At 67.9% G+C, this 111,900-nt stretch carries 111 protein-coding genes and 3 pseudogenes (2 of these 114 running past the window's edge); 81 read left to right on the top strand and 33 right to left on the bottom strand.

Features of this window, described 5'->3' with window-relative positions:
- The 13 genes from trbB (BSP_RS11895) to BSP_RS16530 all read left to right on the top strand — a co-directional run.
- Positions 1-571 carry the 3' portion of a P-type conjugative transfer ATPase TrbB gene (gene trbB / locus BSP_RS11895; protein ID WP_152950475.1) on the top strand. It extends 386 nt beyond the left edge of the window, so only the last 571 of its 957 coding nucleotides appear in the window; its start codon lies beyond the left edge, outside the window; the stop codon is at positions 569-571.
- Positions 572-844: 273 nt separating this feature from the next.
- Positions 845-1,165 carry a TrbC/VirB2 family protein gene (locus BSP_RS11890; protein WP_050771641.1) on the top strand — a complete coding sequence of 107 codons (321 nt, stop codon included), beginning with the start codon at positions 845-847 and terminating at the stop codon, positions 1,163-1,165.
- Positions 1,165-1,443, top strand: coding sequence for a VirB3 family type IV secretion system protein (locus tag BSP_RS11885; protein WP_152950474.1), 279 nt, complete (start codon positions 1,165-1,167; stop codon positions 1,441-1,443). The genes BSP_RS11890 and BSP_RS11885 overlap by 1 nt, the downstream gene beginning before the upstream one ends.
- A 7-nt stretch (positions 1,444-1,450) precedes the next feature.
- Positions 1,451-3,904 carry a conjugal transfer protein TrbE gene (trbE, locus tag BSP_RS11880; RefSeq protein WP_152950473.1) on the top strand — a complete coding sequence of 818 codons (2,454 nt, stop codon included), beginning with the start codon at positions 1,451-1,453 and terminating at the stop codon, positions 3,902-3,904.
- A complete protein-coding gene (locus BSP_RS11875; RefSeq protein ID WP_227975951.1) occupies positions 3,840-4,655 on the top strand; it encodes a conjugal transfer protein TrbJ in 816 nt (271 codons plus the stop codon). Before trbE (BSP_RS11880) ends, BSP_RS11875 begins: the two co-directional genes overlap by 65 nt.
- Before the next feature lie 13 nt (positions 4,656-4,668).
- Entirely contained in the window at positions 4,669-6,063 is a 1,395-nt protein-coding gene (locus BSP_RS11870) for a type IV secretion system protein (protein WP_152950472.1), read from the top strand.
- A gap of 2 nt (positions 6,064-6,065) precedes the next feature.
- Positions 6,066-6,749, top strand: a complete 684-nt coding sequence (gene trbF, locus BSP_RS11865) for a conjugal transfer protein TrbF (RefSeq protein WP_008260103.1) — start codon at positions 6,066-6,068, stop codon at positions 6,747-6,749.
- 143 nt (positions 6,750-6,892) lie between these two features.
- On the top strand, positions 6,893-7,834 hold the full coding sequence (gene trbG / locus BSP_RS11860; RefSeq protein ID WP_227975950.1) for a P-type conjugative transfer protein TrbG: 942 nt from the start codon (positions 6,893-6,895) through the stop codon (positions 7,832-7,834).
- A complete protein-coding gene (locus tag BSP_RS11855) occupies positions 7,831-8,994 on the top strand; it encodes a TrbI/VirB10 family protein (RefSeq protein WP_152950471.1) in 1,164 nt (387 codons plus the stop codon). Before trbG ends, BSP_RS11855 begins: the two co-directional genes overlap by 4 nt.
- Positions 8,991-9,503, top strand: coding sequence for a S26 family signal peptidase (locus BSP_RS11850; RefSeq protein ID WP_227975949.1), 513 nt, complete (start codon positions 8,991-8,993; stop codon positions 9,501-9,503). Before BSP_RS11855 ends, BSP_RS11850 begins: the two co-directional genes overlap by 4 nt.
- The gene (locus tag BSP_RS11845) at positions 9,497-10,105 is read left to right on the top strand and encodes a lytic transglycosylase domain-containing protein (RefSeq protein ID WP_152950470.1); all 609 of its coding nucleotides are present in this window, start codon (positions 9,497-9,499) and stop codon (positions 10,103-10,105) included. The genes BSP_RS11850 and BSP_RS11845 overlap by 7 nt, the downstream gene beginning before the upstream one ends.
- On the top strand, positions 10,102-10,374 hold the full coding sequence (locus BSP_RS11840; RefSeq protein WP_152950469.1) for a hypothetical protein: 273 nt from the start codon (positions 10,102-10,104) through the stop codon (positions 10,372-10,374). Before BSP_RS11845 ends, BSP_RS11840 begins: the two co-directional genes overlap by 4 nt.
- 235 nt (positions 10,375-10,609) lie before the next feature.
- Positions 10,610-11,011 carry a helix-turn-helix transcriptional regulator gene (locus BSP_RS16530; RefSeq protein WP_367118250.1) on the top strand — a complete coding sequence of 134 codons (402 nt, stop codon included), beginning with the start codon at positions 10,610-10,612 and terminating at the stop codon, positions 11,009-11,011.
- Positions 11,012-11,057: 46 nt separating this feature from the next.
- On the opposite strand, the gene BSP_RS11830 is transcribed toward BSP_RS16530, so the two are convergent.
- Positions 11,058-11,897, bottom strand: coding sequence for a nucleotidyl transferase AbiEii/AbiGii toxin family protein (locus BSP_RS11830; protein WP_227975948.1), 840 nt, complete (start codon positions 11,895-11,897; stop codon positions 11,058-11,060).
- A 77-nt stretch (positions 11,898-11,974) separates the two neighbouring features.
- On the bottom strand, positions 11,975-12,586 hold the full coding sequence (locus tag BSP_RS11825; protein ID WP_152950467.1) for a type IV toxin-antitoxin system AbiEi family antitoxin domain-containing protein: 612 nt from the start codon (positions 12,584-12,586) through the stop codon (positions 11,975-11,977).
- A gap of 649 nt (positions 12,587-13,235) precedes the next feature.
- Here BSP_RS11825 and BSP_RS11820 point away from each other — a divergent pair.
- Genes BSP_RS11820 through BSP_RS11805 form a run of 4 tightly spaced genes read left to right on the top strand, consistent with a single transcriptional unit; the run spans position 13,236 to position 15,958 of the window.
- Positions 13,236-14,117 carry an AAA family ATPase gene (locus tag BSP_RS11820; protein WP_152950466.1) on the top strand — a complete coding sequence of 294 codons (882 nt, stop codon included), beginning with the start codon at positions 13,236-13,238 and terminating at the stop codon, positions 14,115-14,117.
- The gene (locus BSP_RS11815) at positions 14,104-14,574 is read left to right on the top strand and encodes a hypothetical protein (protein WP_152950465.1); all 471 of its coding nucleotides are present in this window, start codon (positions 14,104-14,106) and stop codon (positions 14,572-14,574) included. Before BSP_RS11820 ends, BSP_RS11815 begins: the two co-directional genes overlap by 14 nt.
- Complete coding sequence (locus BSP_RS11810; protein ID WP_152950464.1) at positions 14,574-15,077, top strand: HORMA domain containing protein; 504 nt, start codon at positions 14,574-14,576, stop codon at positions 15,075-15,077. Before BSP_RS11815 ends, BSP_RS11810 begins: the two co-directional genes overlap by 1 nt.
- A complete protein-coding gene (locus tag BSP_RS11805; RefSeq protein WP_152950463.1) occupies positions 15,074-15,958 on the top strand; it encodes a CBASS oligonucleotide cyclase in 885 nt (294 codons plus the stop codon). The genes BSP_RS11810 and BSP_RS11805 overlap by 4 nt, the downstream gene beginning before the upstream one ends.
- A 10-nt stretch (positions 15,959-15,968) precedes the next feature.
- Here BSP_RS11805 and BSP_RS11800 read toward each other — a convergent pair whose 3' ends face one another.
- Positions 15,969-16,862 (bottom strand): S-4TM family putative pore-forming effector, encoded by an 894-nt coding sequence (locus BSP_RS11800; RefSeq protein WP_152950462.1) that lies wholly within the window; start codon positions 16,860-16,862, stop codon positions 15,969-15,971.
- A gap of 169 nt (positions 16,863-17,031) precedes the next feature.
- The gene (locus BSP_RS11795) at positions 17,032-18,471 is read right to left on the bottom strand and encodes a tyrosine-type recombinase/integrase (RefSeq protein ID WP_152950461.1); all 1,440 of its coding nucleotides are present in this window, start codon (positions 18,469-18,471) and stop codon (positions 17,032-17,034) included.
- Between the two features lie 526 nt (positions 18,472-18,997).
- Between BSP_RS11795 and radC the strand changes: the two genes are divergently transcribed.
- From radC to BSP_RS11780, 3 genes are read left to right on the top strand one after another with little or no spacing between them, the layout of a single operon-like run.
- Positions 18,998-19,675, top strand: coding sequence for a DNA repair protein RadC (radC, locus tag BSP_RS11790; RefSeq protein WP_152950460.1), 678 nt, complete (start codon positions 18,998-19,000; stop codon positions 19,673-19,675).
- Complete coding sequence (locus BSP_RS11785; RefSeq protein ID WP_152950459.1) at positions 19,675-20,604, top strand: toprim domain-containing protein; 930 nt, start codon at positions 19,675-19,677, stop codon at positions 20,602-20,604. Before radC ends, BSP_RS11785 begins: the two co-directional genes overlap by 1 nt.
- Before the next feature lie 25 nt (positions 20,605-20,629).
- Positions 20,630-21,874 carry a ParB N-terminal domain-containing protein gene (locus tag BSP_RS11780; RefSeq protein ID WP_152950458.1) on the top strand — a complete coding sequence of 415 codons (1,245 nt, stop codon included), beginning with the start codon at positions 20,630-20,632 and terminating at the stop codon, positions 21,872-21,874.
- Between the two features lie 1,055 nt (positions 21,875-22,929).
- Here the strand turns inward: BSP_RS11780 and BSP_RS16525 are convergent.
- Positions 22,930-23,196: pseudogene (locus tag BSP_RS16525) on the bottom strand (MerR family transcriptional regulator); the annotation flags it as partial.
- A gap of 118 nt (positions 23,197-23,314) precedes the next feature.
- Here BSP_RS16525 and BSP_RS11770 point away from each other — a divergent pair.
- From BSP_RS11770 to BSP_RS11715, 13 genes are all read left to right on the top strand, one after another.
- Positions 23,315-23,671, top strand: coding sequence for a hypothetical protein (locus BSP_RS11770; RefSeq protein ID WP_227975947.1), 357 nt, complete (start codon positions 23,315-23,317; stop codon positions 23,669-23,671).
- A 56-nt stretch (positions 23,672-23,727) separates the two neighbouring features.
- Positions 23,728-24,981: a TolC family protein gene (locus BSP_RS11765; RefSeq protein WP_152950457.1), complete on the top strand. Its 1,254-nt coding sequence runs from the start codon at positions 23,728-23,730 to the stop codon at positions 24,979-24,981.
- A complete protein-coding gene (locus BSP_RS11760) occupies positions 24,981-26,183 on the top strand; it encodes an efflux RND transporter periplasmic adaptor subunit (RefSeq protein ID WP_152950456.1) in 1,203 nt (400 codons plus the stop codon). The genes BSP_RS11765 and BSP_RS11760 overlap by 1 nt, the downstream gene beginning before the upstream one ends.
- Before the next feature lie 8 nt (positions 26,184-26,191).
- On the top strand, positions 26,192-29,416 hold the full coding sequence (locus BSP_RS11755; protein ID WP_152950455.1) for an efflux RND transporter permease subunit: 3,225 nt from the start codon (positions 26,192-26,194) through the stop codon (positions 29,414-29,416).
- The gene (locus BSP_RS11750; protein WP_152950454.1) at positions 29,413-30,018 is read left to right on the top strand and encodes a cation transporter; all 606 of its coding nucleotides are present in this window, start codon (positions 29,413-29,415) and stop codon (positions 30,016-30,018) included. The genes BSP_RS11755 and BSP_RS11750 overlap by 4 nt, the downstream gene beginning before the upstream one ends.
- A gap of 8 nt (positions 30,019-30,026) precedes the next feature.
- Positions 30,027-30,626, top strand: a complete 600-nt coding sequence (locus tag BSP_RS11745) for an isoprenylcysteine carboxylmethyltransferase family protein (RefSeq protein ID WP_227975946.1) — start codon at positions 30,027-30,029, stop codon at positions 30,624-30,626.
- 10 nt (positions 30,627-30,636) lie between these two features.
- The gene (locus BSP_RS16490; protein WP_255478914.1) at positions 30,637-30,768 is read left to right on the top strand and encodes a hypothetical protein; all 132 of its coding nucleotides are present in this window, start codon (positions 30,637-30,639) and stop codon (positions 30,766-30,768) included.
- Between the two features lie 11 nt (positions 30,769-30,779).
- Positions 30,780-33,341 carry a heavy metal translocating P-type ATPase gene (locus BSP_RS11740; RefSeq protein WP_152950452.1) on the top strand — a complete coding sequence of 854 codons (2,562 nt, stop codon included), beginning with the start codon at positions 30,780-30,782 and terminating at the stop codon, positions 33,339-33,341.
- Between the two features lie 30 nt (positions 33,342-33,371).
- The gene (locus tag BSP_RS11735) at positions 33,372-33,809 is read left to right on the top strand and encodes a DUF305 domain-containing protein (RefSeq protein ID WP_152950451.1); all 438 of its coding nucleotides are present in this window, start codon (positions 33,372-33,374) and stop codon (positions 33,807-33,809) included.
- 115 nt (positions 33,810-33,924) lie between these two features.
- Entirely contained in the window at positions 33,925-34,230 is a 306-nt protein-coding gene (locus tag BSP_RS11730; protein ID WP_152950450.1) for a hypothetical protein, read from the top strand.
- Positions 34,230-35,354: an acyltransferase gene (locus BSP_RS11725; protein ID WP_152950449.1), complete on the top strand. Its 1,125-nt coding sequence runs from the start codon at positions 34,230-34,232 to the stop codon at positions 35,352-35,354. The genes BSP_RS11730 and BSP_RS11725 overlap by 1 nt, the downstream gene beginning before the upstream one ends.
- 34 nt (positions 35,355-35,388) lie before the next feature.
- A complete protein-coding gene (locus BSP_RS11720; RefSeq protein WP_152950448.1) occupies positions 35,389-36,174 on the top strand; it encodes a hypothetical protein in 786 nt (261 codons plus the stop codon).
- A 67-nt stretch (positions 36,175-36,241) separates the two neighbouring features.
- Positions 36,242-39,040, top strand: a complete 2,799-nt coding sequence (locus BSP_RS11715) for a TrlF family AAA-like ATPase (RefSeq protein WP_152950447.1) — start codon at positions 36,242-36,244, stop codon at positions 39,038-39,040.
- On the opposite strand, the gene BSP_RS16645 is transcribed toward BSP_RS11715, so the two are convergent.
- Positions 39,009-39,341, bottom strand: coding sequence for a MerR family DNA-binding protein (locus BSP_RS16645; RefSeq protein ID WP_227976112.1), 333 nt, complete (start codon positions 39,339-39,341; stop codon positions 39,009-39,011). The genes BSP_RS11715 and BSP_RS16645 overlap by 32 nt on opposite strands.
- 82 nt (positions 39,342-39,423) lie before the next feature.
- Between BSP_RS16645 and BSP_RS11705 the strand changes: the two genes are divergently transcribed.
- From BSP_RS11705 to BSP_RS11670, 8 genes are all read left to right on the top strand, one after another.
- The gene (locus BSP_RS11705) at positions 39,424-39,729 is read left to right on the top strand and encodes a hypothetical protein (protein WP_152950446.1); all 306 of its coding nucleotides are present in this window, start codon (positions 39,424-39,426) and stop codon (positions 39,727-39,729) included.
- Between the two features lie 156 nt (positions 39,730-39,885).
- Positions 39,886-44,172 carry a bifunctional class I SAM-dependent methyltransferase/DEAD/DEAH box helicase gene (locus BSP_RS11700; protein ID WP_152950445.1) on the top strand — a complete coding sequence of 1,429 codons (4,287 nt, stop codon included), beginning with the start codon at positions 39,886-39,888 and terminating at the stop codon, positions 44,170-44,172.
- A 119-nt stretch (positions 44,173-44,291) separates the two neighbouring features.
- Positions 44,292-44,645, top strand: a complete 354-nt coding sequence (locus tag BSP_RS11695; RefSeq protein ID WP_152950444.1) for a hypothetical protein — start codon at positions 44,292-44,294, stop codon at positions 44,643-44,645.
- A gap of 33 nt (positions 44,646-44,678) precedes the next feature.
- On the top strand, positions 44,679-45,092 hold the full coding sequence (locus BSP_RS11690) for a single-stranded DNA-binding protein (RefSeq protein WP_152950443.1): 414 nt from the start codon (positions 44,679-44,681) through the stop codon (positions 45,090-45,092).
- A gap of 136 nt (positions 45,093-45,228) precedes the next feature.
- A complete protein-coding gene (locus BSP_RS11685; RefSeq protein ID WP_194166964.1) occupies positions 45,229-45,684 on the top strand; it encodes a GcrA family cell cycle regulator in 456 nt (151 codons plus the stop codon).
- Between the two features lie 343 nt (positions 45,685-46,027).
- Positions 46,028-46,966, top strand: a complete 939-nt coding sequence (locus BSP_RS11680; RefSeq protein WP_152950441.1) for a DUF2493 domain-containing protein — start codon at positions 46,028-46,030, stop codon at positions 46,964-46,966.
- Positions 46,967-47,032: 66 nt separating this feature from the next.
- Positions 47,033-47,212 carry a hypothetical protein gene (locus BSP_RS11675; RefSeq protein WP_227975945.1) on the top strand — a complete coding sequence of 60 codons (180 nt, stop codon included), beginning with the start codon at positions 47,033-47,035 and terminating at the stop codon, positions 47,210-47,212.
- Between the two features lie 316 nt (positions 47,213-47,528).
- A complete protein-coding gene (locus tag BSP_RS11670) occupies positions 47,529-48,767 on the top strand; it encodes a DUF3363 domain-containing protein (protein WP_152950439.1) in 1,239 nt (412 codons plus the stop codon).
- A 95-nt stretch (positions 48,768-48,862) separates the two neighbouring features.
- Here the strand turns inward: BSP_RS11670 and BSP_RS11665 are convergent, their stop codons facing one another.
- From BSP_RS11665 to BSP_RS11655, 3 genes are all read right to left on the bottom strand, one after another.
- Entirely contained in the window at positions 48,863-49,663 is an 801-nt protein-coding gene (locus BSP_RS11665) for a hypothetical protein (RefSeq protein ID WP_152950438.1), read from the bottom strand.
- Positions 49,664-49,719: 56 nt separating this feature from the next.
- On the bottom strand, positions 49,720-49,923 hold the full coding sequence (locus BSP_RS11660; protein ID WP_152950437.1) for a helix-turn-helix domain-containing protein: 204 nt from the start codon (positions 49,921-49,923) through the stop codon (positions 49,720-49,722).
- 93 nt (positions 49,924-50,016) lie between these two features.
- Positions 50,017-50,223 (bottom strand): helix-turn-helix domain-containing protein, encoded by a 207-nt coding sequence (locus BSP_RS11655; RefSeq protein ID WP_152950436.1) that lies wholly within the window; start codon positions 50,221-50,223, stop codon positions 50,017-50,019.
- Positions 50,224-50,317: 94 nt separating this feature from the next.
- Here BSP_RS11655 and BSP_RS16640 point away from each other — a divergent pair, with 94 nt between their 5' ends.
- The 4 genes from BSP_RS16640 (at position 50,318) to BSP_RS11635 (ending at position 57,298) form a co-directional block, all read left to right on the top strand.
- Entirely contained in the window at positions 50,318-50,812 is a 495-nt protein-coding gene (locus tag BSP_RS16640) for an RNA polymerase sigma factor (RefSeq protein ID WP_227976111.1), read from the top strand.
- Positions 50,813-50,825: 13 nt separating this feature from the next.
- Complete coding sequence (locus BSP_RS11645; RefSeq protein WP_152950434.1) at positions 50,826-51,803, top strand: FecR domain-containing protein; 978 nt, start codon at positions 50,826-50,828, stop codon at positions 51,801-51,803.
- A gap of 83 nt (positions 51,804-51,886) precedes the next feature.
- Positions 51,887-54,805, top strand: coding sequence for a TonB-dependent receptor (locus BSP_RS11640; protein WP_194166963.1), 2,919 nt, complete (start codon positions 51,887-51,889; stop codon positions 54,803-54,805).
- 849 nt (positions 54,806-55,654) lie between these two features.
- A complete protein-coding gene (locus BSP_RS11635; RefSeq protein WP_194166962.1) occupies positions 55,655-57,298 on the top strand; it encodes a S9 family peptidase in 1,644 nt (547 codons plus the stop codon).
- Here the strand turns inward: BSP_RS11635 and BSP_RS11630 are convergent.
- The 5 genes from BSP_RS11630 to BSP_RS11620 all read right to left on the bottom strand — a co-directional run bounded on the left by BSP_RS11630 (position 57,231) and on the right by BSP_RS11620 (position 60,559).
- On the bottom strand, positions 57,231-58,988 hold the full coding sequence (locus tag BSP_RS11630) for an asparagine synthase-related protein (RefSeq protein ID WP_152950431.1): 1,758 nt from the start codon (positions 58,986-58,988) through the stop codon (positions 57,231-57,233). The two genes, BSP_RS11635 and BSP_RS11630, sit on opposite strands and share 68 nt — an antisense overlap.
- 2 nt (positions 58,989-58,990) lie before the next feature.
- Complete coding sequence (locus tag BSP_RS11625) at positions 58,991-59,632, bottom strand: lasso peptide biosynthesis B2 protein (RefSeq protein WP_152950430.1); 642 nt, start codon at positions 59,630-59,632, stop codon at positions 58,991-58,993.
- Positions 59,633-59,753: 121 nt separating this feature from the next.
- Complete coding sequence (locus tag BSP_RS16485) at positions 59,754-59,876, bottom strand: hypothetical protein (RefSeq protein WP_255478912.1); 123 nt, start codon at positions 59,874-59,876, stop codon at positions 59,754-59,756.
- A 94-nt stretch (positions 59,877-59,970) separates the two neighbouring features.
- The gene (locus BSP_RS16480; RefSeq protein ID WP_255478911.1) at positions 59,971-60,093 is read right to left on the bottom strand and encodes a hypothetical protein; all 123 of its coding nucleotides are present in this window, start codon (positions 60,091-60,093) and stop codon (positions 59,971-59,973) included.
- Positions 60,094-60,187: 94 nt separating this feature from the next.
- Positions 60,188-60,559: an XRE family transcriptional regulator gene (locus tag BSP_RS11620; RefSeq protein WP_152950429.1), complete on the bottom strand. Its 372-nt coding sequence runs from the start codon at positions 60,557-60,559 to the stop codon at positions 60,188-60,190.
- 347 nt (positions 60,560-60,906) lie between these two features.
- Here BSP_RS11620 and BSP_RS11615 point away from each other — a divergent pair, with 347 nt between their 5' ends.
- The 17 genes from BSP_RS11615 (at position 60,907) to BSP_RS11535 (ending at position 75,062) form a co-directional block, all read left to right on the top strand.
- Positions 60,907-61,539, top strand: coding sequence for a GntR family transcriptional regulator (locus tag BSP_RS11615; protein WP_194166961.1), 633 nt, complete (start codon positions 60,907-60,909; stop codon positions 61,537-61,539).
- Positions 61,536-63,410, top strand: a complete 1,875-nt coding sequence (locus BSP_RS11610; protein ID WP_152950427.1) for a type IV secretory system conjugative DNA transfer family protein — start codon at positions 61,536-61,538, stop codon at positions 63,408-63,410. Before BSP_RS11615 ends, BSP_RS11610 begins: the two co-directional genes overlap by 4 nt.
- Before the next feature lie 25 nt (positions 63,411-63,435).
- The gene (locus BSP_RS11605; RefSeq protein WP_227975944.1) at positions 63,436-63,852 is read left to right on the top strand and encodes a hypothetical protein; all 417 of its coding nucleotides are present in this window, start codon (positions 63,436-63,438) and stop codon (positions 63,850-63,852) included.
- 1 nt (position 63,853) lies between these two features.
- Positions 63,854-64,810: a P-type conjugative transfer ATPase TrbB gene (gene trbB / locus BSP_RS11600; RefSeq protein ID WP_152950425.1), complete on the top strand. Its 957-nt coding sequence runs from the start codon at positions 63,854-63,856 to the stop codon at positions 64,808-64,810.
- A 269-nt stretch (positions 64,811-65,079) separates the two neighbouring features.
- Positions 65,080-65,400, top strand: a complete 321-nt coding sequence (locus BSP_RS11595) for a TrbC/VirB2 family protein (protein WP_152950424.1) — start codon at positions 65,080-65,082, stop codon at positions 65,398-65,400.
- Positions 65,400-65,678 (top strand): VirB3 family type IV secretion system protein, encoded by a 279-nt coding sequence (locus BSP_RS11590; RefSeq protein ID WP_152950423.1) that lies wholly within the window; start codon positions 65,400-65,402, stop codon positions 65,676-65,678. The genes BSP_RS11595 and BSP_RS11590 overlap by 1 nt, the downstream gene beginning before the upstream one ends.
- Before the next feature lie 7 nt (positions 65,679-65,685).
- A complete protein-coding gene (gene trbE, locus BSP_RS11585) occupies positions 65,686-68,109 on the top strand; it encodes a conjugal transfer protein TrbE (RefSeq protein ID WP_152950422.1) in 2,424 nt (807 codons plus the stop codon).
- Positions 68,075-68,797 carry a conjugal transfer protein TrbJ gene (locus BSP_RS11580; protein ID WP_227975943.1) on the top strand — a complete coding sequence of 241 codons (723 nt, stop codon included), beginning with the start codon at positions 68,075-68,077 and terminating at the stop codon, positions 68,795-68,797. The genes trbE (BSP_RS11585) and BSP_RS11580 overlap by 35 nt, the downstream gene beginning before the upstream one ends.
- A gap of 5 nt (positions 68,798-68,802) precedes the next feature.
- Positions 68,803-70,221 (top strand): P-type conjugative transfer protein TrbL, encoded by a 1,419-nt coding sequence (trbL, locus tag BSP_RS11575; protein WP_227975942.1) that lies wholly within the window; start codon positions 68,803-68,805, stop codon positions 70,219-70,221.
- A 1-nt stretch (position 70,222) separates the two neighbouring features.
- Positions 70,223-70,906: a conjugal transfer protein TrbF gene (gene trbF, locus BSP_RS11570; RefSeq protein ID WP_152950420.1), complete on the top strand. Its 684-nt coding sequence runs from the start codon at positions 70,223-70,225 to the stop codon at positions 70,904-70,906.
- On the top strand, positions 70,885-71,889 hold the full coding sequence (locus tag BSP_RS11565) for a TrbG/VirB9 family P-type conjugative transfer protein (RefSeq protein ID WP_152950419.1): 1,005 nt from the start codon (positions 70,885-70,887) through the stop codon (positions 71,887-71,889). The genes trbF (BSP_RS11570) and BSP_RS11565 overlap by 22 nt, the downstream gene beginning before the upstream one ends.
- Positions 71,886-73,067: a TrbI/VirB10 family protein gene (locus BSP_RS11560; protein WP_152950418.1), complete on the top strand. Its 1,182-nt coding sequence runs from the start codon at positions 71,886-71,888 to the stop codon at positions 73,065-73,067. Before BSP_RS11565 ends, BSP_RS11560 begins: the two co-directional genes overlap by 4 nt.
- Positions 73,064-73,573 (top strand): S26 family signal peptidase, encoded by a 510-nt coding sequence (locus BSP_RS11555; protein ID WP_152950417.1) that lies wholly within the window; start codon positions 73,064-73,066, stop codon positions 73,571-73,573. The genes BSP_RS11560 and BSP_RS11555 overlap by 4 nt, the downstream gene beginning before the upstream one ends.
- Positions 73,567-74,181 carry a lytic transglycosylase domain-containing protein gene (locus tag BSP_RS11550; protein ID WP_152950416.1) on the top strand — a complete coding sequence of 205 codons (615 nt, stop codon included), beginning with the start codon at positions 73,567-73,569 and terminating at the stop codon, positions 74,179-74,181. The genes BSP_RS11555 and BSP_RS11550 overlap by 7 nt, the downstream gene beginning before the upstream one ends.
- Entirely contained in the window at positions 74,178-74,462 is a 285-nt protein-coding gene (locus BSP_RS11545) for a hypothetical protein (protein ID WP_227975941.1), read from the top strand. Before BSP_RS11550 ends, BSP_RS11545 begins: the two co-directional genes overlap by 4 nt.
- Before the next feature lie 10 nt (positions 74,463-74,472).
- Positions 74,473-74,652 carry a hypothetical protein gene (locus BSP_RS11540; RefSeq protein ID WP_152950415.1) on the top strand — a complete coding sequence of 60 codons (180 nt, stop codon included), beginning with the start codon at positions 74,473-74,475 and terminating at the stop codon, positions 74,650-74,652.
- The gene (locus tag BSP_RS11535) at positions 74,649-75,062 is read left to right on the top strand and encodes an AlpA family transcriptional regulator (protein WP_152950414.1); all 414 of its coding nucleotides are present in this window, start codon (positions 74,649-74,651) and stop codon (positions 75,060-75,062) included. The genes BSP_RS11540 and BSP_RS11535 overlap by 4 nt, the downstream gene beginning before the upstream one ends.
- 102 nt (positions 75,063-75,164) lie before the next feature.
- On the opposite strand, the gene BSP_RS11530 is transcribed toward BSP_RS11535, so the two are convergent.
- Positions 75,165-75,629, bottom strand: coding sequence for a helix-turn-helix domain-containing protein (locus BSP_RS11530; RefSeq protein ID WP_152950413.1), 465 nt, complete (start codon positions 75,627-75,629; stop codon positions 75,165-75,167).
- 76 nt (positions 75,630-75,705) lie between these two features.
- Here BSP_RS11530 and BSP_RS11525 point away from each other — a divergent pair, with 76 nt between their 5' ends.
- From BSP_RS11525 to BSP_RS11510, 4 genes and pseudogenes are all read left to right on the top strand, one after another.
- Positions 75,706-76,356: a cation transporter gene (locus tag BSP_RS11525; protein WP_152950412.1), complete on the top strand. Its 651-nt coding sequence runs from the start codon at positions 75,706-75,708 to the stop codon at positions 76,354-76,356.
- A gap of 186 nt (positions 76,357-76,542) precedes the next feature.
- Positions 76,543-77,535, top strand: a pseudogene (locus BSP_RS11520) (efflux RND transporter periplasmic adaptor subunit); the annotation flags it as partial.
- Positions 77,536-77,547: 12 nt separating this feature from the next.
- Positions 77,548-80,769, top strand: a complete 3,222-nt coding sequence (locus BSP_RS11515) for an efflux RND transporter permease subunit (RefSeq protein WP_152950410.1) — start codon at positions 77,548-77,550, stop codon at positions 80,767-80,769.
- Positions 80,769-81,368, top strand: coding sequence for a cation transporter (locus BSP_RS11510; RefSeq protein WP_227976110.1), 600 nt, complete (start codon positions 80,769-80,771; stop codon positions 81,366-81,368). The genes BSP_RS11515 and BSP_RS11510 overlap by 1 nt, the downstream gene beginning before the upstream one ends.
- A 298-nt stretch (positions 81,369-81,666) precedes the next feature.
- On the opposite strand, the gene BSP_RS11505 is transcribed toward BSP_RS11510, so the two are convergent.
- From BSP_RS11505 to BSP_RS11475, 7 genes and pseudogenes are all read right to left on the bottom strand, one after another.
- Positions 81,667-82,890 carry a cytochrome P450 gene (locus BSP_RS11505; protein ID WP_227975940.1) on the bottom strand — a complete coding sequence of 408 codons (1,224 nt, stop codon included), beginning with the start codon at positions 82,888-82,890 and terminating at the stop codon, positions 81,667-81,669.
- 26 nt (positions 82,891-82,916) lie between these two features.
- Positions 82,917-83,471: a signal peptidase II gene (gene lspA / locus BSP_RS11500; RefSeq protein WP_152950409.1), complete on the bottom strand. Its 555-nt coding sequence runs from the start codon at positions 83,469-83,471 to the stop codon at positions 82,917-82,919.
- Positions 83,464-84,174: a class I SAM-dependent methyltransferase gene (locus tag BSP_RS11495; RefSeq protein ID WP_152950408.1), complete on the bottom strand. Its 711-nt coding sequence runs from the start codon at positions 84,172-84,174 to the stop codon at positions 83,464-83,466. Before BSP_RS11495 ends, lspA begins: the two co-directional genes overlap by 8 nt.
- Before the next feature lie 84 nt (positions 84,175-84,258).
- Positions 84,259-86,205 (bottom strand): FTR1 family protein, encoded by a 1,947-nt coding sequence (locus tag BSP_RS11490; protein WP_152950407.1) that lies wholly within the window; start codon positions 86,203-86,205, stop codon positions 84,259-84,261.
- Positions 86,206-86,304: 99 nt separating this feature from the next.
- The gene (dmeF, locus tag BSP_RS11485; RefSeq protein ID WP_227975939.1) at positions 86,305-87,228 is read right to left on the bottom strand and encodes a CDF family Co(II)/Ni(II) efflux transporter DmeF; all 924 of its coding nucleotides are present in this window, start codon (positions 87,226-87,228) and stop codon (positions 86,305-86,307) included.
- Positions 87,229-87,236: 8 nt separating this feature from the next.
- A pseudogene (locus tag BSP_RS11480) lies at positions 87,237-87,380 on the bottom strand (metal/formaldehyde-sensitive transcriptional repressor); the annotation flags it as partial.
- Between the two features lie 134 nt (positions 87,381-87,514).
- On the bottom strand, positions 87,515-87,925 hold the full coding sequence (locus BSP_RS11475) for a MerR family transcriptional regulator (protein ID WP_152950405.1): 411 nt from the start codon (positions 87,923-87,925) through the stop codon (positions 87,515-87,517).
- A gap of 69 nt (positions 87,926-87,994) precedes the next feature.
- On the opposite strand from BSP_RS11475, the gene BSP_RS11470 reads away from it, so the two are divergent.
- From BSP_RS11470 to copD, 3 genes are all read left to right on the top strand, one after another.
- The gene (locus BSP_RS11470) at positions 87,995-88,756 is read left to right on the top strand and encodes a glutaredoxin family protein (RefSeq protein WP_152950404.1); all 762 of its coding nucleotides are present in this window, start codon (positions 87,995-87,997) and stop codon (positions 88,754-88,756) included.
- A gap of 351 nt (positions 88,757-89,107) precedes the next feature.
- Positions 89,108-89,470, top strand: coding sequence for a copper homeostasis periplasmic binding protein CopC (gene copC, locus BSP_RS11465; protein ID WP_152950403.1), 363 nt, complete (start codon positions 89,108-89,110; stop codon positions 89,468-89,470).
- Between the two features lie 4 nt (positions 89,471-89,474).
- Entirely contained in the window at positions 89,475-90,395 is a 921-nt protein-coding gene (gene copD / locus BSP_RS11460) for a copper homeostasis membrane protein CopD (RefSeq protein WP_152950402.1), read from the top strand.
- A 29-nt stretch (positions 90,396-90,424) separates the two neighbouring features.
- On the opposite strand, the gene BSP_RS11455 is transcribed toward copD, so the two are convergent.
- The 3 genes from BSP_RS11455 to BSP_RS11445 all read right to left on the bottom strand — a co-directional run bounded on the left by BSP_RS11455 (position 90,425) and on the right by BSP_RS11445 (position 94,926).
- Positions 90,425-91,558, bottom strand: coding sequence for an acyltransferase (locus tag BSP_RS11455; RefSeq protein WP_152950401.1), 1,134 nt, complete (start codon positions 91,556-91,558; stop codon positions 90,425-90,427).
- Between the two features lie 184 nt (positions 91,559-91,742).
- Positions 91,743-92,786: a PepSY domain-containing protein gene (locus BSP_RS11450; RefSeq protein ID WP_152950400.1), complete on the bottom strand. Its 1,044-nt coding sequence runs from the start codon at positions 92,784-92,786 to the stop codon at positions 91,743-91,745.
- A 7-nt stretch (positions 92,787-92,793) separates the two neighbouring features.
- Positions 92,794-94,926, bottom strand: a complete 2,133-nt coding sequence (locus BSP_RS11445) for a TonB-dependent receptor (protein ID WP_152950399.1) — start codon at positions 94,924-94,926, stop codon at positions 92,794-92,796.
- Positions 94,927-95,088: 162 nt separating this feature from the next.
- Between BSP_RS11445 and BSP_RS16245 the strand changes: the two genes are divergently transcribed.
- Positions 95,089-95,478 (top strand): toxin-antitoxin system, antitoxin component, encoded by a 390-nt coding sequence (locus BSP_RS16245; RefSeq protein ID WP_191555437.1) that lies wholly within the window; start codon positions 95,089-95,091, stop codon positions 95,476-95,478.
- Here BSP_RS16245 and BSP_RS11435 read toward each other — a convergent pair.
- Together BSP_RS11435 and BSP_RS11430 are read right to left on the bottom strand one after the other, a co-directional pair.
- Entirely contained in the window at positions 95,441-96,601 is a 1,161-nt protein-coding gene (locus BSP_RS11435) for an acyltransferase (RefSeq protein WP_152950398.1), read from the bottom strand. The two genes, BSP_RS16245 and BSP_RS11435, sit on opposite strands and share 38 nt — an antisense overlap.
- 282 nt (positions 96,602-96,883) lie before the next feature.
- A complete protein-coding gene (locus BSP_RS11430) occupies positions 96,884-97,159 on the bottom strand; it encodes a metal-sensitive transcriptional regulator (RefSeq protein ID WP_152950397.1) in 276 nt (91 codons plus the stop codon).
- A gap of 101 nt (positions 97,160-97,260) precedes the next feature.
- Between BSP_RS11430 and BSP_RS11425 the strand changes: the two genes are divergently transcribed.
- The 6 genes from BSP_RS11425 (at position 97,261) to BSP_RS11400 (ending at position 105,486) form a co-directional block, all read left to right on the top strand.
- Positions 97,261-99,615 carry a heavy metal translocating P-type ATPase gene (locus BSP_RS11425; protein WP_152950396.1) on the top strand — a complete coding sequence of 785 codons (2,355 nt, stop codon included), beginning with the start codon at positions 97,261-97,263 and terminating at the stop codon, positions 99,613-99,615.
- A 273-nt stretch (positions 99,616-99,888) separates the two neighbouring features.
- The gene (locus BSP_RS11420; RefSeq protein ID WP_194166960.1) at positions 99,889-100,569 is read left to right on the top strand and encodes a DUF305 domain-containing protein; all 681 of its coding nucleotides are present in this window, start codon (positions 99,889-99,891) and stop codon (positions 100,567-100,569) included.
- Positions 100,570-100,618: 49 nt separating this feature from the next.
- Positions 100,619-101,089 (top strand): DUF305 domain-containing protein, encoded by a 471-nt coding sequence (locus BSP_RS11415; protein ID WP_152950394.1) that lies wholly within the window; start codon positions 100,619-100,621, stop codon positions 101,087-101,089.
- Positions 101,090-101,226: 137 nt separating this feature from the next.
- Entirely contained in the window at positions 101,227-103,089 is a 1,863-nt protein-coding gene (locus tag BSP_RS11410; protein WP_112862310.1) for a copper resistance system multicopper oxidase, read from the top strand.
- Positions 103,086-104,609 carry a copper resistance protein B gene (locus tag BSP_RS11405; protein ID WP_227975938.1) on the top strand — a complete coding sequence of 508 codons (1,524 nt, stop codon included), beginning with the start codon at positions 103,086-103,088 and terminating at the stop codon, positions 104,607-104,609. The genes BSP_RS11410 and BSP_RS11405 overlap by 4 nt, the downstream gene beginning before the upstream one ends.
- Positions 104,610-104,748: 139 nt before the next feature.
- Positions 104,749-105,486, top strand: a complete 738-nt coding sequence (locus BSP_RS11400; RefSeq protein WP_161638712.1) for an HAD family hydrolase — start codon at positions 104,749-104,751, stop codon at positions 105,484-105,486.
- Positions 105,487-105,646: 160 nt separating this feature from the next.
- On the opposite strand, the gene BSP_RS11395 is transcribed toward BSP_RS11400, so the two are convergent.
- From BSP_RS11395 to BSP_RS11375, 5 genes are all read right to left on the bottom strand, one after another.
- Positions 105,647-106,057 (bottom strand): copper resistance CopC family protein, encoded by a 411-nt coding sequence (locus BSP_RS11395; protein ID WP_066551038.1) that lies wholly within the window; start codon positions 106,055-106,057, stop codon positions 105,647-105,649.
- Positions 106,058-106,082: 25 nt separating this feature from the next.
- Positions 106,083-106,418 (bottom strand): hypothetical protein, encoded by a 336-nt coding sequence (locus tag BSP_RS11390; RefSeq protein WP_054765332.1) that lies wholly within the window; start codon positions 106,416-106,418, stop codon positions 106,083-106,085.
- A 108-nt stretch (positions 106,419-106,526) separates the two neighbouring features.
- Positions 106,527-107,105 carry an RNA polymerase sigma factor gene (locus tag BSP_RS11385; protein WP_054765333.1) on the bottom strand — a complete coding sequence of 193 codons (579 nt, stop codon included), beginning with the start codon at positions 107,103-107,105 and terminating at the stop codon, positions 106,527-106,529.
- Between the two features lie 8 nt (positions 107,106-107,113).
- Positions 107,114-107,551, bottom strand: a complete 438-nt coding sequence (locus BSP_RS11380; protein WP_054765334.1) for a Spy/CpxP family protein refolding chaperone — start codon at positions 107,549-107,551, stop codon at positions 107,114-107,116.
- A complete protein-coding gene (locus tag BSP_RS11375; protein WP_066551049.1) occupies positions 107,551-107,832 on the bottom strand; it encodes a hypothetical protein in 282 nt (93 codons plus the stop codon). Before BSP_RS11375 ends, BSP_RS11380 begins: the two co-directional genes overlap by 1 nt.
- 117 nt (positions 107,833-107,949) lie before the next feature.
- On the opposite strand from BSP_RS11375, the gene BSP_RS16240 reads away from it, so the two are divergent.
- From BSP_RS16240 to BSP_RS11360, 4 genes are all read left to right on the top strand, one after another.
- Positions 107,950-108,600, top strand: coding sequence for a DUF2231 domain-containing protein (locus tag BSP_RS16240; RefSeq protein WP_227975937.1), 651 nt, complete (start codon positions 107,950-107,952; stop codon positions 108,598-108,600).
- Positions 108,601-108,689: 89 nt separating this feature from the next.
- A complete protein-coding gene (locus BSP_RS16235; protein ID WP_054765336.1) occupies positions 108,690-109,157 on the top strand; it encodes a nuclear transport factor 2 family protein in 468 nt (155 codons plus the stop codon).
- A gap of 50 nt (positions 109,158-109,207) precedes the next feature.
- Positions 109,208-109,681 carry a DUF411 domain-containing protein gene (locus BSP_RS11365; RefSeq protein ID WP_227975936.1) on the top strand — a complete coding sequence of 158 codons (474 nt, stop codon included), beginning with the start codon at positions 109,208-109,210 and terminating at the stop codon, positions 109,679-109,681.
- A gap of 13 nt (positions 109,682-109,694) precedes the next feature.
- A complete protein-coding gene (locus BSP_RS11360) occupies positions 109,695-110,423 on the top strand; it encodes a PepSY domain-containing protein (protein WP_066551051.1) in 729 nt (242 codons plus the stop codon).
- Positions 110,424-110,453: 30 nt separating this feature from the next.
- Here BSP_RS11360 and BSP_RS11355 read toward each other — a convergent pair whose 3' ends face one another.
- Positions 110,454-111,725, bottom strand: a complete 1,272-nt coding sequence (locus tag BSP_RS11355) for a type II restriction endonuclease (protein WP_152950392.1) — start codon at positions 111,723-111,725, stop codon at positions 110,454-110,456.
- A gap of 122 nt (positions 111,726-111,847) precedes the next feature.
- Between BSP_RS11355 and BSP_RS11350 the strand changes: the two genes are divergently transcribed.
- A protein-coding gene (locus tag BSP_RS11350; protein ID WP_227975935.1) for a hypothetical protein crosses the window boundary here: on the top strand, positions 111,848-111,900 show its 5' end (the start). It continues 397 nt past the right edge of the window; only the first 53 of its 450 coding nucleotides appear in the window; it begins with the start codon at positions 111,848-111,850; its stop codon lies off the right edge, out of view.

The following is a 111,900-nucleotide window of genomic DNA, read 5'->3' as shown; positions in this document are numbered from 1 at the left end:
CGTGATCAGCGAGGCGCAGGCGGAGGCGCTTCGGTCCGCGGCGGTGGAGCGTCGGAACATCCTGATCTCCGGCGGCACCGGGCCGGGCAAGACCACTCTGGCCAATGCGGTGCTGGCGGAGCCGGCCTTCGCCGATGATCGCGTCTTCCTGGTCGAGGACACGCCGGAACTGCAGTGCTCGGCCTGGGATGTGGTCTCTGTGCTCACGCGCCGATATCCCAAGGTCATCGGCGTGGTCGATCTGGTCCGCGACGCCCTGCGGATGCGGCCGGACCGGATCGTGGTCGGCGAGATGCGCGAGGGGGCGGCGGCGCTGGAGACGCTCAAGAGCTGGAACACCGGCCATCCGGGCGGGCTGTCGACCCTGCACGCCAACTCCGCCGAGGAGGCCTTGCGCCGATTAGAAGATCTGATCGCCGAGGTCTCGAGCACCGTGCCCCGGCGCGCGATCGGCCAGGCTGTGGACCGGATCGTCCACATCCGCCGCACGCCGGAGGGTCGAAGAGTTGAAACCGTGCTCGCGGTCGATGGCGCCGAAGACGACGGCTATCGCATGCGCACTCTGGCTTGAGCCGCCGAACAAACGGGGACCGGACCGAGGCGAGGGTCATAAAACCTCCGCTACTGCTGAATAGGACGCAAGTCACGGCAAGTCGCAGAGTGACTTACGGCAAGTCACCTATGAGGGTCAGATTGAGTTTGTGCTGTGAGTTCACCTAAGTCATCTCTAACTCGGATTTGAGCTGTGCAAAAATACTCATCATCACTGTTGACAAAATGTGGATGAGTTTGTTTGTCTTGATTCGCGGCGCCGGCTGATGCGCCTACAAACAGGAAGCAACCGATGCGTAGATTACTTCTACGCGGCCTTTCGGCCGCGACGGCGACCTGCGGCCTGCTGATGGCGGGCCAGGCCCTGGCGGGCGGGTCGGGGATGCCCTGGGAAGGGCCGCTCCAGCAGGTGGTGGAGTCCATCACCGGTCCCGTGGTCCAGGCCGCGGCCGTGGTGGCCGTGGTCCTGTTCGGAGCCGGCATCGCCATGAGCGAGAACGGCTCGTCGATGCGGCGGGGCCTGGGCATTATGTTTGGCCTCTCCATCGCCTTCGCCGCCTCGACCTTCTTCCTCGACTTCTTCGGCTTCGCCGGCGGCGTGGAGATCGGGTGATGGCGCAGATCTCGCTCGACCGCCGGCCGGACGGCTATGAGCTTCCGGTCGCCCAGGCCCTGGCCGAGCCGATGCTGATGGCCGGGATGCCGCGCGACTACGCCATCCTCATGGGCACCATCGCCCTGATGCTCGGCCTAGCGCTGCGCATCTGGTGGCTGGGTCTGCTGTGGTGGGCTATCGCCCATGCGATCGGCCTCTATGCCGCCCGCACCGACCGGCGCTTCTTCGATGTCCTGCGGCGTCATCTGGCGCTGCCCGGCCATCTGGACGGGTGAGGCGGCCTTGCGGTTCCTCGACGAGCATCGCCGTCGACCGGCGGCCCTGGCGGACCATCTGCCGTGGGCGGCGCTGGTCGCCCCCGGCGTGGTGCTGAACAAGGACGGCTCCTTCACCTCGGGCTTCCGCTTCCGGGGACCGGACCTGGAATCCTCGACCGAGGACGAGCTGATGGCGGTGCGGGCCCGGCTCAACAATGCTTTGAAACGCCTCGGCACTGGCTGGTGCCTTCATGTCGAGGCCAGCCGCCGACCGGCCGCCGCCTATCCTGATGGCGAGATTGCGGTCGAGGCGGCCTGGCTGGTGGACGCCGAGCTCCGGGCCCTGTTCGAGGGCGCAGACCCGGCGTTCGAGACCGATTTCCGCGCGGCCCTGACCTGGCTGCCGCCGATGGACGACGCGCGGCACATGGAGCGCTGGCTGTTCGACGGCCTGGAAAAAGGCGGGCGGGATTGGCGCACGGCGCTGGACACCTTCCGCCGCGAGGCCGGCGGCGTGCTGGACCTCCTGGCCGATGCCCTGCCGGAAGTGGTGGCGCTGGACGATCCGGCCCTGCTGACCTGGCTGCACGACTGCGTCTCACCGAAAGCCTTCGCCGTCCGGCCGCCCGAGACGCCGATGTTCCTGGACGCCTGGCTGACCGACGCGGGCCTCACCGGCGGCGTGGCACCCAGGCTCGGCGATCGCTGGCTGAAGGTGGTCTCGGTGCGGGGCCTGCCCTCGACCACCCGGCCCGGGCTGCTCGACGCCTTGGGGTCGCTGCCCTTCGCCTATCGCTGGAGCGCGCGCTGGATCGGACTCGACAAGGCCGAGGCCGAGCGGGAGATCGTCAAGCTGAGGAAGCGCTGGTTCGCCAAGAGAAAGGGCGTCGGCATCCTGCTTCGTGAGGCCATCACCAAGGAGGAGGTCCCGCTTCTGGACACCGACGCCGCCTCCAAGACGGAGGAATGCGACGGGGCGCTTGAGGCCTTGGGAGCCGAGGCCTGCGCCTTCGGCTATCTGACCCTGACCGTGACCGTCATGGATCAAAACGAGGCGGTCGCCGCCGAGAAGGCTCGTGCCATCGAGGCGGCGCTGAACGCTCAGGGCCTCGTCGCCCGGATCGAGGATCTGAACGCGGTCGAGGCCTGGCTCGGCTCCCTGCCCGGCGAGCCCTATGCCGATGTCCGGCGACCCCTGGTCTCCACCCTGAACCTGGCCGACCTCCTGCCTGTTTCGGCCGTCTGGGCCGGGCCGGCGATCGACGCCCATCTCGACGGCCCGCCTCTGGCCGTGGCGCGGACGACGGGCTCTACGCCGTTCCGGCTCGTGTTGCACGTCGGCGACGTCGGCCACGCCATGGTCGTGGGCCCCACCGGCTCGGGCAAGTCTGCGCTGCTGTCCTTCCTGGCCCTGCAGTGGTTCCGCTATCCCGGGGCCCGGGTGGTGTTCTTCGACAAGGGCCGATCGGCCCGGGCCGCGACCCTGGCGGCCGGTGGACGCTGGCGGGCCCTGGAGGCCGGGACGCCCTTCGCCCTGCAACCCCTCGCGCGGGTCGATCAGGAGCCGGAGCGGGCCTGGGCGGCCGAGTGGCTGGCCGAGACCTGCAAACTGGCCGGGCTGGACCCCAGCCCGCGCCTGCGCGAAGAGATCTGGATCGCCCTGGCGGCGCTGGCGGATGCGCCGGTCTCGCAGCGGACCCTTACGGTGTTCTGCGCCCTGGTTCAGGACCGGGCGGTGGCCGCCGCCCTGGAACCCCTGACCCTGAAGGGTCCGCACGGTGCCCTGCTGGATGGGGCGTTTGAGGCGCTGGAGCCGACCCGATTCGACACCTTCGAGCTGGAAAGCCTGATGGCGACGCCGTCGGCCGTGGCCCCGGTGCTCTCGGCCCTGTTCCATCACCTGGAGCGGGAGTTCGACGGCCGTCCGACGATGCTGATCCTGGACGAGGCCTGGCTGTTCCTCGGCGAGACCGCCTTCGCCGCCAAGATCCGTGAATGGCTGAAGACGCTGAGGAAGAAGCGCGTCGCCGTGGTGTTCGCCACCCAGTCGCTTGACGACATCGCCGCCTCGCCGATCGCGTCGAGTCTGATCGAGAGCTGCCCGACCCAGGTCTTCCTGCCCAATCCGCGGGCGCTGGAGCCGTCTTCCGCCGACCTCTATCGCGGCTTCGGCCTCAATCGCCGCCAGCTGGAGCTGATCGCCTTCGCCACGCCCAAGCGCGCCTACTACTGGCGTCAGCCTCGGGGCCGGCGGCTGTTCGATCTCAAGCTTTCGGGCGTGGCCTTGGCACTTTGCGGCGCGTCCTCGCCCGAGGACCAGACCCTGATCGACGACGTACTGGAGCGGCTCGGCGACAGCCACGCCGATCCGTCAGCCTTCGCCCGTGAATTCCTCAAAGCCAAGGGAGTGACCCATGTGGACGCCATCTTCGATTCAATGGGCTTGGACGCTTTCGACCTGCCCATCGCGGCGGAGTAGGGGGCTCCTGCTCGCCGGCCTCGCCGTCACCCTGGCGGCCTGTTCCGAGCCCGAGCCGGCCAAGGCCAGTCCACCGCCCGCGCCGCCGCCGGCCCCACCGCAGGCCGTGGTGTTCGACCCGCGCAATCACATCGAGAACGCGCTCCAGGCCTCGCGCCAGCTCGACAGCCTCGCCAACGAGGCCCGGATGCTGGCCAACCAGGCGCGCGAGCTGGCCGCCTCGCCCTACAGCCATCTTGGCGAGACCACCTCCACCCTGCGTGACATCGGGGAACTGGCCCGGAATGTCCGGGGCGTCGCCTCGACCGTCACCCAGCTCGAAGACCAGTTCACCGATCTCTATCCGACCGCCGTCGAGGGCCTCGACCCGGCCAATGCGCTTCAGCAGAGCGAACGGCGAACAACGGCGGCGCGAGAGACGGCCCAGGACCTGGCCCGCACCGCCGCCGAACTGGAGCGGCTCAGCCAGGGGCGGGACCGGCGACTGCAGGGTGCCCTGTCGGCCAGCGAACGGGCCGAGGGCCAGACCGCCGCCATCCAGTCCTCGACCCAGATCCTCGCCGTTCTGGCCGAGGACCTGAGCTCGATGCGCACCATCATGCTCGCTCAGTCGCGGCTGATGGCCGAGCAGACCGCCCGCACGGCGGCGGAGCGCGCCGCCGGGGCCGAGGCCCGTCGGCAGTTCTGGGGTCGGGACGGCGCCACGCCGGCTGCGCCGAGCTTCAACCCGCTGCCGAACGCGCGGAACTGAGGGCGCGACGGTCATGGCGGTCAGTCCGGAGACAACCAATGAGCTGATGGTGGTGTTCTCCAACACCGTCTCGGCCGGGTTCAACGCCCTGCAAGGCGCGGTCAACGGCGTGTTCGGTCTGATGATCGTCCTCGTCGTGGCCCTGACCGCGATCCAGTGGCTGCTCTCGCCCAACCGCGAGATTCTGGCGTCCGGCTTCGGCAAGATCCTGCTGATCGGGTTTTTCGCCTACGTCATCAACGACTGGCACGCTCTGTCAGAGACGCTCTACGCCGGCTTCATCGACCTCGGGCTCACGGCCGGCGGCGGTTCGCTCTCCCAAGGCGAGTTTTTGAATCCCGGTGCCATTCTTCAGCAGGGCTGGGAGATCGTGAAGGCGTTGGGCGAGACTCCGGCGCCGGTGAACAACCCGCTCGATGTCGCCGGCAATCTGACCGACGCCCTGATCCTCGGTCTGGCCATGATCGGCATCATGCTCGCCTTCGGCATCCTGGCGCTGCAGATCATCGTCACCCTGCTGGAGTTCAAGATCGTCACCTTGGGCGGCTTCGTGCTCCTGCCCTTCGGTATCTGGTCCAAGTCTGCCTTCCTGGCCGAACGGCCGCTTGGCTATGTCGTCTCCTCGGGCCTGAAGGTGCTGGCCCTGGCGATCGTGGTCTCCGGCGCGCGGACGGTGTTCGACCAGCTCCAACCCTCGGCCAATCCCGACCTCTACGAAGCCCTGACCATCCTGGTAGCCTCGATGCTGCTGGCCATGCTGGCCATCTTCATCCCCAACCTGGCCTCGGCCCTGGTCACAGGTGGTCCCGCCCTCGGTGCTGGTTCGGCCGTCACCGGCGCGCTGGCCGTCGGCGGAGCGGGGCTGCTCGCCGGCGCGGGGATCGCCGGCGCAGGGGCGGCCGCCGGTGGTGCCGCGTCCCGGGTCGCGGGGTCTGCCCGCGCTGCTGCCGGCGCGGGCGCAGGGCGACCGCCCACTCCGCCCTCGGCTCCGCCGCGCCCGTCGAACGACAATCCCTCGCCGTCCGGGCCGCGTTCACCCACGTCAGGATCCGCATCCAATCCCTGGGCCGCGACGCGATCCGCCTCAGGCCCCTCTGGCGTCGCCGAGCCAGTGACCGCCTGGACCGGCGCGCCGCAAAAGGACAGCGCGCCATCCCCCACCGACGGCGATCCCGGCCAGGCGGCCCCCGCCCGCCCCGCCGCCCAGATCAACGCCGAGGCCGAGGCGGCACGCCGCACCTTCCACAAAGCGGCGGGCGCAACCGCAACCTCGGGTCAAACGGCTGCGGCCCCGGGCCGCGCGGCGGCGATGCAGGCGTTCTTTGTCGCCAACCATGGGCGGGGGCTGTTGCCCGCTGGCGAGACCAGCGGGGCGGTGTCGCCCGGCCTGAGATCGGAGGAGACCTGACCATGCATCCCTTCTTCAAACCCAAGCGTGCCCTGGCCTCCGCGCCGGAGAGCACGCCCTATCAGCGGGCCGGCCAGGTCTGGGACGACCGCATGGGGTTGTCGCTCGCCCATGCGCGGAACTGGCGGCGCATCGCCCTGGCCAATCTCGTGCTGGCCGGTTTTCTCGGCGCCGGCTGGTGGGTCCAGGCCGAGCGCGCCGTGGTCAAGCCGTTCGTGGTCGAGGTCTCGGATCTGGGCCAGACCCAGCGCATCACCGCCATAGGCGGTCGCTACGAGCCGACCGAGGCCCAGACGGGAAGGGCGCTGGCCGACTGGATCCGCGATGTCCGCTCCAAGTCGATCGACCCCATCGTCATCCGTCAGAACTGGCTCCGCGCCTATGATCTCGTGACGCCCAAGGCCGCGTCCTTCCTGAACAGCTGGGCCCAGGCGCATGACCCCTTCGCCGAGGTCGGACGAGAGGCGGTCAATGTCGAGGTGCTCAACGTCGTGCGCCGCACCGAGCGGACCTACGACCTGCAATGGCGCGAGACCCGCTTCATCAACGGCCAGGCGGCCGGGACCGAACGCTGGCGCGCCCTGATCACCACCACCCTGCAGCCGCCTCGCACCGAGGCCGAGCTGATGAAAAACCCCCTGGGACTGAAAATCGAGGACGTGTCATGGACCCCCGACGCCTCTTGAGCCTGGCCGCCTGCGGCCTCCTCCTCTCCGCCTGCTCCGGCGTGGCGCCGTTGCCGGACGTTCCGCGGATTGCGGTGGCGACCCTCCCCACGCCTGAGGTCCGGATCCTGCCTTCGAGTCCGACGGAGCGAGCGTATCTCGATGTGGTCGCAGGCGCTGACGTCGCCGTCGATGTCGTTGCTGAGGGCGACGCGGTCGAGGATCAGGCGGTTATTGCGAACGCTGTCGCTACGCGCGCTGCAACGCCTGCCGATCAGCCGCCGGAGCCCGCCCCTCGGCCCCAACCCGTCGTCGGCCCGACCGCGATTGCCGCAGCCAACGCCGAGGCCCGCGCCGCCTCGAGCTCGGACAGTTTTGTCGGCGGCGTGCAGGTATTCTCCTACGACCCGGGCCGCGTCTATGAGATCTGGACCGCGCCGCTGCGGGTCACGACCCTGACCCTGGCCCCCGGCGAAACCGTCACCTCCAAGGCGGCGGGCGACACGGTGCGCTGGCAGATCGGCGAGGCCAGCTCCGGCTCGGGCCCCAATCAGCGGGCCCATGTGTTGCTCAAGCCCCTCGAACGGGGCCTGGAGACCAACCTCGTCCTGACGACCTCGCAGCGGGTGTATTTCCTGCAGCTGAAGAGCGGCTCGCCAGACGGCTTCAACGCCGCCGTCGCCTGGGACATCGGCGCCGTCATCCCTCCGGGCGAGGCAGGGGCAATTGCCGGCGTCGAGGAGCGGGTCGCCGATCCCGTGGCGGTCCCGACCGGACCGCTGGACGCCCACTACCGCATCGACCCGCGCGGCCGGGCCCCGCGCTGGACTCCGACCGCAGTGTTCAACGACGGGACGCGGACCTTCATCACCTTTTCGCCCGATCTGCAGGTCGATGAGGCGCCCGCCCTGTTCGTCATCGCCCCCGACGGCGAGGCGGAGATGGTCAACTATCGCCAGCAGGGCGGTCTGTTCCTCGTCGATCGCGTGTTCGACCGGGCGGAGCTGCGGCTCGGAGACCGTCGGCCGCAGATCGTCCGGCTCCATCGCCTCGGCAGCGCCGATCGCATCGGTCGCACCGACCGCGTCGCGGGAGGCCGCTCATGACCGACCCCATCCATCCGGATGCGCCCTTGCCAAAGGCGCCGCCGCCCGGCCTGTCGACGCGGGCCCCGCGACCGACGGCCGTGCGCCTGCGCAAATCCGTCGTCCAGGTCGTGGTGATCGGCGCCGCTGCGCTTCTGTCTGGCTCGCTCGCCTGGGCCTTCGTCGTCCAGCCCGAGCTTCGGGCCAATGCGCGGGAGCGGGTCGAGGAGGGAAGGCTTGACGAAGCGCGCGGCACGGTGCGTCCCGCCGACATGGTGACCGGTCAACCGTCCAGCTACGATCGTCTGACCCCGGGCGATCAACTGCCCGAGCCCCGCACGCGGTCGGGTGAGTCCGAGCCGGCCGTCGCCGCCACACGCGTGACCGACCGGGTCCGCTCGCCGGACTATGGTTACGCTGCAGCCGCCGCGCCTTCCGCGCCACGCGGCCGTAGCGTGGCCCAGGAGGCGGCGGGATCAGGCCTGTTCTTCGGCGGCGGATCGGGCGCGCAGGCAGGGGGCGGCGCCCCGTCGGCCAGCGGCGCGTCGTCCGCCGGCCCGGGTCGGGACTACGGCGCCGTCTACAACGGCCACGCCCTGATGAATCCTCTGTCGCCCTTCGAGCTGAAGGCGGGGGCCATTGTGCCGGCGGCGCTCCTGACCGGGATCGACACCTCTCGCACGGGTCCCGTCGTGGCGACCGTGACCCAGAACGTCTTCGATACCGTCAGCGGCCGCCACCTGCTCTTGCCACAGGGCACTCGTCTGATCGGTCGTCACGACGGCGAGAGCAGCTACGGCGACCGCCGGGCCTTCCTGACCTGGGAGCGGCTGATCCTGCCCAATGGCAAGAGCCTGATCCTGACCGAGGAGCCCGGGGTCGACGCCCAAGGCGCCGTCGGCGTCCAGGGCCGGGTCGATCGGAGGCTGTTCCCCCTCGCGGTCGCCACCCTGTTCGCCGGGGCGATCACCACCCTGGGCCAAATCGCGCGAGACGACGATGACGACGGCGGCGGCTTGCTGGGCGACGTCGGCGACGCCACGGCGATCGAGGGCGCACGGGTCGGCGGCAGTCTGATCGACCGCGAGCTTCAGGTGCGTCCGTCCATCCGTCTGCGCGCCGGCGCGCCGGTGCGGGTGCTGATCACCCGCGACCTCATCCTTGAGCCCTATCGGCCATGATGCTCTTCCTGCAGTACCGACAATGGGCCGCCTGGACGCTCATCCCCGTCGCCGGATTGGCCGTGATGGCGGCATCCGCCAACCGCGCTCCCGACCTCGCGCTGGTCAACGAGAGCCCGAGCCTGCCGGAGGGGCTCTATGTCCGGCAAGCCGACGCCCCGATCGCCCACGGCAGCGTGGTCGCCATCGCCCAGCCCTCCAGCATCCGACCCTATCTCGCTACCCTCGGGATGCCGGCCGAGGTCAAGCTGATCAAACGCGTCGCGGCCGTCGGTGGCGACCGCGTCTGCGCAGAAGAGGGCGCAGTGCGGACGCCCTCGCGGGTCTCGCCCGTGCTCGCGCGCGACCGGCGCGGCGTCGCGCTGCCGACCTGGGACGGCTGTCGCACGCTCGGACCGGATGAACTGTTCCTGCTCGGCGACACGCCGGGAAGTTTCGACAGCCGCTACTTCGGCCCGGTCCATCGGGCCGAGGTCGACGGCGTCTACAAGGAGACCCTGACATGGTAAGGCGGACCCTCATCACCCTCGCGGCCCTGCTCAGTGCCAGCATGGCCTCGGCCCAGACGGCCGACTGGCGCGCGGCGGGCGGCGATCTGTTTGCGGCCGTCGACACGGGCGAACCCGTCGCCGAGCTGTCGGCGGCGGAACCGCTGGACACGCCGCGTCTGGCTCCGCTCAGTCAGCCGTTCATGGCCGCGATCGCCACGGCGGCGGAGCGGCACGGTCTGGATCCCAAGCTCCTGCATGCCCTGGTCGTGGTCGAAAGCGCCTATCGCAACGAGGCCTGTTCCCCGGTCGGAGCCTGCGGCCTCGCCCAGTTAATGCCCGGCACCGCCGCCGAGCTCGGTGTGCGCGACCGCTTCGATCCGGCCGAGAATCTGTCCGGCGGCGCGGCCTATCTGGCAAGGCAGATGCTTCGGTTTGGCGATCTTCGTTTGGCCTTGGCCGCGTATAACGCCGGACCCGGTCGTGTCGCCCGCCTGGGTCGCATTCCGGATATCCGCGAGACGCAGGAGTACGTCGTCAGCGTGGTGGATTGCTATCTCGCCCTGACCGCCGGCCGTGGGGTGCGCAGTTCACGAGAATGCCGGGCGGGAGGCGCACGATGACCGCAGACCCCAAAGACGCTGACGTTGAGCGGGATGACGACCTGCTTACCCGCAACCAGGCCTCCGAGTTCCTCCAGCGGTTCGGGATCCGTATGAAGCCGACCACCCTGGCGCGGGCCTGGTCGGTCGGCAACGGACCGCCCTGCCGGCACATTCGCGGCAAGCCCCTCTATCCGCGCGGCGTGCTACGCGGCTGGGCCGAGGCCCAGGATTCGGGCCTGCGCCGTGCGTCGTGGGAGAGGCCGGCAGACGAAAGGCGCGCGCCATGACGCGCCCGACCTCTTCGCCTCGGCCCCGACGGGCGACATCTGAGCATCCGACGCTGGAGGGTTTGATGGCGGATCCGTCCGTGAGTTCTTCGCTCAAGGCCGTTCTCCTGTCGTGGGCTGGGCGGGATCCGGTCGATGCGGCTAGGGATTCAGCAGTATTGTCGGCCGCCTTTGAGCGGCGCGCGGACGACCTCCTTGCCGAGCAGCTCGCCGACCAACACGCGGGAGTTGGATCGTGACGGCCTCTGTGGACAGCGAGCGGACACCACCTCCTGGCGATCGCTTCCTTGGATGGAAGACGGTCAAGAGCTTGACCGGCTTCAGTCGAACGACGGCCTGGCGACGGCAGAAGGCGGGAGACTTCCCGACACCGAGACAGATTTCGCCGGGTCGCGTGGGCTGGTTGGAGAGCGAGGTCAACGCCTGGCAGGCGTCCAGAGCGCCGCGTTCGGAATCCGAGCTTCCTGCCTTTCGAGTCGCTGAGCGTGAGGAGGAGGCGAAGGCGCTCGCTGCCTCAACGCCACAGAGGCGAGGGGCGCCGAACGCGGCCCCACGGCCCAAGCCCGCCGATCCGATCCCTCGCGCGAAGCCTAAGCGGGGGTCGGGCGATGAGGCTCAGCGAGCCTTTGAGTTCTGAGGTCTTCCGCTGAGCCCGTCGGCATGCCCACCAAATCAAACGGTGTTCATGTCGTCTCCATCCAACCGTCGTCGGGGGTCCAGCGCCGGACAAAGGGCTCATTTCTGGCGCGAGCCAATACCGGCGGCAGGACGAAGTCCGCGATCAGCGCCTGGGTCTCGGGTAGGGATTTCGACGCTATCACGATGTCGGTCCGATCGAGAAAGGCCGTCCATTCTTTCTGCTTTCGTTCGGCAAAGGCGGACGTGAGCGCCAATGGATCGCTTGTAGGGAGTGCCGTATCGCGACGATCGAAGGTGCGGGCGAACGCTTCCGCCAAAGTCTCGCCGTCGAACTCAAAGGTGTTGGCGATCGCCCACAGATCGAAGAAGTCCTTCAACCGCGTGTTGGCCATCCCCAGTTCGACCATGGCCTGGAACTTCTCGGCGACGACGGTCTCTCGCGGATAGGCCAGCAGCTTGGCCCTCGGCTGATCCAGGAGCGATGGATATTCGATCTGCACGGCCGCCGGCGTGATGGTGTCTCCGTATCCGATGTCGATGTGGACCTTGAGCTTCGCGCCGTTGATCTCCGCGCTGACGTCCACCGACACGCCGCTGTATTCCGCGTCGGGCCGCGCGATTTCGGCGACCAGCGTATCTGGCAGAAACAGCACGCCGTCATCGTCAACGGGGATCGCCACAACCTCGCGAAAGATGTCGCGCACGACGTCAGGGGCGCTGTCGCCGAGGCCCAGGAGATCGAGGTCGCCGCTCGGTCGGTGCGGCGTCGGCGCCCATTGGGCGAACAACATCGCGCCTTTCAGGATGAAGCGGTCGTGGTGGTTGGAGACGCTCAATCGATAGAGCAGACGCTCGATCGCATAGCGCAGGAAGACGAGTTGCACGTCCTCACGGCGCAGCCGTGCCCTAGCGGTCAGCCGATCTCGGACCGAGGCGGCGACATTACGGACCGGTCGGCGGGTCAGCTGAGCGCTTCCAGATAGGGACGGATCACGGTTTGGACCCGGTCGATCTCGGCATATCTCCAGAGCGCGTCGCGCTGGCGACCGTGTGCGCTGTCCTTCATGAAATCCTGAAGCGCCTCAAGGGCGACGTCGAGCCCGACCCTCCGCCGATATTTGAAGCAGTCGACTACGGTCTTGGCGGGGGATGTGATGGGCACGGAGACGCCGTCGATGTCGTGTGTCTCCACGCCCTCCGTCAGCGAGGGGCCGCTGGCTCGAACGATCTTCAGCCGCATGGGCGGATTTACAGGAGTCCACGCCCGCGTGCCGATAAGAAGCCAGACGGCATGAGGGGCCTGGGTGGTCAGTCCGTGAAATCGCAGGGCGGACAGAAGCGCGATCACCCCGTTCGGTACCACGCGCGCCGCTTCGGCCAGGCTGGAGGTCGTGGGCAGAGAAACGTCGTTAGGTCTGTAAAGGCCGCGGCCGACCTGGCTCAGTCGACCATCCTCGACCAGTCGCTTGAGATAGACGCGGGGGACGCCAGCGGTGACGAAATCGCGGGTGCGCGCGACGCCTTGGGCCTGGGCGACGGCGAGGGCGCGTTCGATGTGGGTCATGGTCGCCATGGCGATGTTACATTTCCTATATCTACACGCCCAAAGTGCAAGGATATGTTACTTGCCACAGTCTGAGGCTAGCGTCCACGCGCCCGGCGGGTTGACCTAAATTGAGGCGGCGTGGAGAGGCCGCAAGAACAGGATCCATCACGATCGCTAAAGCCTCCCTCATCGAAAGATGTTAAAAACGGCGGGCTGCCCCAACGCGGCATGATCCCTTCCACGAAGCCCGTATGTGGGGTCGAACAACAATCTCACCACAACATCTTGACGTGGCATTCGACACAGGGCACGAATCGCATCAGAGTGAAGACGCGTTAACGTTCCCTTTGCGTCGCCTGCGACTCGCCTTAACGAGTCCCTGAGCATTGGGTGTTGGCTGTTCCGATTCCCTCAGAATTCAAACGACGACGCGGCCGTCATGCGCGACGGTCTGGTCGGCATCAGACGACGGGGCTGTCCAGTGATCTGAGCGTGAACAAGGTGGGGAGAGGCCGGCCAACTTCGACTTGGCCGTCACTCAGGAGGCCGATCTCTCCCCGATACCGACTCATCCGAGCCAGCGGCGCGATCTTATGCATCGCCGTCGCGCCCACACAACCGTGGCCGCGACACAGCCCTCTCGGATTCTTCCTCCCCGAACCGAAAGGACTGAACCATGAATTCAGGAATCGCCTACCGCTGCCCTCTGCCCGACGTCCAGTTCGAGACCGCATGGGCCGCCATCAAGATCGATCAAGGCGTCAAGGATCGCCTTCTCGCCCAGTCGATGCTGGCCTTGACCGTCCGCCGGTCAGTCCCTTTCGACGCCGCGCCGCTCCATGGTCTGATCGTCCTGGCCGGTGTTCCCGGAACCGGCAAGACGACGTTGGCCCGGGGCCTCGCCACCAAGGTGGCATCGATGCTTCCAGGTCAGAAGGTGACCTTCCTGCAGATCGATCCGCACGGTCTGGCGAGCGCCTCGCTCGGCAAGAGCCAGCAGCAGGTCACCACGCTGTTCACCCAGACCATTCCGGAAGCGGGCATGGGCGGCGTCGCCGTCGTGTTACTGGATGAAGTGGAGACCTTGGCGGCCGATCGGCGCCGGATGAGCCTAGAAGCCAATCCCGTCGATGTGCACCGGGCGACCGACGCCGTGCTCGCCGGACTCGATCTGCTGACGCGGACCCACAAGAATATCCTGCTGATCGCCACGACCAACTATCCACAGGCGGTCGACGCCGCCTTCCTGTCCCGCGCGGACCTGATCGAAACCATCCCGCCTCCGAACGCCGAGGCCCGGGCCGAGATCATCCGGGACACGCTGGACGCGCTGGCGCGCCAATGGCCCAAGGTCGCCAACCTCGGGCACGACATGGCCCTGTTCGTGACCGCGTCCAACGGCATGGATGGGCGGCGCCTGCGCAAAGCCGTTGTGGGCGCCCTCGCCGGATCGCTCGCGACGGCGCGCGATCCCAACCTCGTCACGAGCCAGCAACTGCTGGCCGCGATCAAGGCTGCCGCACAGGCGGGCAAGGAGGTCGGCCGTGAAGCTGCGTAGGGATATCGCGGCCGTCCCGGCCCGATCGGGGTCCGAGACCTGGGCGGCGGCCATCGACCTGATCACCCAGTCGGATTCCATCGACACGGCTCAGTTGACGGCGGCGACCACGGTAATGGCGAGCTTGCTCGCCGAGGAGCACTACGCCGATCATCCTCTGACGCTGAAGGGCGATGGCCACCGGCTGGTGCTCTATTTCGCCTATGGCGCAGATGCGGTCAGTCTGGGTCTCGACGTCGCGGCGCTCGACTGGAACCCGACGGCGAAAGATTGGACCCTGTATGTGCCCTGCGATCCAGTCGATATCGACTGGGTGACGGAGACCTTGAAGAAGCGGGCGCCGCGTCTGGTCGTTCATGACTTCAACGACACCCCTGGCGCGCTGGCGGAACAAGCGTCCAACGCGCAACCCGCCGCGGCATCGGCGCTCACGATCGACTGGGGAGCCGCGCACTGATGGCCGTATCAACCTTCACCTATACTCGCACCCACACTGCGGCTTTCGTCGCGGATCACATGCGCAATCAGCTGACCCGGATCGTCCAGGCGGCCGGTCTGTCGCCCGAGAAACTCGTCGACGACTGGGCCATCGTAGGCAATGCCGCGCGAACCTGGCTTGAAAGCGGCTGGCTGACCACGGTGACGATAGAGTTCCACAAGCCTGGATCACGCGATCTTCAGCTCCGCTGGGACTTTCCCATCACCTATGCCGGCAGCGGCGTCGACGATGACATGTGGGTCGATCGCCAGCATCTCCAGCGGACCATCGACAAGGTCGGACGTCCGCCCAGCGGGTGCACCTACACGATCATCCTGACGACGCGCCCCGGCCGACCCGACGTGCCTGGGATGTCGAGCTGCACCAAGCGTTCGACCGCCGGACTCGTCAGCCGCGCGACCGGCACCGCCATCGCCACGCACGATATCACTGCGGGCCTCAACTACTGGAGACCGTCATGAGCAAGGTCAGCGACGCTTTCGCCACCTTCAAATCCCGCCTGGAGCTGACGAAGACGGAACAGGACGACGCCAGTCGGCGGCAGAAAGACGTTCGGGCCACGGTCCAGGCGTCTTTCGACGTCGATCATGATTTCTTGGCCGGATCCTACGGCCGGCACACCAAGACCAAGCCGCTCAAGGACATCGACATCTTCGTCGTTCTGGGCACGAAGGAGTCGGAGCGCCGAAAGGCGCACCCGAAAGCCGTGCTCGATGACCTGGAGGCCTGTCTGGTCGACGCCTATGGCCGCGATCAGGTCGTCCGCGATCGACGGTGCGTGACCGTCTGGTTCGAGAAGCGCAACCAGACCCAGCATGAAGACGGCAAGGTCGTCAGCCTGGACGTGGTGCCCGCTTTCGCCTCCGGCTCGGACTACGAGATTCCGGACGAACAGCTCGGAACCTGGATCAAGACCAATCCGGCGACACACAACGATCTGACCACGGCCAAGAACCGGGATCTCTCGGGCAACTGGGTCCCGCTGGTGAAGATGCTCAAGAGCTGGAACCGAGCGAACGGTCGGCCCATCGAGCCCTCGTTCCTGGTTGAGGTGATGGCGTTGGATCTCATCGACGGGCCGTTCAACACCTTCCCGGATGAGGCGCGACGCTTCTTCGCGGCGGCGGCCGCGAGCGTTCACGAGGACTGGGCCGATCCCGCCCATCTGGGGCCGCCAGTCTCTGATGAAATGACGCCCGTCCTTTGCTCGGCCGCCCGTCTCAAGCTGGAGGCCGCGGAGATGGCCGCGACGCGGGCCTACCGCGCCGAGGCGCAGGGCCGAGAAGGGGAGGCGGTCAGGATCTGGCGAGAGGTCTTCGGCGAGTTCTTCCCCGCGTCCTGACAGAGCGCATCTAGGATTTGGGGTCGCGGACATGTTCCGCGGCCCCGGCCTTCATCTGACGTTCCAGGCCCGGGCGGGCGAGTTGGTACAGCCCCGGGATGATCATGGGGCTGGCCGCGCGTCTGGCGTACAGGGCGTTCTGGACGTCGCGAGCGGCCTGCTGGGCCTCGGGCTCGCTCAGTTCTCCACGCTTGATGGCCGACAGATAGGCCTCTGCCTCGCCCTTGGTTTGCTCTTGCGCCTCGGCCGTATCCTTCTGCCGGAAATGCTCGCGGATGGCCCAGACCATGACGGGGGCAGCTGGCGTCAGGACGATGGCGATCTCGCGAAACGGCAGGTTGAGCCACCAGCAAGCGAGCAACAGAGTGATCGGCAATGCCCAGGCCAGGAGGAGAGCGAGAGATCCATTCAATCGCCGGAGCCGGCCATCGTACCAAAGGTTCGTTCGTTGGCAGATCAGGCGGCCGAGCGAGAGAGAGGCTTGACCGACCTCATTCGGATACCAGTCGATCAGCCCTTTGTTCTGGCGGCGTCGTTCCCATGACGTCGCGGCTTCCTCGACGGCCTCGTCGTCCAAGGGCTTTCCCGCCGCCAGGGTGTTCCAGGGCAGCTGGAGCACGCTGCAGTCGAACGCCTCGGCCGCCTTGGCACCGTTGCGGACGAACCGACGCTGCGCCCGGTCGAGCAGCGCCGCATCCACGACGGTCATGACCAAGCTCAACAGAGCGATGGTCGCGCGTTGGTCTTCGTGAACCAGGCCCCAGATCGCCCCCGAAACCGGCAGCAGCACGGTCAGCAGAAGCTGCGCGATGAAAACCAGCTTGGCCCGATGAAACATCTCCTGGCGCGCCCGCAGCAGCCGAAGATTGGCGTCCTGGTTTTGCCGGAGCGGAATATCGTTCATGCCTCGCTTATCGACCAAAGCGGCCCGGTTTCAATAGGTCATGGCCTGCCCCCGACAGGGTGGGGCCCGACGGTCATGACCGACAGAGCCGTCGGCTTCGGCGGTCATGGGTCGGCCAAAGAGTGCCTTCCGGCGATAGGGAGCAAGGGCGAGAACCATCTCAGGGCCTTCAGGCCGCCTGCCGCTGGGCACTGACACGCACTGGGTCATTGAAGGCGAAGAGGGAGGGCGGGGCCGTGTCCCGCCTTGCCTGGGTCAAGCGCTCGAGCTTCTCAGCCCAGAGATTGAGCGCTTCCGAGGCTTCGCGGTCGTATGCGTAACGCTTGTACCGCTTGGTGATGCTTTTTGAATCGCCCTCGGCATGGTTCAGAATCCGCGAGATGGTCTGGCTATCCACTTCCTCCATGTCGAGATGGGTCGCGCAGGTCGCCCGTAGATCGTGGATATGCCAGTCCGCCAGACGATGTCGCGCGGCATCGAAATCCTCGCCCGCTTCCTCGGCGATCAGTCGCCCGATCGCCTCGTCCAGCGCTCGCTTGAACTTCGACCAACCCGAGGGGGCCTGGTCCCTATGGCCCGCCGTGGCAAAGACGTGGTCCGTCACCTCGCCTTGCTCACTCTTCAGTGCGGGAACGCCGGCGATGATGGCTTGAGCCAAGGGCGAAAGGGGTACGGCATGATCGCGCCGCCGCTTCGTTCGGCCTGCAGGCAGCAACCAAGCTTTGACCGAGCTTGCCTTTCCCTCGCGGTCCTTGAAACGAAACTCGCCGAGTTCTGAACGCCGCAGTCCGCCGACCTCGCCCCGGCGTTGGCCTGTGACCAGGCAGAGCTGGAAGAGTCGTCCGGCCGGCTCGGGGATGGTGTCGGCCGCCTTCCAGAACAACCGGATCTCGTCATCCTCGAGATAGCGCATCCGTTCGGCTTCGGCCCCCGGTTTCTTCACCCCGAGCGCGGGATTATCGTCGATGATGTCCTGATCCTCGGCCCAGGCGAAGACGCGCTTGATGAAGGACAGCAGCCGGTTGGCTGAGGTTTCCGACGCCTTGGCCTTGGTTCTAGCCAGGGTCTTGATCTCGGCGCGCGTGATTTCGGCAATCGGCCGCTTATGCCAACCCTTCAATTCCTTCTCGAGCTTACGTTTGAGTTCGGGCTGGGAGGCCAGCCTGCCGCCGCCACCGGGAAGTTTGTCGGCGAGGTAGTCGTCCGCGACGGATTTGAAGGTGACGGACTGCGCCCGCTCGGCCTCCAGTTCCGCTTTGCGAGCCGCCGCTGCTTCAGCGCGCCTGGCCTGTTCCCGGCGCTCGCTCGCTTGCTCTGGCAGGATGCCTCGACGCGCGTCGTCGATCGCGGCCCTGGCCTGGAGCCGCGCGTCCTTGAGGTCCATTTGATCGACGTCGCCCAACCGAACAACCAACTGACCGGGACGGCCTTTGACCCTCAGCTTCACCGCATAGGTGCGCTTGGTCTTCCCGATCAGGATGTCCAGGCCGGGCGTAAGACTGTCACGGATACGACGAACGCCTGGCGGCACCTTCATATGAATGGTGCCGCGCGGGCCAGCGGTCAGAAGGATCTTGGGGGCCGACGCGGACGGGTCGAGGCTGGTCATACGCAAACTCGCTGGTACTGAAACCCACCGATTTGGTCACAGATTTGGTCACAAAAATTAGAGGGTCATGACGAAACCGGCTGGATCAGTATGTAGCAGTTTCAGTCGTATTTTCAATAGCTTTTCAGCCTATTCTGTTGTTTCACCGCGTTTCAGAAAAGCCCAAAAATGGTCACTGGGGGTCAAGGGGTCGCAGGTTCGAATCCTGTCGCTCCGACCATTTAATCTTCTGAATTTTATGGTCTTTTTCAGGGGTCGCCTTCGGGCGGCCCCTTCGAAAATCGGCTTGGGGCACATATGGGGCACAGGCTGATTCGCGGTCACCGCGTTGCGGGACAGTTCATTCTGTCTCCCTGATTTCGACCGACGCATCGTTAGGATCGTGCTTGTGGCGACCTGGAGGTCGATTAGCGGCGGCTAATCCTGACCAGAACGCCGCGCGGCTACTCGAACGACGCGCTTCTTGGAGGGAAAGGAAGGGAGGCGGCGCGCGCTCCATGCGGAGCGGCAAACGGAGTGCGCCGCCATGATATCCCACGCCCAGACACGACCCGAAGCGGACGACTGGCCCGATTCAGCCATCGGCCAATGCGCCCGGCTCGACGACAAAGCCCTCTTGGCCGTCATGCTGGCGCGCAGACAGATGTCGTCGCACTCGCATGGTGTTTCCAGCCAATTGTTTCGGCGCTTCGGGAGCCTGGCCGCCATCGCGGCCGCCGATGATGCTGAACTGGCGCGGGTGGAGGGCGTCGATGCGATCGTAGTGGCGGACCTGAAACTGCTTCGGCTGCTCTGCGAACGCCTTGCCCGCTCCGAGGCCGAAAGCCGTCCCGTGGTGTCATCATGGTCGGCCTTGCTGGCTTACGTTCGGGTCTCGCTTGTCGAAGAGCCCCGCGAACAGTTTCGAGCCCTGTTTCTGGACAAAAGAAATCAGCTCCTGCGCGAGGAACTGGTGGGGTTCGGAACCGTGGATCATGCGCCGGTTTACCCGCGCGAAGTGGTGCGCCGCGCTCTCGAGCTCTCGGCATCGGCGATCATTCTGGTCCACAATCATCCCTCCGGCGATCCCCAGCCGTCTCGGGCTGACATCGAGATGACGCGCAAGGTCGTCGAAGCCGCCCGCGTCTTCGACATTCAGGTGCATGACCATCTCATCGTCGGCCGCGACGGCACGGCCAGCTTCCGGTCCCTGGGACTGTTCTGATGAGCCTGCGCGCCATCGTTTCCGCCCTAGGCGGAGATCTTTACCAGAACGGCGCCCGCGCCAACGTGCCGGCGCCGGGCCACAGCGCTGCTGACCGGTCGATCTCGCTGGTCCTGAGCGACGGTCGCGTGGTGGCCCACGGGTTCGGCGCGGCGGACTGGCGCGCGGCCCTGGACGATCTCACACAGCGGGGCCTCATCGACGAACAGCGGCGCCCGCGCGGCGGCGGCGGCGGAGCCTCTGTCCCCCGCATCGACCTCAGAGGGCGCATAGAGGCCGCGGCGCGCCTGTGGGATGGCGGCCATACAGCGACCGCTGCGGGCAGGACGGCCCTGCATCTGCGGCTCAGGGGCGTGCCCTGGCGTGATGACCTGACGGACCTTCGCGATCATCCTTCGGCTCCCATCGCCGTGTACGCGATGGGACGACGGACGCGAGGCGCCATGCTCGCGAAGATCAGCGACGTCACGGGCGCGCTGACTGGCGTCGAAATCACCTATCTCGATCCCAACGGCTCCCAGGCGGTCGGCGTCGCGGCGCCGCGCAAGACGATCGGAGCGGTCCCCGCCGGATCCGCCGTGCGGCTCATGGCGGCCAGCTCCCGGATGGTGGTGGGGGAGGGGGTGATCACCACCCTTTCAGCCATCCGACGCTTTGAACGACCTGGATGGGCGCTGCTATCCGCCGGCAATCTCGCCAGGTGGTCGCCGCCGCCGGGCGTGCGGGACGTCCTGATCGCGGCGGACAACGGGGTTGCGGGCGAACGGGCCGCGATCCGCCTGCGGACCCGGCTCCTGAGCCTGGAACTCGACGCCGTGATCGCCCGGCCGCCGGACACGTTCGGGGACTGGAACGAAGCGGACCAGGCCAGCGCAATGGCATCGGAGGCGGAGGAAGGGCGGGGCGGGGCGCCGAACCGGCGGGGATAGGCCCCGCCTCGGTTGGAGATCCACCATGCGCCGTTCCCCTTCCACCGCACTCGCCCTCGTCCCCACTCCCGTCCAGGCCGCCGCCGCGCGCGACCGAAGAACCGTCGCGTTGCGGGACACCGGTATCGCGCCCGAGAACCTTCGCTACAAAGAGCCGCCGGACGAGGACATTCCTCTGCTCGCCGAGACCCTGATCGCGGCGGGTCAGCTTCAGCCGCTGACCGTTCGCCCGGGGCGCGGCAAGAAGGAGCAGCCTCATATGGCTCTGGACGGACGGCGCCGTATCCTGGCCTTCCGACACCTGCTCGATCAGGGCCGGGTCGACGAGGAATTCCCGGTCGACATTGTCGTCGACCCCAAGCGTCAGGCGGCGGCCGTGCTGCTGACGAATACCGCCGTGCCCGTCCATGTCGCGGACGTCATCGCCGCGATCGGCCGCATGCTGAAAGGCAAGCTCGCAGTTCCTGTCGGCGCTACCGCCATCCACGCGAACGAGCTCGGTCTCGGGCGACTGGAAACGATCGCTGACGACCTGCTCCGGTTGCTGCATCGCGCCGGAGCGACCTTCTTCGTCTCGAGGGTCGAGAAGAAGTACCTGCTGGCGACCAAGATGTTCGACACCCCCAATCTGGTGGCCTTCGCGAACCTTCTGGAAGGGCTCCAGTCCATGTCCAGCCGCCTGAACAAGAAGATCGCGTCGATCATCCACGATGAGCAGAACGAGTTCGGCCGTACGCTGAGCTCCTGGCACGGTCTGTTTTCCAACGCCTCGCCGGATGTCATCGAATGGGCTGGCGAGCGATACTCCCTGCAGCGGGCTCCGGGCAGTCTCTTCGTCATGAAGCCCGACGATCAGAGCGCCGGCATCCAGATGGCTGACGTCGCGCTCTGGCTTTACGGTCAGTGGCTGAAGGGGAAGGACCTGCCGGAGAACTGCGAGCGTCTGCTGCTCTTTACCGGCGATCCCCCGATGTCTATGCGGTTCCAGTGGGTGAAGGTGCACCTTCAGCCCGCTGCTGCGACGCACCCCTTCGACCCTGAAAACCGGATTATTCTTGAGCCCGACCCCAAGGCACCAACCACCCTATCCAACCCCGATGGGCTGAGCGGCGCCCCAGTCTTTTTCGTTTGGCAGGATAACAACAACCAGGCTTGGTTGGGGCTAGCAGGGATGGTCACAAACGCCCGGATAGACCGGTTCGCGGTCTACAGCACCATCTACATCAGGACCGCGTTGCAACAGCACGTGGATGCTGCTGCCGTTGAGTAAGAGCCTGGTCTAGCTTGGGAGAAGCCGGGCCAGCGCTGTGGACCCGTGTTCCGGTCCAGCGGCTTGTGCGGAGAGCGTTCGCGAGGAATGACCTGCGAGGGTGACTGGCGCTCCGGACCGCCGCTCCGCATAGTCCCCCGATGATGTGGTTCGACGAGATCGAGAAGAAGCGCGGCAGTTCGCCCGTCGTGACCGATGACCCGAGCCATGTCGGCAGCGGGACCTTGATACTGGATGGGGAGAAGTCGCAGGCGGTTCTACTTTCGGACGGAACGTTGATGGGATCCACCAACGAAGACGGTTGGTTCCGGCTTCGGCTCAAGGGGCCGGATGGTCGACCCATCCTGCTCCACAATGCTCTTCTTACCAGCTCGACCCAGTACACCGGCCAGCATGGCCGGATGTATGAGGAGCACGTCTATCCTAACGCGGTCATTCTCGGCTCCGACGCTCTGCTGCCCGGATACAAGGTTCCGTCGATCGCTTTCACGATGAGAAATCTAGGGGCCTTCTTCCACTACCAGCACGTGGAATCCCACCACCTTTTCCGGCCGGCCAAGCATATCGTTGCTGCGCTCAAAGGCCTTCGCGACAAGAAGGACCGCTCATACGACCTGTTCAAACCGCAGGAGGTTTTTGTCGTCCATCAGTTCCCGAGAGTGCTGAGCTTCAAGGTTGATGGCCATAGGTACGAGGTATTTGTTGGCTCGAAGCAATCCGGGCTCGGGTGGAAGAAAATCGACTTTCAAACCGATCCAATCGCGACGATCCACTTCGCTGAACCGCTCGGCATCGAAGAGGCGATGGATCTCGCGTGGCAGTGGAAACGCTATTTCGAGAACCTTGCGCTGCGGCCGATCCCCTGGACGTCGCTTACGGCCCGGTCGGGACGCGGTCGCGCAATGCGGGACGCTGACTTTTACCTTCCAAACCACGACAGTCGATCGGCGGATGAGAATGGGCCGTTCCAGTTCTGGCTTGGAAACATCCCTCTGAATCGCTGGAGCGAACGAAACGCCCTCGCCACCGTCATGAAGACGTGGACCGAACGAGAAGGCGATCCGGTTGGCTTCCTCGCAATTATGATCCGGCAAATCCGACAAATCGAGCAACGACCGAATGGCGTCGAGATCAAACCCCAGCTGCCGAGCATGGCGAATGAAGGCCAGCCGACGCAGCGCTGCGTCGTCGTAGAGCCTGCGGTCGCTTGCGGTGCGAGGCGGCGTCGGCAACAGGCCCGACTGCTCGTAGAACCGGATCGTGGGCACCTTCACGCCGCTCGCGGTCGAGAGCTTGCCAATAGGGAAGAGAGGTGAGGTCATTCACCGAAAATAATCGCTTGATCCTCTAGTGACTAGAGGATGTAGGCAGTCGTTACAGCCGAGCCGGACCGTCCGGGGCGGATTGTGTAACAGATTGCCCGGTGGGCCGAACGAAAGTATGCAGCGCGCGATGACCTGGTCGATGACGACATGGGCGAAGCTGATCGTGGCGATGACTCTTGTCTTCGCCGCCTTCTTCTTTGCGCCCGCCGTCGACGCCGCCACCTGTCTGCCGGAACCGCCCGCAGCGCACGCGGTCGTCGATCATGATCAAAGCGACGGTGACCACAGTGGCAAGAGCGGCGGTCACGGAATCTGCTCGCACGGCCATTGCCATCACACCTCAACGGCGCGCGCTCATGAAGTGGAAGCCTTTGCTCCGTCTTTCGGCGAGCCTCCCCTGCAAAGCGGCCGACAGGATGACTTCCGGGCGTCCATCACGCCTGACGGCCTGAAGCGTCCTCCCAGAGTCTGACCGAAGACCTGCGCCTTCGCGCGCCTCTTCGTCCTCAGAAACTCTGGAAATGAATCATGTCTCCCACATCTCGCAGGCGGCCGCGTTACGCGGTCGGCTGCGCCCTCGCTGCGATCGCGGCGACCCTGGCCAGTCCCGTATGGGCTGACCCGGCCCCGACCTATGCCCAACTCCTCGCTCAACTCGGTAATGCGCCTGCGGCCCTTGAGGCGGGCGCCAATTACGACGCAGCGGAAGCCCGTGTCCGTCAGGCGCGGGTGCGTCCCAACCCTGTCCTCGGCTTCGATGTCGAGAACGCCTATGGCTCAGGCCCCTATTCGGGTCTGAATAACGCGGACATGACCCTGGCGATCAGTCAGGATCTCGAGCTGTGGGGACGTCGTTCGACGCGCATCGCCGCCGCTCGCGCCGAGGCCGGCGCAGTGGGCCTTCAGCGAGACCTTGCGGTCATCGACGCCGCAGGCCGCCTGGCCCTGGTCTATGCCGAAGCGGAAGCCGCGCAGAGGCGAGCCACGCTCGCAGAAGAAACCCTCACCCTGACCGTCGCGGATGCCCGCGCGGCCCTGACCCTTGTGGAGGAAGGTCGCGAACCTCTCCTCCGCGGCATTCAGGGCGAAGCCGAGGCTGCCTCGGCCCGCGCGACGCGGGACGAAGCTGTCGCGGAACGCGACGCGGCCTATGCCCGTCTCATGGCTGTCGCCATGATCCCGGTTCCGGTCACCCAGATCGAAGACAGCCTTCTCGATGAGGCGCCGGCGACGATCGGATCCGTGATCGATGATGCGCCGACGGTTCGCGTCGCCGAAGCCCAACGGTCCGCCGCCGAACGCCGCATTGATGTCCAACGGGTCCAGGCCCGCCCCGACATCAACGCCAGCATCGGCATCCGCCGCTTCGAGGCGGAAGATGCGACGGCGCTGACTTTCGGCGTCAGCATGCCGCTGCCGTTGTTCGACCGGAACCGGGGAAACATTGAAGCAGCGCAAGCCGAGTTTCGCGCTGCCGATGCCCGGCTGATGAGTGCGCGGCAGGAAGCCCAGGCGGACCGCGCTGCCGCGGTCGCTCGCCTTTCGGCCTCGGTCAGCCGCGTCAACGCTGCTGACGGCGGCGTCACCGCCGCAGAGGAGGCCTATCGCCTGTCCCGCATCGGCTTTGAGTCCGGCCGCATTTCCCAGGTCGAACTGCGGGTGACCCGCACCGCCCTCGTCAACGCCCGGTCCGCAGCGGTCGACGCGCGTCTCGCGCGCGTCCGAGCCGAGATCGATCTCGCGCGCCTTGATGGCCGCGCCCCCTTCGAAGGAGCCCAGTGATGCGCAAGCGCACATCGAACAAGACCCTGCTGATCGGCGGCGTCGCCGCCCTGGTCATTCTCGGAGGCGGCGGCCTCTGGTTGGCCACCCGGTCCTCCCAACCCGCCGCGCCGGCCGCCGCCGAAGGCGAGGCCGGCCATGCCGAGGAAGAGGGGGGACACGCCGAGGGGGAGGCCGCCGGGGCCGAGACCGAAGGTCGGATTGAACTCACCGCAGCAGAGGTTCAGGCGGCGGGCATCACGGTCGTCGGCGTCGGCGGTGGAGGAGGCGGGGAGACCCGGCTCGCCGGCCGCGTAGAGCCTATGGTCGATTCTCGCGCTGCCGTGGCCGCTGCCGTCGGAGGCCGCGTCGAGCGGGTACTCGTCGCGCCGGGTCAGTCAGTCCGCGCCGGCCAGCCGCTTGTGAGCCTCGTCAGTGGCGAGGCGGCGACCTTCCGCGCCGAAGCCGACGCGGCCGGAGCGTCCGCTGAAGCGGCGCGCCAGGCCTACGAGCGCAATCGTAGTCTGTCGGATCAGGGCATCGTCGCGCGGCAGGAAGTCGAGGCGTCACGCGCCCAATTCCTGAGCGCCGAGGCGGCGACCCGCGCCGCTCGCGCCCGCTCGGCGGCCGCTGGCTCTCCGAACGCTGCAGGCAGGCTCAGCGTGACCAGTCCGATCTCAGGCGTGGTCAGCAGCGTTCAGGTCGGTCCGGGCGGGTTCGTCGCGCAGGGCGGCGTGGTGGCGGAAGTCAGCAATCCTGCTCGTGTCGAGATGGTCTTCAACGCACCGCCTGCCCTTGCGGCCAATGTGCGTGCCGGTGCGCCGATGCGCGTGACCGGGCCGAACGGCGAGTTCGACGCCGTCGTCACCGGCGTCGCCGCCGACGCCGGTCTCAGCGAAAGCGGCGCGACCGTGATCCGGGCCCGACCCTCTGGCGCGTCTCTGCCGCCAGCCGGTTCGGCCGTCACCGGTGCCATCGTGACCGGCGAGGCAACTGGCGGGATGACCGTGCCGACGGAGGCGGTACAGACCGTCGATGGAAACGCCGTCGTCTTCGTCCAGGTCGAGGGCGGCTTCCGGGCCGTGCAAGTGCTTGCAGGCCGTCAGGCTGCAGGCCGCACCGAGATCCTGCGCGGGCTCACCGGATCTGAACGCGTGGCGTCCGCCAACGCCTTCCTGCTCAAGGCCGAAATGGCCAAGGGCGAAGCCGAGCACGGGCACTAGGGGGCGTCATGTTCAAAGCACTTATCGAAGCCTCGGTCCGCTTCCGATGGTTCGTGGTCCTGGCGACGGCGATTGTCGCCGCCTTCGGCCTCTACAACCTGACGCAGCTGCCCATCGACGCCGTGCCGGACATCACCAACCGGCAGGTCCAGATCAACACCATCGCGCCGGCACTCGCGCCCGAGCAGATGGAACGTCAGGTCACCTATCCGCTCGAAACCGCAATGGCGGGTATTCCCGGCATCCAGACCACGCGGTCGCTGAGCCGAAACGGCTTCAGCCAGGTCACGGTCATCTTCTCCGACAACACGGACATCTACTTCGCCCGCCAGCAGGTGGCCGAACGGATGGCCCAGGCGCGCGAACGGTTGCCCGAGGGCGTGGAGCCGGCGCTCGCGCCCATCACCACGGGTCTGGGCGAAGTGCTGATGTGGACGGTCGACTTCAAGCCGTTCAACAGCGCCAACCTCGCCAAACCGGGTGAGCCCGGCTGGCAGGCCGGCGGCGCCTATCTGACGCCCGAAGGTGAACTCCTAACCACGCCCCAAGCCCGCGCAACCTACCTCCGCACGGTTCAGGACTGGATCATCGCCCCGCGCATGCGGACCGCGAAGGGACTGGCCGGCGTTGATGTGAACGGCGGCTATGTGAAGGAGTATGCGGTCCGACCCGACGCCGCGCGTCTGGCGGGTTACGGTCTGAGCCTGAACGATCTCGTCGTCGCGCTGGAACGGGCCAACACCCAGGCTGGCGCTGGCTATGTCCAGCGGTCCGGCGAAGCCTTGACCGTGCGGACCGACGCCTTGGCGCAGACCATCCCGGATCTCGCCCAGGCCCCCGTCGTCAACCGCAACGGACTGGTCGTCCGGGTCGCCGACGTCGCCACCGTCGAGATTGGCCAGGCGCCGCGTCTCGGCGGCGCTAGCCGCGACGGCCACGAGGCCGTGGTTGGTACGGCGCTGATGCTGGCCGGCGGCAACAGCCGGACGGTGGCCCAAGCCGCAGCCGAACGTCTCGAGGAGGTTTCCGCGAGCCTGCCGCCGAGCGTTGTCGCCGAACCGGTCCTGAACCGCAGCTCGCTGGTCAACAAGACCATCTCAACCGTCGCCAAGAACCTGATCGAAGGCGCTCTGCTGGTAATCGTGGTGCTGTTCCTGCTGCTCGGCAACATCCGTGCGGCTTCGATCACCGCCCTGATGATCCCGATCAGCTTCCTGTTCGCGGTCATCGGCATGAACCGCTTTGGCATCAGCGGAAACCTCATGAGCTTGGGCGCGCTGGACTTCGGCCTTCTGGTCGACGGCGCGGTCGTGGTGGTCGAGAATACCCTGCTGATGCTCAGCCAGCGGCGGGCCGAAGCCGGTCGAATGCTGACACGTCGGGAGCGGCTCGAGGTTGCTGGAGCCGCGGCGCGTCAGATGGTCAAACCGGCTGCTTTTGGCCAGCTGATCATCCTCCTGGTCTTCACGCCGCTGCTGATGCTTGAGGGCGTGGAGGGCAAGACCTTCATCCCCATGGGCGCAACGGTGATGCTGGCCCTCGTCGGCGCCTTCATCTTCTCCTTCACCTTCGTGCCGGCGATGACGGCCCTGCTGGTCCGGGATCCGAAGAAGGTCGAGGTCGATGAGCACGGCCACGCCCACGAGCACGAGACCTTCATCCTCCGATACGCGCGGCGCTGGATCGAACCGGCGATCCGCGCCGCCGTCGACCGGCCCAAAGTCGTCCTGGCGTCCGCGCTCGGCGCCCTCGTCATTGGCGGCATCGCCTTCAGTTCTTTGGGGCGGGAGTTCATCCCGACCCTGGATGAAGGCGATATCGCCATGCAGGCGTTGCGCGTGCCGTCCGCCTCGCTGGAACAATCGCTGGCGATGCAGATGGCCCTCGAACGCGTCATCAAGGCCCAGCCCGAGGTGAAGACCATCTTCGCCCGGACGGGAACGGCGGAGGCGGCGGTGGACCCCATGCCGCCGAACATTTCGGACGCGGTCATCGTCCTGAAAGACCGCAAGGACTGGCCCGATCCGAACCTTCCGAAAGAGGAGCTGATCGAACGGTTCGAAGAGCTCGCCGCCGGACAACTCGGCAACAGCTTCGAGTTCAGCCAGCCCATCGAGCTGCGCTTCAACGAGCTGATCTCGGGGGTTCGGACCGACCTCGCCGTGATGGTCTATGGCGACGACTTCACCCAGCTGCAGGCCACTGCGGACCGGGTCGCCGCCGCCCTTCGTGCAACGCCCGGATCGGCCGACGTTCGCGTCGAGCAGGCGTCGGGTCTGCCCACCCTGACCGTCAGCGTGGATCGTTTCGCGGCCGCCAACTACGGCTTGTCGGCCGCCGATGTATCCGAGGCGGTTTCGGCCGCGGTCGGCGGCGCCGAGGCCGGGCAAATCTTCGAAGGCGATCGTCGCTTCAGCGTCGTCGTCCGTCTCGCGGATGATGCACGGAATGATCCGGCGGCCCTTGCGGCTCTGCCGGTAACGACCGCCACAGGCGTGACCGTGCCGCTCTCCTCCGTCGCCCGGATTCAGGTCGCGGAAGGACAGAACCAGATCAGCCGCAATGACGGCAGCCGGCGGATGGTGGTGCAGGCCAACGTTCGCGGGCGCGACCTGGGCGGCTTCGTCACCGAGGCCCAGGCCAAGGTGGAGGCCGACGTCGATCTTCCGACCGGCTACTCCCTGACCTGGGGTGGCCAGTTCGAGAACCTGAAGCGGGCCGAACAGCGTCTGGGGCTGGTCATTCCGATCGTCTTCATCCTGATCGGGGTCTTGCTTTTCATGGCTCTGGGGTCCTTCGCCGAGGCGGGCCTGGTGTTCGCGTGCGTTCCGTTGGCTCTGGTCGGCGGCGCCCTGGCGCTTGTCCTCAGGGGGATGCCGTTCTCGGTTTCCGCAGCGGTCGGCTTCATCGCCGTGTCCGGCGTCGCGACCTTGAACGGTCTCGTGCTGATGCAGGCCATTCGGGAGCGTCTCACGGGCGGAGCGGCGCCGCGTCTTGCCGCCATCGAAGGCGCGACAAGCCGGCTTCGCGCCGTCCTGACGACGGCTCTCGTCGCCATCGTCGGGTTCATCCCGATGGCATTCGCTCACGGCGCCGGCGCCGAAGTGCAGAAGCCGCTGGCCACCGTGGTCATCGGAGGCCTGCTCACGGCCACCGCGCTGACGCTCCTTGTCCTTCCGACCTTCGCGGCCAAGGCCGTGAAACACCGGAAGGCGGAAGGGATCGAGGAATGAGCGGGGCCCACGAAACAGAGCAGGTCCAGCGCCGCACCCTCCTGGTGGTGCTGTTCCTGAACGCTCTGCTGTTCGTGGGCCTGGGAGTCGGCGGCATCGCCGCCGACTCCAGCGCTCTGCTCGCGAACGCCGTCGACAACGGCTCGGACGCGGCCGTTTATCTGATCAGCTTTCTGGCGGTCGGACGCGCCCTGATCTGGAAGACGCGGGCGGCTCAGGTGTCCGGCGTCATGCTTCTGATCTTCTCGGTTCTCGTTCTGCTCGACGCCCTGCGTCGGACGGTCACCGGAACCGAGCCAGTCGGACCGACCATGATGGTGCTCGCCGTCGTGGCGGCGGTCATCAATCTGATCTGCCTGCTGTTGATCCGTCGACAGCAGAGCAGCGACGTCAACATGAAGGCGGCCGAGACATTCAGCCTGAACGATTTCGCCTCGAACGGCGGCATCCTCGTCGCAGGCGGCCTGGTGATGTGGTTGGACCAGTCGTGGCCCGACCTGCTGGTGGGGGTGCTGGTCGCCGCCATAGCCGCCAAGGGCGGCTTCGACATTCTACGCGATGCGCGCCTTGCGCGACGCGACGCGGAGAGCTCGGTGACATGAGCCCGCCGTTGATCGACATCGCCTCCGTCCAGCGCTGGCGCAAACTCTTCATCGCCGCCGGGTTGTTCGCCCTGCTGGCCTGGACCGCTCTCGTGAAGGCCCAGCCACAGCTCGAGCATCCCGTCGAACATCTCGGGCTGATCGCCATCATGGTTTGCGTCCTGGGGCGCGCATGGTGCTCGCTCTACATCGGCGGCCGAAAGAAGCAGGAGATCGTCACCAGCGGGCCCTATTCGCTGTGTCGAAACCCGCTCTATGTCTTCAGCTTCATCGGCGCATTCGGGATCGGCGCACAGACGGGCAGCCTGACCGTCGGCGCCACCTTCACCGTCGCCTGCTGGATCGTGTTCCGCATCGTGGCGAGCCGAGAGGAAAACTTCCTGGCGTCGGCCTTCGGCGACACCTACCGCAGCTACGTCGTGCGCACCCCCCGCTTCGTTCCGAACCTGCGCCTCTGGCGTGATGAGGCGGAACTGTCCGTCCGGCCGGCCTTCTTCCTCCGGACTGTCCGCGACGGCCTTGTCTTCCTTCTGGCGTTGCCCGTGTTCGAGGGACTGGAGCACCTCCAGAACCTCGGCTGGCTCGACGCTCTCATCGCCTTGCCGTGAGGAGATCGAGATGAACCGCAAGCGACTGGTCATCCTCCTGAGTGCGGCTCTGGCGATCGCCGCCTTCATCGCTGGAGCCGCCGCTCAGCGCGCCGGGATGTTCGTGCCCGACCGCTCGACCCTTACCCGTGATGTCTCCTGAGGAGCCCGATCATGCCCAAGACCCTCCGCCTCAACATTCCCGTCCTCCTGCCTCATGCGCCCGATGTGCAGGACGGCTGCGTTGGACGGCTGATCGCGCTGTTGCGGGCCGAACCCGGCGTCTCCGAGGCGCATGTCGCCGAAGGCGAGGGAGGCCCAGAGCTTTGCATCCACTACGATCCCGACCAACTGTCGCTGGCTCAGGTCCGTCGCCGTGCGCGTCAGGCCGGAGCCGAGGTCAGTGAGCGTTTCGGGCATCTCGTCGGGCTTGTGGAGGGTGTCCGCCACGCCCGCCACGCCCGCACGCTCGCGGCCGCGCTCGGCGAAGAAGCCGGCGTGATCGAGGCAGTGCTGGATCCGGCTGGCGCTCTGCGCCTTGAGTTCGACCGGCAGATCACGAACCGTGAAACGCTTGTCGAGCGCCTTGCGAGCCACGGCCTCGCGCTAGTGCGGGCGACGGAGGGCGCCGCTTCAACCGCTACGAAGACCCTTGAAGAGCAGCCGAAAGCGCCATCCGATCACGAGGCCAGTCATACGCCCGATGACGGTCACGACCATGGTCACTCCGATGGCGATGGCCATGACCACGGTCATTCCGAAGGCGACGGGCACGACCATGGTCATCCCGGCTTCCTCGGACCCAACACAGAGCTCATCTTCGCGGTCGGCAGCGGTGTCGCGCTCACGGTTGGCTGGCTGATCGAGAAATTCATTCCGGGCGTGCCGGGATGGCTGCCATTCGGCCTTTTCCTGATCGCCTATGCCTTGGGCGGCTGGTTCACGGTCGGCGAGGCTGTCGGGAACCTGCGGCGCAAGCGTTTCGAGATCGACACCCTGATGCTGGTGGCCGCAGCCGGCGCCGCGGCGCTCGGAGCCTGGGCGGAAGGGGCGCTGCTGCTGTTCCTGTTTAGCCTCGGGCACGCTCTCGAGCACTTCGCGATGGGCCGCGCCAAGAAGGCGATCGAGGCTCTCGCCGCCTTGGCCCCGCGCACCGCTCATGTGCGGCGAGGAGAGGCCGTCGTCGAACTTCCGGTCGAAGAGCTGGAAGTCGGCGACCTGGTCGTCGTTCGGCCCAACGAGCGACTCCCGGCCGACGGCTTCGTCGTGAAGGGAACATCCAGTGTGAACCAGGCTCCCGTGACAGGGGAGAGCATTCCGGTGGACAAGCAGCCTGTCGCGAACCCCGAGGAGGCCCGCGCCAAGCCGGCAAATGTCTCGGCGGCATCGGTGGTCTTCGCCGGCACCATTAACGGCGGCGGCGCCATCGAGATCGAAACGACGCGTCGATCCAACGACACCACCTTGGCCAAGGTCGTTCGGATGGTGAGCGAGGCCGAGACCCAAAAGTCGCCGACCCAGCGCTTCACCGATCGCTTCGAGCGCGTCTTCGTGCCCCTCGTGCTCGGTCTGGCCTTCGTCCTCCTGTTCGCATGGGTCGTCGTCGACGAGCCGTTCCGCGACAGCTTCTATCGGGCGATGGCTGTGCTGGTGGCCGCCAGTCCGTGCGCTCTCGCGATCGCCACGCCGAGCGCGGTGTTGTCCGGGGTCGCCCGGGCGGCGCGCGCCGGTGTTCTCGTCAAGGGTGGCGCCCCTCTCGAAAACCTGGGAGCGCTCGACGCCATCGCGTTTGACAAGACCGGGACGCTGACGGAGGGGCGGCCGCGGGTAACCGACATCGTTCCGTTCGGCCAGACGACCGAGAGCGAGCTCTTGGAGATTGCTGTCGCGGTCGAACGGCTCAGCGATCACCCCTTGGCGGAAGCGATCGTCCGCGACGGAAGCCAGCGGTTGGTCGCCGCCCCCGTTCGAACCGCAACGGATTTGCGCAGCCTGACCGGCAAGGGTGTCACTGCACGCCTGGACGACCAGGATGTTTGGATCGGCAAACCGGAGATGTTCGGTTCGGACGCCATCGCTCCGCTCGCGCCGGACACCGAGATCGCCGTCGCGGCCCTTCGAAACCAGGGACGGACGCTCATGGTGGTTCGCCGCGGGACAAAGGATCTCGGGGTCATCGGCCTTCTCGACACGCCTCGGGCCAAGGCGCGCGAGACCCTTACCGCGCTCCGCGCGCTCGGCATTCGCCGCATGATCATGATCTCAGGCGACCACCAGAAGGCGGCCCAGGCGGTGGCCGGTCAGGTCGGGCTGACCGAGGCGTGGGGCGACCTGATGCCGGAGGACAAGGTCGACGCCATCAAGAAACTTCGGGCGGAGACCAAGGTCGCCATGGTCGGCGATGGCGTCAACGATGCTCCGGCGATGGCCACCGCGACGGTCGGCGTCGCGATGGGTGCGGCGGGATCGGACGTCGCCCTGGAGACCGCCGACGTCGCCTTGATGGCGGATGATTTGTCGAAGTTGCCCTTCACCGTGGGTCTTAGCCGTCAAACCCGCCGCATCATCCGCCAGAACCTGTTCGTCAGCCTCGGGGTCGTGGCGTTCCTCGTCCCGGCGACGATCCTCGGTCTCGGCATCGGACCTGCCGTCGCCCTCCACGAGGGTTCCACCCTGCTGGTCGTCTTCAACGCGCTTCGCCTTCTGGCATGGCGCGGTCCGCGCGGCGTCGAATGACCCGCCTTCAGGAAAGCAAAGGATAGTCCAATGAAACGTCTCGGCTGGGTTGGCGTCATCGCCGCCTTTCTCCTGATCTCGGTCTTCGGCTTCGGGATGCTCTCGCGGCAGGGTCGCCCGGCGCCGGAGCCGACGGCAGTCGATGCACGCCCGATCGACCAGCATGCCGGGCACGGCGATGCTGCCTCGGATAATCCCGCCACCCGATCCTACAAGGAGGCGAACGAGCGGATGCACGCCGCTATGAACATCGACTACAGCGGCGACGCCGATGTCGACTTCGTGCGCGGGATGATCGCCCACCACGAGGGGGCGGTCGCCATGGCAAGGATTGCGCTCGACCAAGGTTCGGACCCCGAGGTCAAGGGCCTCGCGGAGGAGATCATTCGCACCCAGGAAGCCGAAATCGTCCGCATGCGGGTGTGGCTGGCCAACCGCGCGGCTCGCCCGGCGGACGCGCAGGGCTGAAGCCATGGGGGGCAAGCGATCCCCGATCCGGAGCAAGGCTCCTCGATGGCGTCCAGGGCGCTACAAGGGGCGCGGCCGGTCCAAGCTATACGGGAGGCCAGAGCCGTTCCGGCCGGTGCAGGACACACTGATCGCGGTTGGCGCGAGCCTCGTCGCCGGCGCGATCGTCTTCTGTCTCGCCGTACCGCTGGCGGCGACCTACTGCATCCCTGTGTTCGTGTCCTTCGGCGTTCTCATGTCGCTCCTAGCGATCATGACCTATCGTCTCGGGCGGAAGGGGCAGGCTGGTCGGGTCATGACCGCCGCCATGGCGGCTGTATGCCTATTGGGGTTCGGCCTTCTTGTTCTGACGCGAGATCAGTTGCAGTTCGCTCCGCGTCATCACGATCACCCCACAGCGGCCGGGCAGGCACGGCCTTGATGATTGCATCGGAGCACGCACGACCGCAGCCCGTCAGGATTTCGCGGGGTGGTTGGCTCGATATCCTGCGCTTTGTCGCCGGCGCGCTGATCATTCTTTACCACTTCCGCGAAGCGGCCCCGACGCCTCTGGGTCAGTTCCACCCGGTGTTCGACCGGGGCTATCTCCTGACAAATTTCTTCATCATCGACTCCGGGTACGTCCTTGCCCGGATCTACGGCGACGGCTTCGCGGCCCGCGCAATCCCGCTACACGCCTATGTCCGCCAGCGCCTTCTTCGCGTCGCGCCCTCTCATCTGGTGGTCGTCGGCGCGCTGGCGCTGTTGATCGCCCTCGCCGGGCTTTTCGGGATCGCCCCGAGCAATCCGCAGTGGTTCGATTGGGGTCAGCTGCCGGCGCAGGTCTTTCTGGTTCAGGCCTACGGCGTTCCAGGCGGGCTGGGGTGGAACGCGCCGACCTGGACGCTATCCGCCCTTCTCGGCTGCTACCTTCTACTTCCCTGGATATGCCGCCTGCTCTGGCGGCTCGATCCTTGGACCGTGGTGATCGGCGCCGGCTTGTTGATGATTGCCGCAGACTGGGCGTGCCGGACATGGCTCGGCGAGCCCCTCTACCGCCTGCCTCTGAGGTTCGGATTCATTCGAGCGCTTCCGCTGTTCCTCCTTGGGGTCGCCGCCGCTCTTTTTGGATCACGCATCTATTCGACGCCGGTATGGGCCGGCCGCATCGGTCTGCTCGCTTTGGTAGGTCTCGTCGCGACGCAGGTGATCGGCCACTTCGCTCTGGTTACGGTGGTCCTGCTGACTGTTCTGATCTGGGCGGCCGGCGCCTTGCCAACCGTGCGACCGTCGAGGCTGATTGAACACCTCGGCCTGATGTCGTTCGCCATGTTCCTCACCAACGAGGTGAGCCGTATTGTCTGGTTTGGGGTCTTTGACGCATTGGGCCACTCCAACTGGCCCCTGGGTCTACGCTGGGGTGTCTGGTCCGCTGGCCTGGTCACCGCCTTCTTGGCTGCGGCGGTCTTCCGCTACGGGTTTGACCGCCCTGCACAGGCATGGCTCAATCCGTCGCGGCGTCCCGTGATCATTCCGGGCGCGAGCAGTGACCGACCGATCGCGTGACCACGCTCAGGTCGCCTCTGACGGGAGGCCGGAAATGCTGAAATACGTCGACGTCTCCGCCCTGCGAAGCCTGATGCAGGGACTGACCTTCGATGTTGAGAACTGCGCTGGTGTTCTGGATCACGCACTGGTGGGACTCAATGCGCGCAACGGCTTCCCTGACCGGATGTGCGATTGGGTACGGGCAGGCGGGCTCGCCGCCGGTCCCGGTCCGTTCGTCAGTCAGAAACGCACGATCATCCGGCTCACCGAAACCCTGAACCAGGCGGGACAATCGACCTATATGGCGTTAGTTCTCTCCGCCCGGGAGGCCGAAAGCGCGCCGCTGGTCTCGCTGGTCATGCATTCGCCCACGCTTGACGTTCCTATGGTGGTCCAGCTTCCGCTGCGGGCGGTGCTCAAGGGCAGCCCGTCGCTTGAAGGGGCCTACACCGTCTACCTGCATACCCTCCTGACCGATCGCGGCGAGGCCTGGCTCTACTACGGGATCACACGTCGGGGCTGGAGCCTGCGTTTCCACGAACACACCCGAGCCGCCGTAGCGCGCAAATCGAAGCGTTTGCTGGCCAGGACGCTCGATGAGCTGATCGATGCTCGCGTTGCGGAACTCTCGGGTCGCCCGGACGAGCGCCCGCGGCTGGCCGGCATCGTGACCTCGCTTTGCAGCACCGGACTGACGGAGGAAGCCGCGTTGGAAACCGAGGAATATCTGGTCGCCAAATACAGTCTGGCCAGTCTGCATCCCTATGGTCTGAACATGATTCCGGGCGGTCGCGCCGGCATCGGGCTCGCGCGCCGGGAATCCACGCCTTCGTCCTGAAATCCGGCTCCCGTTTTCAGAGAGCCGTGTTAACTGAAGGTAGTATTGGCAACACGTGACGAGACGAATGGACAAGGGCGCGCATTTCCATCGCAGCGATTTTCAGGTGCATACGCCGCGCGATCTGCGGTGGACCGGCCCGAACGCGACAACCGAGGATGAGCGGAACGCCTATGCCCGCGACCTGGTAACGGCGTGCCGGACGCGTGGCCTTCAGGCCATCGCCGTGACCGACCACCATTGCATGACCTTTGTGCCCTATATCCAGGCGGCGGCGCTTGAGGAGACCGCGCCGGACGGCGATCCTCTGGCGCCCGCCGACCGTCTCGTGGTGTTTCCGGGGATGGAGCTGACCCTGGGGGTGCCCTGTCAGGCGATCCTGATCCTCGATGCCGATTTTCCCGCCGAGTTCTTCGGCCAGATTTTAACGGCGTTGACGATCGACCAGGCGCCGCCGGAAGAGGCGAAGACCCACATGGTCAGCCAACTCACCCACATCCAGAGCATGAAGCAGCTCAAGGACGAGCTGGACAAACACAGCTGGCTCCGCGGTCGATACACGGTGCTGCCCAATGTCTCCGGCGAGGGTCAGCATTCGCTCTTGCGCGCCGGTCAACACGCCAAATATGCCGAGATGCCCTGGGTTGGCGGCTACACCGACGGCGAGATGTCGAAGCTGAAGGCTGGCACGCTCAATATCCTGTCTGGCAAGGACAAGGCGTGGGGACACAAGCGGATCGCGGTGATTCAGACCTCGGATACGAGACGATCAGATCACCAGACGCTAGGGCTTCCCTCCACCTGGATCAAATGGGCCACCCCGACGGCTGAAGCCCTGCGTCAGGCCTGCCTTGCCCAGGAATCGCGCATCTCGCTGGACGCGCCCCGCGTCCCCGATACGTATGTTGCGACCGTCTCGGTGACCAACTCGGCTTTCCTCGGCCCGATCGACCTGGCGCTGAACCGGCAGTACAGCGCCCTGATCGGAGGGCGCGGCACCGGCAAGTCCACGGTGCTTGAGTACATCCGCTGGGCGCTGTGCGATCAGCCGCCGCCCGGCGACGAGGATGAGACCCCGAACTACCAGGGGCGCCGGCGTCGATTGATCGATGCGACCCTGAAGGCGCATGGCGCCAGCGTCGAGGTCACCTATGTCCTCAATGGCGTATCCCATGTCGTCCGACGATCGGCGCTGGATGGCGCGGTTCAGTTGAAGATCGACAGCGGAGCCTTCGCCCCCTGCACAGAGGATGAGGTGCGGGCGCTGCTGCCGATCCAGGCCTATAGCCAGAAACAGCTTAGCGACGTCAGCGTGCGGGTCGAGGAACTGACCCGGTTTATCACCGCGCCGATCAAGGCCGAGCTGGATCGGCTGGCGCGTCTGGCCGCCGACAAGGCGATCCATGTCCGGGAGCTCTACGCGACCCGCCAGCGGTATCGGGACCTGTCCCGGCAGGTCGCCAGTCGGGATGTGGAGCGGCGATCGCTCGCGATCCAGGCCGAGGCGGTCCGGAGCTCTCTGGCGGGGCTGAGCGATGCAGACCGCGCCATCCTTGCTGACGAGCAACCGTACAAGTCCGCCGGCAGGGTGATCGAGAGCTGGCGGGCGGGCGCCGGAACGCTCGCGGAACGAGCGTCCGACCTGCGCCGCATCGCTGCGACACAGAAGTCCAGCCTGGAGCCCGCGCCGGAGACACCCGCCGCGCAGAAGGACGCCCTGGCGGCGGCGCGGGCGGACTACGCGCGCATGCTGGACGATGCCGTGACGGCGCTCGACGGGCTTGCCCGGGCAGCCTCCGCCATTCGCACCGGTGAAGGCGCCGATTCTGCATGGAACGTCTGGGATAATGCGCAAGCGGGATTTCAGGCCCGCTATGCAGAGGCGCTGGGCCGCTCGTCGTCGCACGGCGAAAAGGTCGCCCAACTGGCGTCGCTGGAAAGTCGACTGAGCGATCTGGACGCCGACGCGACGCGAATGCGCGAAACGGTCGCCACGCTCGGCACGGCTGAGGAACGCTACGCCGAGGCGCGGGAGGCCTGGCTGGCCGCCCAGGCGGAGCGGGACGGGTTGATTGATCGGGAATGTGCGGCTTTGACCGACCGCGCCGGCGGCCTTATCCGGGTCCACGTCAGTCGATATGCCAATGCGGACGACTTCGTATCGTCGCTGCGCCAGATGTTGTCCGGATCCCGCGTTCAGGGAGGGAAGATCGAGGCCTTGGGCGCGGCGATCACCGGCGCCGAGGACAAGGAAGCGGCATGGAGCGGCGCGCTCGCCGAACTCGAGCGGTTGGCGGACTACCGTTCAGAGCAGGTCCAGGGCGATGCGCGCCCTGCGGCGCCGCTGTTGACCCGGTTCGGCCTGACGGCCAACGACCTCGACCGGATCGCCGACACGCTGCAGCCGGAGTCCTGGCTCAACCTGTCCCTGACGCCGATCGTTTCCGTTCCGATCTACGAGTTCCGCGCCAGGCAGGACGAATACATCCCCTTCCGCAACGCCTCGGCGGGCCAGCAGGCGACGGCGTTGCTGAAAACCTTGCTAAATCAGGCGGGGCCGCCCTTGCTGATCGACCAGCCGGAGGAGGATCTGGACAACCCGGTCATGCTCGAGGTGGTCAACCAGCTCTGGACCGCCAAGCAGATCCGACAGGTCGTGTTCGCCAGCCATAATGCCAATCTCGTCGTCAACGGCGATGCCGAACTGGTGACCTGGTTCGATCACAGGACGACAGGAGATCAGTCAAGAGGCACAATACAGGGCGTCGGCGCGATCGATGTCGAGGATGCCCGCGCGGCCATCAAGCGGATCATGGAAGGCGGGGAGGCGGCCTTCACCTTGAGGCGCGAGAAGTACGGATTCTAGGCGTCTCAGACGGAGGCGGCGCCGTTGAGGTCGCTGAGCAGGGAGTAATACGCTGGCGGCCCGTCGCTGCGGGCGTCCGAACAACTGGACAGGATCGACTGCAGCGTCCGCTCGCCTCCAGTTCCGCCTTGCGGGCCTGAACGGTGTCCAGACGCGTGCGTGCGAGCGTTCGGGCCGCCAGGCAGTTCGAGTCCGCGGCGTCCATCACCGAAATCAGCGCGCGCAGGTCCGGTACGGAAAAGCTCAGGTCGCGGCATCGGCGAATGAACGGGAGCCGGCTGAGCTCCTGCGGAGGCTGCAGCCTTACACAAATGCTTACACAGTCAGCTGGATTGTGGTAGATTCTTAAGAAGTATCAGTGGTTTGATGCTGGCGTGTGTGACTTGAAGTCGCATTCCAAGCCGCTGCTTCTAAGCATGCTGGAGCAGATGGGTGACGCCGATATCCGCGCCGCCAGCTTCAGGAAAACAGACCTCGTTCCCTGGGTCGAGGAGAAGGCGGCGGAGAAGGGCTGGGCGCCTACGAGCCTGTCCTGGACGGCTCCGCCCGAGCCGGAAGTCTCCGAGGCGATGGAAGCCGAAGGTTCCGGTGAGGACGCGGACTTGCCAACTCCGTCCGGGCAGGACGACGGCGCCGGCGCCTTCGAGGTGACGCCCGCGGGCCGCGCGGCGCTGACAGACGCGGCCTAGCGCGGCGGTCGTTGAGAAAGCCCGCCCCGGCTCCTCGCCGGGGCGGGCTTTCCGCGTGAGGCCCCGCCCGGCGAAAGGCGGAGGAAGGGCGGTCGAGAACGCGCCTGGAGGACTGGAGGGATGAGCCCGCCGCTCCGCGCGATCGGACCTTTCGTCATGCCGGCATCTCCACGCTCCGCCACTCCGTCCTCAACCTCCCTGTCTCTGTTCGACGCGCCCGCCGCCGGCGACCGGGCCGCGAATGTCCTCGCTGTCGCCCGCGCCCTGTCCACGCATCTCGCGCGATCGCGACCCCTGGACCGCAAGCTGGTCTCCAACGTCATGACCACCGGCTTCGGCGGCTCGGACGCGGAGGGCGTCTGGTCCTGGCGGGACGCCTATGAGGCGATCGAGGCGGCGACGGTGTTGCAGCTTCGCCGGCTTGCACCGCAGGTGGGCCGGCTCGAGGACGCCCCCGCCGAGATCGCCGCCCTGCTGGCGAGCGTGAGCGGCCTGGGTCTGACCCACAGCCGCCGCAGCGAGGAGCAGGTCGCGCTGGACCAGTTCTCCACCCCGCCGGAGCTGGCCGCGCTCGCCGTTCTTTCTGCTCAGGTGCGGCCCGGCGACCGGGTGCTGGAGCCGTCGGCCGGCACTGGTCTGATCGCTGTAGTCGCGGAAGCCTGCGGCGGCGAACTGACCCTCAATGAGATCGGCGCCGGTCGGGCCGATCTGCTCGATGGCCTGTTCCCGACGGCGACGCGGTCCCGTCACGACGGCCGTCACGTTCAGGATGTTCTGCCGGACGCCGGGCGCTTCGATGTCGCGGTCTGCAATCCGCCCTTCTCCGAACTTGAAGCTCACCTGGTCGCCGCCTTCGCCGCCCTTGCCGACGGCGGACGCATGGCCGCCATCGTGCCGTTGACCGCCCTGGGCGACGACGCCCTGCTGGCGCGGCTGGGGTCGAAAGGCCGGATCCGCGCCCGGATCGCCTTTCCGTCACGCGCCTTCGCCAGACATGGCACGACCGTCGATACCGGCCTCCTCGTCGTCGACAGGACGGAGCCGGACGGACCCCCGCCGCCGCTGACGGGCGGCGAGGACCTCGCCGCTTGCGCCGCGCTGGCGGCCGCCGTGACGGGGCGCGCGGGCGTCAAACCGCGCGCCCGGCTGGAGGTGGCGGCGAGCGCCTTCCTGACCAGCCGCAACCGCTCGCTGGCGTTGCCGTCCGGCCGGCTGGGATTTCTGACCGGGGCGGCGCCGGTCGCCTACCAGTGTCGGCCCTGGGCGGGCGAGGGCCGGGATGTCGGTCTCTATCAGGCCCATCAGCTGGCCCGGATCGGTCTGTCGGAGGCCCGGCCGCATCCTTCGCCACTGGTGGAATCCGGGCCGATGGCGTCCGTCTTCCCGCCGGCTCCGACCTATCGGCCGGTCCTGCCGCCCGCTGTGCGGGACGAGGGACGGATCTCCGACGCCCAGACCGAAACCGTGATCTACGCCGGCGAGGCCCATGCCGGGATGTTGCCGGCCTGGTGGCGGCCGGGCGAGGCCGCGCACCAACTCTCCTTGTCGGGCGAGGACGTCGAGGGCGGTTTTCAGCTGCGTCGGGGTTTCTTCCTCGGCGACGGGACCGGTTGCGGCAAGGGCCGGGAGATCGCCGCCGTCATCGCCGACAACATGGCCCAGGGACGGGTCAAGGCGTTGTGGCTGTCCAAGAACGACGCCCTGTTGGAGGACGCGCGTCGTGACTGGGGCGCGATCGGCGGCGGCGCCCATGACATCCTGCCCCTGAGCAGCTGGAAGCTCGGCGAAGGCATCCGGCTGGACCGGGGCATCCTGTTCACCACCTACGCGACCTTGCGCCAGCCGGCCCGAGGCGAGAAGGCTTCGCGACTGGATCAGATCGTCGCCTGGCTGGGCGAGGACTTCGACGGCGTCATCGCCTTCGACGAGGCCCACGCCATGGCCAACGCGGCCGGCGGCGGAAAGGGCGCGCGGGGAGCCAGGAAGGCCTCCCTTCAGGGGATGGCGGGTCTGGCCCTGCAGAACCGCTTGCCGAAGGCGCGCGTGCTCTATGTCTCGGCGACCGGCGCCACGACGGCGGAGAATCTCGCCTACGCCTCGCGGCTCGGGCTGTGGGGCGGACCGGAGGCGCCGTTCGTCACCCGCGATGACTTCCTCGATGCCATGGACAAGGGCGGAGTCGCCGCCATGGAGCTTGTGGCGCGCGAGCTCAAGGCGCTCGGCCTCTATGTCGCGCGGTCCCTGTCGTTCGAGGGCGTCGAGTATGAGCCGCTCTTCCACGCCCTGACCGAGGACGACATCCGCATCTGGGACGCCTGGGCCGACGCCTTCCAGCTGATCCACGCCAACCTGGCCGAGGCGCTCAAGGCGACAGGCGTCAACGACGAGGAGGGCAGGGCGAAGAGCGGCCTCGCGGCGTCCGCGGTCCATTCCGCCTTCGAGGGCGCCAAGCTCCGCTTCTTCGGCCATCTGCTGGCGGGGCTGAAGGCGCCGACCCTGGCCGCCTCGATCCGCACCGATCTCGCTGAAGGCCGGTCGGCCGTCGTTCAGATCGTCTCGACGAACGAGGCCGTGATGGAACGCCGCCTGGCTTCCATCCCGCCGGAGGAGTGGAACAACCTCTCCGTCGACCTGACCCCGCGCGAATACGTCCTCAATTATCTGCGCGAGGCCTTCCCGGTGAATCTGATGGAGGCCGTCGAGGGCGAGGACGGCGCCGTCACCCTGGTTCCGATCATGATCGACGGACGACCGGCCGTCAGCCAGGAGGCGCTGCGGCGGCGCGAAGACCTGATTGAGCGGATGGCCCTGCTGCCCGCTGTCCCCGGCGTGCTGGACGCCCTGCTGGAGACCTTCGGCGCGGACGCGGTCGCCGAGATCACCGGCCGATCGCGCCGGGTGGTTCTGCGCGACGGTCGGCGGGTGGTCGAGCGGCGCGGCGCCTCGGCGGCGCGGTCGGAGACCGACGCCTTCATGTCCGGCCGCAAGCGCATCCTGATCTTCTCGGACGCGGGCGGCACCGGACGCAGCTATCACGCCGACCTGTCGTCGCCCAACAAGCAGAGGCGCAGCCATTATCTGGTCGAGCCCGGCTGGCGCGCGGATACGGCCATACAGGGACTCGGGCGGAGCCACAGGACCCATCAGGCCTGCCCGCCGCTGTTCCGGCCCGTGACCACCGACATCCACGGCGAGAAGCGCTTCACCTCGACCATCGCGCGCCGGCTGGACTCCCTGGGCGCGCTGACGCGCGGAGAGCGCCGTACGGCGGGCGCGGGCCTTTTCCGCGCCGAGGACAATCTCGAGAGCCCCTGGGCGCGACGCGCCTTGCTGGTCTTCTACGGCGCGCTCGGCTTCGGCGAACTGTCGTCCATGAGCCTGGAGGATTTCGAGACCAGGACCGGCCTCAGACTGCGCGACGCCGACGGGGCCCTCAAGCCCTCGGACGACCTGCCGCCGATCCACACCTTCCTGAATCGATTGCTGGCCCTGCGCATCGCCGATCAGAACGCCCTGTTCGCGGACTACGACCGCATTCTCGGCGGGATCCTCGAACGCGCCGCCGCGTCGGGCGAGCTGGACCGGGGCCTCGAAGACATCGAGGCGGAGGAGCTGGAGGTGATCGAGGCCGAGACCATCCGGACCGATGTCTCGACCGGCGCGGAAACGGCGCTGGTGACCTTCTCGCTCAAGGTCCGGCGCGAAATCGTCACCTCGCAGGCCGCCTTGGAAGGCGCGCGCGATGCTGCGTTTCGCCTGGTGGTCAACGAGCGATCGAGACGCGCCGCCCTCGCCGAGCTGGGCCTGACGACGACGACGGATGACGACCGGCTCGTGTCGGCCGTGCGCCTGTTGCGTCCGGACCAGCGCCAGGTGATGCCGGAGAAGGCGTTCGAGGAGTCGGCCTGGATGGAGACGGACGAGGGCGGCTGGCGCGCGATCTGGGACGAGGAGGTCGCGCGGACGGATCCCTGGCGGACGCGCCAGCTGACCCTGGCCACGGGCCTGCTGTTGCCGATCTGGGGACGGTTGCCGGCCAGGGGGTGTTCGGTGCGCCGCGTGCGCGCCCCGGACGGACGGCGATGGCTCGGCCGGGTTCTCGACCCGGTCCAGGCCGCCAGTCTGAAGACCGCGCTCGGCCTGACCGAGGTCGGCGACGCCTGGGCCGACGGCGGGCGAACCGCCGCCATGGTGCTCGACCGCAATGTCCAGCTCGCCCTTTCGGGCGGGTTCTGGCTCAAGCGTTCCAGGGTGATGGACAGGTGGCGGCTGGAGATCGTCGGCGGGCGAACGGACCGCGACGCCCTGGTGGCCCTCGGGTGTTTCGTCGAGATCATCGCCTATGCGCCGCGGGTCTTCGCGCCGGTCGACCGTCCGGACGTGGTGGAGGCGGTGCTGCGCCGACACCCGGTGCAGTCGGTCCTCGACGGCGTGGCGGCCTGAACGGGCGCGGACGGGCGAAGGCCCGTCCGCCAGGAAGGATCGGAGGAAGGGAGGTCTCGGGTTGAGGCGGGATCGGGGAGATCGGCTCCCCGTCAGCCTCGGATATCAAGGAGACTGACATGCAGACCATGGTGTTCACGGGTCGCCTCGCGGCCGACCCCCAGATCAGCGAGGACTTCGGCAAGGCGGTTTTCCGCCTGCTCGAGCAGCGCGGAACCGACAACGCCGGCAAGCCCCGGCTGGTCGGCGTCAACTGCGTCAGCTGGTCCAGGGGGCTGAACGAGAAGGTCATCGCCCGGGGGCTCGCCCAGGGCTGCGAAGCCCTTGTCGTCGGCGCCTTCATCGACACCGCCTACGCCGCCAGGGACGGCCAGGAGCGCACCGCCAAGGAGCTGGTGGTGAACCGCCTGACCGTCCTCGACTGGGCCGAGGACCGCCAGAGCGACGCGGCCGACGACCGCGCCGCCGTCTGATCCCCACAACTCGAAATCCAAGGAGACTGAATTATGCAGACCCTGACCATCGAAGGCTATCTGGCCGCCGACCCCTCGATTCTGTCGGCCCAGGGCTCGGGCAAGAAGCGCGCGAGCTTTCGCGTCCTGGAGACCACCCGCTTCCGCCGCGCCAACGGCGAGCCGGGCGAGCGCACGACCGGGTTCAACTGCATCTGCTTCAACGAGGGCACGGCCGAGAACTACATCGAGCCCTATGCGAAGAAGGGCAGTCGGGTCGTCATCCAGGGCCATGTCGAGAACGACACCTGGACCGGCAAGGACGGGGTCGAACATTACGACCTGCGCCTCATCGTCGGCGACATCCGGCTGAAGAACCGGAGGGAGCGGGCGAATGCGCCGTCCGGCGTGGCCGAGGGCGTCGATGCCGCCGGCGGCTACGACCTGAACGACGACATCCCGTTCTGACCGGACGAGGACGGGCAGAGGCGATCAAGGCCCGGGGCGCTTCGCGCTCCGGGCCTTTTCGCGTCGGGCCGCGCGGAAGGATGGAGGAAGGGCGGAGGCGGGCGGGCCGATGGGGCTCGTTGAGGAGGAACCTCCCATGACCGTCTGGACCGAAGATCGCATCACGCGCCTCAAGAGCCTCTGGCGCGACGGCCGCAGCGCCGAGTCCATCTCACGCGATCTGGGCGCCGGCATCAGCCGCAGCGCCGTGCTCGGCAAGGTGCATCGCCTGGGGCTCTCCGCGCTGCGGCCGGAGCCGGCGGTGGGGGAGAACCGTCCCCGCCCGGCCGCATCAGAGAGAGCCCGGCCGATGGGCGGCGCTCGCTCGGAGGTCCCTCACGCGTCGACCGTTTCGACGACCGTCGGACGCCGCACCGTCCTGACGGTGCGGCGTAGAGAATGCCGCTGGCCGCTCGGCGATCCCCTACAGCCTGGCTTCAGCCTCTGCGGTTGTCCCGTCAGCCGCGGCGCCTTCTGCAGCGATCACGCGGCCATCGCCTATCGGGGCGCGCCTCAGACGTTCGAGCAGTTGGCCCGCCTGGCCGGCGTCTGACAATCCCGGTCGCGGCGATCGGCGCCAAGGCGCTGAGCGGCCGCCGCGTCGCCGGGTGGGCGCGGCCGACCCGGTCGGCCGCAGGCGAAGGACTGCGCCGTGTCCTCGTCCGCATCGGCGCGACGGCGCCGAGTTGTGTCCTCGCCCAAGTGGGCGAGGACTTGCCCCCACACAACGCCCTCCGATTTTGTCACGCCACCCCGGAAGTCAACGGCTGCGCCGTTCCCCTCCGCGGCCCGCGAAGGGCGGTCCGCTCCGGTGACTGCCGGGGACCCCGCCGTGGCCAAAACCGGGGTCGTTGCGCTTGGGGCGCTCGACATTCTTCATCTCAAGGAATGAACCCATGACCCTCCACAGCACCGCCTTCTTCGCTTCGTCGAAGTCCGACTCCGCCTTCGACGACCTGTCCGCCTCGCTCCGCGATCCACGCCCGCATCCGACCGAGGACGCCCTGGTCCAGCTCGGGCGCGCGCTCATGACCGAGCTGGTGGACGTGATCTCCGACACCGCGCTGGAGGACTTCCAGACCATTCTCGGCGAGGCGCTCATCGGCGCCTTCCATTCGGCGGCCGGACGGATCGAGCGCGACGCCGATCGCGCCCGCGATACGATGCGCTCGCTGCAGCGGGACTTCGACGGATCGGAGGCGGCCGATGTCGAACTCCAGGAGGCGACGGCGACGGCCCGGGCCGGGGATGCGGCGACGCAGGCCGCCGAGCTTATCCGGGACGCGGCCTCGGACACCTGGACGATCGCGACCGGCGAGGTCTGGACGGCGTGGCGCGGCAGCCGGCGGGGCACCTTCCTGACAGCCGCCCAGCTGGAAGCCAAACAGGCGATCCGGGCGGTCCGCAACCGCCGGGCCGGCGAGCAGGATCCGGGTGGTCCGATCGTCGCCTTCAGGGGCGCTCCGACGGCCGACACCCAGGAGGACGCGGGCCGGATCTTCGACGCGCTCAACTGGGCGAAGCAGGAGTGGCCGGACATGGCCCTGGCGACGACCGGGGCGAAGGGGTCCGAGAAGCTGGCGATCAGATGGGCGCAGCAGAAGGGCGTGAAGCTCATCCTCGCCCGCGCGGATTTTGATGCGCACGGGAAGGCTGCTCCCTTCCGGGCGAACGACCAGCTGATCGCGCTCGAACCAGAAATCTGCCTGACCCTGGTCCAGTCGGTCGACCGGGCGCGGGGAGAGCAGCGACCGTTCGGTCCGGCGCTCAACCTCGGCCAGAAGGCGATGGAGAACGGGATGCGGCATATGCCCATCAAGGCGCGCGCAGCCTGATTGTTCGAGATTGAAATCAACGACCCGCTCGGCTTCGGCCGGGCGGGTTCTTTTCTGGAGACTGTGATGACCCCCGACTTCGAAGACGACCTTGACGAACAGGACGATCCTGAATGGGTGGCTGAGCAACGAGAGTTGGCTGGGATGCTGTCCGATGCGGACCTCTGGTTCGACGACTGCATCCGCAGATCGGATCCCTGCGACCCTGCCTTCTGGGCCGACGAACCGGACGGCCCTGACGCCTGAGCCACGGACCCGCTCGGCTTCGGCCGGGCGGGTTCTTGTTTGTCACCCGGTCTGCGACTGCCACCTTTCGAGCCTGTACGCTTTACGGCCGTTTCTCAGCCGCCGTTGTTGCTGAGGTTTGCGGACCTTTGCGCAGGAGTGACGACCATGTCTGAAAATCCGTCCAAAGCGGCTTAGGGCAAGATAAAAGGGCGTGTTGGCCGGGTCTCGTTTCCCTTATATTTTCAGCCTCTTGGGAGCCGTCATCTTCGGACCGGATGACTTGTAATGAGTTGTCGGCCGTCGGCATGTGGGCGACCGGATTGGAGCGATCGTCATGCTCATTCACGAGGCCATGGAGACCCGGTTGTCGACGGGTGGCGACGAGGAGCTACAGGAGGTCAATGTCCGGCTTCCCCTGCGCCTGAAGGTCGAGCGCGACCCCGTCCGCACTGGGATGATGAAGCGTCTGGCCAGCTCCCGAATGTTCGCACTCGGAGATCGAACGGGGGTGCTGCGCGCAGCCCAGAACCGTTCGGGGCGCGCCTTTCGCCTAGATGTCCGTCAGCGGGTTATCGTCAAGGCCATGGTCTCCCGTCACACGGGCAAGGGCGCCGACCGGGCGGCGGCCCTCGCCGCGCATGTCGCCTACCTGGGACGCGCCGGCGCCGGGATCGAGGGAAACAAGCCGGTCTTCTTCGACCGCGAAGGAGAGGGCGCGGAGGTGACCGCCGGCACGAAGGCGTGGAGCGAGGACCGGCACCATTTTCGCTTCATTGTCTCGCCCGAGCACGGAGACCGGATAATTGATCTGAAATCCTATGTGCGCGATGTCATGGGGCGGGTGTCCGCCGATCTCGGCGAACCCGGACTGACTTGGAACGCGACCTGCCATTACGACACCGACCAGCCGCACGCCCATGTTCTGTTGCGCGGGCGACGGGCGGACGGGCGCGATCTGGTCATTCCGCGCGACTACATGGGCTACGGGTTCCGAGCGCGGGCCCAGGAGGTCGCGCAGGAACGGCTGGGCGATCTCTCCCGGGTGGAGGCCGAGAAGCGGATCTGGCGAGAGACCACGGCGGATCGGTTCACCGGCTTCGACCGGCGACTGCTGGGAGCAATGGGCCCCGATGGTCTGGTCGATGACGGCGTCGGGGGGACCGACGCCTGGACAGCGCTCACGCGCGGTAGGCTGCGCCATCTCGAGGGGCTTGGGCTCGCCGTTCGGGCGGGGCGGCGCTACCGGCTTGACGGGGAGATGGAAACGAAACTTCGGACGTTGCAGGTGCGGAAGGATGTCATTCGGATCTTGAACCAGAGGCGTCTCGAGGGAGTCAGGGACGTGCGCCCGTTAGGAAAGCAGCGGGTGCGAGGTGTGGTGGTGAAGACTGGGTCTCACGACGAGGCGGGCACGGCGCCGTTCGTTGTGGTGAGGGACGCAGACGGAGTCGAACATTATGCGCGGATCAGGGCCGGAGAGGCCGCCAGGACCGGGAACAGAGTCGCGCTGGAGCCGATGGTTGGCGGCTTGGCTCGGATCACGTCGGGGCGGGGCGCCGAACTCGGTCGATGACCCGTTTCACTCCATTGGGCCAGCCACCATCATTCGGCCGATGGCAGATCGTGGGACTCATGGGTTCAAGCGGTAAGCAAGTTAAAGACCCCACATTAGCGGTGGAACAGCCCTCCGATAAACTTTCCCAGTCGGCGCATGGGGGTGAAGACAGATGATCGAACGTGATCATGCGCGGTCATTTCATCCGTAGCGATCGGCCAGGTGGTGTGACTTATGGGCGCCTCCCCAATGATCTGGAGATTTGCTGCATTGGCCCGGGCATCGGCGTTCGCCGGAATGGCGATGCCGTGGGTGCGGGTCACCCAGGAGTAGTCCGATGTCCAGGTTTGCTCCGATCGCCAGGACCAGCGCTCAAAAGCCTCGTCGACGGCGGCCGCTGCCGTTTCGACTGACCAGCCGTTGACCCGCATCAACTGATCGAGCGCGGCCTGTTCGCGGCCTTTCATGACCGTCTTTCCCCAATGACGCACCTCGTGGCAGGTGGGGCAGAGGCCGATCACGCCCATCAGGGTGTGGGTCAGACCCTCGTCGTCATAGGCAAAGCCTTCATCGGCCTCGACCGGCCATCGCGGCCCGCGACCGCCGCAAGCGCGACAGCGTCTGCCAGATTCTTCATAGGCATGACGTCGAACCCGATCCCACTCCTCGGTCGATAATATCGCCCTCAGATTCTTGCCCCAAAGCGGGCTGGGTATGAGCCAGGGTCTAAGGGCCGGACCTTCGAGGTCCGGACGGTACATCCGGGGCACAAAGGGTTTGAGACGGGAGTAGGCGTCCGTCCTGAGCAGCGAAGAATCGCAGGCCCAGTACCGCTCCTGGACCTGCCAGACCGCGCCGGCCGCCTTCGCCTCGACCCGACGGGCAAAAGGGACGCAAAGCGGAACTGCTGTCACGGCCCGATCGGCCTTCCCTACCTTCAACTACGGAAGGAAAGTTGCCATGGCGCTATTCACTGAAGCAAGCGAGCTGGAGAAACGCCGAGGGCAGCCGCTAGCCGGCCTAGTGCTCTGACTGTCGGATTTCTCGTGCCGCGTTCTAGATCGCTTAGATAGGTCCGCTTCATACCAGCACGGAATGCCAGTTCTTCCTGCGATAAACCCGCTTCGTCGCGCAACGCACGCACGTTCTTCCCAAAGAGGATGACGACGTCCATCCCCGCTATTTGCCAGCGACACAGCCTTAGCGCCGCCCACCAATCGTGTCATTTTTGTCTACCATCCCATCTTTCGTTGGGCTGGATCAGTCCTTAGTCCTTGAGAAGCTCTACAGGATGCACGTCGAGCGCTGCCGCTATTCTGCCGAGCGCTCTGATCGTTGGATTCCGTGTTCCACGCTCTAAATCACTGAGATAGCTGCGTTTCATCCCTGCCCGGAACGCAAGTTCCTCTTGGGACACTCCGGCGATGGTTCGCAGGTGCCGCACGCGCTTTCCGAGGTGAGCGACAACGTCCATCCCCTGATGGGAGACCGCAGCGGCACTTTTCGCTGTCCCCCAATCGTGTCAATTTGGGCCGCGCGATGATTTGTTCCTGAAGGTCGACTTTGCGGTGTCTCAGACTGACGAGCTGCCAAATCAAAAGTTTGATTTGCGGACTCTGCATGGCCGCTACTCGGCTTGGCTGAAAACTCGGCTTGTTAAACGCTACGGCGCTCAGGATGCAGAAGATCTGATCCAAGAGACTTGGCTCCGTTTGTCCAGCTATTGGCCTGCGACTGATATCCGTTACCCGCGTGCCTTCCTACTTCGGGTCGCTGCAAACTTGGCGGCTGACCGGCGGGCGCGGCAGACTAGGAAATCTGAATACCTCGATCATGCTGGTGCCAACGGTCCAGATGTATCTCTACCCACGCAAGCCGAGGCACTGCTGGTGAAGGAGGTCATACTGTCCTTGCCAGAGCCTCTCCGTGATGTCTTCCTGTTGTCGCGGCTCGACGGTCTGACTAACGCCCAGATCGGTGAGAGACTGGGGATCTCCCCCAAGACGGTGGAGTGGCGCATGACTCGGGCCTTGGCCCACTGCGCCGCACAGCTTCGGCGCTAGAATGAGGCGCGATATGACCAACCCGACAGTGCGGGTTGAGAAGGCGGAGAAGGAGGCGGCCGACTGGCACGCCCGGCTCGGCACGACCTCGGTAGCGACCAGGACGATCGAGGAGTTCTTCGAATGGCGATCAAGACCCGGGAACGCTGACGCCTATCGGCGGGTCGAGCGGGTCTGGCGCGAGAGCCAGGGCCTTGACCGCGATCCCGAGGTCGCCGGCGCGCTCGCCGCGGCGCGAGGCCGGGGGAAGGGGAGGGAGGCGACCCGCGACCGCCGCCCGTTCATCATGGGCGCGGTCGCTGTCGCGACGGCGGTCGCCCTGGTGATCGGCGGCTCCTTCTGGTGGAGCGCCCGGGGGTCTTACTCAACAGGGATTGGCGAGCGTCGTGTCGTCACCCTCGCGGATGGATCGAGCGTCAGCTTAGACACCGACTCCCGTATCCGGGTGCGCTTTTCCGGCGACGAACGACGGATTGAGCTGGAGCAGGGTCAGGCGTTGTTCGACGTCGCGTCGGACGCCGGTCGGCCGTTCCTGGTGCTGGCCGGCGGGACGGAGGTCAAAGCGGTCGGCACCGTCTTCGACGTCCGCCGCGCGGGAAAGGCCGTCAGGGTCACCCTGGTGTCGGGCGTGGTCGAAGTCGCGGCAGCGGACGCGGGGTCCCCGCCACGCCGCATGGCGGCCGGAGAACAGGCGCGGGTTTCGGCGCGTGGCATCACGACCGCGCCTGTGGACGTGGCGGTGGCCACCAGCTGGACGGACGGCCGTCTGATCTTGGAAGACATCCCCCTTGAGGAGGCCGTGGCCGAGGTGAACCGTTACCTGGTCGACAAGATCGAGATCGACGATCCGGCGATCCGAAGCATCGCGGTCAACGGCGTCTTCCGGACCGGCGACCGGGACGCCTTCATCGCGGCGTCCTCCGATGTTCTGGGCCTGGCGGCCGTTCCGGAGGCGGACGGATCGATCAGCCTGTCCAGGCGAAGAAATTAATCCGGATACGGCTCCGGGGTCACCCGGGGTCTCATTGGTCTTCTCCTTTGACGCCGCGGGGGCGCCGAAGGGAAATGCAACCCATGAGTCGTTTGAGCCTGATGTACGGCGTCGCCGCCGTCGCCTCGATCGTCGCCGTCAGCACGACGGCGTGCGCCCAGACGGCGCGAGACTTCAACATTCCTGCGGGCTCGATGCGAAGCGCGCTGACGGCGTTCGCCACCCAGTCAAATCAGCAGATATTCTTCACCTCGGATTTGGTCGAGGACGTGCGATCGCCGGGCGTCACCGGTCGGATGGAGCCATCGGTGGCGCTCGACCGCCTGTTGCAGAACACCGGCTTGGGCTGGACGCAGAGCCGCCCGGGCGTGTTCGCGCTTCGGCGGATCGAGGAGCTGGAAGCAGTCGAACTGGACGAAATCGTCGTCACCGGCACGCTCTTGCGGGGCTCCGGCGACCTGGCTTCGCCGGTGATACGGCTGGATCGCGACGCACTCGAACGCAGCGGACACGGAACCGTCGCGCAAGCCCTGACAAGCCTGCCGCAAAACTACGCCGGTTCGGCGACGCCGGTTGTGCAGACCCTCAACACCGATCTGGGCGCGTCGAACAACGTCTATGCGACTGGGGTAAACCTCCGCGGCCTCGGTCCGGCCTCCACGCTCGTCCTCGTCAACGGACGGCGGCTGGCCGGGACGGGCTCGCGCGCGGAATTCGCGGACGTGTCCGCCTTGCCGTCGGCGGCGGTGGAGCGGGTCGACGTCCTGCTTGATGGCGCCTCCGCGCTGTATGGCGCGGACGCTATCGCCGGCGTGGTCAATGTAATCATGCGACGTTCGTTTGACGGCCAGGAAACCCGGGTGCGGGCATCCGCCGCCAAAGGGGGCGCCGAGGACATCATCGCGTCTCACCTGGCCGGAACCAGCTGGTCGTCGGGCTCGGCCTATCTATCCTACGAGTATCAATCGTCCAACGCCCTGAGCTCTTACGACCGATCGTATACCGCTGACGGCGATTTACGGCCGTTTGGCGGGTCCGACCGGCGGAGCTTCTACAGCGGTCCGGGTAACATCGTCGCTTTCGATCCAGCGATTTCGGCCTATGTCACCCGGTTCGCGATCCGCCCCGATGCAAGCGGCACAGCCCAGCGGCCCGAGGATTTCGTCGCGGGCGCGACCAATCTTCAATCCAGCAATCTCGGCGTCGATGTCCTGCCGGAGGTCGAGCGACACAGCGTCTACGGCCGGCTGAGCCAGAGCCTCGGCGACCGCCTGGAGCTGACCGCCGACGTTCGATACAATCATCGCAGCAACGATCTGGCCACAGCCGCCAACGCCGGCGTGTTCACGGTGGGACGGACCAATCCGTTCTTCATTTCACCGACCGGCGCGGCGACACACACCATCGCCTATTCGTTTCTGCAGGATCTCGGGCCCGCCCGCACCTACTCAGAATCCGAAAGCGTGGGCGTAACCGTAGGCGGCCGCTACGACCTGACGGCGGACTGGACCCTTGAGGCCTACGTCAGCGGGGCAGAGGAACGCGCCGATTTCGGCGCGGCCAACCGGGTGAACAGCCGCTTTCTCGCCGAGGCCCTCGGCAACATTCCAGATGATCCCGCGACGCCCTATAGCCCGGCCGTTGACGGCTATTACAATCTGTTTGGTGACGGGGGGGTGAACAGCCGGGCCGTCCTCGACTTCGTCGGCAGCGGATACAGTGAGGTCCATAACCGCAGCCGGGCGACCTCGGCCAATTTGCTGGTCCAAGGACCCGTGCTCCAGCTCGCGGGCGGCGACCTCGACATCGCGCTTGGCGCCCAGGTCCGGGACGAGAGCTTCGAAACGCAAGGCCTTCTGTCCCTGTCCGCCGCGACTCCCGTCCGGATGGCGACGCCGAAGCGCGAGCGGTCGATCGCCGCGGTCTTCGCCGAGGCGCGCATTCCCGTCATTGGTCCGGACAACGCCCGACCCGGCCTCCGGTCGCTCGAACTGTCGCTCGCGGGACGGTACGAAGAGTACAGCGACTTCGGTTCGACGACCAATCCGAAGATCGGCCTGACCTGGTCGCCCCTGGAGGGACTGGGGGTGCGCGCGTCCTGGGGGACCTCGTTCCGCGCCGGCGCTCTGCCGCAGATCTTCGACCAGGGCGGCGTCTCTCCGACCTTCCTGACCCGGGCCGACGGCTCTCGCGCCCTGACCCTGTTCCTGTCCGGCGGAAATCCCGACCTTCAACCGGAATCCTCCGAGACCTTCACGGTCGGGGTGGACTATCGGTCTCAATCCGGTTCGCTGTTGAGCGTCAATTTCTTCGATACCCAGTTCACGGACCGGATCGCGAGACCCGTCAATGAGAATGCGTTTGCGGCCCTCACCGACCCGGCGCTGGCGAGCTTCGTCCGGCTGATCAGCCCCGCGACGAACCCGGCGGATCTGGCGCTCATCGAGAGCTATGCTGGTCTGCCAGGCTTTTCCACCCTCTATCCGGCCAACACCTACGCCGCGATCGTGGACTCGCGTTGGGTCAATACGGGGGCGGTGCGCGTTCGCGGCGTGGACCTGTCCGCCCGCCATGGATGGGCGGCGCTCGGTGGTCGGCTGACCCTTGATGCGTCGGCGTCCTACATCCTCGGCTATGAAACGCAATCGACTCCGACCGCTCCGGTTCGCGATGTCGCGGGGCTGATCGGCTTTCCGGCAGAGTTCCGTGGCCAGTGGGGGCTCGTCTGGTCACGCGACGACGTCGATGTGGGGCTTCGTTGGCTGCATACCGACGCCTATGAGGATCGGCTAGGGACCGGTATCGAGGCTTGGAACACGATCAATGCACAGGTGAACTGGGCACCGGCGGCGCTGCCCGGCCTGCGGCTGACGCTCGGGGTTGAAAATCTCTTTGACGAGAATCCGCCGTTCTACGATGGGCCGACCGGCTATGGCTTCGACCCCGGCGAGGCCAGCCTCATGGGCCGGGTCTTCTCGATTCAACTGACCCGTCGCTGGTGAGCGACGATGATGATCCGGAAATGCGCCCGCCTTCTGGCGGTGGTGATCACGCTCATCTGTGGTCCAGGCCCGGCCTTCGCCCAGGAACGAGAGGTTGGAAGAGCCGTCAGCGTCGATGACATCGTGGAGCTTGAGGCCTTCGGGCGCGCCGAATTCTCTCCAGACCGCCGCTGGGCCGTCTACGAGAAGCGTGGAGCCTACGACAGCGCGGTCCGGTTCGACTTCGCCGCCCGCGCGCCGTGGACGATCATGGACCTCTGGCTGGTCGATCTTTCCGCGCCTGATCGACCGCCCGAGAGGCTGTTGCCGGACGAGGGACTAGGTCTTCAGCGTGTGGCCTGGTCTCCCGACGGCGGTCGCCTGCTGATCTCACGGTTTCGCGGCGACGAGTACGAGTTCGGCGTGGTGACGATAGCCGACCGATCTGTGATCTGGACAGGCCTGACCCCGGAGACTCCTCCGGAGGGAGCATCCGCCGAATGGGTTTCGGCGCACGAGGTCGTCGTCCTGACGCGACCGGACCGGTCCTTGCCAGTTCTGATCCGCCGGTTCAGCGGAACACAGGCCCGGATGACTGAAGCCTGGCGACGGAGCTCGCTCGGGCGAGAACCCTCCAGGACTCTGATCGACGCCCGCGGCGGCGTGGTTCGGGCGGAAGCGCCGGACGGGGGACAGGCCTTGGTAGGGCTGGACCTGGAGACCGGGCGACAGAGGCGGTTGGCGGAGGGTCGGATCAGCGATTTCTCAGTCGCACCGGACGGCAGTGCTGTCGCCGTCGTGCAAGCGACCGACCGGCCCACTGTCCGAGGCGCTCCACGCGTTCAGCTCGAGGGTGACGAGCGACAGACCTTGGTCCTCATTGGACTGGACGACAATCGTCGGACCGAGGTCGCCGGCGAGTGGGATGTAGCTTCGAACCTCTTGCGCTGGTCTCCGGACGCCCGAGCGGTCCTGATCTGGGCGCGAAGAGATGGCGCGGACTGGACGGCGGGCCGTCTGCTCATCGCTGGCTTCGATGAGGTGGCTGTTCCGGATCTGGGCGATCTGACGCCTGGAACCGCCGAGGCGATCGTCGCTGGCGTCCACGCGGACTGGCTCGGCGACACGCCCGTGATCTACGCCCGGCCAAGAGGAGGCGCCCGATTCGACTGGACTGTGCTGGCGGCCGGAGCGGCGCCGAGGGCCTTGACGGCGATGCTGGCGACTGCGCCGCCGCGCCTGGCGGCGACCTCGGCCGAGGCGCTGCTGTTCATCGCCGACGGCGCCGTGTGGCGGGTCCAAAGGAACGGGCCTCCGGAGCGAATGTCCGGACGAACCGCCTTTCGGGAAGCAATTCCGGGCGACGCGGAGCGGGTCGGCCGGTTCCGCGGCAATGACGCGCCTCGGCGGAGCTGGGCGGCGGTACTGGACGCTGACGGAGAGAGCTTCGTGGCGGAGGGAGGCCGGGTCCGCAGTATCGGCGCCGGCGCTGACGCCCAACCTCGGGTGCTGGCCGTCTCCGGCGATAAGGCCCTCGTACTTGAGCGGATCGGGCTCGCGGAGACCTTGATGGTCCGCCAGAACGGCGACGCCCGGGCGATCGATGCAGTCAACACCGACAAGCGGGACATTCGCCTGATCGAACCCATGGCCATCTCCCATCTCGACATCAAGGGTCGTGCGACGCGAAGCTGGCTCTACCTGCCGCCGGGTCCGATCCGGGGACTGATTGTACGGGTCTATCCTGGCGCGGCGGACAGCTTCGTTTGGTGGGATCCCCTGACCCTGACCTATGGGACGCGGTCCACCGTTCTCGCGGCCGCGGGATTTGCGGTGCTTAGTCCGTCCATGAACGTCGACGCGCCGGCCGGGGAGCGGGGCGACCTCTACGTCCGGGCCGTCGATCTGGCCGTCGACGCCGCCCTGGCGGCTCATCCCGAGCTCCCATCGGGACGGATTGCGATCTATGGTCACAGCTTCGGCGGCTACGCGACGCTGGAAATCGCCACGCGCTCGAACCGCTACCAGTCCTACATCGCCTCCGCCTCGCTCTCGGACTTCCTGGGTCATTGGGGCGGGTTCGCGCCAACGGCCCGAATCCAGCCGGAAGACAGGATGTCGTTGCAGTCTGGTCAAGCCTTTACCGAGGCGGGACAGGGTGGCTTCGGCGTACCGCCTTGGCTGGATTCCGACGCCTACCTCCAGTCCAGCCCGTATCTGCGTGCGGATCGCGTGACGGCGCCGGTCCTTCTATTGACGGCCGACCTCGATTTCGTGCCGCCGACGCAAGCCGAGCAGATGTTCAGCGCCCTGGCCCGGGAAGGCAAGACAGCCCGAATCGTCACGTTCTGGGGCGAACATCACCATGCCTGGAGTCCGGCAAACATCCGAGAGCGCTATGGGCTAATCTTCGACTGGCTCGATGAGACCCTGCCGAGCGATGGCGTCACGACGCCGGGTTCAGCCGGGCTTCCCACCGGCGCACCCAGCTCTCAAAAGCCGCCGCCACCATGATGGTCGAGTAGCGTCCGCCCCACACAAGCGCCTCGCGGGTGAGGGCACGATCGGCAGCCTCGGGATCGATCACCTTCAGCGCAGCCAGCCGGCCCTCGATTAGCCAGGGTCTCAAGACGTCCAGTCCGCCCAGGATCATCCGACCATAGATGCGCGTCATGTCGCCCTTCGATCGACGGTCGATGATCCGGGCGGGCAAACGATCCCTGAACGCCAGGCGGGCCAGACCGCGCTCTCGCCCGCCTGCCGTGAGCAGCGCGGCGGGCAAGGCCAGGCAGGCTTCGATGACGGGCTGGGCGCAGAGCGGGTGTCTCACGTCGATACGGGCGGTCAGCTCTGAAGGACCGTGGCGTGCGACGTTGTCGACGACGCCGGCGAGATGCATCGCCTTGGCCGGCCCGAACTCGTCCCAGTCTTCAAGCCACGGGTGGCGCGGGTCGGCGCCGGAGAGCGCCGGCAACATGGGGTGGTCCCGGCGGGGCGCCGGATGCGGCGCGCGTCGGCGGCGTCGGGCGTCGGCGATCATCGTCCAGACGGAGATTTCGGTGGAGGCGGCCAGTTCGACGACATCCCGGCCGAACAGGTCGCGCCAGGGGCGAGCGCGCCAGCGGTCCACGAAAACATCCATCGTCGCGCGCTGAAACAGGACGGAGTCTCCGCCCGCGCCCGTCATCAGGCCGACGATCCCAGCGCCTTCCAGGCGGTGCGCCCAATCCAGATCATGAGGGCGGTCAAGCGCGGTGAGGCCGGGGCGGAAGCCCGGCGACAGCGCCTCCAGCCAGACCTGGGACAGCGGCTCGGCCGCGTGGGGCACGCAGTGAGGCGCAATGCCGAGCGTGTTCGCAAGCGCCGCGACGTAGGTCCGCTCGTCGGCCTCCGGCGCGGCGCCGAAGGCGTTGAGCCAAAGCGCCACGCCGTCCGGAGCACCGGCGACAAGGCTGGCGGCGACGATGCTTGAATCCAGACCGCCGGAGACTTCGGCTGCGAGAGGGGACGATATACCCGCCAAGCCTGCCGTCGCCTCGTCGACCGCGGAGCTGAGCTGGTCCGCCGCGTCATCCAGATCAGGGGCGGGACCGAGGCTGCGTCGGGCGAAGTCGGCGGGCTTCCAGAGCTCGTCCGGCGTTCGGTCGGACGACAGATCCAGCGCCGATCCGGGCTCAAGTGCGGTTGGGCCGTCCAGCAAGAGGGGGCCTGTCTCCGGCACCGGGTCCCGCAATGCCTCGGCGATCCGTCTGATGTTCAGCCGCCATGCGGGCCGGATACGCTTCAGAACGAAGTCTTCGACGGCACCGCAAACGATCGCCACGCCATCGTGGCGCCATGTCACGCATTCGAGCGCGCCCGATGGGTCTCGGAGAACGGCGGCAAGCTGGTCGCCGGCCCCGAAACGCACGCCCACGTACCGGCCCCAGAATCGAGCCATCAGCTTTCGCTCATAGTCCCAGGGATCGTCCGGCTTCGGCGATGGAAGCACAGGCGATCGACGATTGAAAACGTCGCCGATCAGTGTCCACCCCCCAACGTCGGTCCGTCGAGGGACGCCCGGGCCCTGGACGCCCAGCCAGGCGTGGGCGTTTAGGGCGACAGTAGAGAAGCCTAGGCTTCGGGCGTCCTCATCGAGGGCGCGTGACAGCGCCTCGGCCTGATCATCGTTCTGACGGCGGCTGACGACAAGAAAGCGTCCCACGGTCAGGCTCTCATGATCGGGGTGTAGCGATTGACCCGTTCCAGCCGATCTCCGATTACGAGGTCGCCGATTTGAAGCCAGCAGTGGGCAGAGAACGGCCAGGTTCTGACGCCAAAGATCCAGTCAGTCGACACACCGCGGCGGGCCAGAAAGGTCCTGAGAAGAAAGGCGCGTTGCAGACATTCGCCTTCAAACGGAATCCAGGGCCGCACAGTCCGGGCGGCGCCCAGCAGCAATTCGAGCGCGGCGACGTCCACGCCTGCCGACTTGTGCGCCGAGGAGACCGGGGGATCCAGAAGTTCCGAGAAGGATTTGCGGCGGAAAGCGAGCGTGGCCGTGAGTAAGATGATCGCCGCCCTGAGGACGTCGGAGCGGGTCGGCGTGGCGGACGGCGTGACTTCGCGCTGCGCCGGGATGATGACGGGACGGGTGAGTTTGCAGGATGAGCGCGAGGCAAGAGCTGCGCCAAGCAGGCTTTCAGCCACCTCTTCGTTGGCCGCCAGGATAGCGCCGGCCGGACCGACAGAGAAATGGGCGTTCGCTTCCAGCAGGCAGCTGTACCGGTCCGCCGCGACATCGAGCACGATTATGTCTTCATCGAGCGCTGCGAGATGGATGTGCGGTGGGCACCAAAGCCTGACCATTCGGCAGTTCCTGTGGCTCGATGCGACGGGTGGAAACCCAGCAACTCGTGTTACCAGAGTGAGACTATGATCGCGGTCCCAGCGGTGGCGGGCGACCGCGGCGCGGTCGCCCGCGAAGCCTTCAACCTGCCGGCGGATACAGGCTGTCGGCGATATGCACTTCGTTGTAGTCGCCCGGGAGGCCGTCGCGGGTCAGCGCCTTAGCGCTGCCGAAGCTGACGAGGCGAAGGTTGAGGTTTTTCACGACTTGATGTCCCTTGCCGTGGCCGAAATCCGGCCGGCGAAAAGAGGGCCTGCGAATGCGCGCGGACGACCGCGGGCGGCCGTCCGCGACGCCTTCAGCCGGCCGGCGGATAGAGGCTGTCGGCGATCTTCACCTCGTTGAACTCGGTGCCCATGCCGTCACGGGTCAGCGCCTTGGCGCCGCCGAAGTGGACGAGGCGCAGCTTGGTCGTCTTCATCTCAGTCTCTCCTTAGGGTGATCGCCACGGTCGTGGCAGGGAGAGTGAGCGCTCTGGATACTTGGATGCCAAACTATATTCGGCGTATATTTCTCTAGCGACCCGGCTTGGGACGGATCGACGATAGGTCGGAAACGCCCTTCTCCAGCCATAGCGCGGCCCGTTGCTGATCGACGCTGTCGATCAGGAGCCGATCGAACATGGCGCACACGGCGTCGATGATCGCCCGGGCTTCGAGAGACTGGATGCGATCGCCGAGGATCTGGTCGAAACGCTGCATGCCGACCGTGAGGGTCGTGACCAGCTTGTTGTCCGCGCAGCGACGGGCGAGCTCCGGCGATCCGACCGCGACGGCCATGATGATGGCGTAGGGATCGCTGTCGGTGGCGACGGCGAAGCGATGAATGTAATCGACGTTCAACCGGCTGTCCCCGGCCTCGAAACGCTCGTAGGTCCGCAGCGCCATTCGCATCCTCCGCGCGACCTCCGGAGCGGTCAGGCCGCGGCTTCGACGGATCAGCTTGAGGGCTGAAGAGAGGAGGTCGTTGTCGCGTCTCGGCGGGGCAGGTTTGTCAGGCATTGGCACAACCCTTCCGCACTGTTGATCAGGGTGCCCAGAAGCCAAGCTAATCCTTGATCGGCCATGAAGGCACTCGCGAATTCCGCGCCGTCGCCAGCGACAGGCTGAATCCCCGCCGCCTTGAGGCGGGCGGCCCGCCGAATAACGGCGGAATCGGATCGTAAACCCTTTCAACCTGTTGGCGAGCCTTGATGCGGATGCAGAATGGTGGGTTTCAAGTGCTGGAGACTGTCATGGCCAAAAGTCGCGATCCCTTCTTCATGGCCTTGGACGGCATCCGGGATCGGGCCCAGGCAGGCGGCTATGCAGGCGGGCGGCCCATCGTCATCGTCGATGAAGCACGACGCCTGGGCGTGTCGACCACCCCGGTTCGGGAAGCGCTTTCCTGGCTGTGCGGCGAAGGCCTGATCGAGCGTGGGCCGTCAGGCGGCTTTCTCGCCATGCGTCTGGACGGCGGCGCCGTGCGCGATCGCTATGGATTTCGCCTGGTTTGCCTGCTTGCGGGCCTCGATCTGACGGCAGGGCTGCCGACCTACGGCCGGACGCCTCGGCGGCATGGCGACCCCATATCGGAGCTTCACGCCTTGTTCGACGAACTGGTGCGGCGGACCGGCAACGGAGCCTTGCGCCGGGCCTACGAGCGGGTGAGGGCGCAGCTGCGGCAGCTGGAGGATGCGGAGCGTCGCATGTTCGAGGACGCCGAGGCGGAAGCCGATCGCCTGCTGAATCTGGCGACCGAGGATCGGAACGGGGAACTGCGGGCCGCGCTCCGGGACTATCACGACCGCCGCGGCGACGCGGCCGCCATCCTGTCGCTCGGCGCAGCGCGCTTTCTCCCGGAGAGCGGGTCGAGCGATCCGCAATGATCACCCGGCTGTTCCTTCTTGTGCTGGGCGTGCTGGCGGGCCTGCAGCTCGCCACCCAGGTGTTCGCCTGGACCTATGGCTTCGACGTGGTTCTGGGGTCCGGCCTGGACCTGCCCGGCGACGCCAAGGCCTATCCGCCCTGGCGTATCCTCGTCTGGCGACAGGCCTTCGGGGATGACCGCCCGGACGCTTTCTCGTCGAGCGCCTTCCTGATCCTCTTGGGCGCCATGGCCGGGCTTGGACTCGGAACTCTGACCCGCGGCGCCGGAGGCCGCCGACGCATCCGCGGATGGGGAGATCTGGCCGACGCCCGGAAGGCGGGGCTTCGCGCGCAGGCCGGATGCGCGCTCGGCCTGATGAGGGGCCGGCTTCTGGCCACGGTCGACATGCGTCCGACCCTGGTGACGGGCGGCACCCGCTCCGGCAAGGGGCGGGGACACGTCGTGCCGACGCTTCTCCTCTGGAACGAAAGCGCCCTCGTTCACGATCCCAAAAAGGAGCTCTGGCGCGTGACAGCCGGCTGGCGCTCGCGCTTTTCGCACGCGCTCTACTTCGATCCGCGCGACGCGGCGTCGGCGCGCTGGAATCCGCTCGCGGAGATACGGCCCGGCGCTGGCGAACTGGCGCAGGTGCAGCGCCTGGTCTCGATCCTGTCGGACCCGGGCGGGGCGCGGGACGACGAAGCGATCTGGGACAAGGCCGCTTCCGAAATCCTTGAGGCGGTGATCCTGCACGTTCTCTACACAGCCGAAGACGACGCCAAGACCCTGCTGACCGTGCGGCAGCTGTTGGCCGATCTCGACGACACGGCGGATGTGATGGTGAAGGCGCTCCATCGCGTCGGCGCGGACGGCAGGCCGGAGACCCACCCGTTCATCCGCACGGCGGTGAAGGGCTATGCGGCTATGCATGATCGCTTTCGGACCTCGGTTCAGGGGACGGCGCGCTCCTACCTCAAATGGCTGGCGGGCGACGACCTGGAGCGGGCCCTGTCCGCGTCCGACTTCGCGCTCGGCGATCTGATGTGCGCCGAGGCGCCCGTCTCCCTCTATGTCCAGGTGGCGCCGGCGGACGCGGCGGCGCTGCGGCCGTTGGTGCGTCTTCTGTTCTACGCCGCCGCCCAGGCCCTGACTGTTCACGAGACAGAGGACGGGGCGGGGCGATCCAAACGCCACCGTCTCCTGATGCTGATGGACGAGTTCCCCCTGCTGGGCCGGGTCAGCTTTTTCGAGAAGTCGCTGCGGCTGCTGAGCGGCTACGGGGTCAAGGTGATGTTCGTGGCGCAGTCGTTGAACGACATCGTCGAGACCTACGGCGCCAACAACACCATCCTGGACAATTGCGCGGTGTACACGGCGTTCTCGGCGCTCGATCCGCTTACGCAGGACAAGGTCTCCAGACTCACCGGCACGGTCGCTGAAACGCGGGAAAGTCGCAGCGGCCCCGCCGGGCTCGGAACGGGCCGGAGCAGCGTGTCGCGGTCCGAGATCGATCGGCCCCTGCTCGAACCCGGCGAGGTTCGCGCGCTTCCGGACGAACTGCAGCTGATCTTCGTCGCCGGCCGCCGACCCCTGCGCACGCGCAAGCTGCAGTACGACCGCCGGAAGCCCTTCAGCGCCAGGGCCGGGGCGCCTGTCCCGGAGCAGGGCGCGGTCATCGACGCGCCGGCGCCGGCGCCGCATCCCTGGGCGGGTCGGCGGAGCCTCGGTGTAGACGCCGAGGCCAGTCTGCCGCTGTTCAAGGAGATCGTCGCGGCCATGGACGACAGGAAGGTCGCGGCGCGCGCGGCCGACATCTACGGCCGGGTAGCCCAAGAAATGGCCGCCCAGGACGCTGCGCTCGATCATCTGAAAGGAGCGACCGATGCCTAGGCAGGCGCCCGCACAGAGCTGCCGCGTGCAGGTCTATCTGAGTGATCCCAAGGTCATCGCCGGTCTCAATCGCGAGGCGCGGTCGGGGCGCGTGTCCGTGAGTCAGGCGGCGGGCCACGCGATCGCCCGCGGGCTGCAATCAAGCCCGCGCGCCGATCCGGAGGATCGACTCCTCACCCTGGAGCAGTCCCTGCGGGGCCATATGCGCTCCACTCGGCAGGACATGCAGATCATCCAGGAACTGGTGGTGGAGGTGGCCCGGGCGCTGTTCGTCCGGCTTCCCGACGCGATCGTCGATCAGGATCCGACCGTCCAGGCCGCCGTGGATCGTCGGATCGAGCGGATGCTGGACGATACGGCGGCGCGGATCGTCTCGGGGCGCCCCGACCGCGACCCGGAGCGCCGCCAGCCGGAGGGCCGGTCTTTCGAGCCGGCCACCTGACATGGCGCCCCATCCCCTGATCGCCGAACGCAAGCTGGAAGCCCTGCGGCACGCTCTGGGGAACACGGTGCTGGCGGCGCTTGTCGACGGCCGGGTCTTGGAGATCCTGGCCAACCCCGACGGCCGGGTGATCCTCGACCGGGCCGGGGAAGGGCGGTCGGACACCGGCGCGACCCTGTCGGCGGAAGCGAGGGAACGCGCCGTCCGGCTGATCGCGGACTACGTCGGGGAGACGGTGACGCGCGAAGATCCGCGTCTGTCCGGCGTCCTGCCGTCCACGGGAGAGCGGTTCCAAGGCCTTCTTCCGCCCGTGGCCTCGGCGCCGGCCTTCTCGATCCGTAAGCGGCCGGGCGTCATCTGGCGGCTGTCGGATTATGTCCGGGACGGAGTGATGACCGCCCGTCAGGCCGACGTCCTAGCGGCGGCGGCATCCGATCGTCGCAACATCCTGATTTCCGGGGGGACCGGGTCGGGCAAGACGACGCTCGCCAACGCCGTCCTGGCGGAGCCCACCTTCGCCGAGGATCGAGTCTTCCTGATCGAGGACACGCCGGAGCTTCAGTGCTCCGCCTGGGACACGGTGGCGGTGCTCACGCGCCGGGCTCCAGTGGCCATCGGTGTGGTCGATCTGGTCCGGGACGCGCTGCGCATGCGGCCCGACCGGATCGTCGTGGGCGAGATGCGCGACGGCGCGGCCGCGCTGGAAACGCTCAAGAGCTGGAACACGGGCCATCCTGGCGGTCTGTCCACGATCCACGCCAACTCCGCCGAGGATGCGCTGCGCCGGGTGGAGGACCTCGCCATGGAGATCGTCGCCGCTCCGCCGCGGCGGACGATCGCCCAGGCGGTCGATCTCATCGCCCATATAAGCCGGACCCGGGAGGGTCGCCAGCTTGACGCCGTCCTCGCCGTCAACGGCGTTTCTGGCGACGACTATGATGTCGCGCGTCTCGACTGACCGTTGGAAAAGATCGGCCATAACGAAGCGATCTCCGTTTCACCCTACAGATCAGCTAGTTATGAAGATGAGTGGTGAGTTTAACCAAGTCGGCGAAAGCGTATTCGGGCGACGTTGTTCAAGTCGCTTTCCGACTTGCTATGACTTAACGGCAAGTTGTGAGTAAGTCGTCGATCTTACGGTTATTTTATTGTTGACAATCTGTGGATGGATTTGCTTGCAATGAGTCGCGGCGCGGTGAAACGCGCTGAACACAAGGAAAGCAAATCATGCGACGGAGACTTGGACGCCGCCTGTTCGGCGCGATGACGACCTGCGGCCTGATGATCGCCGGACCGGCCCTGGCCGGCGGGTCGGGCATGCCCTGGGAAGGCCCGCTGCAGCAGGTCGTGGAGTCGATCACGGGACCTGTGGTTCAGGCAGCTGCGGTGGTGGCGGTGGTGATTTTCGGCGCCGGCATCGCCATGAGCGAGAACGGATCGTCGATGCGGCGGGGCCTGGGCATCATGTTCGGCCTGTCGATCGCCTTCGCGGCCTCGACCTTCTTTCTGGACTTCTTCGGCTTCGCGGGCGGGGCGGAGATCGGGTGATGGCGGGGGGTCATCCGACAGCCTCGCCGGAAGGCTGGGATCTGCCCGTGGCTCAGGCCCTGTCCGAGCCCGTGCTGATGGCTGGCATGCCGCGCGATTACGCGATCGCCATGGGAACGATCGCCCTGGTGCTCGGTCTCACGCTGAGGATCTGGTGGCTCGGCCTTCTGTGGTGGGCGGTCGCCCATGCGATCGGCCTGTGGGCCGCCCGATCCGATCGCCGGTTCTTCGACGTCCTGCGCCGCCACCTGGCGACGCCCGGCCATCTCGACGGCTGAGGACGTCATGCGGTTTCTCGACGAACATCGCAGGCGACCGGCCTCCCTGGCGGATCATCTGCCCTGGGCCGCCCTGGTCACGCCGGGCGTGGTGCTCAACAAGGACGGGTCGTTCCTGACCGGGTTCCGCTTCAGGGGGCCGGACCTGGAGTCGTCCACCGAGGACGAGCTGATGGCGGTCCGGGCCCGTCTGAACAACGCCCTGCGGCGGCTCGGGTCGGGCTGGTGCCTGCACGTCGAGGCACGCCGTCGGGCGGCCTCGCCCTATCCGGAGAGCGACTTCGACATCGACATCGCCTGGCTTCTGGACGCCGAACGCCGCAGCCGGTTCGAAACCGCGGAAGCGGCCTTCGAGACCGACTTCCGCCTCGCGCTGACCTGGCTGCCGCCGGCCGACGAGACGCGGCGCATGGAGCGCTGGTTGTTCGATGGTCTGCAGAAAGCCGGTCAGGACTGGCGCCAGGCCCTCGCGGCCTTCGGACGGGAGGTGGACACGACTTTGGACCTGCTCGCCGACGCCCTGCCGGAGATCGCGCGGCTGGATGACGCGGAGCTGCTGACCTGGCTCCATGACTGCGTGTCCCCGAGACCCTTCCCGGTGCGGCCGCCGGACTCCCCCATGTTCCTGGACGGCTGGTTGGCGGACGCCGGCCTGACCGGCGGCGTGGCGCCGCGCCTGGGCGAGCGATGGCTCAAGGTGGTCTCGGTCCGGGGCCTGCCGTCGGTGACCCGGCCCGGCCTGCTGGATGCGCTCGGAGCCCTTCCGTTCGACTACCGCTGGACGGCGCGATGGCTCGGGCTCGACAAGCCCGACGCCGAGCGGGAGATCGTCAAGCTGCGCAAGCGCTGGTTCGCCAAGCGCAAGGGCGTCGGCGTCCTGTTGCGCGAGGCCATCACCAAGGAGGAGGTGCCGCTCCTCGACACCGACGCCGCCTCCAAGACCGAGGAATGCGACGGAGCCCTGGCGGCGCTGGGGGCCGAGGCCTGCGCCTACGGCTATCTGACCCTGACGGTTTCGGTCCTCGACGGGTCGGAGGAGGGGGCCATGGCCAAGGCCCGGGCCATCGAGGCGGCCCTCAACGCCCAGGGTCTGGTCGCCCGGATCGAGGACCTCAATGCGGTCGAGGCCTGGCTCGGCTCCATGCCCGGCGAACCTTACGCCGATGTGCGGCGGCCCCTGCTGTCGACGCTGAACCTGGCCGACCTGTTGCCGGTGTCCGCCGTCTGGGCGGGTCCGCCGTCGGACGCTTGCCTCGAAGGACCTCCCCTGGCGACCGCCCGTACGACCGGATCGACACCGTTCCGGCTGGCTCTCCATGTCGGGGACGTGGGTCACGCCATGGTCGTGGGACCGACGGGCTCCGGCAAGAGCGCGCTTCTGTCCTTCCTGGCGCTCCAGTGGTTCCGGTATCCCGAGGCCCGGGTGGTCTTCTTCGACAAGGGCCGCTCCGCCCGGGCGGCGACGCTGGCGGCGGGCGGGCGGTGGCGGTCGCTCGAGCCGGGGTCGGGACTGTCCCTGCAACCCCTGGCCCGGATCGAGCGTGACGACGAGCGCGCCTGGGCGTCGGAATGGATCGCCGAAACGGTGCGCCTCGCCGGCCTGGATCCCACGCCCCGGATCCGGGAAGAAATCTGGATGGCGCTGACCGCCCTGGCGGAGGCGCCGGTCGGACAGCGGACGCTGACGGTGTTCTGCGCCCTCGTGCAGGACAGGGCGGTGGCGGCCGCCCTGGGCCCGCTCACCCTGAACGGCCCCCACGGCGCCCTCCTGGACGGCGAGGGGGCGGCGCTGCGGCCGAGCCGTTTCGACACCTTCGAGCTTGAGACCCTCATGGCCACGCCGTCCGCCGTGGCGCCTGTGCTCTCGGCGCTGTTTCATGAGCTGGAGCAGGGCTTCGACGGACGGCCGACGCTTCTCGTGCTGGATGAGGCCTGGCTGTTCCTGGGCGAGACGGCCTTCGCGGCCAAGATCCGAGAATGGCTGAAGACGCTGCGGAAGAAGCGGGTCGCCGTGGTCTTCGCCACCCAGAGCCTGGACGATGTCGCGTCTTCATCCATAGCCTCCAGTCTCATCGAAAGCTGCCCGACGCAGGTCTTCCTGCCCAATCCCCGCGCCATGGAGCCGTCCTCGGCGGACCTTTACCGGGGCTTCGGCCTGAACCGGCGCCAGCTTGAGCTGATCGCCTTCGCGACGCCCAAGCGCGCCTATTACTGGCGTCAGCCGCGCGGGCGGCGGCTGTTCGATCTGCGCCTCACCGGCGTGGCCCTCGCCCTGTGCGGGGCGGGTTCGCCCGAAGACCAGACCCTCATCGACGACGTCCTCGCCCGATCCGGCGAGACCGTCTTCGCGCGTGAATTCCTCAAAGCCAAGGGAGTGCAGAATGTGGATTCCGTTCTTGACGCCTTCGCCCGACCGCTCGCGGCGGAGTAGGGCGCTCCTGCCCGCGCTCGCGGTCATCGCCCTGGCGACGGCCGCGCCCGCCGCGGCGCAGCAGGTCGTGTTCGATCCTCGCAATCATCTGGAGAACGCCCTTCAGGCCGCCCGGCAGCTGGAAAGCCTCGCCAACGAGGCGCGCAGCCTGGCGGCGTCGCCCTACAGCCATCTCACGGGAAGCCATCAGTCGTTGCGCGACATGGCCGAGCTGGCCCGCACCGTACGCGGGGTGGCGTCCTCGGTCAGCGGTCTGGAGCGGCAGTTCGAGAACCTCTATCCAGACGACCTGACCGGGGCGGACGCCCTGCGCCTGCTGGAACAGAGCGAGGCCCGCACGGCCAACGCCCGCCGCACAGCCGAGGATCTCGCCCGCACCGCCGCCGAACTCGAGCGGCTCGGGGCGGGGCGGACCGGCCGCATCGCCGGCGCCCTGGGCGCCAGTCAGGCCGCCCAGGGCCAGACCGCCGCCGTGCAGTCCACCAACCAGTTGCTGGCGGTCCTGGCCGAGGATCTGGCCGCCCTGCGCACCATCATGCTGGCGCAGTCCCGCCTCATGGCCGAGGCGACGGCGCGCGACGCCGCGGACCGGGCCTCCGGCGACGAGGCGCGCCGCCGCCGCTGGGGCGCGACCGGATCGACGCCGACGGCGCCGGCCTTCGATCCGTTCTCGCGCGCCAGGGACTGACGGTCGTGGGCACGGTCAGCATGGAGACGCCGAATGAGCTGATGGTGGTGTTCTCCAACACCGTCTCGGCCGGCTTCGACGCCCTTCAGGGCGCGGTCAACGGCGTCTTCGGCCTGCTGATCGTCCTGGTGGTGGCGCTGACCGGCATCCAGTGGGCGCTGTCCTCCAACCGGGAGGTTCTGGCGGCGGGCTTCGGCAAGATCCTGCTGATCGGAGCCTTCGCGTGGCTGATCAACGACTGGCAGCAACTGTCCGAGACGATCTACGCCGGTTTCCTCGAACTCGGCCTGACGGCGGGTGGCAGCTCCCTGTCCAGCGCGGAGTTCCTGAACCCCGGCGCCGTGCTGCAGCAGGGTTGGGAGATCGTCAAAGCCCTGGGCGAAACCCCGGCGCCGGTCGACAACCCGCTCGACGTGGTCGGCAATCTGACCGACGCCCTGATCCTGGGCGTGGCGATGATCGGCATCATGTTGGCCTTCGCCGTGCTGGCGCTGCAGATCATCGTCTCCCTGCTGGAGTTCAAGATCGTCACCCTGGGCGGGTTCGTCCTGCTTCCGTTCGGCATCTGGAACAAGACCGCCTTCCTGGCCGAACGGCCGCTCGGCTACGTCGTCTCGTCCGGTCTCAAGGTCCTCGCGCTGGCCATCGTGGTGTCCGGGGCGCGGGCGATCTTCGATCAGCTACAGCCCTCGGCCAACCCCGACATCTACGAAGCCCTGACCATTTTGGTGGCCGCGCTGCTGCTGGCCATGCTGGCGATCTTCATCCCCAACCTGGCCTCTGCCCTGGTGACGGGCGGGCCGGCGCTGGGCGCCGGCGCGGCCGTGACGGGCGGTCTCGCCGTCGGCGGCGCGGGGGCGCTGGTCGGGGCGGCCGCCGCAGGCGTCGGGGCGATGGCTGCGGGCGGCGCGTCCCGCCTGGCGGGGCCAGCCAGGGCCGCGGCCGGCGCTGGAAGCGGCCGGCCTCCCGCTTCGCCCGCGCCGCCGACTTTGAGACCGGGCGGAGGGCCGTTCCCGCCAACGCCGTCCAACGACAATCCTTCGCCACGAGCCGGTGGAGCCTCGTCACGATCGATCCCGCAAGGCGCCCCGCCCGCCGGGGTCGCCGAGCCCGCCCGGGCGTGGGATCCCGAGGTTGTGAGCGGCGCGGGGGACGGCCCATCGGCTCTGTCGGGCGCGACGTCGGCGGAAGGGGCTTGGGACCCTGGCGGCGGACGGCCGGCCGCGACGATCGCGCGGGAGACCGAGGCGGCCCGCGCCGGGTTCCAGCGCGCCATGGCCGGGCAGGGCGCCCGCGCCGGTCGGCCGCCGGCGCGGGCGGCGGCGCTGCAAGCCTTCTTCATCGCCAACGCCGGACGCGGACTGCTGCCGTCCAGCGAGACCAGCGGCGTCCTGTCGCCGAACCTGAAGACCGAGGAGACCTGACATGCATCCGTTCTTCCGACCCAAAAGGGCGATGGCCGCGGCTCCGGACTCCACGCCCTATCAGCGGGCAGGCCAGCTCTGGGACGACCGCATGGGCCTGTCGCTGGCGCACGCCCGGAACTGGCGGCGGATGGCCCTGGCCAACCTCGGGCTGGCCGCCTTCCTGGGGGCCGGCTGGTGGGTCCAGGCCGAGCGCGCCGTGGTCAAGCCGTTCGTGGTCGAGGTCTCCGACTGGGGCCAGACCCAGAGGATCACCGCCATCGGCGGACGCTATGAACCCACCGAGGCCCAGATCGGCCACGCCCTGGCGACCTTCATCCGCGAAGTCCGCTCCAAGTCGATCGATCCGATCGTCATCCGCCAGAACTGGCTGCGGGCGTACGACCTGCTGAGCCCGCGGGCGGCCGCCTTTCTGAACGCCTGGGCTCAGGCGCACGACCCCTTCGCCGAGGTCGGCCGCGAAGCCGTCAACGTCGAAATCCTCAACGTCGTCAAAAGGTCGGAACGAACCTTTGATCTGCAATGGCGGGAGACGCGCTTCGTCAACGGCCAGCAGGCCAGAACGGAGCGGTGGCGGGCCCTGATCACGACCGGCGTCCAGCCGCCCAGGACGGAGGCCGAACTGATGCGCAATCCCCTGGGACTGAAAATCGAGGATATCTCATGGACTCCCGACGCTTCCTGATCCTGGCGGGCGCCGGCCTGCTCCTGTCCGGCTGCGCCGTCTTCCGGGGCGAGACGTCCGCCGTCAGCCTGATCGACGCAACCACGCCTGCGGCGTCCGTTGCGCCGGAGCCGACCGACAGGGCGGCCGAGCCCGCGCCGACGCCGCCCCTGAGCCCGACCGCCCGACCCTATCTGGCGGTCGCCGACGAGAACGCCGACGTCCCGAATCCTTCCCCGGCCTCGACCGGCCGCGAGGCGATCGCGGCCGCCAACAGCGCGGCGGCCGCGCCGTCGCGATCCGATGGCTTTCAGGGCGGCATGCAGGTCTTCGTCTGGTCGCCGGGTCGGGTCTTCGAAGTCTGGACGGCGCCCTTGCGGGTGACGACCCTGACGCTCGGCGAGGGCGAGACCCTGACCGCCAAGGCGGCGGGCGACACCGTGCGTTGGCAGATCGGCGAAGCCGTGTCCGGGGAGGGGCCGCGGCGCCGGGTCCATGTCATGCTCAAGCCGCTCGAGCGCGGTCTGGAGACCAACCTCGTCCTGACCACAAACCAGCGGGTCTATCTGATCGACCTAAAGAGCGGCGGTCCCGACGCCTTCAACACGGCGGTGGCCTGGGACACGCCGACGCCGGCCTTCGCGCCGTCGGACGCAGGCGCCCTTCGCGCGGAAACGCGGGTTCCAGATCCCGTCGTCATGCCCGAGGGGCCGCTGGACGCCCGCTACCGGGTGGAGCCGCAGGGCCGCCGCCCGCGCTGGACCCCCAACGCCGTATTCAACGACGGGCGGCGCACCTTCATCGCCTTCGATCCTGATCTCCAAGTCGACGAGGCTCCCGCGCTGTTCGTCATCGCCGCGGATGGGGAGCTCCAGCTGACCAACTACCGCCAGGTCGGCGGCCTTTACGTGGTCGACCGGGTCTTCGACCGCGCCGAGCTGCGGCTCGGCGACCGACGGCCGCAGATCGTCCGAATCCGCCGTCTGGAAGGAATGCGGCCATGACCGAACACCTGCATCCTGAACCGTTGGCGTCCGGAGAGGCGGCCGCCGGACGCCACGGGACATCGGCGCCCAAGGAGGCCGCGCCAGGTCTGTCTGTCCGCGCGCCGCGGCCATCCGCCGTGAGGCTGAGGAAGTCCGTCGTCCAGACCATAGTGATCGGGGGCGCCGTTCTGGTCTCGGGGTCGCTCGCCTGGGCCTTCGTGGTGCAGCCGGAATTGCGGGAGAACGCCCGCGACCGCGCGGCCGAGGCGCGCGTGGACGATGTCCGGGGCCTGGTCCGCCCGGCCGAGGCGGTGACCGATCAGCCCGCCAGCTATGATCGCCTGCCCGAACCCCGCGCCGGCGGCGAGCCGCCCGATCCGAAGCCGGCGGCGGACGCCCCGGCCCCGCCAGCCGCGCCGTCCATGTATCGCCCGTCGCAGCCGATCGCGCCGCGCGGCCCGCGCCCCGTCGACCTGGCCGCGCGTTCCGGCCTTTTCTTCGCCGCGCAGGATGGCGGCGTCGCCTCGGCGGACGCCGCCCCATCGTCCCGGGGCGACTCCCAGGATTCGGGTCGCGCGGCCGACTACGGCGCGACCTACAACGGCCATGTCCTCACCGCGCCTCTGTCTCCCTACGAACTGAAGGCCGGGGCGATGATCCCGGCCGCCCTGCTCACCGCCGTGGACACGGCTCGCGCCGGGCCGGTCGTCGCGAGCGTGACCCAGAACATCTACGACTCCGTCAGCGGGAGACATCTGGTCATTCCCCAGGGCGCCCGCCTGATCGGTCGACACGAGGGCGAGAGCGCCTACGGCGATCGCCGCGCCTTCCTGACCTGGGAACGGCTGATCCTGCCGAACGGCAAGAGCCTCGTCCTCGCCGGCGAGCCCGGGGTCGACGCCCAGGGCGCCGTCGGGGTCCGGGGGTCGGTCGACCGACGCCTGTTCCCGCTCCTGGTCGGAACCCTCTTCGCCGGGGCGATCACCACCCTGGGCCAGATCGCCCGCGACGATGACGACGGCTCCGGCGGCCTGCTGGGCGACGCCGGCGACGCGGCGTCGATCGAAGGAGCCCGGGTCGGCGGACGCCTGATCGACCGGGAACTTGAGGTCCGGCCTTCGATCCGTCTGCGCGCCGGCGCTCCGGTGCGCGTGATGATCACGCGCGACCTGATCCTGGAGCCGTATCGCCCATGAGATCGCCGCCGACCCTTCGCCGCTGGGTTGGGCCGAGCGTCGCGCTTATCGCCTTGGGAGGCCTGGCGCTCGCGGCCCGGCAGGGTCCCGCCCTGGCCCTGATCAATGAGAGCCCGAGTCTTCCGCGAGGCCTCTACGCCCGCAGCCTCGGCGGCGGGATCGAGCGAGGGGCCATCGTGGCCATCCCCCAGCCGGAACGGGGTCGGGCGTATCTCGCCAGCGTGGGCATGCCCGATGAGGTCGCCCTGATCAAACGGGTCGGCGCGGTCGGCGGCGATGCGGTCTGCGCGGCAGACGGGCGGGTGCGGACCCCCGTCGGTGACTACGCCGTATTCGACCGGGACCGGCGAGGCGCGCCCCTTCCCAGCTGGTCGGGATGCCGCCGGCTCGCGCCCCGTGAACTCTTTCTGCTCGGCGACACGGCCGGGAGTTTCGACAGCCGCTATTTCGGGCCAGTGGATCGGGCCGTGGTCAGCGGCGTCTATCGGGAGGTTCTGACATGGTGAGACACAGGATCGCGGCGGTCGTCGCCGGCGCCGCCTGTCTTGTGACGGGGAGCGGATCGGCCGCGGCGCAGGCGGTGGATTGGCGTGCGGCGGGCGGCGACCTTTTCGGGCGCGCGCCTGCGCAAGTTGATTCCGCCCCTGTTGACGGCGAGTTCGGTTTGCCGCGGCTCATGCCGCTGGACCAACCGTTTCAGGAGGCCATCGCGCGCGCGGCCGCCGCGCATGGTCTGGACGAGAAGCTGTTGCACGCCCTGGTGCTGACGGAGTCAGGCTACCGGGCCGATGCCGTGTCGCCGGTCGGCGCCGGCGGGCTGACCCAGCTCATGCCCGCGACGGCCGTCGAGCTGGGCGTGAGGAATCGGTTCGATCCCACCGAAAACCTGCGGGGCGGCGCCGACTATCTCGCGCGGCAGATCCTCCGCTTCGGAGACCTACGGCTCGCCCTGGCGGCCTACAATGCGGGGCCGTCGCGGGTCGCTCGCCTGGGCCGGGTTCCGGATATTTCCGAAACCCGCCAGTACGTATCGCTGGTCATCGACTGCTATCTGGCCCTGACCGCGGGGCAGGGGCCCCGAAATGCGCGCCAATGCCGGCCGGAGGGACGATGATGACCGAGCCCGACGTCCAAGCCGCGCTCGGAGGTCTCGCTCAGCCCGCCGATCTGCTGACCCGGAACGAGGCCTCGGTCTATCTCGCCGAACTCGGCATACGGCTGAAGCCGGCGAGCCTGGCGAGGATGTGGTCGACCGGGTCCGACGGCCCGCCGTGCCGGCACATCAGATCCAAGCCTTTCTATCCGAGAGACCTGCTGCGCGACTGGGCGCAACGCCAGATCACCGCCGTGCGGACAGGCGCCCCGGCGGCGGCGCAGGCGCGTCGTCGTGGATAGGGGAGGGCGGATGGCGTCCGATCGTCCGACCGTCGCGGGCGTCCTGGCCGATCCCGCCGCAAGCTTCGCGCTCAAGGCGGTCCTGTTGGCCTGGTCGGGTCGAGACGTGGTGGATGCGGCGAATGATGCTGAGGTGCTGAGCGCCATCCTGGGCGCGGAGGCGGACCGGTTCGCCGGAGCATCGTCATGAGCTTCATCGTAAATGGGGAGCCGGTCGAAGCGGGGGGTCGTTCGGACCGCCTGCTGTCCTGGGATCGGGTGCATGATCTGGTGGGCCTCAGCCGTTCGACCGCCTGGCGCCTCCAGCGCGTGGGGGACTTTCCGAAACCCGTCCAGCTGTCTCCGGGCCGGGTCGGTTGGTGGGAGAGTGAGCTCACGGCCTGGAAGACGGCCCGCAGCGCCGGAGGCGCGCCCTTCAAGGTCCGCAAACCCGCCCGTAAGCCGCGCCTGCCGGGCATGCAGCGATCGGCTCCCGCACCCGGAGCGCCGCCGCAGGTGATGCGCGCGACCGGAAATCAGACGGCCTTGATGGCGGAGCCGGCCCGCCGGAGTCGCCGCAGACCGTCAGCGTCGCCCGAGCAGATCGATTTCGGGTTCTGAGCCGGGCGCGTCGAGCGCCGGCGTGAGAAAGATCAGGCGCATGCGGTGACAGATGCCGATCCGACCGGTGAATGCCTCGCATCGTCCTTTCCGGGCTCAGGATCAGAACCGGCTATGAGATACTCCGCCATGCCCGTCCGTGCAGGGGCTGTGGTCGTGTAGCACTTCGATCACCTTGCACGCCGACACTTGGCCCCCGGCGCATTCCGTCGTCATGCGCGTCAATTCCGTCCGCAGCGCCTGAAGCTGAGCGATCTTCGCGGCGACCTCGACAAGGTGACGTTCGGCAATGGTGTTTGCCTCTCCGCAGGGGCGGTCGGGATGGTCGGACAGGTCGAGCAGAGATCGGATGGCGTCCAGGTCGAACCCCAGCTGGCGCGCATGGCGGATGAACGACAGGCGTCGCAGGGCGGCGTCGTCATACAGGCGGCGGTCGCTCGCGGTGCGGGGCGGCTCCGGCAGCAGACCGATCTGTTCATAGAATCGGATCGTCGGAACCTTGACGCCTGTAGCAGCCGACAGTTTCCCGATCGTTCGGAGCGGGGTGAGAGCAGGGCGCGCTGACATATTTCTCAGAATAGGGACTTGATCCTCTAGCGGCTAGAGCATGCACAAGGGTATCTCAAGGATCGCCTGAGTTGTCATGACCGAACCCCTGATCTCGGAGTCTCCTGCCGCCAAGGGCTGCGGTTGCGGCGCGCCGGTGAAGTTCGACGGCGCTTCGCCCGCCTATCGCCGCGTCCTTCTGTGGGTGATCGCGATTAATGCGGCGGCCTTTCTGGCGGTCGCGGGCGGCGCGGTGATTCAGGGTTCCGCCGCCCTCGGCGCCAACGCTCTCGACTTCCTCGCTGACAGCGCGACCTACGCCATCAGCCTGTGGGCCATCGGCAAGTCGGTCCGGGTGCGCTCGGGCGCGGCGCTGCTCAAGGGCGCAAGCCTGGCGATTATGGCCCTTTTCGTTCTCGGCTTCGCTGTGTGGCGGGCCGTCTCGGGCGCCCCGCCCGAGGGGGCCGTGATCACAGGTCTCGGCCTGCTGGGCTTCCTGGCCAACGCCGTGGCCGCCCTCCTGCTGGTGCGCCACCGCGACGGCGACGCCAATGTCCGCTCGGTCTGGCTCTGCACGCGCAACGACCTGATCGAAAGCCTGGTTGTCGCGGCGGCCGGCGGCCTGGTCTGGCTGACCGCCTCGCGCTGGCCTGACCTCATCGCAGGGGGCGTCCTCGCCCTGGTCTTCCTGCAATCGGCCTGGTCGATCGTCCGCCAGTCGCAGCAGGAACTGCGAGACGCCGCGTGACTAGGCCGACGTTTTCCATGGGCCGGGACCGGCGCGGTAGCGCGCAGCAGGAAGATCTCCGTGCGACGATGTCGCGATTGCGGCGGCGCACGGCCGTGTTATGGGGTGGCATGGGACTGATGTCGGCCAGACGAGGTTGGATGACGGCGCTGCTGGCGTCGTTCCTGGCCCTGTTCGTCCGTCGTCCTGACCCCCGCGCAGATTCAGGCCGCGAGCATCGCCGTCGTGGCGGTGACCGGCGGGGGCGGCGGCGAGACCCGCTTGGCCGGCCGCGTCGAGCCGATGGTCGACGCCCGGGCGGCTGTCGCCGCCTCGGTCGGCGGGCGTGTTGAGCGCGTCCTGGTCACGCCTGGACAATCCGTCCGAGCCGGGCAGCCTCTAGCGGTCCTGGTCAGTGGCGACGCCGCCACCTTCCGCGCCGACGCCGACGCTGCGGCCGCCTCGGCCGATGCCGCGCGACGCGCTTATCAGCGTGACCAGAATCTGGAGGAGGCGGGCGTCGTCGCCCGCCAGGACGTGGAAACCTCGCGGGCGCAGGCCCTGAGCGCCGAGGCCTCCGCCCGCGCGGCGCGGGCCCGAGCCGCCGCCGCCGGGTCGCCCAGTGCGTCAGGTCGGCTGAGCGTGACCAGCCCCATCAATGGCGTCGTCACAAGCGTCCAGGTCGGACCCGGCGGGTTCGCCGCCCAGGGCGGGGTGATCGCCGAGATCACCAATCCCGCGCGCGTGGAGATCGTGTTCAACGCGCCGCCCGCCCTGGCCGCGCAGGTGCGCCCCGGCGCGCAGGTGCAGGTGCAGGGCTCGAACGGCGAGTTCGAGGCGGTGGTGACCGGCGTCGCCGTCGACGCCGGTGAACAGAGCGGCGCGACGGTCATTCGGGCCCGCCCGACCAGCGCCGGCCTGCCGCCGGCCGGCTCGGCCGTGAGCGGATCGATCGTCACCGGCGGCCTCGCCGGCGGCCTGACCGTGCCGTCGGAGGCGGTCCAGACGATCGAGGGCGCCACGGTCGTCTTCGTCCGCACGGCCGAGGGCTTCCGGGCCGCGCCGGTCCTTGTCGGCCGCCAGGCCGGAGATCGCACGGAAATCCTGCGCGGGTTGACCGGGTCCGAACGGATCGCCGGGGCCAACGCCTTCCTCCTCAAGGCCGAACTCGCCAAGGGCGAGGCGGGCGACGACGACTAGGGAGCGACGCGCATGTTCAACGCTATCATTTCCGCGTCGGTCCGGTTCCGCTGGTTCGTCGTCATCGCCGTCGCGCTCGTCGCAGGTCTCGGTCTGTTCGAGCTGACCAGGCTTCCCATCGACGCGGTCCCCGACATCACGAACCGTCAGGTGCAGATCACCACTGTCGCTCCGGCCCTGGCGCCCGAGCAGATCGAGCGCCAGGTCACCTATCCGCTTGAGACCGCCCTATCGGGCATTCCGGGCCTGACCGGCACCCGCTCGTTGTCCCGCAACGGCTTCAGCCAGATCACCGCGATCTTCACCGACGGGACGGATATCTACTTCGCGCGCCAGCAGGTGGCCGAGCGATTGGCAGCCGCGCGCGAGGGCCTTCCGGAAGGCGTCGAGCCTGGCCTGTCGCCGATCACGACGGGCCTCGGCGAGGTGCTGATGTGGACGGTCGATTATGTGCCGTTCAACAGCCGCAATCTCGCGCGGCCGGGGCAGTCGGGATGGCAGGCGGGCGGCGTCTACCTGACGCCCGAGGGCGAACGGCTGACGACGCCGACGCAGCGGGCGACCTATCTTCGGACGGTCCAGGACTGGATCATCGCGCCGCAGATGCGCGGCACGAAGGGCTTGGCCGGCGTCGACACGATCGGAGGCTATGTCAAGGAGTACGCCGTGCGGCCGGATCCGGCCCGTCTGTCAAGCTACGGCCTGGGTTTCTGGGACCTGACGGAGGCCCTTGAGCGCGCCAACATTCAAGCGGGCGCCGGCTATATCCAGCGTGCGGGCGAGGCCCTCGTCGTACGCACGGACGCGCTGGCCAGCACTGTTGAGGACCTCGCACAGGCCCCCGTCGTGAACCGTGGCGGCCTGGTGGTCCGGGTCGCCGATGTTGCGACCGTGGAGGTAGGACAGGGGCTGAGGCTGGGCGCAGCAAGTCGCGACGGCCACGAGGCCGTGCTCGGCACGGCCCTGATGATCGCCGGCGGCAACAGCCGCACGGTGGCGCAGGCCGCGGCCGAACGGCTCGCCGAGGTGGACGACAGCCTGCCGCCCGGGATCGTCGCGGTTCCGGTGCTGAACCGTAGCGAACTGGTCAACTCCACCATCGCCACGGTGGCGCGAAATCTCACCGAGGGCGCGCTGCTGGTGGTGGTGATCCTGTTCCTGCTACTGGGCAATATCCGCGCGGCGACCATCACCGCCCTGATGATCCCGCTGAGCTTCCTGTTCGCCGTCATCGGCATGAACCGGTTCGGGATCAGCGGCAATCTGATGAGTCTGGGAGCCCTGGACTTCGGCCTGATGGTCGATGGCGGCGTTGTCGTCATCGAAAACACCCTGCTGCTGCTGAGCCAGCGTCGGGCCGCGCTCGGACGCGTGCTGACCCGGCACGAGCGACTGGAGGTCGCGGTCCAGTCCGCCCGGCAGATGGTCAAGCCGGCCGCCTTCGGGCAACTGATCATCCTGCTCGTGTTCGCGCCGCTGCTGATGCTCGAGGGCGTCGAGGGCAAGACGTTCCAGCCGATGGGCGCGACGGTGATGCTGGCCCTGGTCGGCGCCTTCATCTTCTCCTTCACCTTCGTGCCGGCCATGACGGCGCTCCTCGTGCGCGATCCCAAGTCCGTGCATCTGGGGCCGGACGGCAAGGTCGCCGAACACGAGACATGGATCCTGCGTTTCGCGCGCCGGCGGATCGAACCCGCGATCCAGGCGGCCGTCGCCCGGCCCAGAGTGGTGCTGATTTCCGCGGTGGCGGCTCTGGCGGTGGGCGCCGTTTCGTTCATGGCCCTGGGCCGCGAGTTCATCCCGACGCTGGATGAAGGCGACATCGCCATGCAGGCGCTGCGCGTTCCTTCCGCGTCGCTGGAGCAGTCCCTGGCGATGCAGATGGCGCTGGAGCGGGCCATCAAGGCCCAGCCGGAGGTCGAGACCATGTTCTCGCGAACCGGCACCGCCGAGGCGGCGGTCGATCCGATGCCGCCCAACATCTCGGACAGCGTGATCGTATTGAAGGATCGCAAGGACTGGCCGGATCCGGGGCTCGAGAAGGAGGCCCTGATCGAACGGATCGAGGAGGTCGCCGGCCAGCAGATCGGAAACAATTTCGAGTTCAGCCAGCCGATTGAACTGCGGTTCAACGAACTGATTTCGGGGGTCCGCACCGATCTCGCCGTCATGGTCTACGGCGACGACTTCGCGACGCTCCAGCGCGTGGCGGATCAGGTCGCCGGATCCCTCAGGGAGACCGAAGGCGCGGCCGATGTGCGTGTTGAACAAGCCTCGGGACTCCCGACCCTGACGATCAGCGTGGACCGCTTCGCGGCGGCGAGCTACGGCCTGTCGGCCGCGGACGTCAGCGAGGCGGTTTCGGCGGGCGTCGGCGGCGCCGAGGCGGGCCGCGTCTTCGAGGGAGACCGGCGTTTCGACGTCGTTGTTCGCCTTCCGGATGCGGGGCGCAACGATCCGGCGGCCCTCGCGGCTCTGCCGATCGTGTCTTCCAGCGGCGTCGTGGTTCCGCTCGCTTCGGTGGCGCGCATTCAGATCGCCGAGGGGCCGAACCAGATCAGTCGCGAGAACGGCAGCCGGCGCATGGTGGTGCAGGCCAACGTGCGTGGGCGCGATCTCGGGGGCTTCGTCTCGGACGCGCAGGACCGGGTTTCGCAGATCGATCTTCCGGCCGGCGTCTACCTGGATTGGGGCGGCCAGTTCGAGAACCTGAAACGCGCCGAGCAGCGATTCGGCATCGTCATCCCCATCGTCTTCATCCTGATCGGGGTGCTGCTCTTCCTGGCGCTCGGCTCCTTCGCCGAGGCCGGGCTGGTGTTCGCCTGCGTGCCGCTGGCCCTGATCGGCGGGGCGCTGGCTCTGTTCCTGCGCGGCATGCCCTTCTCGGTGTCGGCCGCGGTCGGCTTCATCGCGGTGTCAGGCGTCGCCACGCTCAACGGCCTGGTGCTGATGCAGGCCATCCGGGAGCGTCTGACGGCCGGGCTTCCGCCCAGCGAGGCCGCGATCGAGGGGGCGTCGAGCCGTCTGCGCGCGGTTCTGACCACCGCACTCGTCGCCATCGTCGGCTTCATCCCCATGGCCCTGGCGCACGGAGCGGGCGCCGAAGTGCAGAAGCCCCTGGCGACGGTCGTCATCGGCGGCCTTCTGACCGCCACCGCGTTGACTCTGCTGGTGTTGCCGACTTTCGCCGCCAAGGCGGTCCGACACCGCGCCTCGGAAGGAATGGACGATTGATGAAGATGACGTCAGAGGACCGCCAGCAACGCCGAACCCTGCTCGTGGTCCTGATCCTCAACGCCCTGCTGTTCGCGGGGCTCGGCGTCGCCGGCTGGATCGCCGACTCCAGCGCGCTGCTGGCCAACGCGGTGGACAACGCCTCAGATGCCGCCGTCTACCTCATCAGCTTCCTGGCCGTCGGGCGCGCGGCGACCTGGAAGCGGGGAGCGGCCCGCACCTCGGGCGTCCTCCTGTTGCTCTTCGCCCTCGGGGTGCTGATCGACGTCGGGCGGCGCTGGTGGTTCGGGACGGAGCCCATCGGCTGGACGATGATGGCGCTCGCGCTGGTGGCCGCGGTCGTGAACCTGATCTGTCTCGCTCTCCTGCGGCGGACGCGCAAGGATGACGTCAATATGCGCGCCGCCGAGACCTTCAGCCTGAACGACTTCGCCTCGAACGGCGGCATCCTTGTCGCCGGCGGGCTCGTGCTCTGGCTCGATCAGGCGTGGCCCGACCTCGTCGTCGGGTTGATCGTCGCCGGCATTGCGGTCAAGGGCGGGCTCGAAATCCTGAGGGACGCTCACGAGGATTCCGGAGGCGGGCAGGAGGCGGCCTGAGGTCGGATACGCCGCAAGCCAGAGGATTTCTCCGACCTTACGGCAGGCGCGTTGGCGACAGGGGTCGCCGATCGGATTCAGGGGAGCCTCGCCGGGTCCGTCCCGAAGCTCCCGTTACCCCGTGAACGCACCGGTCGCGGTCACGAGATCGACCTGTCGATGCTGCGAGACGCCACGAGACCGACTCGCCCGGCGGCTCGCCCTTGGCATGGCGGCGCGACATCCGGCCGCCAAGATCGGCGCATCGCGTCTTGAAGCTCGCGATCCCTGCGGCCGCCGACCGGCCTGGAGTTCGCCCTCACCCGGAACGGGCCAAGTCCAGCGGTCGTAGGAAGAATCCGCTCCGGGGCAAGGCTGGCAGTCTCCGGAGGTCGAGACGAAGGTCCTGCTTCGGGACGTCGTAGCGAAGGCGCGTGGTGAGGAACACGAAGGAGCGCTCCAGAACCTCGTGGACGATCCCTTCCCCTGGGCAACGGTGCCCGGTCCGAGGATCGCCCCCGCCCTGAGGCACAAGATCGAACGCGCCAGGAGGGCGGCTCGCGAACCGGGCCGGCCGAAAGATTTCCGGGTCGGGCCATGCGTTGGCGTCGTGGTTGGTTCCGTAAAGATCGAGGATCACCTGACGCCCTCTGGGAAAGCTCAGGCCTTCCCAGACGAAGTCTCGCCGGGTTGTCGCGACGAGCGAGGGAAAGAACGGATAAAAGCGGCGAATCTCTTCGATGAAGGCGTCACGCGCCGCCAAGCTCTGGGTCGCGGCCCGAGCCGCCTCCGGCTGCGTATGCAAGGCATGGGCGAGGAACACGACGTAAACAGCGGTCGCCACGGTCGGGCGTAGGATGTTGGCCAGTTCGACCGCCGCGACCTCGGCCGCTAGAGGGGTTCCGCCTGGATCCCGCGCGTGAGCCAGCGCGAACGTCGCCGTATTCTCCGCGGGTCGATGCCGACCTTCACGAACGTCTTCGATCACGCTTTTCAGCCAGCGATCCACCCTGCGCCGGGCGTGCCGAGACCAGAAATGGCGCGGATTGCGCGCTCCTGCGGCGTCGAACAACGCCCCGAGGTGACCGGCCCGCAGCTGGACGTCGGCCTCGGGCAGCGGGGTTTCCGACCAGGCGCACACGGCGCGCGTCAGCATGGTGGCGAGTTCGTCGTACAGACGTATCGTGGCGCCGGCGCGGAGCCAACGCTCGGCGGCTTCAATCCATTCCGCCTCAACGCGCGCTCCCAGGCCCCGGACGCGATCAGCTTGCGTCAAGCCCATGAAGATCGCCTTGCGGTGTCGGTGAGCCTCGCCGTCCAAGCCCTGGACGCCGCCTTCGCCCAGCAGCGTCTTGCGGATGGGCGACGGCATCGCACCCTCGCGTTGAAAGCGCTCCGCATCGTAGAAGAGGGCGGCCCCTTTCTCGCCCTTGAGGCACGTCGTGCCTCTGCACAGAAGGCGGGTCTCGAACGCATCCGAGCCGAGTCGAGCGCTCTCCTTCGAGACGAAGCGATATGGATCGGCCAGGAGCGGGAGCGTCACGTCTCGCGGGGGAACTCGGGGGATGCTCACGGCCGTGGCCGCCTTTCGCCAGGCGTTGAAGGTGGAGCCTCCGTCTGCGCTGATCGCCGCGATGCGTCAAAGAGGACCAGCGCGAGGCCGATCACGATCGCGCTGTCGGCCAGATTGAACGTCGGCCAATGACGGCCGGCGAGGTGCAGATCGATGAAGTCGGTCACCGCGCCCAGGCGGATGCGGTCCGCGATGTTGCCGAGCGCGCCGCCGGCAACCGCGCCGAGCGCAAGCGCCGGAGCCAGGCGCCGCGTGCGCCAGGCGGCGACCAGAACCGCCGCGGCGACGGCGCCGGTGAGCGCCACCAGCAGCCAGCGTCCGGCTTCGCCGTCCGCCGACAAGAGGCCGAAGGTGACGCCGCGATTGAAGCTCAGGTGGAGGTTCAGGAACGGCGCGATCTCGACCGGCGCGGTCAGGGTGCGGGCCCACCCCTTGGCAAGCTGATCGACCCCGATCACGCCAATCGCGAGGACCACGGCGGCGGGTCGGACCCATCGTCCGCCGGAAGACCGGACGGCGGAGCCGACGGGAGGGAGGTTCAGATCAGACATGCGCGGTCTCCTGGATCAGCCGGGCAACGGGGGCCCGCGGTTTTCCGGCCCGATACAGGGAGATCGATCCCGTGGGGGTCGCGATCACCGCCCGCTCCTCGACGCCCTCGAACCCGGCCGCCGCGATCAGGTCGGGCAGCCCGCCGGCGGCGTTCAGCCGGGTGTTCTCAACCCCGTCGAGGGCCTGGACCTGGCGGAAGAGAAGCCGCATCCATGGCGTCCGCTGCCAGCCATAGTCGGCGATGTGCAGTTCCCCGCCGGGCCGAAGGGCGGCGTAAATGGACGCCAGCCCGGCGCGCTTGCCGTCGATCGGCACCTGGTGGAACACAAGGCTGGACACGATCCTGTCCGCCCCGTTGCGGCCGATCAGGTCCGCGACCTCGCCGGCGAAGCCCTCGCGGAACTTCACGTCTGCCATGTCGGCAAGGGCCTTGCGCCTCGCCAGGTCGAGCACCTCCGGATCGGGATCGATGCCGATCATGTCAGCGCCGGGGGCCGCAGCCTTGATCAGGATCGCGAGCGTTCCGGTGCCGCAGCCGACATCGACGATGATTTCGCCGTCGCGCGGCGCGAGCTGCGCCACGAGGGCCTCCCGCCAGACGGTCTCGCGCGTCATCAGCGCGATGGCGGCGTCGTACAGGCCGGTGAGGCCGCGGCGCCCGAGGGCCGGGGTGAACTCAGCCGGGGATGCGAGACGGGTCATGAGGCCTCCACGATGAGGCGTCATGCTGCAGACTCTAGTCACTAGAGGATCAAGCCCTGATCTCGACCGTTCGCCGGGCGGCGGTTACCTGCGCGAGACCTCGGCCTGGGCCCGGCTCTTGCGATCCGCCCACCAGAAGCCGACGACGACCGCCGTGAGCGCGAGCATCTGAGCCGCGAGGCCCTCCCAGGTCGGGAAGAGGCCCAGGATTTCCACGCGAGGCAGGGCGGCGAGGGGACGGATGTCCATCACGCCCGCCTCCTGAAGCCCGGCCACGCCCTTGCCCGCGAGAACCACGGCCAGGGCCGCGATCAGCAGGGCGCTGTAGGCGAAGAACTGCGAGATCGGCAGCCGCCTGCTGAACATCAGCAGACCCCAGGCGATCAGAGCGAGGCAGACGATCGCCAGCGCCGCTCCGCCGAGCAGGGCGCCTTGAGTCCCCTGACTCCATAGGGCGGCGTAGAAGAGGATGGTCTCGAACACCTCGCGGTAGACGACGATGAAGGCGAGCAGGAACAGGAACCAGGCCGAACGCTTCGACAGCGCCGCCGACAGCTTGTCGCGGATATAGGCCTGCCACGCGCCGGCCTGGGCCTTGCCGTGCATCCACACGCCCACGGACAGGAGCACGACGGCGGACACGAGCGAGCCGACGCCTTCCGTGAGTTCGCGGCTCGCGCCGCTGATGGCGATCAGCCAGGTCGCCGCCGCCCAGGTGGCGGCCCCCGCGACGAGGGCGGCGGCCCAGCCGCCGTGGACATAGGGCAGGACGTCCTGGCGCTCGGCCTTGCGCAGGAAGGCGACCATCGCGATGACGATCAGCAGGGCCTCGAGCCCCTCGCGCAGCAGGATGGTGAAGGCGCCGAGGAAGGTCGACAGGGCTGAGGCCTCGGAGGGCGCGAGGGCCCGGCCGGCCTCGTCGAACAATCCGCTCAGGGCCGTGACCTGTCCGGCCACCTCGTCGGCCGGAGCCCGGCGGTTGAGGCTGGCGCGAAGCTCGCCCATCGCGGCCTCGATGCGCGCCATCAGCTTGCCGTCGCGGGCCCGCAGCAGAGGCTCCACCGGCTCGAAACCGTCCAGATAGGCCGAGAGAGCCAGCTCCTCGGCCTTGCGCGCGTCGCCGGCGCGATACGCCGCCAGGCTCTCGCCGAGCTTGCGGCGCGCCAGATCGAGCCCGTCCGCGCCCCCGACCGCAAGCGCTTCCGGATGGCTGCGAAGATAGGCCACCACCTCATTGGCCCGCGGCTCCCCGAGGCGGGACGCCAACGCCGCCGGCGTAATCTGGGTCAGGGCCTCGAGATCCGGCACGGCGGCGCGCGCGTCCGGGTCGTCGCGCCAGGCGCGCTCGCCCGCGCGGGGCGCGTCGCCGGCGTAGGCGAAGCCGCCGACGTAGAAGGCCAGGGCCCAGCGATCCTCGGCCGACAAGTGGGCGAAACTGGGCATGGCGGTGCCGTCCAGGCCCTGGCCGATCACCTGATAGAGGCCGAACAGGCTGCGCTCGCGGGCGCGGTCGCGATCGGTGAAGGCGATGGGCGGCGGCTCCAGCCCGGCCGCCCCCGGTCCGTCACCCCGGCCGGTCGCGCCATGGCAGACGGCGCACTGCTCGGCGTAGAGCGCCGCGCCGCGCGGCAGGTCAGGGATAGAGCGCGGCGCGAGGGGGGTCGGATAGGCGGCGAGGAGATCCTCGGCGAGGCTTCGCGCCTGTCGCGCGACCGTCTCCGGCGCCGCGCGCGTCTCGACCGCCGAGATCAGGACGGACGACGCGGACAGGAGCCGGGGCTGGGCCTCGCGGGCGGGGAGGGCCGCGATGCGGGTGCGGACCGCGGTCGAGAACTCGCGCATCTCGGCGTACTCCGCCTCGCTGATCACCCGGCCGTCGGAGACGGCGCCCGGATAGTCGACGGCGATGTAGTCCAGCAGCCGCCAGGCGGTTTCCGCCCCCGGGGTCACCTCCTGGGCCGCGGCGCGCTGGGGCATCGCGACGCCCAGCAGAAGCGCGAGTACGAGGAGGAGACGAAGCGTCGCCGACATGGTGGCATCCTGTTCGTGAGATTGGGTCTCACTAGCAGCATGCATGCTCAAGCGGCTAGAGGATCAAGAGGCCCTGGAGCTTCTACCGACACTCGACCGTCAGGTGCCCGATCTCGTGCACGGGCCGAAGACGTGTGCGGACGGTCTCGGCGGCCACCGTGCCCGTGACGCTGACGATCGCCGCGTGCGCTTCCGACCGACGCGCCAGACGTGCAGGTCGGTGATCCGCGCGTCGCCGGGGCCTTCCACCAGCTCGCGGACTTCGTCCTCGAGGTGATGGTCCGTGGTGTCGAGAAGGACGGCGGCGGTGTCGCGCATCAGCGACCATGACCAGCGCGCGATCACGATGGCGCCGACGATGCCCATCAGCGGATCGAGCCAGACCCACCCGAGGTAACGGCCTGCGACCAGGGCGATGATCGCCAGCACCGACGTCCGGGCGTCGGCCAGGACATGGAAATAGGCCGAGCGCAGGTTGTTGTCCCGGTGGCCGTGGTCATGACCGTGGTCGTGATCGTCGCGCTCATCATGGTGGTGATGATGGCCGTGATGGTGATGATGGTGCCCGCCGCCTGCCAAGAGCAGGGCGCTGACCAGATTGACGGCGAGGCCGGGGACGGCGACCAGGGTGGCCTGGCTGAAGGCGACCGGGCGAGGATCGAAGAGGCGGCCGACCGACTCACCCGCGATCCCCAGGGCCACGATGCCGAGCACCAGGGCGGAGGCGAAGCCGGCCAGATCGCCGACCTTGCCGGTGCCGAAGCAGAAGCGACGATTGTCGGCATGGCGTTTGGCGTAGGCATAGGCGCCGGCCGCGACGGCCAGGGCACCCGCGTGCGTCGCCATGTGGAAGCCGTCGGCGAGCAGCGCCATGGAGCCGAACACCGTGCCGGCCACGATCTCGCCGACCATCATCACGGAGGTCAGGGCGACCACCCACAGGGTCCTACGGGCGTTGGCGTCGTGAGACGCCCCCAGGAAGCGGTGGTCGTGCGTCAGATGGTCGGTGTCGAATGTGGTCATCTGGGGTCTCAGCGGGCGTAGCGGCGGATAAGGGCGGGCAGTTCTTCGGCGCAGGCCTGCCGGTCCGCGTCGCTCAGGTGGAAGCCGGCGACGTGCTGACGGAGGTGGTCTTCGAGTAGTTCCTCGAACAGGCCGCCCAATGCGCCGCGGGCGGCGGCGACCTGCGGCCATCCGGGGGAGGGGCGGAGTCATGGCCTTCGTCATCGACGATCGGCATCGTCGGTGGCCGAACGAGCCGGGCGAAGGCCCGGGGGACTCTGAAGTCGAAAGACATCGGACTTTAAGTTCAGGTTTGCTCGCCCTGAAAGGTTGCGATGATCGGACAAGGCCCCGTGTCCTTGGACTGACAGGCCTGGGCCAGGCGCATCAGGGCGGATCGCGCCTGCTCGAGATCGGCGATGGTGCGATCCAGGGCCGTCAGTCGTTCGGCGGCCAGTTCGCGCGCCCTGACGCGATCCTCGCCCGCGTCCAGGGAGAGCAGTTCCTTGATCTGGTCGAGCGTGAACCCGGCGACCTGGGCCGACCGGATGAACCGGAGCCGGCGCACATCCTCCTCGCCGTAGCGGCGAACGCCGCCGGTCCCGTCGCTGGACCAGCGGTCCGGCGTCGGGATCAGGCCCCGCCGCTGATAGAAGCGCACCGTCTCGACCCCGACACCGCCCTCTCGCGCCAGTCCGGCGATCGTCCGAACATTCATGCTTGACTCCGTATCAAGGTACGGAACCTAGGGTGTGCGCCTTGGATTGTGAAGATCGAGGAGACACAGATGACCAAGACCGCCAGTATCTTTCGCATGGTGATGCCGGAGCACACCTGTCCGTGGGGGCTGAAGGCCCGTCACTTGCTGAAGAGCCGGGGCTACGAGGTCGAGGATCACTGGCTGACGACCCGAGAGCAGACCGACGCTTTCAAGGCCGAACACGGGGTTAAGACAACGCCGCAGGTGTTCATTGACGGCAAGCGGATCGGCGGGCACGACGACCTGCGCCGCTTCTTCGGCCTCAAGGTCCGCGATCCGAAGGCGACGACCTATACGCCGGTGCTCGTGGTGTTCCTGACCACCGCCGTCATGGCGGCCATGCTCGGTCTGGCGGTCGATGGCACGCCCTTCACGGTGCGCGCGGGCGAGTGGTTCATCGCGTTGTCCATGATGGCGCTGGCCATGCTGAAACTGCAGAACGTCGAGAGCTTCTCGGCGATGTTCCTCAACTACGACCTGCTGGCCAAGCGATGGGTGCCCTATGGCAAGGTCTATCCCTTTGCCGAGTTCGGGGCGGGCGCCCTGATGGTGGCGGGCGTCCTGACCTGGCTGTCCGCGCCGGTCGCCCTGTTCATCGGCGGCATCGGGGCGATCTCGGTGTTCAAGGCGGTCTACCTCGACAAGCGTGAGCTGAAATGCGCCTGCGTCGGCGGCGACAGCAATGTTCCGCTGGGCTTCCTGTCCTTGACTGAAAACCTGATGATGATCGCGATGGCGGTTTGGATGCTGGTCATGGAATATGGTCGGGCGGGCGCGATGATGATGTGACGACCATGACGCGGCGCAGGATCCGTTCGATGAGCGACCCCGCCCACCTGGTCGCGGTGACCGGCTCCGGTGGTGCGACGACCAGGACGGCGTTAGGCGAACGAGCCGACATCAGACGGGGCGTCTGAATCGCAGGGTTTTCCGATGTCCGTGGTTTGAGCACCCTCAGTGATCGAACTGCTGCACGGCCAAACTGGCGTCCCAGCGACCAACATTGTCTCGAAGTCGTCTCAGGACGCTTTGCGGTCAGTGTGCGGACGCTCGTGTCTCTCGGCGATCCTTGAACTTTTGAGGGGCCGCTTTCCGCGCCGCGTAAGAGACAGTAGGGGCGTCCCTTCCAAGGAGTTTGAGTTGACCCGTTTCAAGATCGCATCGCTCGCCGCGACCGCCGCGGCGCTTTCCCTGGTCGCCGGTCAGGCGGATGCGCACGCGCGTCTCGTGAGCGCCACGCCGGCCGCCGGCGCCGCGGTCGCGGCGCCGCGCACCATCAGCCTGACCTTCAGCGAGCGCGTGGCGCCGGCCTTCTCCGGGTTCGACCTCGTCAACGCGGCCGGCGCGACCATCCGTGTGCAGACGCGGGTGTCCGAGGACGGCAAGACGATCTCGGGCGCTCCGGCGCGGCCGCTGGCGGCCGGGGCCTATGTGGTCAACTGGCGGGTGGCGTCTCCGGACGGGCACCGGATGACGGGGTCCACCAACTTCTCGGTCCGCTGATCAGATGGAGACAACGGTCGTCCTGCTGAGGCTGGGGCAGTACATCGGCGCCGTCCTGCTGTTTGGCGTCCCCCTGTTCTTCGCGTTCAGGATGCCCATGTCGGACGCGGCCGCCGAGAGGTGGCCGCGAACGACGCTTCTGGTCGCCGCCGTGGCGACCGCCCTGGCGGCGCTCGCCAACCTCGTTGTCCAGACCGCCGTGATGGCGGGTTCGCTGACCGAGGCGCTGAAGCCTGAGTCGCTATCCTATGTGGCCTTCGGCACGGGCCTGGGCGTCGGCTTCCTGGTTCGCGCGGCGATGGCTCTTTCGGCCGCCGTCCTGCTGCTCATCCTGAAACCGGGACGCGGCGGCTGGATCGCGCTGACCGTCGTTGGCGCCGTGATCAGCGCCAGCCTGGCCTGGACCGGTCACGGGGCGGCGACGGAAGGCGCGGGCCGCTGGCCGCATCTGATCGCCGATGTCGTTCACGCGCTTGCCGCCGGACTCTGGCTCGGCAGCCTGGTCGCGCTGTTCCTGATGCTGCGGGCTCGCCACGGACACGCGGCGGGCGCGCCGGTGACCCATGCCGCCCTGGAGGGCTTCGCCGGCCTGGGAACGCTCGCCGTCGTCCTGCTGACGATCACGGGTCTGGTGAACAGCGCCTATCTGATCGGGTTCAGCCGGCTCGGGAGCCTGTTGACGACGACCTACGGCGTCCTCCTGGTCCTGAAACTCGTCCTGTTCGCCGGCATGCTGGCCCTCGCGGCCTCGAACCGCTTCGTCCTGACCCCGCACCTCGGATCGGCGCTCGAGGACGAGCAGGTTCGTCCGCTCGCCTTACGCCGCCTGCGGCGCAGCCTGGCCCTGGAGACCGTGCTGGCGGCCCTGTTGCTTCTGATCGTGGCGATCATGGGCACCCAGGCGCCCCCCGCCGCCATGATGTGAACGGCGTCGGGCGATTGGCGGAGGAACGGCTACAGCGCGGGCACGGCCTTGGGCGCGGTGGACGTAGATCGTGGATCTGATTTCGCACGATTGAACCAGACCTGGGTCGGCCGGTCGAAGGCGTAGCGGAAGACGGCGGCGCCCGCGAAAGCCGCAGCCAGGCCGACCGCCCAGGCGGTCCATTGCACTGACGGACTCCAACTCCTCCAATCGACGGCGTCGAGCGCGCCAAACCACACGATCCGGATCACTTCGTTGGTCAGGAAGATCGCGAACGCCATCAGGGCGAGGTGCTCGACCAGCCTGGACGGGCGCCGAACCGGCAGGGCCCCGGTGGCGAAGATGATGACGGTCAGGAGGCCGAGGGTCGCCAGATTATGGGGTCCCAGAGCCTGCAGACCCGCCACCGCCACCAGGGCGGAACCGCCCAGACCGGCGGCCAGACGGGGCGGGCAATAGACCTGCCGGGCGAACAGGGCCACGGCGACGCCGAGAGCGAACAGCGGAAAGGCCCGCAGGAAGCCGAGGCGCAACGGCATCTCGTAGATCGGCAAGCCGAAGGCGGCGTGGGCGGCCAGGTTGGCGGCGAGCAGCCCGCCGACCCCGAGAGCGAGGATCAGCCATGGGGACAGGCCGCGCGCCGCGCGAGCGAGGAAGGGCAGGCTGACGTAACAGCCCAGGAGCGCCGAGAGCGTCCAGGTCGGCGCGTTCCATCCCTCTCCGCCCGGCACCCCATAGGCCTGCACCAGGAAGAACTGGGCGGGAAACCGGGACCAGTCGAACCATTCCGGGTGGCTGGGTGTCTGGCCCAGGATCGCCGCCGTCAGCACCAGCCCCGCCAGGGCGAGGCTGACGGTCATGTGAGCCGGAACCACCCTGAGAAATCGCTGACGGTAGAAGACGGAAAGCGGAATTCGCCGGTGCGCGAGCCGCTCGCCGTAGACGCGGGCGAGAACGTAGCCGGAATCGATGATGAAGAAGTCGGTCAGCAGATAGCCGCGGTCGAAGACCGGATGGACGAGCGGCAGGGGGATCGGGGCGGCCTCGCGGAAGTGATAGAGGACGATCATCGCCCCCACGACGAAACGCAGTACGTCGAGCCAGCCGCCGCGCGCGATCGGCGGCGGGCGCCGGCGCCCAGGGAATGCTGGATATTCCGTCATGCAGCCATTGTCCCTCACAGGCGCCAAGGAAGGCTTGCCCGACACGGTGAACGAGGCCTTGCCGCGGGTGGCCCCGCATAGGGGCTCGCGCGGGGCCGTGTGAGTGCATCCGGCCTGGAGTGGCGACCATTGGAGGGCAGGGCCGGGGTCCGGCAAACCCTTCCGCTCCCTCGCGCGCTTGTCCTCAGCGGGTCGGTTTCGATCGAGGCGAGCGGCGTCGGGATTTTCCCAGGAAGGCCCAGGCGCCGACCACCCCCAGGGCCGCCATGGCGACGCCGCTGAGCCCCGTCACCGCGTCGTAGACCCAGCCGCCGACCGAACTGGCGTGCAGGGGGTAGAAGGCGTTGTAGGCCCGGACGCCGGTCGGCAGGGCGTTAGCGTCGGAGGTCGCGACCGCCCGGCTGGTGGCCGGATCGATGGTCACGGTGGTGCGGCCGTTGGGATGCCACTCGCCGGGCTGCTTCAGACGGATCGTGGCGGGCTTGCCCGCTGCGGCGGGGCGGACGACCATGCGCGGGGTCGCTTCGGGGAAGCGAACCTGGGCCTCTGCCAGGGCGCGGGCCCAGTCGACGTCCCCCGTCCCGACCACCGGAGCCGGCGGCGTCGGGACGGCCCCGAGCAGGGCCTGGGTCGTGCCGTGAAAGACGATGGCCGCTCCGGTGAGGCTGAAGACGACCAGCGGGATGGCGAAGATCAGGCCGAGATTGCGATGGCTGCCGATCAGCTCGCGCCGGGCGCCCGAGCGGGGCCAGACCCGCCAGCCGGTGGCGCGGCAGGCCGGAATCCAGACGATCAGGCCGGTCAGGATCATCACCGCCAGGGCCAGGCCGGCGCCGCCGGCGACCAGCTTGCCGGTGTGACCCGCCAGCAGCTCGTGGTGAAGGTCGAAGATCCAGGTCTCGGCTCGCCCGGCGCCGCGCCAGCGGTCCACCACGGCGCCGTCGGCGTCGGCGTAGCCGAAACCGTCGTCGGCCAGGTAGAGCCGGTGAACGCCGACCGCCCCGCCCGGCAGGACCACCGAGGTGAGGCGGGGCTCGGCCGCCTCGAGCCGGTCCAGCGCCGCACCCAGACGGGCGGCATCGAGATCGATCTCGGCGCGCGCGGCGGGGACGGTGGCGCGGATCCAGTCGTCCTCGAACACCAGCAACGATCCCGTCAGGCCGAACACCATGGCCAGGATCGAGAGGGCGGTCCCGGCCCAGGCGTGGAGCGTGCGGATCGCGCCCATCACCGGCTCAGAAGCTCCGCGTCAGGGTCACGGTGGCCGTGCGCCCGCGACCGGCGAAATAGCGCAGATTGTCGGTCGGCCCCTGGGTGTCCGAGAAATAGGAAATGTACTGCTCGTCCAACAGGTTCTGCACCCCCAGCGACACCGTGCCGAAGCCCGCCTCGTAGCGGGCCACGGCGTCGAGCACCGTATAGCCCTCGAAGCCGTTGGCCGCGGGCTCGCCGTCGAAGTCGCGTGCGAGATAGGTCTGGGCCTGAAGGCGCAGGGCGATCGGGCCTGTCTCGTACTCGCCCCACAGCAGCAGCCGGTCGGGCGAGATGTTGGCCCCGTTCAGGTCGCGGTCCAGATCGCCGTCGCCGTCGCTGTCGCTCTGGCCGTCGAGCGCGGCGTAGCTGCCGCCAAGGGTCAGGGCGTCCGTGGCGCGCCATAGTCCCTTCAGCTCCAGTCCATCGATCCGCGTGGCCTGGCGCTGCACCTCGAAGATGCCCGAGGGCAGCCGGTTCAGCAGCGAGCCGCGTTCGGCCTCGGACCGGAACACGGCGGCGGACAGCTCGACGCGCGCGCCGCGGTATTCGACCCCGACCTCGGTGTTGTCCGACACCACCGGCTCGACGTTGAGGAAGGTGTCGACGTCCTGATTGGGGCGGTTGATGCCGCGCAGCACCCGACCGACATCCGGCATGGTGAAGCCCTGGGCGAAGGAGCCGTAGACGAGGAGAGCCGGCGTCACCTCGAAGGCGGCGCCGACGTTGAACAGCGTCTCCTCGAAGCCCGGCTCGCCGCCCGCCACCGTCTGAGGGCCGTAGGCGTACAGGGTCTGGAAGTCGTCGACCTTAAGCTTCGCCGACTCATGCCGCACGCCCGCCGACAGGCTGAGGCGGCCGGCCAAGGCCGACTGGTTCAGCTGCAGGAAGGGCGACAGGCTTTCGTAGGCGGTCTCCGGCACCCAGTTGCGCCCGGTCAGGACCAGTTCCTGATAGGTCCGGTCACGCAGGCCGTCGAGGCCGACCAGGGCCTTGAGGCCCGTCAGGCCAGGAACCTGGCCCTGCCAGTCGATCTTGAAGCCCAGCTTTTCCGAATTGTTGGCCGACTGGTCGAACAGGGTCCCAACCGGAGCGATGCGGGGGTCCTGGAAGTCCGGGAAACTGCCGCCGCCGAATACGCCCTGGTAATCGTGGGCGAAGACCTGAGCCCGCAGGACGCCGCCGAACAGGTCGCGGTCGGTGTAGCTCAGAGCCGCCGATGTCACGGCGTTGGACGGCTGCCGGCCCGGCGCCGCGCCGCGCACGGCGGTGGTCGGGACGCCCGTCGCCCGGTCGCCCGCCACGGTCACATAGTCGCCGTCGCCTTCCAGATCGAAGCGGTTGACCCAGCCCTCCAGCCGGCGATCGCCGCCCAGGTCCCAGCCACCGCGCGCAAGCAGCGAGACGGCTTGCGAGTCCTGGACCTCGCCCTGGGCGCCGTCGAAGCCGACGCGGCTGCCGTCAGCGTCATAGTAGGCGCCGCGGGTCTCGAAGGCCGCGCCCAAGGTCAGGTCAAAGGCGCCGAAGTCACGGCCGCCGATGGCGGCGATCTTGGCGCCGACGCCGTCGCCCTGTAGCTCGTCGTCGGTGGTGACCTGGGCCATCATCCGCCCGGTCAGGCCCTCCGCCTCGGACGGCTTGCGGGCGGTGACGTAGTTGACCACCCCGCCGGTGGCCCCGATGCCCTGGATGGCGTTGGAGCCGAAGATGACCTCGACCCGGTCGATGAAGAAGGGATCGATGGTGTAGCCGTCGCGGCTGTCGTCGCGCAGCGGCGTCGACTGCGGCACGCCGTCGACGAGATAGAGCGGCGAGCGTCCGCGCAGGGTCTCGCCGAAGCCCGACAGCTTCTGCCGCGTCGGCGAGAAGGAGGGCGCCAGGGCCGCCACAGTGTCGACGGCCGAGGCGGCCAGCGCCGTCTGCTGGACGATGGCCTCGGCGTCGATGATCTCGACCGTGGCGGCGATCGCGGAGCGCGGGGTTTCGATCCGGGAGGCGGTGACCACCACCTCGTCCAGAAGCGTCGCGTCCGGGGTCGCCGCCTCCTGGGCCGCGGCGGGAAGCGCGGCCAGCAGCAGCGGCAGGAGGGCGACGGTAGCGAGGAGACGAGGGGACATGGAGCACTTCGGGGGGGGAAACGGCAGGGAGGGGGTCTGACCACAAGGCGTCTTGCGAGTCAATCGCACTCGCATCTAGCCAGCCTAGCATTGGCTACGTCGTCGCTATCGCAGGGGCCGAGCAGCGCTTGACCTGCGGGGCGGCGAGAGGAAAAGAGGTTGATGGCCAAATACGCGCCTCTCGCAACCTATCTGCGGCGTCAAAGGCGGACCGAAGTGGTGCTGACGTTCCGCGATATCGAACGCATCATCAGCGGCCTTTTTCCGAAGGCTGCGGCGACGGAGGGCTGGTGGAAACCTGAGCGCGGCGCGCCCGCGACGCCACAGCATCTCGCCTTGGCGGACGCCGGCTTCGTGGCCGAGCCGCATCTCCGAACGGAGACGGTGCGGTTTATCCGCGACGGAGGTCCTCGCGACGGGTCGATCGGAGGTCGGGATCGGCCGGTTCTCGACGACGGCGGTGTCATCGCCAACGAGCGGACGGCCGTCGCGAAGAGCGAAGAGACCGGTCGGCTCAGCGGTCGCCAGGCTCACGGAGCGCCGGCGGGCTGAGCGCGGCCGGGGCGAGCTCGTCGCGACGCCTGTCGAACCGGCGCCTTATCCAGGTTCGGCCGGGCTTTTCGACGAGCAGATGCAGCGCCGCCGCGATCAGGGCCGTGGCGATGAACAATCCGATCAGTTCGACCGGCGTGATGCGGAAGGTGCTGTCGACGCCGCGCAGTTCGGCCACGACGCCCTTCCAGGCCACGATCACCGGCATGTGCACCAGATAGAGGGCGAAGGACGCTTCTCCGGCGAAGACAAGGCCCGGGGCGGCGAGGGGGCCCTCGCAATCCGCCCGCGCGAGCAGGGACCAAGTCAGAATCACGGGGGCGGCGAGGGCGACGATGATGCGATCGTCCAGTGATAGCTGCATCGCGCCCAGCAGCAGGACGGTCGTGGACAGGGCGGCCGCGGCGGCCACGGGCGGGCTCCAGCGCCAGCGATGGCCCAGCCCGTAGAGCGCCATGCCGACCAGGAATTCGGGGACGATCCGGAGAATGCCGAGGGAGTCCTCAGCTCGCGGAAGGACCTTGCCGAACGCCTGGACGTAGAAGGCGTCGAGGGCGACGAACGCCGCGGCCCCGATCCCCAATAGCACCCAAGGCCGCGCTCGCAGACGGAGGGCCAGCCAGGCGTAGGCGGGGAACAGCAGATAGGCGAACCATTCCGCCGACAGGGACCAGCTCGGGCCGCTCCAGTTCAACTCCGCATCGGTCGGAAACCAGGCCTGGATGAGAAACAGCGTCTGGAAGAAGGCCAGCGGCCCGTAGCCCTCGGCGTCGAAGCGGACGCCGGCGGCGGTCGCGCCCAGCACCATGATCAAGGCGCCCGTCAGAACCGCGACGTGCAGGGGATAAAGCCGCGCGAGCCGGGCGACGATGAAACGCCGGTAACTGAAACCGCCGCTCGCGAAGGCCGGACCGTAGACGTGCGCCAGAATGAAGCCCGACAGCATGAAGAAGGCGTCCACCGCCAGCCGGCTTCGCTCGATGATCGGGCTGAAGCCCAGGGCCGGATCCCATTGGAGCTGATAATGGAACAGCACCACCCCCAAGGCGAGGAAGGCGCGCAGACCGGTCAGGGCCCTGAGATCGGCGGGATAGCCGTCTCGGGTCGGCGGTACGGATGTCATTCGCGATGGCCCCCAAGGGCGGCGGATCAGCATCGCCGCCATATTGAGATACGCATCGGGCGGGAACATCCCTCATGCGCGACGCCAGACGGGGCCGGCCGGTCATACGGGACGTCCAAGTCTGGCTCGGGGCTCGGCATGCCCTCGGCCGGTTTGCCAGCCTGGACCGCTGCGGCTCTGGGTGAGGCCGCCCCCAAGATATGTCATGTCCCTCAGCCAGACGAGAGGATGTCCAGGCCGACCGCCGGGCCTGGCGACCGAACGCCGGGAGTCCGTCCCCGGCTAGCGGGAAGCGCGGCCGAGAAGTTCGATCAGTTCGGACGCCTTGGCCTTGCGGTCGGCGAGATCGTCACCCGCGATCGCGCCCATGACGCAGTGATCCATGTGGTCCTTCAAGATCTGGCTCTCGACGCGCGACAGCGCCGCCCGAACGGCCTGGAGCTGGGTCAGGACGTCGATGCAGTAGCGGTCCTCCTCGACCATTCTGGAAAGGCCACGCACCTGCCCCTCTATGCGGCTCAGGCGGTTCAACACCTTCGGCTTGATCTCGGTCTGCATCCTGTTCCTCGTTCCGACCGTTCGATCCTACCTCACCGTCACACCTTGCGCGATACCCCCCGTGGGGTATATTTGGCAGTGAGGTCGTCCGAGGAGCCGTCATGGCTACGTCATCCCATTCCCATCCCGCCGGTCACGGCTGCTGTTCGAACAAGACGCCTCGGGACGCCGCGCAGGCGATCGATCCGGTTTGCGGCATGACCGTCGATCCAGCGACCACGGCGCATCGGGCCACCCACGAGGGGGAGGAGTATGTCTTCTGTTCGGCGGGCTGCCGGACCAAATTCGTGGACGATCCGGATCGCTATCTCGGCGAGCGGCCCGAACCGGCTCCCGTCACGCCCGGTGCGATCTACACCTGTCCGATGCATCCCGAGGTGCGCCAGGAGGGACCTGGCTCCTGTCCGATCTGCGGCATGGCGCTGGAGCCGGAGACCGTCACCGCCGAGGCTCCGGTCAATCACGAACTGATCGACTTCACCCGTCGCCTGTGGATCGGCGCGGTTCTGACGCTGCCGGTCTTCGCGCTTGAAATGGGCGGCCATCTGACCGGGCTGGCGATGCGGATACCCGGACAGACCTCCAACTGGATCCAGTTCGTCCTGGCGACGCCGGTCGTGCTGTGGTCCGGCTGGCCGTTCTTCCAGAGGGGCTGGGCATCCATCCGCAATCGCAGCCTCAACATGTTCACCCTGATCGCCATCGGCGTTGGTGCGGCCTGGATCTACAGCGTGGTCGCGGTTCTGGCGCCGCATCTGTTCCCGGCGGCGGTCCGGCGGATGGACGGCAGCGCGCCGGTCTATTTCGAGGCGGCGGCCATCATCACCGTCCTGGTGATGGTCGGCCAGATCCTGGAGCTTCGGGCGCGCGAACAGACGTCGGGGGCCATCAGGGCCCTGCTGGACCTCGCCCCGAAGACCGCGCGGCGCGTCCGCGACGACGGCGGCGACGAGGACGTCACCCTCGATCTGGTCGCTGTGGGAGACCGGCTGCGCGTCCGTCCCGGCGAGAAGGTGGCGGTCGACGGAGAGATCCTGGACGGCCGGGTCACCCTCGACGAGTCCCTCGTCACGGGTGAATCCATGCCGGTGACCAAGGACGTCGGCGACAAGGTCGTCGCCGGGTCGCTCAACAAGACCGGCTCGTTCGTCATGCGAGCCGACAAGGTGGGCGCCGACACCCTCCTGGCGCAGATCGTCCAGATGGTGGCGCAGGCCCAACGCAGCCGCGCGCCGATCCAGCGGCTGGCCGACAAGGTGTCGGGCTGGTTCGTTCCGGCCGTGATCGGGATCGCCGTTCTCGCCGCGATCGTCTGGGGCCTGGCCGGCCCCGAACCGCGGCTGTCCTACGCCCTCGTCGCCGCGGTCTCCGTGCTGATCATCGCCTGTCCGTGCGCCCTGGGCTTGGCCACGCCGATCTCCATCATGGTCGGGGTGGGGCGCGGCGCTCACGCCGGGGTGCTCATCAAGAACGCCGAGGCGCTGGAGCGCTTCGAGAAGGTGGACACCCTGGTGCTCGACAAAACCGGCACCCTGACGGAGGGGCGCCCCTCGGTGACCGCCGTCCGGCCAGCCGATGGGTTCGACGAGGCCGAGCTTCTGAGACTTTCCGCCAGTCTTGAGCGGAGCAGCGAGCATCCGCTGGCGGACGCCGTCGTTCGGGCGGCGAGCGACCAAAATCTGGTTCTGTCCGAGGCGTCGGACTTCGACAGCCCCGTCGGGCGCGGCGTCACCGGGGTCGTCGACGGCCGCCGCGTGGCGCTCGGCAACAGCCGCTATCTGGCCGAGATCGGCGTCGACGTCGGGCCTCTGGAAGCCGGGGCCGATACGCTTCGCCAAGACGGCGCGACCGCCATCTTCGTCGCCGTGGACGGGGCTGCGGGCGGCGTGCTGGGCATCGCCGATCCGGTCAAGGCGACGACCGCCGAGGCCATCCGCGATCTGAAGGCGTCGGGGCTGCGTCTGGTGATGATGACCGGCGACAACCGCACAACGGCCGAGGCGGTGGCGCGCCAGCTCGGCATAGACGACGTTCAGGCCGAGGTTCTGCCCCAGGACAAGGCGGCGGTCGTCGAGCGGCTGAGAGCGGAGGGTCGGATCGTCGCCATGGCCGGAGACGGTGTGAACGACGCCCCGGCCCTGGCCGCCGCCGACGTGGGGGTGGCCATGGGCGCCGGCTCGGACGTCGCGATCGAGAGCGCCGGGGTCACCCTTCTCGGCGGCGATCTCCAGGGCCTCGTCCGGGCGCGCAAACTGTCCCGTGCGGTGATGAGCAACATCCGCCAGAACCTGGTCTTCGCCTTCGGTTACAACACCCTCGGCATTCCGATCGCGGCGGGACTGCTCTACCCGGTCTTCGGCCTTCTGTTGTCGCCGGCCCTGGCGGCGTTGGCGATGGCACTGTCCTCCGTCAGTGTTATCGCCAACGCGCTGCGGCTCCGGGCCGTCCGACTCTGATGGATGTCCCCTGGCCAGAAAGCCGTCGCAGACGAGAGCCGCGGGGGGCGCCAATACGCATTCCGGCGACCGATCCCTCGCCTGATCCAACGGCGTTCGGGAATATTTAATCACGGCGGAACCGTGGCGCCGGGGCTGGATTACGCTGGACGATGTCCGGCGTGGGCAGTCGGGGCAAGGGACCAAACTCGCACCCGCCGCAGCGTTGTCGGACGCATCGTTCGTCTGGCCGTCCGGCGATCCGCCGGCGACCCCCTCAAGCGGAGACCCCCTATGCTCATCCCGACTTTCACCCGCACGTCTCTCCTGGTCGCCGGCTGTTCCGCTCTCGTTCTGGCGGCCTGCAGCCCGTCGGCGGAACCGCCGGCGAACACGGAGGCCGAAGCCTCGGCTCAGACGCAGGAGCCGATGGCCATGGCGCAGACTCCGTTCTCCGCCGCCGAGGCCAAGATGCACGAGGCCATGATGTCCGCCATGGGCGCGGATGCGGGCGAGACATGGGCCCGCAAGATGATCCCTCACCACCAGGGCGCGCTGGACATGTCCGAGATCGTGCTGAGGGACACACAGGACGCGGATATCCGTCGCATGGCCCAGAAGACCATCGAGATGCAGCCCGGCGACATCGCCGAGCTGCGGCGCTGGCTTGAAACGAACGTGGGCGCCGCCGCCGGCGCGGCGGCTCCGGGCGGAAGCGCGGAAAATCCATACGCGACGGCCGAGGCCAAGATGAAGGACGCCATGATGGCCGCGACCGGGGCCGACACGGACCAGACCTGGGCTCGCAAGATGATTGCGCATCACCAGGGCGCCCTCGACATGGCCCAGGTGGTGTTGCGCGAAAGTCAGGACGCCGACATCCGGCGCATGTCGCAGAAAACGATCGAGATGCAGACCGCCGACATCGCCGAGTTGCGCGCCTGGCTGGACTCCCATCCGGCCGGCGCCGCCTGATTGGCGATCGGAATGTGATTGAAGAGCGTTGTCGCGAAAGGAGCGATCGATGGAAAAGATGAAGACGATGGATTCGATGAAGGGGAGCTACCGTTCGTTCGGCTTCGAACTCGTTCTGGATTTCATCATCATGTACCTGGTGATGTACACGATGATCGCGTCCCTCAATCACTTCTACTTCAACCTCAACAACGTCTACATGACGCTGATGATGGTTTCGCCGATGGCGATCCTCATGCTGATCTTCATGCGATCGATGTATCCGTCGAAACGGACCAACCTGCTGATCGGCGGAGCCGCGGCCCTGGTGTTCGCGGTGAGCTTCTACGGCATGCGGACCCAGGCGGCGGTGGGCGACACCGAGTTCCTGCGCTCGATGATTCCCCACCATTCCGGCGCGATCCTGATGTGTCAGCAGGCGTCGCTGGAGGATCCGGAAGTGCTCGGTCTGTGCGAGGAGATCGTCAGCTCCCAGGAGAGGGAGATCGCCCAGATGAAAGCCATCCTGGCGCGGCGCTGATCCAGCGCCAGGCGACGGGAGTTTCCGGCCCGGTCGGCTCTGCGGCAGCGTGTCGCGAGGGCCGACCGGGTCGCCTGCGTAAAACCCTATAGATCGTCGCCTCGCCGAGGCGCGGTTCTGACTTTCAGGAGTATCTTATGAAGCTAGATCGTCGACTGCTGCTGCGCGGCGCCGTCGCGGGCGGCGGTCTCGCCGCCTTGCAGGGCCTGATGCCCGCCTGGGCGCAGACGGGCTCGCCGGGGCTGCGGTCGGACCTGCCTACCCTGACTGGGCCGAATATCGATCTGACCATCGGTCAGACACCCTTCACCGTGAACGGGCGCACCGCGACCGCCACGACCATCAACGGCGTGCTGCCGGCGCCGGTGTTGCGGCTGCGTGAAGGCCAGAACGCCCGTCTGGCGGTGACGAACACCCTGGACGAAGACACCTCGATCCACTGGCATGGGATTCTTCTACCCTTCCAGATGGACGGGGTGCCCGGGATCAGCTTCCCAGGCATTAAGCCGCGCGAGACCTTCGTCTATGAGTTTCCGATCAGGCAGTCCGGCACCTTCTGGTACCACAGCCACTCCGGCCTGCAGGAGGCGCTCGGCCATTACGGGCCGATCGTCATCGATCCGGCCGGCGCCGATCCGGTCGCCTACGACCGCGAGCATGTGCTGGTCCTGTCGGACTGGAGTTTCATGCATCCGCACGAAATCCTCGACAAGCTGAAGAAGAGCCCCGGCTACTTCAACCGGCAGCGCACGACCCTGGCGGGCCTCTTCTCCGGCGAGGACCGCATGAGCCTGGAGGAACGGCGCATGTGGGGCCAGATGCGGATGGACCCGCGCGACATCCTCGACGTGAATGGGACGACCTACACCTATCTGATCAATGGACACGGCCCGCAGGAGAACTGGACCGGCCTGTTCCGACCCGGCGAACGGGTGCGGCTGCGCATCATCAACGCCTCGGCCATGTCGATCTTCAACGTCCGCATCCCCGGCCTGCCGATGACGGTGGTCCAGGCCGACGGCGAGAACGTGCGTCCGGTCGAGACCGACGAGTTCCAGATCTCCGTCGCCGAGACCTATGACGTCATCGTCCGACCGACCGAAGACCGGGCCTACACCATCGTATCCGAGGCCATCGACCGTTCCGGCATGGGGCGGGCGACCCTTGCTCCGCGCCTGGGGATGACCGCCGAGGTTCCGCCGCTCCGCGAGGTTCCAAACCTGACCATGAAGGACATGGGCATGGGGGACATGGGCGGGATGGGCGGCATGGACCACGGCTCGATGGGAGGCCAGCCGGGCGGCGCCATGGCGGGGATGGATCATGGCGCCATGACCGGCGCCTCCGGCGGCGCCATGGCCGGGATGGATCACGGCGCCATGGCGACCCAGTCCACGGGTGCGATGACCGGGATGGACCACGGCTCCATGGCCGGCATGAGCATGCGCGATCCCGCCAACGCGCCGCCGGACATGGCGGTGGGGGTCGGCGTGGACGCCATCGCCATGGCGCCGGCCAACCGCATGGGCGAGCGCCCGACGGGACTGGCCGACGTACCCCACCGCGTGCTGGTCTACACCGACCTGGTCTCGCTGACGCCCAACAAGGACCAGCGTCCCCCATCGCGGACCATGGAGATCCACCTGACCGGCAACATGGAGCGGTTCATGTGGGGCTTCGACGGAAGAAAGTTCAGCGAACTGGTCGAGCCGATCCGCTTTGAGCGGAACGAGCGGGTGAGGGTGACCCTGGTCAACGACACCATGATGGCCCACCCCATCCACCTGCACGGCCACTTCTTCGAACTGGTGACCGGCGGACCGGCGGGCCACCAACCGCTGAAGCATACGGTCAACGTTCTCCCCGGCGGCAAGGTCACCTTTGACCTGACCGCCGACAATCCCGGGGACTGGGCCTTCCACTGTCACATGCTGATGCACATGCACGCGGGCATGTTCAACGTCGTCACCGTCCGCCCGATGGCAGGAGCTTCGTCATGATCCGTCGGTCTGTGGGTCTCGTCCCTCTGCTCCTCGCGGCCTCGGCCGGCCCGGTGTTCGCCCAGAGCCACGCCGGGCACGGCGCGGCGGCTAACGCCGTCCAGCCCGCCGTCCAGCTGCCCGCCGGTTGCGTCCGGCGCGGCGCGCCGACGGCGGATCCCTCCCGCGTCGGAACGCTCGGGGCGCCGGCCTGCCCAACCGGCGCCGTGCCCGAGCGCGCGCCGGCGTCGGCGGACCCCCACGCCGGGCACGACATGTCGACGATGGGCCAGACCGCGCCCGCGCCGACCATGCCGGCGGGACATGACATGTCGACCATGCAGAGCGGCCAACAGCCGGCCGGCGCCGGTCAGCCGAATCCTCACGCCGGGCACGACATGTCGACGATGCGGCAGACCGCGCCCGCGCCGGCCATGCCGGCGGGACATGACATGTCGACCATGCAGAGCGGCCAACAGCCGGCCGGCGCCGGTCAGCCGAATCCCCACGCCGGGCACGACATGTCGACGATGCGGCAGACCGCGCCCGCGCCGACCATGCCGGCGGGACATGACATGTTGACCATGCAGGCCGGCCAACAGCCGGCCGCCGCCGGTCAGGCGGATCCCCACGCCGGGCACGACATGTCAACGATGCGGCAGACCGCGCCCGCGTCGGCCATGCCGGCGGGACATGACATGTCGACCATGGGGCAGATGCCCCCGGGTCATGACATGTCGGCCATGGCGATGCCGCCCGACGTGCCGACCAGCGCGGACAACCCGGGACGCCCTCCGGAAATGCCCGTTCCGCCCGGGGCGACCAGCGGCCCCGCTCACGCCGCCGATACCCTGTTCGATCCCGCGGAGATGGCGGCGGCCCGCGAACAGCTTCGCGTCGAGAATGGCGACGTGCGGACCACCGCGGTGATCATCGACCAGCTCGAAGCGAGTTTCGGAGACGGCGAAGAAGGCTACGCGCTGGACGCGCAGGGCTGGACCGGCGGCGACATCAACCGCTTCTGGTGGAAGTCGGAAGTCGAGGGCGACTTCGACGGCGAGGTCGAGGAAGCCGAGATCCAGGCCCTTTACAGCCGGGCGTTCCGGCCCTTCTTCGACTTCCAGACGGGTCTGCGACAGACCTACCGTCCGGAGGGCGATCGAACCGATCTGGTCGTGGGCGTTCAGGGCCTCGCGCCTTACTGGTTCGAGGTCGATGCGGCGGCCTTCCTCTCCAACAAGGGTGAACTCACGGCGAGGGCGGAGGCCGAATACGATCAGCGGATCACCAACCGCTGGATCGTGCAGCCTCGCGCTGAAGTCGTGCTGTCGGCCGAGGACATCCCCGAGCTCCGGATTGGATCCGGCCTGACGTCGCTCCAGATCGGGGCTCGGCTGCGGTACGAATTCCACAAGGAGTTCGCCCCCTATGTCGGCCTGGAATGGACCAAGAGCTTCGGGAATACGGCGGACTTCCTCGAAGCCGATGGGCGAAGCTCGGAAGACACGCGCCTCGTCGTCGGCATCCGGACGTGGTTCTAGCGAAGGTCGGCGGCGGCGGGCCTCGTCTGATCCTTGGCCCCGATAGGCGGTCGCGGATCGTCGCCGAGGCGCGGCGTCCCCGGTCTCGGCGGCTGGAAAGGACGGGGAGGTCTCGGTGAGGCCGCGGCCCCTCTCGGCCGTGGTCATCGACCTCGACGACACCCTGCTCTCGGCCTACCGCCGGCCGGATCTGGCCTGGCGGAGCGTCTGCTTGATGATGCAAGCCGAGCTGGGCGGCCTCGCCCCGGATATCGCGGCGCAGGCGCTCACGCGGGCCGGGCAGGCGTTCTGGCGCGACCCGCGGTGTCATGAGTTGGGTCGCGCCGACCCACGACACGCGCGGCGCCTCATCGCGACAGCGGCCTTCGAGACCCTGCTTCGGGAAGGCCATCCCGCACCGGCTTGCGAAACGGTCTCGAGCCTCGCCGACGCCTTCAGCCGGCGGCGGGACGAAGAGATGCGGCTCGAGGCGGGGGCTGAGGCCCTGCTGCTCGACTTGCGCGACGCGGGCTATCGCCTCGCGCTTCTCACCAACGGCGCCGGACCGTTGCAGCGCGCCAAGATCGAACGGTTCGGTCTCGAACCGTATTTCGATCACATTCAGATCGAGGGCGAAGTCGGCGTGGGAAAGCCCTTTCCCGACGCGTTCAGGCGTGCGTTCGCCGCCCTGGCCGTCGAGGCCCCCGAGGTCTGCGTGATCGGCGACAGCCTCGAATGGGACATCCGTCCGGCCAAGGCTCTGGGCTGTCGGACCGTGCTGTATGATCCGGAACGGGCCCTTGAGGCCGAACTCCGTCGCAGCGACGCCGACGTGGTGGTCAGGACCTTGACGGGCCTGGCGCGTTGTCTGCCTGCGCTTCACACTCAGCGTGAATGAAGGGTTCGGCGTGCGGGATACCGCCGCGTCGCTTTTAAGCCGCCCGCGATCGAGGTGCGCCAGATCGACGATCCGATCTCGCAAGAAAAACGCCGCGCGGCTCGCCGCGCGGCGTTCCCCACTTCGGTTTCGGCCCCTCAGGAGGCGGGAGGCCGCCTCCTCAGTGAACCATGAAACGGACGACGCCGTTCATCTGATGGCCGTCGGCGCCCTTCGCGGTCCAGGCGGCGGCGTAGGTGCCGGGCGCGAGGGCCGGAAGCGGGGCGCTGACCGTGACCGCGGGTGCAGCCTCCGCTGACAGGGCCACATCGACCGCCTGGTTCGACGGTCCGCCGGTCAGGCGAAGGGACGTCAGGACCATGGCGTGCGGGAAAGTCGCCGAGAAGGTGGTCGGGGCGGAGGACAGCATGGCGTTGTCCGCCGGAGTGGTCGCCACGCCATTGGCCGGCGCCTGCATGGCGGCGTGGTCCTGCGCCGACATGCCGGCATGCGACTGGCTCTGGGCCTGGGCGGCCGACAGAGGAGCGAAGGCCGCGAGGGCGGCGAGAGTGGCGAGTATTGAACGGTTCATCGAAAACTCCTGGACTTCAAGCGAACTACTGTTTGGGCGGCATGGTCATGCCGTCCATCTTCGACATGTCATGGCCGGCCATCGGATCGGCAGGCGGCGGTGTCGGCTCTGGCGCGGGCGCGGGCCGGGGGGCCGGGCGGGGCGCCGATGCCTTGGGAGGCGCGGCCGGGGTTGATGCGGCAGGGGCGGGCGTGGCGGCCTGCGGCGGCGTCGACTCGGGGGTTGCGGCCGGCACGGCTTCCATCGGAGCCATCGCTGAAGCGTCCGGCGTCGGCTCGGCGTCCACCGGTTGAGGCTCGGCGGCGGGCTGGCAGGCGCCCAGGGTGACCGCCGCGGCCGCGGCGAGGATCGGCAATCTCATGTGGCAAGCTCCTGATAAGAGGGCGACGGTCAGGTATTTCCATCGACGCCTTCATACTGGTTTACGCGGGCGAGCGCCGCAGCCCTCGCCGTCCGGCCTTCATCCGCGTCATTTCGGAGCCGGCGGGACGTCGCCCGCGCCGCCCAGGACATCGAACAGCTTGCGACGGGCGCGCGCGACGCGCGTCTCCACCGTCTTGACGGTCACGCCGAGAATTTCGGCCGCTTCCGCCTGGCTGCGCCCCTCGATCGCGGTGAGCAGCAGCGGGGCCTTGAGATGCGGCGGCAAAAGGCTGATCGCCTCGTTCAGACGGGCGAGTCGGTCGCCGGCCTCCATCCGTTCATCCGCCGGCTCGTCGCCGTTCGCCACGGCCAAGGCTTCCGGCGATGCCAGATCGACGTCGCCCCGGATCAGGCGTCGGACGAACCGGCGGCGGCTCCAGTCCCGGCATTTGTTGAGCGCTATGGTCCGGATCCAAGCTTCGAAGGGCCGGGTCGGGTCATAGCGGCGGATGTTGATCCACGCCGCCGCATAGGTCTCCTGCAACAGATCCCACGCATCCTGTTCGTCGCCGACATAGCGCCGGACGAAGCGGAACAGGGCCGTCTTGGTCTGCTGCATCAGCGCGCCGAAGGCCGCCCGATCGCCGCCGGCGGCGCGCGCTGACAGGTTCGCTGGACTCTCCACCCGGAACGCTAGCCTTCGTCGGGCGCGAGAGCCGCCACGATGCGGTCGTCGAAGACCTCGGCCTGGGCAGGGGTCAGCACCGACCGCATCTCGAAGACGTGGGCTATCGTCTCCTTCTGAAGGGCGCCCATGGCGACGTGGAAATGGTCGACCGCGGCCTGAACCGGGGGACCGTCGCCGTCGCTCTGTTCGATCGCGCGCGCCAGCTCGAGGTTGGCCGCGCGGACATCGGCTTCGAGCGCGGGCCGACGCGCTGCGAACCGGGCCTCGACCGCCTCGATGCGCGTCAACTGGTCAGGCGACAGCTTGAGATCGTGGTGCACGATGTCGTGCAGGGACGGCGGCTCGCGCCGGCTCAGCACCCAGCTGGCGCTGATCCAGGTGCCCGCGCCGCTGGCGACGGCCGCCAGCACGGCCGTCAGGACGATCGCCCGCCAGCCGCGCATCACCGCCCGGTTTCCAGTCTCACCAGAGGCGACAGGCCCGCATCGACCGTGAAGATGGCCATCTCTCCGGGCGGGCTCGGCGCGGCGGCCGCGCCGACGCCGCCCGCCGTCAGACCGGTGGCGAGGGCCACGGCGACCGCGCCGAGACGGACCTGCGTGGCCAGTCTCTCGCCGCGAAGCGTCTCGACCCGGCTCCAGACCAGCGGTTCGAGCCCGTCGAGCGACCGGCCGATGGGCGTCATCGCGGACTCGGCCAGAATGTCATCCAGTTTAAGCGACATCGAACACTCTCCTTGCGCCCCTACATCCTACTACGGCCAAGACCGTGACATCCCTCGGGCGAGGGGGCGGACCTCGCGCTGCGTAGATAGCAGAAGGGACAGGAGTGGAGAGGGTTTATGACATCACGCGGATTTTTCCCGGCATTGGGACTCGCGCTCGCCTTGTCGGTGAGCGTGCCCGCGCTCGCGCACGAGGATCATGACGCCCCGGCGGTTCGCGGCCAGAGCGCCGCATCGACCGCCGAGGGGCTGCAATCGGACATGATGGCCATGCCCGGCATGGCGGCCGACATGGACCACGGGGCCATGATGGCGGACGAGGGTCCGAAACCCATGCCGCAGCGCCTGTACCGCTGGCTCGGCGCCATGCACCCGGCCGCGGTGCATTTTCCGATCGCCCTGTTCCTCGTCGCCGCCCTCCTCGAGATCGCCGCCCTGACCCTCCGGCGTCCGGTCCTGACCCAGGGCACGCGCGTCATCATCGCCTTGGCGGCCATCTCCGCGGTCGGCGCAGTGGCATTGGGCTGGTTCGCCATGGGGATGCCGGGACGGGACGACGCGACCCACGCCTCTCACAGATGGCTCGGCACTTCGATCGCCGCGCTGGGCCTCCTCAGCTGGTGGGCGAAGGAGCACTGGGTCCGCCTGCCGGGGCCCGGGCGCGAGAGGGTCTACATCGGCCTGTTGACGCTCACCGCCGTCGCCGTCGTGATCAACGGCCTCTTGGGCGGCATGCTGACCCACGGCATGAGACATCTGATGTTCTGAAGGCCGCGCCGTCGTTCAACCTTCTCGTTTTTTCACCCACGCCCGTCCGACACACCTTTCGCGGCCGGCAAACAGGAGCCTCGCCCACGATGTTTCGTTCAACCTTCGCCGGACTGGCGGTCGCCGCTCTCCTCGCCACCGCCTCGCAGGCCCAGACCGCGGACGAACAACAGGTCCGCGCCGTGGTCACCGCCTACAAGACCGCCATCGAGCGGATGGATGTGTCGCAGACGCCGGCCCTGTTCTGGTCCGACTCCGAAATCTTCGAGAACGGCGGCGTGGAGGGATCGTTCGCCTACTATCTGGAGCACCATCTGGGTCCTGAGTTCGCCGATCTCGCCGGGTTCGACTTCCGCGACCACGACATGAAGATCGAGGTCGATGGCGATACGGCCTTCGTAAGCGAGACCTACACCTACCACATCACCTTCAAGGACGGCGCGCGAGCTCCCATAGAACGCCGCGGCGCCGCGACCAGCGTCCTGCGCAAGCGAGGTGACGAGTGGAGGTTCGACATCTATCATTCCTCGGCGCGGCCTTTCCGTCCGGCGGCCTGAGCGCGACCGCGACGGTCAGCGCCGTTTGCACATCGTTTTCTTGAGGTCTCATGGGATCCCAGTTCATTCCGCTCTCACGCCGCAGTCTCATCGCCATGGGAACGGGCGCCCTGGCGGTCGCGGCCTGCGCCCCGGTCGGTCGCGCGTCGAACGAGCTCGCCGTCTACAAGACGCCGACCTGCGCCTGTTGCACGGCCTGGGTGGATCACATGCGCGCCGCGGGCTTCGAGGCGCGGATCAGCGAGCTTCCCAGTCTCCGCTCGATCCGCAGCACCCAGGGCGTGCCCGAAGCCCTCGCGTCCTGTCACACCGCCCTGATCGGGGGCTATGTTCTGGAGGGCCATGTGCCGGCCGAGGACGTGAGACGGCTTCTGGCCGAGCGTCCCAAGGCCGTGGGCCTGGCGGTTCCGGCGATGCCCCTGGGGTCGCCGGGCATGGAGACGCCGGACGGCCAGCGCGAGCCCTATGAGACCCTGCTGATCCTCGAGGGCGGCGGCACACGCGTCTTCGCGCGTCACGGCTAGTCGGGTTCGTTCCATGAAGGTTCTCAGGCTGTCGACCCAGCTTCACAAATGGGTCGCCCTCGTGGTGGGGCTGCAGGTTCTGTTCTGGGTCGGCGGCGGTCTGGTCATGACCGTCATTCCGATCGAGACGGTGCGTAGCGAACATCGCGCGGCCGAACTCAAGCCGGCTCTGCTTGAGGTTGGAGCTCTTCCGACCCTCGCCGTCGTGGCCCGTCGCGCGGGCGTGGCCCCTGTCGAGGCGGAGCTGCGCACGACGCCGCGCGGACCCGCCTGGACTTTGAAACCGGCGGACGGAGAGCCCGTCGTCGTGTCCGCCGTCACGGGCCTTCCGTTCGGGCCGATGTCCGCTGGCGAAGCCTCGGCGTTCGCCCGGACGGGCTACAAGGGCGAGGCGAAGGTGTCCGACGCCGTGCTGCTGGCCACGGCGCCTCAGGAAACCGGCCGGACAGGACCGCTCTGGAGGGTCGATTTCGCCGACCGCGAACGGACGACCTTCTATCTGTCGCCGGCCACCGGAGAGGTCGTGACGCGCCGCTCGGGCGTCTGGCGGTTCTATGACTTCTTCTGGCGGCTCCACATCATGGACTGGAAGACCGGCGAGAACTTCAACCATCCGCTGATCATCATCACGACCTTCCTCACCCTGAGCATCGTGATCACCGGGATCATCCTGCTATGGATCCGCCTAGCGCGTGATCTGAAGGCTTTCCGGGCGTCTCGGCGGACAGGCGGTTCGAGTTGATGCGGGTTGCGCCCGGGCGCGGGCGGGTGGTCAGGTCAGGCGGTGAGAGATTTCGGTCAGGCCTCGCAGGTCGGAGCCGAAGCGCGCGATCGATCCCCGGTGCCGGTCCAACTCCCCATAGGGCAGATATCGGACGTCCAGGTCCGAGATCCGGCTGAAAGCCGGCCGCTGGAGCTGGGCCCGGACATCGCCTTCCCGGCTGTCCGGCGCCACCAGAAAGAGACCGGCGGACGTGTGGAGTTCACCCGAGAGCGCCAGATCCAGCATGCGCACCACGCCGGAATAGATGGTGGTGGAGTGCTCGACTTCGAAGGCCGCCGCTACGCGATCCGCCGCGGCATCGAGCCAGAGGACGTCGATCAGACGGATCGACTCGGCGCCAGCGCCGTTCGCCAGCGCCGTCGGAAGTTGATCGAGACAGCCCTCGCCGAGACGCGCGCCGTCATGGAGCCGGCTCCGGTCGTTGGCGGCGATCCAGACCCGATAGCCGAGCGCGCGTCCCAGATCACGAAGCCAGGCCTGGATTTCCGTGTGCGTGCGATCCGTCTCGCGTTGCTGCGCCGACGCCTTCTCGAACTTCACCGCTTCCGCGCGGGCCTGGGCGAGCCGTTCCTCCCACCCCTGGCGCGAAAGCGCGTCACCGTCGGGGGGCGGCGCCGGATACCGCCCGGAGCCGACATCGAACAGGAATCCCGCGAGGGCTCCCAGATCGTTCGACAGAAGGTCACGATATCGGGCGTTCAGCGCCAGGAGGCCCTCCCGCATGGCCAGATAATGTTCCCAGCTGCCGAGCTTCACCTTCGAGCCGGTGATCGCGTTGTAACCGTTGACGATGGCGGTGTTGAACGGGGGCGCATGCGTGGGGTGCAGGAAATAGATCAGGTTGGCGACGGCCGGCCCGAGGCCCTTGATCTTGAGTTGATCGATCGTGCGGATGCCGGAGAGAATCTCGTCGGCTGTGGAACAGCCGCTGCAATGATGCAGCAGGCGGCCGAAGGCGCGCTGGTTCGCCGGGTTCTCGTAGATGTCGGGGATCCTCAACTTGGGCTTCCACAGAAAGGCGTGGTCGGCGCCCTTGAAGATCTGTCGCTGCTCGGCGACGGAATGGACGATGGTCTCCAGGGACGAGCCGCGATAGGCGACACCGAAGCGGCCCGTCTCGATCTCCTCGACCACCTGGCCGATGCCCCGGCGGATCGACCGGAAATTCTTCAGCCGTTCATCCCACAGGAACCAGGTCTGGTAGGTCGCCGAGGGATCGTTACGCCATTGCGCGATGAGGTCTCGAAGTCTGTCCGGCACGCCATCCCCTCAAATCCTGAATCTTCCCTCCCAGCGTAAGCGGGTCTGCGCTGAAGCGCCACTGGAGCGGCTCTTCTGCGGTCGATCGTGCTCCCGACGGACGGCGATGAAGGGCGTTCGTCATGGTCGCGACCGAAGCGGACGGCGCGCGCCGTCCGGCGGGGTCGCGTCTTGA

The organism is Brevundimonas sp. Bb-A (genome assembly GCF_009394735.1).
GTDB lineage: Bacteria > Pseudomonadota > Alphaproteobacteria > Caulobacterales > Caulobacteraceae > Brevundimonas > Brevundimonas aurantiaca.
Note: the sequence above shows the minus strand (reverse complement) of the source record. Positions and strands in the feature narration are given on the sequence as shown.

Bases quoted from the DNA above. Each gene is read 5' to 3' on its own strand.
- BSP_RS11360 (WP_066551051.1), top strand. From the start codon at position 109,695: ATGAAGGTTCTCAGGCTGTCGACCCAGCTTCACAAATGGGTCGCCCTC.
- BSP_RS11640 (WP_194166963.1), top strand. From the start codon at position 51,887: ATGAGTCGTTTGAGCCTGATGTACGGCGTCGCCGCCGTCGCCTCGATC.
- trbF (WP_152950420.1), top strand. From the start codon at position 70,223: ATGCATCCGTTCTTCCGACCCAAAAGGGCGATGGCCGCGGCTCCGGAC.
- BSP_RS16245 (WP_191555437.1), top strand. From the start codon at position 95,089: ATGGCCAAATACGCGCCTCTCGCAACCTATCTGCGGCGTCAAAGGCGG.
- BSP_RS11555 (WP_152950417.1), top strand. From the start codon at position 73,064: ATGAGATCGCCGCCGACCCTTCGCCGCTGGGTTGGGCCGAGCGTCGCG.
- BSP_RS11620 (WP_152950429.1), bottom strand. From the start codon at position 60,559: ATGGCGCTGCGGACCTACGAGCGTTTCGAGGCCGGGGACAGCCGGTTG.
- BSP_RS11450 (WP_152950400.1), bottom strand. From the start codon at position 92,786: ATGGGCGCGATCCGCACGCTCCACGCCTGGGCCGGGACCGCCCTCTCG.
- dmeF (WP_227975939.1), bottom strand. From the start codon at position 87,228: ATGACCACATTCGACACCGACCATCTGACGCACGACCACCGCTTCCTG.
- BSP_RS11825 (WP_152950467.1), bottom strand. From the start codon at position 12,586: ATGGCGACCATGACCCACATCGAACGCGCCCTCGCCGTCGCCCAGGCC.
- radC (WP_152950460.1), top strand. From the start codon at position 18,998: ATGATATCCCACGCCCAGACACGACCCGAAGCGGACGACTGGCCCGAT.
- BSP_RS11765 (WP_152950457.1), top strand. From the start codon at position 23,728: ATGTCTCCCACATCTCGCAGGCGGCCGCGTTACGCGGTCGGCTGCGCC.
- BSP_RS11795 (WP_152950461.1), bottom strand. From the start codon at position 18,471: ATGACCAGCCTCGACCCGTCCGCGTCGGCCCCCAAGATCCTTCTGACC.
- BSP_RS11875 (WP_227975951.1), top strand. From the start codon at position 3,840: ATGTGGACGCCATCTTCGATTCAATGGGCTTGGACGCTTTCGACCTGC.
- BSP_RS11755 (WP_152950455.1), top strand. From the start codon at position 26,192: ATGTTCAAAGCACTTATCGAAGCCTCGGTCCGCTTCCGATGGTTCGTG.
- BSP_RS11515 (WP_152950410.1), top strand. From the start codon at position 77,548: ATGTTCAACGCTATCATTTCCGCGTCGGTCCGGTTCCGCTGGTTCGTC.
- BSP_RS11560 (WP_152950418.1), top strand. From the start codon at position 71,886: ATGACCGAACACCTGCATCCTGAACCGTTGGCGTCCGGAGAGGCGGCC.
- BSP_RS11610 (WP_152950427.1), top strand. From the start codon at position 61,536: ATGATCACCCGGCTGTTCCTTCTTGTGCTGGGCGTGCTGGCGGGCCTG.
- BSP_RS11735 (WP_152950451.1), top strand. From the start codon at position 33,372: ATGAAACGTCTCGGCTGGGTTGGCGTCATCGCCGCCTTTCTCCTGATC.
- BSP_RS11425 (WP_152950396.1), top strand. From the start codon at position 97,261: ATGGCTACGTCATCCCATTCCCATCCCGCCGGTCACGGCTGCTGTTCG.
- BSP_RS11590 (WP_152950423.1), top strand. From the start codon at position 65,400: ATGGCGGGGGGTCATCCGACAGCCTCGCCGGAAGGCTGGGATCTGCCC.
- BSP_RS11680 (WP_152950441.1), top strand. From the start codon at position 46,028: ATGACCCTCCACAGCACCGCCTTCTTCGCTTCGTCGAAGTCCGACTCC.
- BSP_RS11655 (WP_152950436.1), bottom strand. From the start codon at position 50,223: ATGGACGTTGTCGCTCACCTCGGAAAGCGCGTGCGGCACCTGCGAACC.
- BSP_RS11540 (WP_152950415.1), top strand. From the start codon at position 74,473: ATGGCGTCCGATCGTCCGACCGTCGCGGGCGTCCTGGCCGATCCCGCC.
- BSP_RS11530 (WP_152950413.1), bottom strand. From the start codon at position 75,629: ATGTCAGCGCGCCCTGCTCTCACCCCGCTCCGAACGATCGGGAAACTG.
- BSP_RS11535 (WP_152950414.1), top strand. From the start codon at position 74,649: ATGAGCTTCATCGTAAATGGGGAGCCGGTCGAAGCGGGGGGTCGTTCG.
- BSP_RS11470 (WP_152950404.1), top strand. From the start codon at position 87,995: ATGACCAAGACCGCCAGTATCTTTCGCATGGTGATGCCGGAGCACACC.
- copD (WP_152950402.1), top strand. From the start codon at position 89,475: ATGGAGACAACGGTCGTCCTGCTGAGGCTGGGGCAGTACATCGGCGCC.
- BSP_RS11725 (WP_152950449.1), top strand. From the start codon at position 34,230: ATGATTGCATCGGAGCACGCACGACCGCAGCCCGTCAGGATTTCGCGG.
- trbB (WP_152950425.1), top strand. From the start codon at position 63,854: ATGGCGCCCCATCCCCTGATCGCCGAACGCAAGCTGGAAGCCCTGCGG.
- BSP_RS16480 (WP_255478911.1), bottom strand. From the start codon at position 60,093: ATGAAGACGACCAAGCTGCGCCTCGTCCACTTCGGCGGCGCCAAGGCG.
- BSP_RS16490 (WP_255478914.1), top strand. From the start codon at position 30,637: ATGAACCGCAAGCGACTGGTCATCCTCCTGAGTGCGGCTCTGGCGATC.
- BSP_RS11740 (WP_152950452.1), top strand. From the start codon at position 30,780: ATGCCCAAGACCCTCCGCCTCAACATTCCCGTCCTCCTGCCTCATGCG.
- BSP_RS11840 (WP_152950469.1), top strand. From the start codon at position 10,102: ATGACCGCAGACCCCAAAGACGCTGACGTTGAGCGGGATGACGACCTG.
- BSP_RS11760 (WP_152950456.1), top strand. From the start codon at position 24,981: ATGCGCAAGCGCACATCGAACAAGACCCTGCTGATCGGCGGCGTCGCC.
- BSP_RS11820 (WP_152950466.1), top strand. From the start codon at position 13,236: ATGAATTCAGGAATCGCCTACCGCTGCCCTCTGCCCGACGTCCAGTTC.
- BSP_RS11675 (WP_227975945.1), top strand. From the start codon at position 47,033: ATGACCCCCGACTTCGAAGACGACCTTGACGAACAGGACGATCCTGAA.
- trbE (WP_152950422.1), top strand. From the start codon at position 65,686: ATGCGGTTTCTCGACGAACATCGCAGGCGACCGGCCTCCCTGGCGGAT.
- BSP_RS11405 (WP_227975938.1), top strand. From the start codon at position 103,086: ATGATCCGTCGGTCTGTGGGTCTCGTCCCTCTGCTCCTCGCGGCCTCG.
- BSP_RS11645 (WP_152950434.1), top strand. From the start codon at position 50,826: ATGACCAACCCGACAGTGCGGGTTGAGAAGGCGGAGAAGGAGGCGGCC.
- BSP_RS11670 (WP_152950439.1), top strand. From the start codon at position 47,529: ATGCTCATTCACGAGGCCATGGAGACCCGGTTGTCGACGGGTGGCGAC.
- BSP_RS11430 (WP_152950397.1), bottom strand. From the start codon at position 97,159: ATGCAGACCGAGATCAAGCCGAAGGTGTTGAACCGCCTGAGCCGCATA.
- BSP_RS11770 (WP_227975947.1), top strand. From the start codon at position 23,315: ATGCAGCGCGCGATGACCTGGTCGATGACGACATGGGCGAAGCTGATC.
- BSP_RS11545 (WP_227975941.1), top strand. From the start codon at position 74,178: ATGATGACCGAGCCCGACGTCCAAGCCGCGCTCGGAGGTCTCGCTCAG.
- BSP_RS11525 (WP_152950412.1), top strand. From the start codon at position 75,706: ATGACCGAACCCCTGATCTCGGAGTCTCCTGCCGCCAAGGGCTGCGGT.
- BSP_RS11685 (WP_194166964.1), top strand. From the start codon at position 45,229: ATGACCGTCTGGACCGAAGATCGCATCACGCGCCTCAAGAGCCTCTGG.
- BSP_RS11780 (WP_152950458.1), top strand. From the start codon at position 20,630: ATGCGCCGTTCCCCTTCCACCGCACTCGCCCTCGTCCCCACTCCCGTC.
- lspA (WP_152950409.1), bottom strand. From the start codon at position 83,471: ATGTCTGATCTGAACCTCCCTCCCGTCGGCTCCGCCGTCCGGTCTTCC.
- BSP_RS11890 (WP_050771641.1), top strand. From the start codon at position 845: ATGCGTAGATTACTTCTACGCGGCCTTTCGGCCGCGACGGCGACCTGC.
- BSP_RS11550 (WP_152950416.1), top strand. From the start codon at position 73,567: ATGGTGAGACACAGGATCGCGGCGGTCGTCGCCGGCGCCGCCTGTCTT.
- BSP_RS11615 (WP_194166961.1), top strand. From the start codon at position 60,907: ATGGCCAAAAGTCGCGATCCCTTCTTCATGGCCTTGGACGGCATCCGG.
- BSP_RS11410 (WP_112862310.1), top strand. From the start codon at position 101,227: ATGAAGCTAGATCGTCGACTGCTGCTGCGCGGCGCCGTCGCGGGCGGC.
- BSP_RS11845 (WP_152950470.1), top strand. From the start codon at position 9,497: ATGGTAAGGCGGACCCTCATCACCCTCGCGGCCCTGCTCAGTGCCAGC.
- BSP_RS11855 (WP_152950471.1), top strand. From the start codon at position 7,831: ATGACCGACCCCATCCATCCGGATGCGCCCTTGCCAAAGGCGCCGCCG.
- BSP_RS11625 (WP_152950430.1), bottom strand. From the start codon at position 59,632: ATGGTCAGGCTTTGGTGCCCACCGCACATCCATCTCGCAGCGCTCGAT.
- BSP_RS11660 (WP_152950437.1), bottom strand. From the start codon at position 49,923: ATGGACGTCGTCATCCTCTTTGGGAAGAACGTGCGTGCGTTGCGCGAC.
- BSP_RS11510 (WP_227976110.1), top strand. From the start codon at position 80,769: ATGAAGATGACGTCAGAGGACCGCCAGCAACGCCGAACCCTGCTCGTG.
- BSP_RS11785 (WP_152950459.1), top strand. From the start codon at position 19,675: ATGAGCCTGCGCGCCATCGTTTCCGCCCTAGGCGGAGATCTTTACCAG.
- BSP_RS11490 (WP_152950407.1), bottom strand. From the start codon at position 86,205: ATGTCGGCGACGCTTCGTCTCCTCCTCGTACTCGCGCTTCTGCTGGGC.
- BSP_RS11800 (WP_152950462.1), bottom strand. From the start codon at position 16,862: ATGAACGATATTCCGCTCCGGCAAAACCAGGACGCCAATCTTCGGCTG.
- BSP_RS11390 (WP_054765332.1), bottom strand. From the start codon at position 106,418: ATGAGATTGCCGATCCTCGCCGCGGCCGCGGCGGTCACCCTGGGCGCC.
- BSP_RS11870 (WP_152950472.1), top strand. From the start codon at position 4,669: ATGGCGGTCAGTCCGGAGACAACCAATGAGCTGATGGTGGTGTTCTCC.
- BSP_RS11715 (WP_152950447.1), top strand. From the start codon at position 36,242: ATGGACAAGGGCGCGCATTTCCATCGCAGCGATTTTCAGGTGCATACG.
- BSP_RS11455 (WP_152950401.1), bottom strand. From the start codon at position 91,558: ATGACGGAATATCCAGCATTCCCTGGGCGCCGGCGCCCGCCGCCGATC.
- BSP_RS11365 (WP_227975936.1), top strand. From the start codon at position 109,208: ATGGGATCCCAGTTCATTCCGCTCTCACGCCGCAGTCTCATCGCCATG.
- BSP_RS11695 (WP_152950444.1), top strand. From the start codon at position 44,292: ATGCAGACCATGGTGTTCACGGGTCGCCTCGCGGCCGACCCCCAGATC.
- BSP_RS11850 (WP_227975949.1), top strand. From the start codon at position 8,991: ATGATGCTCTTCCTGCAGTACCGACAATGGGCCGCCTGGACGCTCATC.
- BSP_RS16240 (WP_227975937.1), top strand. From the start codon at position 107,950: ATGACATCACGCGGATTTTTCCCGGCATTGGGACTCGCGCTCGCCTTG.
- BSP_RS11595 (WP_152950424.1), top strand. From the start codon at position 65,080: ATGCGACGGAGACTTGGACGCCGCCTGTTCGGCGCGATGACGACCTGC.
- BSP_RS11805 (WP_152950463.1), top strand. From the start codon at position 15,074: ATGAGCAAGGTCAGCGACGCTTTCGCCACCTTCAAATCCCGCCTGGAG.
- BSP_RS11720 (WP_152950448.1), top strand. From the start codon at position 35,389: ATGCTGAAATACGTCGACGTCTCCGCCCTGCGAAGCCTGATGCAGGGA.
- trbF (WP_008260103.1), top strand. From the start codon at position 6,066: ATGCATCCCTTCTTCAAACCCAAGCGTGCCCTGGCCTCCGCGCCGGAG.
- BSP_RS11495 (WP_152950408.1), bottom strand. From the start codon at position 84,174: ATGACCCGTCTCGCATCCCCGGCTGAGTTCACCCCGGCCCTCGGGCGC.
- BSP_RS11475 (WP_152950405.1), bottom strand. From the start codon at position 87,925: ATGAATGTTCGGACGATCGCCGGACTGGCGCGAGAGGGCGGTGTCGGG.
- BSP_RS11415 (WP_152950394.1), top strand. From the start codon at position 100,619: ATGGAAAAGATGAAGACGATGGATTCGATGAAGGGGAGCTACCGTTCG.
- BSP_RS11690 (WP_152950443.1), top strand. From the start codon at position 44,679: ATGCAGACCCTGACCATCGAAGGCTATCTGGCCGCCGACCCCTCGATT.
- BSP_RS11445 (WP_152950399.1), bottom strand. From the start codon at position 94,926: ATGTCCCCTCGTCTCCTCGCTACCGTCGCCCTCCTGCCGCTGCTGCTG.
- BSP_RS11435 (WP_152950398.1), bottom strand. From the start codon at position 96,601: ATGACATCCGTACCGCCGACCCGAGACGGCTATCCCGCCGATCTCAGG.
- BSP_RS11885 (WP_152950474.1), top strand. From the start codon at position 1,165: ATGGCGCAGATCTCGCTCGACCGCCGGCCGGACGGCTATGAGCTTCCG.
- BSP_RS11375 (WP_066551049.1), bottom strand. From the start codon at position 107,832: ATGTCGCTTAAACTGGATGACATTCTGGCCGAGTCCGCGATGACGCCC.
- BSP_RS11750 (WP_152950454.1), top strand. From the start codon at position 29,413: ATGAGCGGGGCCCACGAAACAGAGCAGGTCCAGCGCCGCACCCTCCTG.
- BSP_RS11380 (WP_054765334.1), bottom strand. From the start codon at position 107,551: ATGCGCGGCTGGCGGGCGATCGTCCTGACGGCCGTGCTGGCGGCCGTC.
- BSP_RS11420 (WP_194166960.1), top strand. From the start codon at position 99,889: ATGCTCATCCCGACTTTCACCCGCACGTCTCTCCTGGTCGCCGGCTGT.
- BSP_RS11810 (WP_152950464.1), top strand. From the start codon at position 14,574: ATGGCCGTATCAACCTTCACCTATACTCGCACCCACACTGCGGCTTTC.
- BSP_RS11395 (WP_066551038.1), bottom strand. From the start codon at position 106,057: ATGAACCGTTCAATACTCGCCACTCTCGCCGCCCTCGCGGCCTTCGCT.
- BSP_RS11565 (WP_152950419.1), top strand. From the start codon at position 70,885: ATGGACTCCCGACGCTTCCTGATCCTGGCGGGCGCCGGCCTGCTCCTG.
- BSP_RS11700 (WP_152950445.1), top strand. From the start codon at position 39,886: ATGCCGGCATCTCCACGCTCCGCCACTCCGTCCTCAACCTCCCTGTCT.
- BSP_RS16235 (WP_054765336.1), top strand. From the start codon at position 108,690: ATGTTTCGTTCAACCTTCGCCGGACTGGCGGTCGCCGCTCTCCTCGCC.